Origin of the sequence: Shimazuella soli, from assembly GCF_022511585.1 — a bacterium.
In the GTDB taxonomy this organism is placed as follows: domain Bacteria; phylum Bacillota; class Bacilli; order Thermoactinomycetales; family Thermoactinomycetaceae; genus Shimazuella; species Shimazuella soli.
Window position 1 is genome coordinate 1 of sequence record NZ_JAKWBN010000002.1, and the last position, 115,343, is coordinate 115,343.

The following is a 115,343-nucleotide window of genomic DNA, read 5'->3' on the forward strand; positions in this document are numbered from 1 at the left end:
ATCTACTACTACAACAACAAACGGATAAAACAAAAACTGGCTGGTATGAGCCCTGTTCAATACAGGATTCATTCCAACCAGCTTGCGGCTTAATTTTTAGTTCAACTTTTGGGGTTCAGTACACTAGTGATGGGTTTGAGGTGCAAGTAAATTCAACCTGTATTACGTAGCCCTGCGGCAATTCCATTGATGGTCTGTAATACTTGTTCTAAGAGATAGGGATTCTCTGAACTGTCTTGATCCTGCCTTCGTAATTGTAATAAGTGAACTTGGATTAAACTCAGTGGGTCTACATAAGGATTTCGTAATACGATGGATTCTTGGATGACTGTATTTTGCTCTAAAAGCTCGGTTTGTTCGGTAATCGCTAAAATCTGTTGTTTGGTCAAGTCAAATTCATTTTGTATCAACTGATGGATTTGTCTGGCCTGTTTTTGATCTTGGGCAAGAGAAGTATATTGTTTCGCGATTACCATGTCAGCTTTGGAAAGTGCCATTTGCAGATTATTGATAAGTGTCGAGAAAAACGGCCATTTTTTATACATTTCTTGCAGAGTTGCAAGTCCAGCTTTGTTTTCCGTTAAATAGGTGGCGATTCCAGTCCCAGCCGCATACCAAGCTGGAAACAGGTATCTAGTCTGCGTCCATGAGAAAACCCAAGGGATGGCACGCAGATCGGAAAACTTTTGGCTGTTTTTCCTTTTTGTCGGCCGGGAACCGATTTTTAGCTCGCCGATCTCGGGTAAGGGCGTAGCCTCTTGGAAAAAAGGAATAAAAAATGGGTCATGGAACACCAACTGCTGGTAATGCTGCAAAGAGTGAGAGGAGATTATCTCCATTGTTTTCATCCACTCTGGGTTTATCTCTGTTTGTTCTTTATTTAAAGCAGCTGCGACGGAATGCAAGTAGGTAGAAGTTGCTTGCTCTAAACTTCGCAATGCAATTGGCTTCATCGCGTATCGGGAAGAAAGTACTTCACCTTGTTCGGTAATTTTCACCCCTCCGAGTACCGTATGAGGAGGGTTTGCCATAATGCTTTGATGGAGTGGCCCGCCGCCTCTACCAAGTGCTCCGCCCCTGCCGTGGAAAAACTTTACGTCTAGATTGTATTTTTTTGCTAAGCGCCACAATCGCTGCTGAGCACGGTATAATTCCCAGTTTGCACTGATCATCCCGCCATCTTTATTGCTGTCGGAGTAACCTAAAGTGATCTCTTGATATGCCCTTCCATTTGCAATTCCCGGTTTAAACATTGGATTTTGGAAGTATCTCTCCATGATTTCCTCTGCTCGATGCAGATCATCAATGGTCTCCAGCAGTGGCACAACATGCAGACGGGAGTCATATTGGTGACGATACAAGCCCACTTCTTTGGCCAGTAATACCACTTCTAGTAGATCGCTTGTCCCTTGTGTCATGCTGATGAGGTAGTTGGAAATACAGTTTTCCCCGAATTCTTCTTTTGCTTTGACTACAAGGCGGAACAGCTCTAATAGCTGTTTTGTATCTGCTGTGTAGTCCATGAAATGAGATGTAAGCGGCCTGGGATCTGTCAGTAAGTCTGTCAGCAATTTTATTTTTTTCTTCTCCGATAGGGTGGAGTAGCCACTTGTTATTTGCAGCGTTTCTAAAATTTCATCGATTGCTTTTTCGTGTTCCCCGCTATGTTGCCGCAGGTCAAGGGACAATAGATGAAATCCAAATATCTCCACTTGATGAATCAACTTATCAATCTCACTGATGGCAATTCCCACTGGTTGATGACTTTGTAAACTTGATTGAATCCGTTTTAAATCAGCTAAAAAAGCATCAGGGTTTTCATAAACTCCTGCATCTTTTTTCTGTAGTCTGGTATGTTTTAATCTAGCTAGCACATACGTGCATTTGATCCGATAAGGTTCTTCTTGGTTTCTCCAGACTCCTTTCGGAAGATCATCCGTGTTTACTTCTTCTCGATCTCTTGAAATGGAAGCTAGCAACTCATCCGATATTTTTACTCTCTCTGAAGAGTGACTCATATAAGGGAGCAAATCTTCCATCTTTTGCTCGTATTTACGAATTACCAAATCCCGCTGCATCACTAAAGTTTGCCAAGTGACTGCTGGAGTAACGGATGGATTTCCATCTCGATCTCCACCAATCCAAGAACCGAATCTAAGGAAGGATGGCACGTTCCATTTGTGTTCTGGATAATAGGTGTTTAAACACCGTTCGAGCTCTTGATGTACACGAGGAAGTACATCAAACAACGTTTGATCTATATAGTATAATCCGTTGCTCACTTCATCCAAAACGGTAGGTTTTCTTTTTCGTAGAGGGTCGGTTTGCCAAAGGGTACTGATCTCTGAAAAAAGCGTATGATAAAGTTCTCTGTGTTCTTCACTGTCTTCATCGATTTGATCGAGTTGTATCAGTTGATTTGCGATTCGGTTATGGATATGGAGTACGGATCGTCTCGCAGCTTCCGTGGGATGAGCAGTGATGATCAATTCTAATGATAAAAAGGAGAGAATTTGCTCCACTTCATCTGCTGATACGCCCGATTCATGCCAATTTTGAATCGTGCTTTCGATGGAAAATTGCTGGATTTCTCCTTCTTTGGAGCGGCGATGATATCGGTTGCGTCGCATACGATGGTTTTGTTCTGCAATATTTACCAATTGAAAATAAATAGAAAATGCCCGAATCACATCATAACGCATATCAGGCTCCAGCTGTTCAATTTCATGAATACAAGTCGCAAGTAATTCAGGATGGAATTCTGTTCTTAGTCGTTTGGTTAATTCCCTAATTCGCTCTACATGGTGAAACAACGCATCTCCACCGAGTTGTGTAAGCACATCACCGAGAATATTGCCGAGGAAACGTACATCTCTACGCACTAATGAGTTTTGCTTGTTCAGCATGTGAAAAGCTCCTTTCTTAAAAGGAAATCTATCTATTTTCTAACTGTTAAATTCATTTAGTCTGGAGAAGAAGTTGGTAACAAAGTCATAAAACAATTGTTCCGATGGTGGGAGTTGGCGATTTTTTGGAATCACAATTCCTACATTCCTCGTCAGATTTGGTACGTGAATAGGAACTTTTGCAGTACCTCTTGGAACATTATCGATCAAGGTGACCTCAGGAAGCAGGGTGACACCTAAACCTGTAGCTACTAGTCCCTTAATCGCATCAATGTCTTCTCCTTCAAAGGAAATATTGGGTGAAAAGCCTACTTTGGTACAGGCGTTGATCACGATGTCCCGCAAAATAAAACCAGTTGGAAACAAAACAAATGAATCGTTGCGTAAATCATCTAGATGGATAGATGCTGCATTTGACATGGGATGATCCATCGGTAAGAGAGCTACGATTTTTTCTAAAAAAAGAATTTTTCCTTCAATTTGTTTTTCGTCGGTAGGGATAGGGCCGAGAAATGCTAGATCGATTTCTCCTTTATTTACTGCATCGATTAAATGCAGGTAACTCCCTTGTCTTAATTGAAAGCCGATATGGGGATGTTGATCCCGAAATGCAGAGATGACCGTCGGTAAAGTATGTGCAGCTAAACTACTTGGAAATCCAATTCGTATGGTTCCTTTTTCCGGGTCTAAAAACTCGTCCATCTCTTGTTTCGCATTCGCGAGCGCTCTTACAGCTGACTTAGCGTGATGTAAAAATATTTTACCAATGGGTGTAATTCTTATATTTCTACCTTCGCGGATAAACAGTTGAACACCGAGTTCTGCTTCTAGATTCGCAATTTGCCTGCTGACAGCAGATTGTGCTACATGTAAGGCTAAGGCAGCATCCGTCATATGTTCACGTTCTGCTACCTCGATAAAGTATTGAATCTGCCTTAACTCCATACTAAAACCTCTTTCTTTTCAAATCCATCTCATTTTGCGATCATTTCTATCTTAAATATATATTGTTTGCATCGATTTGAAAATATAAGATATGTATAAAATTTATAGAAAATAATTCTAATTTGAGATAGGTTGACATCTTTGATAAAGGAGAGGGAAGCATGCTGTATCTTCAGAAACAAGGGCTATATGACCCACAAAACGAACATGATGCGTGTGGAGTAGGGTTTATTGCGCATTTAAAAGGTCAAGCAACACATGAAATGGTGGAGCAAGGAATTCATATGTTGACAAAACTACACCATCGAGGCGGAGTAAACGATGGTACAGGTGATGGTGCAGGGATTTTATTGCAAATTCCGCATCTTTTTTTTCAGTATGAATTCCCATCTTTACCAAAAGTGGGCCAATATGGAGTCGGGATGATCTTTTTCCCCCAAGAGGAAATCGAGCGGAACAAATGGGAGAAAAAACTAGAATCTTTGATAGAACAGGAAGGGCAGGAAGTAATCGGTTGGAGAGATGTGCCAACTGATCCCTCTACCTTAAGTACGATAGCCCGAGAGAGTGCCCCTGTCATTCGACAAGTAGTCATTGGTTGTGAAGATGGAATAGATCAGTTAACATTCGAAAGAAAATTATATGTGATTCGGAAACAATATGAGAAGTTGGTAAATAACGATGTTTATGTTGTCAGTTTATCAAGCAGGACGATTGTATACAAAGGATTGCTGACAGCATTTCAGTTAGGTTCTTTCTATTTAGATTTACAAGCTGAAAATTTTACATCGGCCTTTTCTATGGTACACAACCGTTTTAGCACCAATACCTTTCCGAGTTGGAAGCGTTCCCACCCCTATCGTTATCTCCTGCATAACGGGGAAATCAATACATTACGAGGTAATGTAAACTGGATGTTTGCTCGGGAAAAAGCATTTGCCTCCGATTTGTTTGGAGATGACCTAGAGAAAGTGTTGCCAGTGTTAGATATGGATGGAACAGATTCTGCTATATTGGATAATTGTTTTGAGTTCTTAGTATTATCGGGACGTTCTCTCGCTCATGCTGCAATGATGATGATTCCGGAAGCTTGGGAGAAAAATGAGGAAATCGTTGATCCAGTTCGTGCTTTTTACGAATATCATAGCAGTGTTATGGAACCCTGGGATGGACCAACAGCAATTGCTTTTACAGACGGTACACAGATCGGGGCGATTTTAGATCGAAATGGACTTCGTCCAGGAAGGTACTGTGTAACGAAAGACGACTACATTGTGTTTTCTTCGGAAGTTGGTGTGATGAACATCCCTGAAGAAAACATTCGGTATAAAAAACGTTTACGTGCTGGTCAAACACTATTGGTAGATTTAGCAGAAGGCCGAATTATAGGAAACAAAGAGTTAAAAGAACAAGTAGCGAATCAACACCCCTATCGAGACTGGTTAACACAAAATCTTATTTCACTAAAAGATATTCCTGCTCGAAAGGTAACCCCGAAGTTGGACAAAGACACCTTGTTTATCATGCAGAAAACAAATGCTTACACATGGGAAGAACTGCATAAAAGTTTGCTGCCGATGGTGACAGAAGGAAAAGATCCGATTGGTTCAATGGGAAGTGATACCCCCTTAGCTGTTTTATCGGAACGCCCACAACTTTTATATAACTACTTTAAACAATCTTTTGCCCAAGTGACGAACCCTCCGATTGATGCGATTCGAGAAGCTTCGGTTACTTCTACGACGTCCTTATTAGGCGCCGAAGGCAACTTGTTGGAACCGCATTCGCGTGATTGTCAAAAAATTCGGCTAGAAACGCCCATTTTGTCTGATGTTCAGCTGGGGCAGATTGCTAATCAGTCCTATTCTGCTTTTCGAGCAGAAACTATCCCCATGCTTTTTTCCGCCACTGATTTAAAATTGGAAGAAGCGATGGAAGAGATATTTGCGATGGCAGATCAGGCAATCGAAGATGGAAAATCTCTGTTGATACTCTCCGATCGCCAAATGAACGAAAAAATGGCTCCTATTCCCTCATTGCTTGCGGTAAGTGGTTTGCATCATCATTTGGTTCGAAGTGGTACAAGAACAAAAGTAAGCATTATCGCCGAAACCTCAGAAGCCCGAGATGTGCATCAATTATCCATGCTGATCAGTTACGGAGTGGATGCTGTCAATCCGTATCTTGTGTTTGCAACACTTGAGCAAGCGATTGAAGAAGGGTCTATTAAAGGAATGGGATTAAAGGAAGCTGTGGGTCGCTATATTCAGGCAGCTACAGAAGGAATTGTAAAAGTGATGTCTAAAATGGGGATTTCTACGGTCCAAAGTTATCGAGGTGCGCAAATTTTTGAGGCAGTAGGGATCGATGAGCAAGTACTCGATTATTATTTCACTCGTACACCTTCTCAATTAGGAGGGATTAATCTCGGAGTGATCGCCAAAGAAACAGTTCTTCGTCATACAAAGGCTTATGAATCTTTGGCATTACAAATGAGAGATTTAGAAGCAGGCAGTGATTTTCAGTGGAGAAGAACAGGAGAGATTCATGCTTTTGCGCCCCAGACGATCCACACTCTCCAGCAGGCATGCCGGAAAAATGACTATACCTTATTTAAAAAATATACAGAGATGGCAAATAAGGAACAACTCATCTTTTTGCGTCATTTATTGGATTTTAACTCTTCGCTGCCAAGTGTGCCATTAGAAGAAGTCGAACCAGTAGAATCGATTGTCAAACGATTCAAAACAGGTGCGATGTCATTTGGAGCGTTAAGTCAAGAGGCACATGAAACATTGGCCATTGCGATGAACCGTCTCGGTGGAAAAAGTAATAGTGGGGAAGGAGGAGAACATCCTTCCCGGCATACGATCGATGAAAATGGTGATTCCCGATCGAGCAGCATTAAGCAAGTAGCATCAGGAAGATTTGGTGTTTCAAGTGATTACTTGGTTCATGCCAAAGAGATTCAAATCAAAATGGCACAAGGTGCAAAACCGGGAGAAGGCGGACAGTTGCCAGGTTCTAAGGTTTATCCTTGGATTGCGAAAGTGAGAAATTCTACACCTGGAGTAGGACTTATCTCCCCGCCTCCACACCATGATATTTATTCCATCGAAGATTTAGCGGAATTGATCTACGATCTCAAAAATGCAAATCGCGATGCTCGAATAAGTGTCAAACTAGTAGCGAAAGCTGGAGTAGGTACGATTGCAACCGGTGTTGCTAAAGCGATGGCTGATGTCATCGTGATCAGTGGTCATGATGGCGGTACGGGTGCCTCTCCGAAAACGAGCATGAAGCATGCCGGCTTACCATGGGAATTGGGACTAGCGGAAACTCACCAAACCTTATTGTTAAATAATTTACGCGATCGGGTAATTTTGGAGACAGATGGAAAATTGATGACAGGCCGCGATGTCGTGATGGCCGCAGTCCTTGGGGCAGAAGAATTTGGCTTCTCTACTGCACCGCTTGTTGTTATGGGTTGTATCATGATGCGCGCATGTCATTTAGATACTTGTCCAGTTGGGATAGCTACCCAAAACCCAGAATTGCGGGGACGGTTTGCAGGAGACGCTGATCATGTTGTTCATTTCATGCGGTTTATCGCACAAGAAGTACGGGAAATCATGGCTTCACTCGGTTTTCGTACCCTTGATGAAATGGTAGGGAGAACAGATATATTGACTGCTGGACTTCGCCATCAGCAGCATTGGAAAGCAAAATACCTAGATTTATCCACATTGCTTTACCGTCCAGCAACAGATGCAAAAGTGGGCAGCTATTATCAGAAATTAAGGGATCATCAGCTGGAAACCACACTAGATATCAAAACGTTGCTTCCTTTAAGTGCAAGTGCTCTGCAAGAGGGTCGAGCAGTCCATGCAGTGCTGCCAATAACCAATACCAATCGGGTTGTCGGGAGTATTCTCGGCAGTGAAGTGACGAAGAAATATGGAGGTAAAGGGCTCCCTGATCATACGATAAAATTTCATTTTCAAGGCTCAGCAGGGGTGAGTTTTGGGGCGTTTGTACCAAAAGGTATTACTTTATCACTGGAAGGTGATGCCAACGATTACATTGGTAAAGGGCTTTCTGGAGGAAAAGTGATCGTTTATCCATCTCGAAAAGCGACTTTTGCTTCGCAAGATAATGTTATCGTCGGAAATGCGGCCTTTTATGGAGCGACATCAGGAGAAGCATATATCAGTGGGATAGCAGGTGAACGTTTTGCCGTTCGCAATAGCGGTGTTCATGCCGTTGTCGAAGGGGTCGGTGATCACGGCTGTGAATACATGACAGGCGGACGGGTTGTGGTCCTTGGATCGATCGGAAAAAACTTCGCAGCTGGTATGTCTGGTGGAATCGCCTATGTATTTGCGGAAGATATAAAAAGCTTAAGCCGAAATTGCAATCGTGAAATGGTCTTATTAGAGTCGGTTGCGACAGAGCAAGAGCGGATAGAAGTAAAACAATTGATTCAAAAGCATGCACAATACACCAGAAGCCAGCAAGCAAAACAAATTTTAAATAATTGGGAGATGATTTCAGAAAGATTAATTCGCATTATCCCTAAAGAGTATAAGCAAATTTTAGAGAGAGAAACAAACAAAAAAATGGAGATAGTAACCCTTATTCCACAAGCTTCTTCATTTAACTAAAGAGGAGGGAAGACAATTGTTAACCATTAAAAGAGAAGATCCCAAAGCGAAAAATCCATTGGAACGCCAGCAGAATTGGGGAGAATATTATCTTCCCTTCTCCGAAGAGAAACTAAGAGCCCAAGGATCAAGATGTATGGATTGTGGAACCCCCTTTTGTTCCACTGGCGCATTTGTCAGCGGAAGCTATGGCTGTCCCTTGTTTAACCATATTCCCGAGTGGAATGAGTTAGTGGCAAAAGGAAAATGGAAAGAAGCACTAAATCGTCTGATGATGACGAACAATTTTCCTGAGTTTACAGGCCGTGCTTGTCCTGCTCCGTGTGAAGGTTCTTGTACGGTAGCTCTTCATGATTCCGCGGTAGCGATCAAAAGTATCGAACAAGCGATTATCGATAAAGGCTTTGAAGAAGGATGGGTGGTTCCACAGCCGCCATCGAGACGTACGGGGAAACGTGTGGCAATTGTTGGTTCGGGTCCAGCAGGTTTAGCAGCTGCTGACCAACTCAATAAAGCAGGTCATCTCATTACTGTTGTGGAAAAAGCGGATCGGATCGGTGGTTTGCTGATGTATGGTATTCCAAATATGAAATTAGAAAAACATGTGGTCCAGCGTCGTGTCGATTTGTTGGCACAAGAAGGAGTCCAGTTTGTTACCAATACCGAACTAGGAAAAGATGTGACACTCCAGCAGCTTCAAGCAGATTTTGATGCGGTTATTCTCTGCACTGGTGCTCAAGTTCCGAGAAAATTAGAAATAGAAGGAGCAACTGCCAGAGGTGTGCATGTCGCAATGGATTATCTCACACAGTCTACCAAACATATTTTAGATGAGCGTTCGCTTACTATTTCTGCAAAGGACAAAGACGTTATTGTCATCGGAGGAGGAGATACTGGAGCAGACTGTGTTGCCACAGCATTGCGTCAAGGATGCAAAAGTGTCGTACAGTTTGGCAAACATGCCCAACTTCCGCAAGAACGAGCAGAAGATAATCCATGGCCTCAGTTCCCTTATGTTTTCACCTTAGATTATGCGTATGAAGAAGCAAAAGCCAAGTTTGATATTGATCCTCGGAGGTACTCGATCATTACGAAAAAGATTGTCCGGGATTCAGCAGGTCAGGTAAAAGAGGTGCATACCGTTGAAGCGAGAGTAATCAAGAAGAGCAGTGGGCAAGTTTATGTCAGGGAACTTGCTGGTACGGAAAAAGTTTGGCCTGCTGACCTCATTCTTGTAGCGATTGGATATGCAGGAGCAGATGAGAAGTTAATGGATCAACTTGGTGTAGTACATGAAAATCAACTTGCAAAAGCGGAATATGGGGATTATAGAACCAACATCGATGGCGTTTTTGCTGCTGGAGATATGAGAAGAGGACAGAGTTTGATCGTATGGGCAATTCATGAAGGTCGAGAAGCAGCGCGTGAGTGTGATAAATATTTAATGGGAGCTTCTCAGTTGCCTTAGGGATTATAGTAGGAAATGGAAATTGAAATAGAAGATAAAGGGGCACCCCAGACTATGTCGACAGTCTGGGGTGTTTGTGCTCTATCCCCTGAGAAGGGATTTTATCGCTTCCAAGTGCCTGCTCCTCGTGTGAGCAGAGACCATACCTTGACAGGAAGCAGGAGAATGGTGTGGATAGCTCCATACATTACCGTGAAGTGCAATGCGGTAGCCATCGACATTCCTTTGATGTCTCGAACTGCCAAGTAGGTGATCATCGCTCGAATGAGGATCATCAGCGCGAGCGCCAGCCCGCTTCCTGTATTACCACATACCATCCATTCGACGAGGCAGAGGACGGAAGTGATTAGGAACAGGAAGGGGAAGATCATTCGATTCACACCAGCCAGCAGCGGGTACCATCCAGCCTTGTAAGCGGATCGGAGCGTCATAGCGCAGTCCCGGTACTTGTCCCGATTCCAGCGTGCCTGTTGGATCAAATAGCCAGAAAGCGTTACGGGGACATTGGTGGTGACGACAGCTTGATCATTGTAGGCGATAGGATACCCCATCTGGGTACAGCGGTTGGTGAGGTACAAATCATCGCCGTTTTTACACAACTTGCCCTTGTACCGCTGGTTCTGGTAGTCCTCCCACACCTCTTCGAGGAAGGCAGTAGAGTAGAAAGAAGCTGGACCAGGCACCAGCCAGACGTATCCGAAAATGCTCTCGGACGCACGCTCAACGGATGTGCCCAGCATGTAGCGGATTACCAACAGCCGAGTCATCCAGCTGGCAGCAGGGTTGGAAACACCCATGTTGCCACAGACTCCCATCACACCATCAGCCATTTTGGCGAGGAATTGCCGGATGATGTGCTTGTTGGGAAGACAGTCACTGTCGACGAAGTAGATGTAAGAGCAAGCCATTTTGGCAAGCTGGAAGGCACGATCTTGTGCTCTGCGCTTTCCTTCATTGGGATGTCCAGTGATGACTGTCCAGTTAGGAAGATTGGCGTATTCTGAAAGTAGCTTCTCGAATTTTTCCCGTTTCTCTTCCTGCCCTACTCCCCTGAAAGAGCCGTCGTTAACGACGTAAATTTCTAAGAAGGTCTTGCGGATAACGGAGCTTTTTGATCCTCTCCAGTGTCTTCCGAAAATTGTAGAGTTTCTCGTTGAAGACAGGAACAATAACTCCCACTTTAGGCAGCTCTGTGGTTGAACCATGAGGTGTTTCCTTTTCGGTTGCTTTACGGTAATACTCCTGTGTGAATCGATGCTGGTATACAGCATGCACCAAGCTTCCTGTGATGTACAAGAATGCAAGCACTTGGGCAAGCATCGTGTTTCCCATCTATTAGAGGACGAGGGCAATATGATCAGTGAGATTTACACTAATCGGTACCCTCATTATATGGCTTGCATAAAGGCTGGTAAATATTTATTGAAAAATTAAACATGCAAAATCAATTGTGCTATCGAGAAATAAATGATCAATCCAGTACCATCAACCAATGTGGAGATCAATGGACCAGAGACGACCGCTGGATCGATTTTTAAGCGGTGCAATAATAAAGGTAAAAAGGCGGAGACAAGGGATGACCACAAAACGATTGCTAATGCAGATAAAGAGACGACATATCCGATATTTAACTCTACATGCAGCAATAATGCACGGACATATGCGACAATCCCAAGACACACACCGAGCAGTACTCCTGTGAGAAGTTCTTTTTTTATTACACGAAATACATCTTTAAAGGCTACTTCCCCAACTCCGAGTGCTCGCACCAGTGTACTGACAATCTGTGAACCTGTATTTCCACCTGTACCGATTAATAATGGGATAAAGAAAGATAATGCAACTACTTGGTTTACTGCATTCTGATAGTGGGAGAGTACATTGGAAGTATAAGCACCACCAATAAATAACACGAGTAACCAGATGATTCGTTTGTTGAATAACTGGAGACTGCTTGTTTTAAAGTAGGTATCTTCTAACGGCTGGCTACCTCCTAATTTTTGGAAATCTTCTGTTGCTTCTTCTTGAATGACATCAAATACATCATCGACGGTGATAATTCCGACTAGTCTTCGTTCGTGGTTGATGACTGGCAGCGCGATCAGATCATAGCGGGATAAGATGATAGCTGCTTCTTCTTGTTCCATTTCAGCAGGGACACAAACTACATCTTCTGTCACGATGTTTTCTAATTTCGTATCAGGTGAGGCGAAAATCAGTTCTTTTAAAGAGACAACACCTACCAAAATTCCGCGGGTATCGGTGACGTAAATATAGGAAACGAGCTCTGCCTCATGACCCACTTTGCGAATATGCTGTAATGTCTGCTCTATATTCCAATATGTCCTCGCAGAGATAAAATCAACTGTCATCAAACTTCCCGCAGTATTTTCTGGGTAGGTCATCAGTTGATTGATTTTTCTTCGATAGTCCAAAGGAAGCAGGTCGAGTAAACGTTCTGCTTGGAGAGGGTGGATGGCAAGCAGCATATCGACTACGGTGTCACTGGACATTTGTTTAAACAGAGGTGTGGAAAAGGATATCGGTAAGTGTTGCAAAATATGATATTGCAACTCAGGTTCCAAATATTCTATGGTCTCCGCAGCTAGTGGGATGGAGATCAGAGGTAGAAGCTGTAGGCGTTCTTCATGTTCTAATCCTTTGATTACTTCGGCGATGTCATAAGGTTGTAAGGGATTCAGTAATTCATATACATCTGTAGATTCGTCTTTTAGGTTTATGCGGATTTGATCTTGTAACAGTGTATAATTCAAACCTAAATCCCTCCAAGTGAAAAAGTCGGTCTTAGTATGTTCATCTTGGGCAAGTGGTATAAATGTGTGTTTATCACATGTTAGGTGAAGGGAAAAGAAAGATATAACTACAAAAAGGGGTGAGTCACGTTGAGTGAGCAAAAAGATTTGGAATACGCGATTGAAGAAATAACGGAGATTGCGACTCACTTTGGGCTTGATTTTTATCCCATGCGCTATGAGATTTGCCCAGCAGATATCATCTATACATTTGGCGCTTATGGAATGCCGACTCGTTTTTCTCACTGGAGCTTTGGTAAGGCTTTTCACAAGATGAAGCTTTCGTATGATTTTAACTTGAGTAAAATCTATGAGCTGGTGATCAACTCTAACCCCTGCTATGCATTTTTATTAAAAGGAAATAGTCTCATTCAAAATAAACTGATTGTAGCTCACGTATTGGCACACTGTGATTTTTTCAAAAATAATTACCGTTTTTCCAAAACATCTCGGGATATGGTCGAGAGCATGTCAGCTAGCGCAGAGCGGATTCGAGAATACGAACTGACCTACGGAAAGGATGAGGTAGAACAATTTTTGGATCATGTGCTTGCGATTCAAGAACATATTAATCCAAGCTTACTTGACCCAAAACCGAGGAATCATCCTGCTAAGAGAGAGACGCAAAAAGCAACTCCTTATGATGATCTATGGAAGCTGGATGGCGAAGAAGAGCCCAAAAAACCGAGCTTAAATCGAAGTTTCCCGGAAAGACCGGAAAAAGATTTATTGCTATTTATTATGAATCACAGTCGAGTACTGCAAGATTGGCATCAAGATATTTTGACGATCCTGCGAGAAGAAATGCTTTACTTTTGGCCGCAGCTCGAAACAAAAATTATGAACGAAGGCTGGGCGTCCTATTGGCATATTCGCATCATGCGTGAGCTCGATTTGACAGAAGCGGAAACCATCGAATTTGCGAAGTTAAACGCATCTGTCTTACAACCTTCAACTACGTCAATCAATCCTTATTATTTGGGATTGAAAATGCTCGAGGATATCGAAAGACGGTGGGATAATCCGACAGAAGAAGAGATTAGACAGCTGGGAAGAAAGCCTGGTCAAGGCAGAGAGAAGCTGTTTGAAGTACGGGAACTGGATTCGGATATCTCTTTTATTCGCAATTATTTAACGAAAGATTTAGTAGATAAGTTGGATATGTATGTATTCCAAAAACAAGGCAATGATTGGAAAGTTTCCGATAAAGACTGGGAAAATGTGCGTGATCAATTGGTGACAAGTCGAGTAAATGGCGGTCACCCTGTCATCATGGTAAAAGATGGGGATTACTCTCGCAATGGAGAATTGTTTTTGCATCACTTGTATGAGGGAATGGAGCTGGATGTGAAGTACTTGGAGAAAACATTGCCCCATATTTACCATCTTTGGGGAAGGAATGTCCATTTGCAAACGGTGATCGATAAACGAGATGTTGTCTTTAGTTACAATGGCAAGAAATGTGTGCGCAGGTTTTTATAAAATCGGCAACGGCTCCCACTGCTGTGCAGGGGAGCCGTCTTTTTTGAATTCAGGAACTCACAGTTCCCTGCTTCCCCCGATTACACATCCGGGGGAGTCGGAGGGGTGATCGGTCCACCGTCCGGACGAGGATCATCCGGATCCCCAGGATTGAGGGAGAGAATGACCTTCATGGTTACTCCTTCCGAATTCAGTGAGTACCGCTTGCTGATACTCTTCTTCTATAGTATATCTACTTTTACATTTATTTTCTACATATTCTAAAAACAATCATCCTGAGTAGTTTACATATTTTCCCTAAAAATTTAAGGTATATATATGTTACAATAAAACCAACTTCCGGAAGAACATGTAATCTAAAGGAGGATTTGATGCTTAATCATAAAAACATCAAAATAGGTATTGTAACATTATCCGCTATGGCCATTTCCACATTTGCATTTCCATTTGTGCAAAGTAATGCAGCTGCTGCAAGTACAAGTAGCACGATGTCACGTGTTAACCAAATGTACTACAGTATAACTGGCAAACAAGCACCCACTGCCAAATACTATAATTTCTACACCAATAGTGGAAGTAGTTCTAGTCATACGGCTACAGATAATTCCACTTCCAATAAATATTCCAGTTCTAATAACACAGGATCTACTGGAATCAAAGGTTCTACAAGTAATACAGGTTTTGGTAACACTGATTCTGGTAACACTGGTTCTTCAAGTAACACCGGTTCAACCACTGATAATGGATCAACAGATCAATCAAGCAATGCTCTTGCTGACAAGATTATCGCGACTGGGGAAAAATTCCTGGGCACTCCTTACCAATATGGGGCTGCATCTGGTCAGACACAGACTTTTGATTGCTCTTCCTTTACTCAGTATGTATTTAAACAAAATGGGATTAACCTACTTCGTAGTTCCCGTCAACAATACACACAAGGGACAAGCATTCCGCGTGACCAAATCAAAAAAGGAGATCTTCTCTTCTTTACGACTTCTCATTCAGGCGGACAGATTGGCCACGTAGGTATCTATGCAGGAAACAACCAAATTCTTCATACTTGGGGTTCCAAAGGTGTACAGCTTGAAAGTATGGATCATGCTTGGTTAAAACAAGGATATGTTGGCGCTAAGCGTGTCATAAAATAAAGAAAAATCCGTGAAATGTTTCACGGATTTTTTCTTTGTAACCAAGAACCAGCTCTAGATTTGCTGGTTCTTATTTTTTTAACTAAGTACCACAATAGGTTACATAAGCTGTTGATTGGTCAGATGGCAGGCTGTATTCTTCTTGCTCAGTAGAGTGGGCATAAGGATGGGAAAGAACCTGAATAAGCTGGTTCATCACATCATAATTTCCTCTTTCTGCCGCTTCGAGCGCCTCCTCTACTCGATGATTGCGAGGAATCACAGCAGGATTGCTCTTTTTCATCAACTCTTGTGCTTCGTCTATTGATTCATGTTGTTTTTCGAGTCTCTCATGCCATTTTGCATACCAAGCAGTAAATTCTACCGTTTCAAATAGTGCTTGACCTTCTATGTTATCAAAAGTCAATGCTCGAAAAGTGTTTGTGTAGTCAGCTCTGTATTTTTCCATGCCTTTTAGAAGTTCTTCTATTAAAGATTGGTCTTGTGGTTCTTCCTGATATAATCCAAGTTTTCCTCGCATGCCTTTGAGCCAATAGTGACGGTATAACTCAGGGAAGTTGGAAACCACTCTTTGAGCGATTTGGATCGCTTGTTCCTGATCATCATGCAGCAAAGGTAAGAGTGTTTCTGCAAAACGGGCAAGATTCCAATTTGCGATTTTCGGCTGATTTCCATAAGCATAGCGACCGTTTCTATCAATGGATGAAAATACGGTCGATGGATCATATATATCCATGAAGGCACAAGGTCCAAAATCAATTGTTTCTCCGCTGATTGCCATGTTATCGGTATTCATGACACCATGTACAAATCCTGCTAGTTGCCACTTAGCAATCAATGCCGCTTGACGGTTCATAACACTTTGTAAAAACGCAAAGAAACGATTTTCCTCATCTTGAATTTCTGGATAATGCCTTTGTATGGCGTAATCAGCTAAAATTCGAAGCTCCTCCATAGACCCCCAATTTGCCGCATATTGGAAGGTTCCAACACGGATGTGACTAGAAGCAACCCGAGTTAACACTGCACCGGGCAGCTTTGTTTCACGATAGACAGGTTCACCAGTTGTTGTTACTGCTAGACTACGGGTAGTGGGAATGCCAAGCCCGTGCATAGCTTCACTGATGATGTATTCACGAAGCATAGGACCAAGTGCAGCACGTCCATCGCCGCCACGTGAGTATGGAGTAATACCTGCCCCTTTTAACTGAATGTCAAATCGTTCTTCTGACGGTGTGATTTGCTCGCCGATCAGTATAGCCCGTCCATCCCCTAACATCGTAAAATGTCCAAATTGATGTCCTGCATATGCTTGAGCAAGAGGAGAAGCCCCTTCTGGAATTCGATTGCCGACCAATTCTTGTACTCCTGTTTCGCTTTCCAATTGCCCGATATTTAGTCCAAGAGAGGCTGCCAATGGTCGATTTAGCACAATTAAATTTGGTGAACGTACGGGAGCTGGTTGAAGTTCCTTAAAAAAAATATTTGGAAGACGTGAATAACTGTTATCTAAGTTCCATCCTTTGTTTGTCATGGGATATCCTTTCTGTATGTTATTCGTTTCAAATATTAACACTAATTATATCCATCTAAAAGAAGACAACGTAAGGGGTGGATGTATTTTCATAACAAGTATGAATTACAAATAGTATGTCTTAGAATCGGTGAAACATAATAAAAAACTACTGACTTTTGTCAGTAGCAATGGAGCTTGTTTTAATGAAAATTAGTAGAAGCAGTAAATTTTGCTTTCGGAAAATATGCTTTTGCCCGAGCCTTGTTAGGGTCTTTATCCCAAATTTGTGGAGTGTAACAAGAAGTTTGCTTATACTGTACAGCTTTGTTTCCACCTGAGGAATTACAACTTAATTCCCAACCACGAGGATTACCACGCTGTACATATGCATTGACATAGTTATTGGCGGGAGCTGGGGAGTATAGTTTGACAAAAGCCCAAGCAGTGTGACAATAAGCGCTTCCCCTTAATTGAACATAGCCAATTATATTTTTATTATGTTTGATATAAGTAGTTTCGTAGATGATTGGTTTTTTGTTGGCACAGCCTGTCGTGTAAGGATTGGTACCATCTCTTTGCAAAGCGCTTACAGGTTTGGAACCAATGCTGAGTGTAGAAACAAATATAGATAGTGCGATAACAAAGCTAAAACCAAGGTAGTTTAACTTTTTCAAATCATCCACCTCCGTTAATTTTCCTCATTTCATAGGAATATTTAAATTATAATAGAATCATTGTTAGGAGTATTAAAAATATATAACATTATGATGACTTTCCGGTTACTATTTGGTTTAAACAAAGGTACGAAAGAGCGATAACACAACGAAAAAGCACATTCGTTCTGAGAATGTGCTTTTTATCGAATATCATTGGGGTCGTAGTCTCCGCCACCTAACCATAACGTCGGCTTACCCGTTGGTCCTTTAAATAACGAAAACGCTCGTAATCCACAACGAAAACATAATTTCAAACTAGCAGTATTATCACATGCCACTTTTGTATATACTTTCCCTAATTTTTCTTTTGCCTCCATCAGGAGTGCTTCCCCAACTCCTTGCTTCCGATATCGAGGATGAACAGCAGTAATCGCTTCCTCGATCCCATAACGGCTGAAGATCATTACTCCAGCTAATTGTTTCTCTTCTAAAGCGACAAGTGCAATGGAACCAGGTGTACTTTCACTCGTTGTAATACGAGATAACCAACGGAGAGCCCGATGAGTAATTCTGCCTTCACCATTTTTACGCAAAAATAAGATTATCTTCTGTCGATATGGTAAGAGGTTTGGTAATGTAAAGGTCGTTATTTTCATTCTGAAACAACCCTTCGCCGGTAAGATGGAAAACTGGATAAATAGAGAGCATATTCTAATATTCTACGCAATGATCTGGCACGAATTGTCGGTTCATCGAATTTTTGTGGTTTGGCGTTTGCTTCAAAAAACCATAGTTTCCCAAATTTATCAATACCAATATCCATCGACATTTCTCCAAGTGTTTTTCCTGTCTTTTCCTCAATCTCTTTTGCGAATGAAATGCCGAGTTGTTCTAAGCGCTGTTGAAGTGTTTTCTTTTGCTGTGGGAAAGTATTAACTAATACCCGCTCTAAGCTTTCAATCCTTCCTCCCATTGGTACATGAGTAGAAATAGCTCTTTGCCCTGCAATGCGTACCCCAATTCCAGATATTTTCCAATCTGCTGTCCCATCTTTTTGTACTAACATGCGAATATCAAAGGGGCTTCCTTGGTAAGTTGCGAGTTCAATAGCTTGTTGAAGGACATAAGGCCTGCTTTTGGTGCGCTTTTTGATCTGTTCATATACTTGAGGCAGTTTGGAAATGTTTAGACGTTGTTTTTGCATTTTTGTTTGGTAGGTTAGTGTATACGGTCCATTTCCCTCCACTTTCATCATGCCGATACCTGCTTTTCCCTCTATTGGCTTTAGAATCAATGATGTGTGTTGGAGCATCATTTGGAGGAAAGAGGTATAGTCCGTTAATTTGGCAGTAGCAGGTAGGTGAGTCTGGCAAGGCGTTGCGCTCAAATCTTTGTATAGGGACCATTTATTAAAAAAATAAGGGTTGAAAATAGGGACTTTTTTTTGTTTTAAATGCTTGATCGCTTGGATGACCTCGTTAGAGCGTTCTTCATTGCGATAAGGTATACGGTTATAGACAACACTCGGAAATGGCAGCAGTTTTTGTTGAAATTGTGGTCTAGGCTTTGATTTCTGCAAGAGGTAGCCGTTTACAAATGGTTTTCCTGCTCGTATTCCTTTTGGTGTTAACACATATACCGTTATTCCTAACTGTCTTCCCATTTGGATCAAATCTGCAAAATTTTTATGATTTCCTGCAAATGGTGTTCTACTATCACTTGTTAAGATTGCTACAAAAGGTCCCAATTGATATTGGCCTTGTGATGTTTTTTTACTTCTTACAGGTAGATGATTGATCTTTCGAAGCGGTGCTGGGTGTTTTTGGACTTGAATACGGCTTGATAAATCGTCTCCAAGTGATACATCTATTGGTTTTTCGTTCGTTTTTTTGCCCGGCTTTATAGGATAATATCGCAAAGGAGAGGAGGAAGTATTTAATTCTAACAAACCGATTTTAGGTATTTGCATGATTTTCCTCCTTCCTATACGAATTGAGCTAATTTCATGCTGTAGTCTGTGATGCATTTAGCCGATTGGCGACCAGCTTCCCTTAAACTTGGGTGATCGAAAATATGTCTTCCTGGTTTGGCATTGCATTCAAATAACCAAATTCGATAATCCTGATCAATTCCCATATCCATTCCGATCTCACCTAACGGACCATCTGCATTTTCTTCCAATACTTCTGCAATGAGAATTGCTGTATCTTTCAAAGATTGCAGCATTTCTTCAGATCTGTCGCCGAAGTTTTTTTCAAAAAGTTGCCGGGTTGATAGCAGCGTTCCTCCAGTTCGAACATGGGTCGTTACAGAACCAACACCTGCTAATTTGCTGCCAATTCCCACTACTTTCCAATCATCTGAACTGTCTTTGTGGATGTGGACTCGAAAATCGACAGGTCTGTTTTGGATACGGATGAGACGAATGCCTTGTTGGGCGAGATATCCTTTAAATCTTTGTTTGTTTTTACGAAAGTAGTGAGATAAAAGTGATTCTAGTGTGGCAAATCGATGCAGAACATTTCGTTCTCCGCCATGAAAACGACAGTAGTATCCTTTTGCAGGAGAGTAGGTAATACGGAATATTCCAAGTCCGAGACTGCCGCGGATCGGTTTTAAGTAGACCATCTCATGTTCTTCTAACATCTGTTGCAAAGTTTGAATGGAAGGAGACAAAACAGTTTCAGGGATATATTCTTTTGTTTCTTCGTTTTGATACAACCATTCGTGAACAGACCATTTATTAAAGAAGCCTTGGTTAAATATTTGGCAGTTAGTAAGTGTTTTCAAACGACTAATACAGTTTTGTACTTGGGCTAGATTTTCCGATTTTCGATTTGGAATTCTTTCATAAATTACATCAGGCAGAGGAGATACGTGTTTCATCCATTTTCCCAATCGGAAATACCAAGCTGTAACCACTCTATTTTGCCAGTCGATCATCTCAGGTGTAAATACATAGATGATAGGTTTTTCACTGTCTCCAGCTTGGATAAAGCTTCGAAATAAAGATGTTCTTCCTCCAAAAGGCGTTGCAATATTGGATTGGAATCCTGTAGTTAATATTCCAATCACTGGTCCAAATTTAAGCGTGCGATTTTGGACGAGAACTCGCATTTTACCAGTGTAAGGAAGAGATAATTGTCTTGCTATGGAAGGTGTGAAGATAATTTTTGTTGTCGCTGTTGTTTTGGTAGCAATGATCCTAGTGATAACAGATCGACTGCCGATCTCCACTTTGATAGACTGACCATTAGAAAAACCAAATTGGTCACATAATTTTATAGGCATAAAAATTGCTTTTGCAGGAGTAGTGTGTGATAGCTGCGTTTGACAGATGATTGAATTCATCAATATCCTCCTACTTTCTGGGAAAGCAGAGCTTTGGCATATTGGATAGGAAGTTCCATGGAACGTTTCCTGATCTCTTTTTCGCCCGTCCGTAGGAAGACGGAGCGACCTGGTTTGGAATTCACTTCAATAATCCAAACATGTGCATGGCGATCGATTCCTACATCAAGTCCTAATTCCACTAACTTTCCATGCTGCTTTTCGATATGTGAGGGAACAATCATAGCTATTTTTTCAATTTGCGCTTTGATTGCTTCGATTTGTTCCTCGTGGAAGTTATCTGCTAAAAAAGGCTCTAGCTTCTTCGCATCTCCACCTCCATGTAAATTGGATGTGATGCTTTTTTCTTTTCCGATACGAATAGCTTTCCCTGTTGTTTCCCACTGTTGTTTTCCGTTTTTTTGTATCAATATTCGCAGATCAAATGGAGAACCATCTGCTGTTTGAAGGGATAAAAAGGGTTGAATCAAATATCTCGTTTTCTGAATAAATGTCTGTACCCATGCGACAAGTTGCTGCTGTGTTGAGATACGCTTTTCAAATGGAAAGTTTGCTTTGTTTCTGCCTCTGATATGATATCCATCTTGTACTTGTTCGATGGAAACTACTCCAATTCCATGACTTCCTCCATTAGGTTTGATACAAACTTTTGGATACTGATTTAACATAGAAAGGAAACTGCTGGTACCACTGTAAATTTTAGTTTCTGGCAGATAAGGTTCAATTTCCTGGTTGGTTCGAAGCATGTTGTAGGTTTGCATTTTTCCGCCAAGTGCTCGACCGAGAAACTGGACTGTCTTATCTTGATGGATACGAAGTATATGAGCTCGATATTGTTGAAAGTGTGCTGTACTGGTGTAGTAACAGCGATCATAAATGACGAAAGGAAGGGCTTTTATACCAAATTTCCATTTGTTGCCTTCTACATGCCACGCTGGTACTGTTCGATTTTCCCAATTGATGTGCTGAGGGTTAAAAATACATATCTCCAATTGATTTTGTTTTGCGATTTTAGCCAATTGAAAAAAATAGATAGACTCAGGAAAAGGAGGAACCTTTAATACGTTTTTTTGTGTACAGACAATGATTCCGACTGTGCGATAGAGCTTATTGGATATCATCGTCGTCTCCTCCTTGCAGGTTTGGAACTATGAATCCCAGCTAAAAAATGGACATAATCAAATAACTTGGATACGGATGGACGTATTCTTCCTCCTTGATTTAAGACAGTATCATCTGTTTTAGATGGTTTTGAATTAATTTCTAATAACCATATTCGCCCGTTTGTATCGAGTGCAAGGTCAATTCCTAATTCAGCAAAATGTCCTTTTGCGTGTTGTTCAAATGTGTTAGCAATCTTCATCGCTGTTTGCCTGATATCATTACTTGTTGGTTTATGCTTTAAAGCTGGGAGTTCAGCCAATACCTCATGGACTTTACGGAGTGTTCCCCCACGAGCTAAATTGGATACAATCTGCCGGTCATTTGCAATCCGAGCTACAGCAGATGTGACAGACCATTTACCCTCTTTATCTTTTTGGGTAAGGACACGAAAATCAACAGGTCGTTTATCATAAGTGATCAAAGACAACCCCTGTTGAATGATATAGGGCTGCTTTTTAATGCGATGAGATAATATTTTTCCTAGTTCTAAGAAGGAATTTGTCGCCCGTGTGTGTGTTCCATTGGGTGTGGCATATTGATAGAGATACGTTTGATGGGCTTTACTTAGGCGGATAATTCCGCCGCCTAGACTTCCATTGGTCGGTTTAAGATAAAGGCAAGGTAAATGGGTAAGAGATTCTTTTACTTTTTTTAAGCTGTATCGAGTGGTCTTCGGCAGCATAGATGAAATAGATTCATCTTGCTTTAAAATTTCGTGTACTTGCCACTTATCCAGAAAACGTTCATTAAACATAGGAATTTGATGATAACTAGTTAGTTTATCTAGTTTCTTTTGCACATTCACTTGTTCTTCAATTCGACGTGAAGTGATTCGATTGTAAATGATATCTGGGAAAGGTATTTTCGTGTTGATCCATTTTCCTTTTTCTTTTATCCAAGCAGTAATTAATCGATTATCTAGTTCAATTTTATTTGGTTGAAAAACAGCTACCGTAGTGCCACGAGTAATGCCAGCGAGTACACATTCATCCAAAAATTTGGTGAGTGGTCCTAAGACATGTTCTTGACTGGGGTTTGGCGTAGTATTGATTAACACTCCAAACAATGGTCCAAATTTTAAACGCATTGCTTTCTCATCATACTGTGCGTAAATAGAAGGTTGTGATCGCAAGTTCAGTTTTTTTGCTAGTTTTTCATGAATTCGGACCAAGTTACCAGAACGATTACTCAAGGAAAGATAGGCCGTATCAGCTGCATTTCCAAAAGTAACCCAAAAAGGCTGCTCTTTGATGCCAAGGGCTAGGGCCACTGAGCGACTCATGATGATGTTGCTGTCATTTGTAAACTGGTGCTCCGGAACAATTTGTAGCTGTATTTTTTGTAGCCCCATAAAAATCCCCTTCCCAAGCGGTAACTAATGGTATGCTATGTAGGCAAGTATCAAGGGGTGCTTAAAACGGGCGTTTTAAGTTTTAGGAGAGCTGTGAAACTGGTTTGATAAAAAGATGGTGATAAGAATAAAGTTTTACCTGGATTTGATCCTAAATTAGCAAATTATAGATAAAATACGGCTCTTATTTAGAATATTAATATGGTAAATTTTAAAAAATAAATAATTCTATGTGAACAATAGAAAGGATTATGATATGCTTGAAAAAGTTAATCGCCACCAAGGTGCGATTGTTCTACTGCTTTGATGGTAGATTCTTGAAAGGTAACATGATGAACGTTATTGACACGTGCCTGACCGATGCTGCCCGGCTGTACCGGAACTATGTCTCCCGGGAGGATCTCTCCACTGATGCAACTTTGGTCAACTTCCGGATCTTCCCGCTCCTGTTCGAAGGGAAGTTGGAAGAGGCATATGACCTGATGAAGCAGATCGCCAGCGACTCGCTCCGTGAGAAGCTTCAGTGTGAACTGCTGGAGCTCTTGATCAAGTCCATGCCGGAATCCCGCCAGCTCCTCAATGACTTCTACAGGAGTGAAGCGAGCGAATTTGCGCTCTGGTTCATGGGGAAGACTTTGGATCGAAAGGAGTCCCTTGTCCGTGAGCTCATTCTCAAGGAGATTTGGAGGGGTAAGCCGACGTTGTCGTACCATTGGACGGTTATTTTCGGGTTCTCCCGGGAAAAGCTGGATGCGACGGTTCGTGGCGCGATACGCCGTTTGGTTGAGGCATACTGAGCCAAACGGTGAGCTTCGGCTGGGGAAGGGTAGCAATACCTTGACCCAGCCGAACCCATTTATTAGGATAGGTACAAGACTACATCATGAAAGATGTAGTTTTTTTAATAGGAGGAGGGAAAACCATGAAAATTACTTATCATGGACAATCCTGTATCGAGATACATACAAATGAATACAACCTGATTATCGATCCATTTTTAACAGGGAATCCTTTAGCGGATATTACAGCTGATCAGGTAAAGGTAGATTATGTTTTATTGACACATGGACATGGGGACCACCTTGGTGATACGATCCCGATTGCCAAGAAAAATAATGCTAAAGTGATTGCTCCTGTGGAACTAGCTACATGGTTGTCATGGCAAGGACTAGAGACATATGGAATGAACATTGGCGGTAGCTGCGATTTCCCATTTGGCCGAGTAAAGTTAACGTTAGCTCACCACAGTTCTTCTTTTGAGGATCATGAGAAGAAAGAGATTATTTATTTGGGCAATCCTGCTGGTTTTCTGCTTCAAATAGAAGGAAAGATTATTTATCACGCTGGAGATACCTCTTTGTTTTCGGATATGAAATTAATAGGAATGCAAAACGATATTGATATCGCATTTTTGCCGATTGGAGATTATTTTACAATGGGTCCTGAAGATGCTTTGATTGCAGCAGAGTGGATAGATGCAAAGCAGGTAGTACCGATCCACTACAATACTTTTCCTGTAATCGAGCAAGATGCTTCTAAATTTATTACCAATCTCCGGTATAAAGGTTTATCGGGAGTAGTCTTGCAGCCAGGTGAATCCATAAACGGATAAGCTCGTCTATTTTACTACCATCTTTCATATAGTAGATAAAGGTGGTGGAGAGCATGCAGTTTTTTACTTTGACAAAAATTATCGGTGGAATAGGATTAATTGTATTTGCTGTCCCTCGGCTAGAGTGGGATACACAGCTGCAAATCTTATTTTCTAGTCTCTGGGTTATGTTCACGTTATTTTATGTCATTGCCAATTGGAATGCATGGAAGCAGACTGCTAAAAAGTTACAAAGACAAAAGGAGTATCAATGGAGACAAAATTGGTTGCAGCATAAGAAGAAACAACGAGGATTGGGTAAATCATATTAAAAAAGTACAGGAATACTCTCCTGTACTTTTATTTTTGCTGCATTTGTTGATTTGCGAGTTGTTTCATCTTAAAGGAATAGTATACATTAATGACACCAATCAGTAAGATAAGAGTTGTAAATATTTTTCCAAGTATAGGCAGTTTAAAAGTGAAGAGATGGATGGATAAGGCTGCAAATAAAATTCCCATACTTAAATTCATATAGCTTCTAGAAAGGAGAGCATTTGCTCCCTTTCGCCGCGAAACAATGCTAAAATAGATAGTACTACAAAATGTCAGGATCATGATGACGATGAGCACTAATGTTAGTGTTACCATGAATTCCTCCAAATTAAGGCGTGAAGAAACGCCGCCATCTAAAATGGGGCGTTATTTATCTTCACTCTAAGAGTTAGTTTACGAATTGGTATCTTCTAGACGCTCTTCGGGGATAAACCAACATCCAATTGGCGTACGGTCGATGAGTACTTTTTTTCCAAGGTTGGAAAGTTCTTTTTCAATGTAATTTGCTACTTCTTCGGTTTCCGTGTAAACAGAGTATCCATTTTTTAGTTTTTCCAACTTTTCCCTCGCAAGCCGCTTACGACTTATAATCATAATTTGGTTCCCCCTTTCCAAGATTTATATACTAATATCATACCCGAAATGATGGGATTATGAAACCGATCCTGAAGAAGAAATACGTCAATCTTTTAAAATTTAATAGATTTATTCACAATTAATTTTTGTCAGAGAGGAGTTTTCAGCAAAATGGACCGCAATTCGTTTGTACATTTACATGTTCATACTGAATATAGTTTGCTAGATGGTGCCTCTCGATTAGTGGAAGTGATACAGAAGGCGAAAGATTTAGGGATGGAAAGTTTAGCGATTACGGATCACGGTTCTATGTATGGAGTGATCCCATTTTATCAACTGTGTAAAAAAAATGGAATAAAACCGATTATCGGGTGTGAGATGTATCTGACAGCTGGTCATTATCAGGAACGTCCAAAACGAAAAGATGCAAAAAACAATCATCTCTTATTAATAGCAGAAACGAATCAAGGATATCAAAATTTAATGAAGTTAGTAACAGAAGCACAGCTCAGAGGTTTTCACTATCGCCCACGGATTGATAAACAATTATTAAGACAATATTCGAAAGGCTTGATTGCAACCAGTTCCTGCCTGGCAGGAGAGATACCGAGAGCTATTTTACAAGATGATTTGAAACAAGCGAAGCATTTATTAGAAGAATATCTCGATATTTTTGGGACGGATCATTTTTTTCTAGAATTACAAAATCATCAACTGTGGGAACAACAAAAAGTAAACCAAGTTCTCATAGAATGGGCGAAACAATATGGCCTTTCGCTCATTGCTACAAATGATGTTCACTATACCAATAAACAAGACACACATACCCATGACTGCCTCTTGTGTATTGGAACAGGCAGTAAACTAGCAGATGAAAATCGATTTCGATTCGATACAGATCAAGTATATTTAAAATCAACGGAAGAAATGGCTGCTTTGTTTCCTCATGTCCCAGAGGCTATCTACAATACAGTAAAACTTGCCAATCGTTGCAATGTTCATCTGCCGCTTGGAGAAATTTTGTTACCAGCATTTCCTGTTCCAGATTCCTTTTCACCAAAAGAATATCTTGCAGCTTTATGTCAAAAAGGATTGACAAAACGATATCAAGAGCCTGATGAAACCATTATCAAACGACTGGATTATGAATTGAGGGTCATTGATCAAATGGGTTTTAATGATTACTTTTTAATTGTTTGGGATTTGGTTCGATTTGCATGGAAGCAAGGAATTGCCGTAGGTCCGGGAAGGGGATCAGCTGCTGGGAGTTTAGTAGCTTATTTGTTAGGAATTACACAAGTTGATCCCATTCGCTACGAGCTGTTATTTGAGCGGTTTCTGAATCCAGAACGAATCAATCTGCCTGATATTGATATTGATTTTGACTATGAACGAAGAGACGAAGTGATTGAATATGCAAGGAAACGATTTGGAGAAGATAGAGTTGCACAAATCATCACGTTTGGAACAATGGCTCCGCGGGCGGCAGTTCGTGATGTTGGGAGAGTCATGGGAATTCCTTATCAACAAGTGGACAAACTCTCTAAGTACATTCCTGGAACACCTGGCATAACACTTGAGCAAGCGATTAAACAGGAGCCCTTACTACAAGAGGAAATAGAGCATAATCCAACTGTTAGGCAGCTTTTTCAAACTGTCGCTAAGATCGAAGGAATACCAAGACACCCTTCTACCCATGCTGCTGGTATTGTTATCGCTCCATCTCCTCTCACTGACTATGTTCCCCTGCAAGAAGGCAGTGGGATTGGTCCAATCACCCAATATCCAATGGAATCTCTTGAGGCTATTGGATTATTAAAAATGGACCTATTAGGGCTTCGCTATTTGACTGTCATCGAACGGGCGAAAAAGTTTATTGGGCAACAAACAGGAAAAGCGTTTCAGTTTGATGATGAAATGAACGATTCAGCTACATATGCTCTGCTTTCAAGCGGAGAAACGAGTGGCATATTTCAATTGGAATCTGCAGGAATGAGAAACGTGCTAAAAAAATTAAAACCTTCCAATTTCGAAGATATTGTTGCAGTAAATGCGCTATATCGTCCAGGGCCAATAGAGCAGATTCCGCGTTTTATCCGAGCGAAATATGGCCAAGAAAAAACTCATATTCCACATCCTATTTTAACGGAAATTCTCCAAAATACTTATGGAATCATAGTATATCAAGAGCAAATCATGCAAATTGCTTCGACTTTAGCTGGTTTTACATTAGGAGAAGCAGATATCCTTCGCCGAGCTGTAGGGAAGAAGAAAAAAGAACTTTTACATGAGCAGCGAATTGCGTTTGTGGAAGGCTGTGTGAAGCAAGGATATAGTCGGGATTTGGGAAATGAAGTATATGATTTGATTGTTCGCTTTGCCGATTATGGATTTAATCGCAGTCATGCTGTTGCCTATGCTGTACTCGCATACCAGACTGCTTATCTCAAAGCAAATTATCCTGTTGATTTTTTAACTGCTCTCCTCACTACGACTATAGGTAATCAAAACAAAATGGTGGAGTATTTAGAGGAAGTAAAGAAAATGGGTATTCCTGTATTTCCTCCTAATGTGGAAACGAGCGAGGAGAATTTCACGATTTCAGATAAAGGAATATTTTTTGGACTTGGTGCGATAAAAAACGTTGGTACTTTAGCGATTCGTTCTATTTTACAAGCTAGGGAACAAGGGCCTTTTCGAGATTTGTTTGATCTATGTGGGAGAATTAATCTGCGGGTGTGTAATAGTCGTGTACTAGAATCACTCATTAAAGTTGGGGCATTGGACGGTCTTCCTGGCAATCGAAAACAGAAGTTAGCAGTGTTGGAAGATGCAATGGAGGCTAACCGTGATACTGGTAATCAGCTTCCATTGTTTCAAGAATTCCCATATGAAATAGAGTATCCTGATCTAGCACCATATACTTTAATGGAACAGTTGGAAATGGAACGAGAATTAATTGGGTTTTATTTATCTGGTCATCCGCTAGAGGCGTACCCACAAAGTGCTTTTACCGCTCATCAGCTGAGTAATTTATCTGATCATACAAAAGTAGAATTAGCCTTGCTGATTACAAGTGTAAAACTAGTTCAGACAAAAAAAGGTGATACGATGGCATTTGTGGAAGCTGGTGATAAAACAGGTTCAGTAGAACTCGTTGTGTTTCCTAATGTATTTCAACATACGAGAATGCTCCTTCGAGAGAATCAAATGATCGGGGTTTCCGCTACTTTGCAAGTGTCCAATCAACAGCCAAAGCTTATCGTGAATGACTTGTTTTCATTAGAATCTATGAACAAAGCGAAAAAGCTATATATTCGTATCCCTGAACAAGCGGAGAAAAAGGTTAAAACCATAAAAAATATTTTAGAAAATCATCCTGGTTTGATATCTGTTTTTTTGTACTATGAACGAACGAAATCAACTTTGGAACTCCCTGTCACAGAATTAGGAATATTTCCAACTGATGATTGTTTAAAGGAACTTATACAAATTGTAGGAAAAAATAACGTCAAACTAGTGTAAACTGCAAGAATTCGATGTTTTTATAAATTGTAAATATTGTGATATAATAGAGTATATATACATTCACACCGGTTTACCCTTTGAAAGGGTGGTTATTTCTATGATTACATCTTTGATTGTGTCTTTTTTTGTGCTAGGTGTGTTAATGTTCACTTCTATTATTTGTATAAGTAACATGTGCAACGGAAAAAAGAGAAGAAGATCATCACATAAAAATAAACGTCGTCACTCTTCTTGGTACCATTCCTGTAGTGGCGGTAGCTCGTGCAGTAGTAGTTCTTGTGGAAGTAATTCCTGTAGCAGTAGTTCATGCAGTAGTGGTTCGTGCAGTAGTAGTTCCTGTAGCAGCGGTGGTGGAAGTTCATGTGGTTCGTCATCTTCATAAGAAGACGAACCAGTTTTTTCTCTTGTGCTTAAAAACGTTAATGTTTCGATGGGGAATCAACTTATTATTACCAAATATTCATTTATCATGAAATATGCGTAAATCATGTATACCCTTGGAAGGGTTGGTGAGTCTTCATGATTTTTATCATTACGCTTATCATTTTGGTTTTGTTAATTTCCACTTCAAGCGTTTGTGTAGCAGATCTTTGCCAAGAAGGGGGAAATAAGAGGAAAGACTGGAGTAATGATAGTTATGATACTTGGACTGGTTCAGGCGGGGGTGGCTCCTCCTATAATTCCAATCATTCATCCTCTCATCATTTGAACCATTCTTATGATGATAGTTCTAGTAGCAATTCAAGTGATAGTAATTCCTGTACTAGCAGTTCATGCAGTAGTAATTCCTGTAGTAGTAATTCCTGTAGTAGTAATTCCTGTAGTAGTAATTCATGCAGTAGTAATTCAAGCAGTAGTAGTTCATGCAGTAGTAACTCAAGTAGTTGCAGTTCAAGTAGTAGCTCTTGTAGCAGTAGTTCAAGTAGTAACAGTTCGAGTAGTAGTTCCTGTAGCAGTTCCAGTGGAAGCTCATGTAGTTCGTCAACCTTTTAGGGATAATGAGTTATTACAGGAATAGGAAGGGAATTCAATGGATGGTTGAAAAAGTGACTATGGTTCGGGTTAATCCCGAACCAATCTTTTTAATGTGTAAAAAAATAAGGATAAAAAAGCTTATTTTTTTGTGGAAAAGATATGATACAAAGCAAGTTGTCTCTTCTATATTCCTTTTTGTTATAATGTTTGGTATTATGAGTCGGAGTTTGCCACCCAGTGGACAAGTAAAGCTGCTGAAGCAGCAAGCCTAAAGGAGCGAAAATGGTGACAAGTATTCGAGAGAAATCATTACAATTACATCAAGAGAAGCAAGGGAAATTAGAGGTTCTGTCGAAAGTTCCAGTAAAAAATGCACATGATTTGAGCTTGGCTTATTCACCAGGTGTTGCAGAACCATGTAAAGAAATTCATCAGCATCGAGAAAAAGTATATGACTATACGATGAAAGGGAACCTAGTAGGAGTAGTATCGGACGGTACAGCAGTCTTAGGACTAGGTAATATCGGCCCGCATGCTGCAATGCCTGTAATGGAAGGAAAAGCAGTGCTTTTCAAGGCTTTTGCAGGTGTGGATGCTTTTCCCATTTGTATTGATACGACTGATGTAGATAAAATTGTAGAGACGGTCAAAATTCTCGAGCCTACATTTGGCGGCATTAATTTAGAAGACATCGCTGCCCCTGCTTGTTTTGAAATAGAAAAGCGGTTAAAAGCAGAATTGAAAATCCCTGTGTTTCATGATGACCAACATGGGACTGCAATTGTAACGGTAGCAGGTTTAATCAATGCACTCAAAGTAGTTGATAAAGAGATGGGTGAAATTCGGGTTGTAATCAATGGTGCAGGCGCAGCTGGAATTTCTATCGTGAAATTATTAATTCATTTGGGTGTAACAGATGTCATCCTTTGTGATAGTAAAGGTGCTATTTATGAAGGTCGCTCCAATGGTATGAACTCGATCAAAGAGGATATCGCGAAAATAACGAATCGTGGTCTGATTCAAGGTGATTTGCAGACCGCAATCAAAGATGCAGATGTCTTTATCGGTGTGTCAGTTGCAGGTGCAGTGACTTCAGATATGGTAAAATCAATGAATCGGGATCCGATTATCTTCGCAATGGCAAACCCTGACCCAGAGATCATGCCGGGTGAGGCTGTTGCTGCTGGTGCCAAAGTAGTTGGAACGGGCAGATCTGATTTTCCAAACCAAGTTAACAATGTACTCGCTTTTCCAGGCATTTTTCGAGGAGCTCTTGATGTCCGGGCAACACAAATAAATGAGGAAATGAAAGTGGCAGCAGCTTATGCGATTGCGAATCTGATTCCTGACTATGAACTCCGTCCTGATTATGTGATTCCAGCACCTTTTGATGCAAGAGTTGCTCCCCAGGTAGCACGAGATGTAGCGGCAGCAGCTATTCAAACAGGTGTGGCTTTGATCCAAGCAAATCCTGACGATATATTGGAAAAAACGATACAATTAACAAATGCTGCTATCCAAAGCTAACAAATTACACTTTAATCTCTTAGGGAAAAAGAGGTGAGATTCATTGTCATTGAAGGATTTATTCCGTAAACAAAGAAAGTATGCCACGATCCCTTCGGAACAAGCCAAGAAAGAGATTCCGGAAGGAATTATGGAAAAATGCCCAAAATGTGGAACGATATTTATTGCCAAAGAGTTAGAGAAAAATCTAAAAGTATGTCATTCTTGTGGATATCATTTTTCACTCAGTGCTCCAGAACGGATTGCTTCTCTCATTGACGAAGAACATTTCTTTCCATTCGATGAGGATCTGCGATCTGTAGATCCTTTGGAGTTTCCAGGTTACGTAGAAAAGATCGAACAAGATATCAAGAAAACGAATATGAACGAAGCGATCGTAACTGGTGAGGGAACAATCGGAGGATATCCGGTTATCCTTGGAGTGATGGATTCTCGGTTTCGTATGGGGAGCATGGGCTCTGTTGTTGGGGAGAAAATAACGAGAGCGGCGGAACGGGCAGTGAAGAAGAAATATCCATTTATTCTTTTCTCGGCTTCTGGTGGTGCGCGTATGCAAGAAGGAGCTCTTTCCTTGATGCAAATGGCAAAAACGACTGCTGCATTAGAGAGAATGAATCGGGAAAAAGTATTATTTATTTCTGTTCTAACCAACCCCACTACTGGTGGAGTTTCCGCTAGTTTTTCTTCATTAGGAGATATTAATATTGCTGAACCAGGTGCGCTGATCGGTTTTGCAGGAAGACGCGTTATTGAACAAACGGTTCGGCAAAAATTGCCAGATGATTTTCAAACTGCTGAGTTTCTATTAAAGAGAGGACAATTGGATCAAGTTGTACCTCGCTTAGAGCTTCGTGATACTCTGATAAAAATTTTAGCATTTCATGCGTAGGGAGGGGAGAGTTTGAGTAATCCACTGTCCTTTGAAAAACCGATCGTAGAACTCAGAAATAAAATAGAAGAACTGCGTGCCTTTACAAGTGAGAAGTCAATCGATCTCAGTGAAGAGATAGAAACACTGGAAAAAAAGGCAGAAAGACTGGAAAAAGAAATTTACGGCAATCTGACAACCTGGCAAAAAGTACAAATCGCTAGACATGCTAGTCGTCCTACTACTTTGCACTATATTCATACCATTTTCACTGATTTTTTAGAGTTACATGGGGATCGTCTTTATGGCGATGATTCAGCTATTGTCGGCGGAATTGCCAAGTTAAATGGGTTACCTGTCACTGTTATTGGACATGAGAGAGGGACAGATACCAAAGATAAGATCAGTCGTAATTTCGGTCTGCCTCATCCTGAAGGTTACCGCAAGGCACTGCGTCTCATGGAGCAAGCGAATAAGTTTGGACGTCCGATCATCACTTTCATCGATACACAAGGTGCCCATCCTGGTATGGAGGCAGAAGAGAGAGGACAGAGCGAAGCAATCGCTAGAAACCTTAGAGAAATGGCAGGATTCTCCGTGCCGATTATTTGTGTTATCACAGGTGAAGGTGGTAGTGGTGGGGCACTTGGTATCGGAGTTGGTAATAAATTGTTGATGTTAGAACATGCTTATTACTCTGTTATTTCTCCAGAAGGTGCAGCAACCATTCTTTGGCGGGATGCGTCCAAGGCTCAAGAAGCATCAGAGGCTTTGAAAATCACTTCTGACCACTTGCTTAAACTGGGTATTATCGATGAGATCATCGCAGAACCAAAAGGCGGTGCACATAAAGATCCGAATGAGCAGACCATTTTGATCAAACAAGCACTGCTCAAATACTTAGAACCATTGCTGGCAATGAGTGGAGAAGAGTTAATAGAAGATCGATATAAGAAATTCGCCCGGATTGGTGAGTTCTCTTCCGCTGTGTTAGAAGGAAAAGCATAAGGACTGTAGACATATTGTCTACGGTTTTTCTTTTGACTTGAAGAGGATTTTGCAAGGAATGAGTATCATTTGGAAAAAATAAGTATATGACAATTGGTTTTGCTGTTTTTCTGAAAATGATATCTGATTTATCCTCAGAAAAGGAGAAAATTATATGGATTACAAGAAATCTGCTTTAGTACTGATTGATTTACAAAAAGGTATTGTTCCAATAGCATCAAATGGAGATGAAATCGTTCGTAATGCAAAGCGGCTAGTTGATCGCTTTCATGAAAGAGAAGGTTTAGTATTCTTTGTTCGGGTTGCTTTTCATGATGGACAAGATGCATTAAAACCAGAGTTAGATCAAAAAATGCCTGCTGCGAAACGTTCGGAAGATTGGGCAGAATTAGTACCGCAACTAGAGATATCTGCCCATGATTTTATTATTACCAAAAGACAATGGGGAGCATTTTTTGGTACTGAACTAGACTTGCAGCTGCGCCGTCGTGGAATAGACACGATAGTGCTTGGTGGAATCTCTACGAACATTGGAGTAGAGACAACAACAAGAGAGGCTTTTCAATTAGGTTATAACCAAATATTTATTACCGATGCGATGGCAGCAGCGAGTAAGGAAGAACATGAGGCTACTTGCAAATACATTTTTCCTAAGATCGGAAAGTTGAGGGTGACAAAACAGTTTTTGTCCGAGTTTTAAGCTGCTGAAGTAGACAGTTTTTAATAATATTTTAGTATAGAGGATTCGTATGTTACTATATAAACAGGCCGATCAGGGCGGGCAGAGGATAATAATGATCAATAAATATAAATGTTAACAGATTGCTTAAAACGTAAACCTATATTACAATCTTGTTTAGGCAGGTGCTTAACATGTTGTATATTAAATATGGAAAACTTACAAGAAAACTTAGCTCCGTACAAATGTATACGATGAAGCGTTGTGCGGAGCCTAATATGGGAGCAGTATGATAACTCCCTTATTCATCGGCTGAATAGTTCAAAAAAGCATAGAAACCTATGCTTATTTCATGTTGACTATTTTGCTGGTGATGATAGATAAAAGGGCCGAGGGCAATGCGGTTGTCTTTGGTCCTTTGTGTGTAGTTTTATTAAGACGTACACAAAGCAGAGGACTAGTGTCGTGGACACTGCTACCGCTGCTTTTTTATTTTTGAAAAAAGGATGTAACCATCATGAGTTTATTGAAAGTAGAACACTTATCCCATTCATTCGCAGATAAGAAATTGTATGAAAATGCTTCTTTTGATCTATACAAAGGAGAGCATATGGGAGTAGTCGGTCAAAATGGAACCGGAAAGAGTACGTTGATCAGGATTTTGACGGGAGAAATTGTTCCGGATAAAGGGGAAATAAGCTGGCAGTCCAATGTGCAAATTGGGCATTTGGATCAATATGCAGAAGTGGATGGACAATATACGATTTATGATTATCTGAGTACAGCTTTTGCTGATTTATTTGCGATGGAAGCGAGAATGAATCAGCTCTATGAAGAAAGTGCCGTAAAAGCAGATAATCAATTACTGATGCAAGCAGTGGAAATCCAAGAGCAATTAGAGACAAATGATTTTTATTTAATCGATAGCAAAATCCAGAAAATCATCGCTGGATTAGGGATTGATGCGATTGGTACCGACAGAGTGATTCAAACATTGAGCGGTGGTCAACGAGCAAAGGTGATTTTAGCGAAGTTACTTTTGGAGCAACCAAATGTTTTATTATTAGATGAACCGACGAACTTTTTGGATAAAGAGCATGTGGAGTGGCTTGCTGATTATCTGCTTACTTTTACTGGGGCATTTATCGTGGTTTCTCACGATGAAGCGTTTTTGGAGAAAATCTCTTCTTGTATTTGTAATATCGAGCTTGGAACAATAAAAAAATACCACGGCACCTTCTCGGATTTCATCAAGCAGAAAGAGCATTTACGCCAAGATTATATCCGTCAATATCAAGCCCAACAAAAGCACATTGAAAAAACGGAAGAATATATTCGCAAAAATATCGCAGGAGTCAATTCGAAAATGGCTAAAGGCCGAAGAAAGCAACTGGAGAGGATGGACCGTCTGGCGGCACCTGTGTTTACACAAAAACCGACGATTGAATTTCAAGCATTGCCACTCATCAATCATACTGTTCTTGAAGTAAATGATCTGGAAGTAGGTTATGATCGATCTCTTTTGCCGAAGATAAATTTTTCGATTGCTGGTGGTCAAAAGCTTGTGATCACAGGATTTAATGGGATTGGAAAGTCTACCATGTTAAAAACGTTAATGGGGATTATCCCGGCTATCGGTGGACATTTCCATTTCGCTAGGCAAGTGAAGATAGGTTATTATGAGCAAGATCTCAAGTGGGAAAATGGATCTTGGACGCCGATGCAAATTATCTCTGATGCATTTCCTAAACTGAATAAAAAGGAAGTCTTTTCCCATCTCGCCCGGTGTGGGGTGAAAGATGCCCATGTTACACAAGAAATTCGTTCTTTAAGCGGAGGAGAACAATCCAAAGTAAAATTGTGTCGTTTGTTACTTTCGCCCAGCAATTTCTTGATTTTAGACGAACCGACCAACCATTTGGATGCAGAAGCAAAAGATGCTCTGCAACAAGCATTGATCGCTTTTGAAGGCAGTGTTATTTTGGTTTCACACGAAGCGAGTTTTTATCGGGAATGGGCAGATGGAATTTTGAATATAGAGGTAAAAGAAGACAAAGCTTATAGATAAATGTGCATGCCTCTTGGCAATGGATGCTAAGAGGTGATTTTTTTGGAATAAGGAGAAAGACAGCCGATTTTCGTCTTGAAAAAATCGGCTGTTAGCATTTATAAAAAAGTTCATTCCCCATCATCATAATGAATGAGAAGTTTGGTTAAATATTCTTCTGTCTTCCGAATTTTCTCCAACTCAAAAGTAGAAATAAAACGAATCATTGTAGTATGAAGATGTCTCACATCTTGGATCTTTGCTTTTAAAATAAAAGTAGTTAAGCGCTTCCAATCCTCATCTGTCAATTTTGGATCGGGTAAATCTGGATTAGGGTTACTATATTGCAGCAATGTCGCAATCGATTCTACTAGGGTAATTCGGGTTTTTGCCCATCGGAATTGATCGATCATCGTGACATATTGTTCGCCTTCGCAATAATAGACGAAAAACTTAGCGAATTCTTTTCCTAAATGAAGAAGCTGGTCCTGATCCAACTGGGCACCCCCCTTGTAAAAAGAAGTTATAATCTAACTGTACCTCATTTATGAAGTATGTAAATAAATATTTAATGTGATATAAATAATAATATTTTCCAATAGGATATAGTAGACTTATTCATAGGTTTTTTATATTTATTTACTTTTATTTGATGGAAATTTCTATTCCTTAGAGCATTATTTTATAAGCCTTTGTATCTTTGAAGAATGATGCAGAAAAGTCGGTGGGATGGGGAGAAAATGGAACAAACAAACTTTAGTTTGTTAAATGGATGTAAATAAAAACAATATCAGGATTTGATTTTCCATCTGATTCACATAAAATAAAAGTAAAGAATAATAACTTGCTATTAAGCCGTAGATTAGCGAAGGAAGAACAACAGCTAGATCTGTTTAGAAATTTTCTGATATAATATCTAACTTAAGATGCAGGATACTGTTTGTTTTGTCTGGAGCATTTTTTCTCTTTGGTCCTACAGGATAAGAAAACGTCATATGTATTGATTTTTCGAGAGGATATAAAATTTTAGCATCAAAGAAAATGCTACGGATCGTATAGATCCGTTTTATCATTTGTAACATAGGTGTTATTTTGGTTAATCCTCGACGGAAGGATATTTAAAATGTAAAATTACAATAATAATATGAAATAATTATCCTATGAATTGGGAGTGGAAAGAGTGAAACGGATAGCTGTATTAACGAGTGGTGGGGATGCACCAGGGATGAATGCTGCAATACGAGCAGTTGTCCGTGCGGCAATTTTTGCTGGTATGGAAGTATTTGGAGTAAAACGCGGATATACTGGACTTATTCAGGGAGATATTCTTCCGTTGCCTTTAGGATCAGTCGGAGATATTATTCATCGCGGAGGTACATTTCTATACACTGCAAGATCAGATGAATTTCGAACGGAGCAAGGCCAAGCGAAAGCATTAGCGAACTTAAAAAAATATGAAATCGATGGACTGATTGTTATCGGTGGAGATGGTACTTTTTGCGGAGCGAGTAAGTTAGCTGCTAAAGGAATGAAGACGATCGGCATTCCGGGAACTATCGATAATGATATTCCTGGAACAGAATTTACGATCGGGTTTGATACCGCTATCAATACCGTAATTAACTGTATTGATAAGATTCGTGATACTGCAACATCACATGAAAGAACTTATGTAGTAGAAGTGATGGGGAGAAATGCCGGAGATATTGCTCTTTGGGCTGGTGTAGCAGGTGGAGCAGAATCCATTTTGATACCAGAAGAGCCTTACGATATTGAGGAAATTCTTTCGCGCTTAAATCGAGGAGTAGAAAGAGGTAAAAAACATAGTATCATTCTTGTAGCAGAAGGTGTGGGTAATGGTGTGGAGATTGCGAAAGTGATCGAAGCCAAAAGTGGATTGGAAACAAGAGTGACCATTTTAGGTCATGTCCAACGCGGAGGGTCTCCTACTGCATTTGATCGAGTATTAGCTAGTAGAATGGGAGTCAAAGCAGTAGAGTTGATTCTAGCAGGGCAAACCAATCAAATGGTTGCGATTAAGAATGGAAAAACAGAAGGTGTTCCATTTTCCGTAGCTTTTACCGAAAAACATGTGCCTGACCTCTCTCTTTCTCCATTAACGGAACAATTATCTATTTAACAGGTTTTCAAATGAAATGGGAGGTAATTTATGAGAAAGACAAAGATTGTTTGTACAATAGGGCCAGCCAGTGAGGACATAGAGATACTCAGAAAGCTTATCAGAGCAGGGATGAATGTTGCTCGTTTAAATTTTTCTCATGGGAGTCATGAGGAGCATGCAGCTAGGATAGAAAAAATTAGACAAGCTGCAAAAGAAGAAGGAAAAGTGGTAGCGATTTTACTGGATACAAAAGGGCCGGAAATAAGAACTGGCGATTTACGTGTACCAGAAGTGGAGTTATTAGCTGGAAATCATGTTACTTTGACAACTCAATCGATATTAGGCGATGCTGATCGCGTATCAATAAGTTATGCTGATTTTCCAAATGATGTACATCCAGGATCAACAGTTTTAATCGATGATGGATTAATTGGTTTAGAAGTAGATGATATCGAGGGTACGGAAGTGCATTGTACCATTCAAAGCAGTGGTACATTGAAGAGTAAAAAAGGTGTGAATGTCCCAGGGATCCGCGTCAATCTTCCCGGAATAACAGAAAAAGATGCAGCGGATATCCGTTTTGGGATTGAAAATAATGTGGATTTTATAGCGGCATCTTTTATTCGCAAAGCAGAAGATATTCTAGAGATTCGAAAAATTTTAGAAGAGCACCAAGCGTATATCCCGATTATCGCAAAAATCGAGAACCAAGAAGGTGTCGAAAACGTTGATGAGATTTTAAAAGTTGCTGATGGGTTGATGGTTGCTCGAGGGGATTTAGGGGTAGAGATACCAGTAGAAGAAGTTCCTCAGGTACAAAAAGATACGATTCGAAAATGTAACATCATGGGTAAACCTGTTATTACCGCTACGCAAATGCTCGATTCGATGCAACGCAATCCACGTCCCACTCGTGCTGAGACAAGTGATGTGGCCAATGCCATTTTAGATGGTACCGATGCGATTATGTTGTCAGGAGAAACAGCCGCAGGTAAGTATCCGATTGAATCTGTTATAACGATGGCCAAAATTGCTGAGCGGACAGAAGCCTTTTTTAATCATCCTCTCTGGTTGGATAAGATGAGTTCAGAAACCGGACATACGATCACAGAATCGATCAGCCAAGCAGTTGTACAGACGAGTAAAAATCTAAAAGCATCTGCAATTGTCACAGCAACTGAACGTGGTTATACAGCGCGTATGATTGCAAAGTATCGTCCAAATATCCCTGTGATAGCAGTTACGCCGAATGAAGATATTATGCGTAAACTTAATCTTCTATGGGGTGTTTTCCCGGTCTTTGGAGCAGAGTGCGAAACGACAGATGAAATGTTCCAAAGTTCTATCCATGCTGCAATCTCATCATCCTTTGTCACTCAAGGAGATTTGATTCTTATTACAGCAGGAGTACCTGTAGGACAATCAGGTACGACAAACTTGATGAAAGTATATGTAGTAGGCGGAGTACTATTACAAGGTAAAGGAATTGGCAAGCAGGTGGTGACAGCTCCTGTTGTCGCAGGAGCAACTCCAAATGAATTACGAGAAAAAATGGTTGATGGAGCAGCACTTGTTACGTGCGGGACAGATAAGGAGATCATTGATCTTATTGAGCGGGCTTCTGTTGTCATAACGGAAGAAGGGGGATTGACCTCACATGCAGCTGTTGTATGTGTAAGTCTTGGTATTCCTGTAGTAGTTGGAGTAAGAGGCGCAGTAGAAACACTCCGTTTAGAAAAAATGATTACCGTAGATACGAATACAGGTCAAATTTATTCTGGAAAAGCAAATGTAATGTAAACAACAACACCTTCTTACAAGGACAAAAATCTTGTAGAAGGTGTTGTTGTTTTAAGGTCTACATCAATCCAAGTTGTGGGAAAATCCACCAGCGAAGACGATTTCGACGTTTTGTTTTTCGGCGAAGCATAGTTATAAATCTCCTTTCCTGAGATTTGGTGTGTACATTTTGGCTATTCGCTTGGATGTAAGAAATGAAATGCAAATTTATAGGCAAAATGAGGAATAGCCGGATCTCCATAAAAATCAACTTTCTTATTCTAACATATTCAGTCAGTAAAAGTGCATTCCTTGTCCTTATTATGTGATGGCAGTTCGAGAAATATGATACTTATTTTTGATATACTTACATCAGAACCTACCGCTTGGAGGAATAAACTTGAATACAGAAATTAGAGTTCGTTATCAAGAAACAGATCAAATGGGTGTTGTCTACCATGCAAATTATTTAGTTTGGTTTGAAGTTGGCAGGACAAGTTTAATTCGAGAATTAGGGTATTCTTATACTGGATTAGAAGCGAAAGGACTTTTATTACCAGTCGTTGATGTAGGTGCTCAATTTCGCCGTTCAGCCAAATATGATGATGTTGTAATGGTGGAAACCTCGATAAAAGAATTGGGTCCTAGTAAGATTGTGTTTGAATATAGTATCCGACGAAAATCGGATGGGCAATTATTGGCTACTGGTCATACAAAACACCTCTGGGTAACGAAAGAGATGAAACGTGTTCGTCTTCCTGATTACTCTCCTGAACTTTATGATCAACTTGAACAATTACACTTAGTTAATAAAGCTTAGGAAGCTGTGTGCTCAACTAAGAAAGGATTGGCTGCCATCATGATACTAAAAAAAATGTTACAAGCCGTCATCGTTTTCTTTTTATTGGAGCTGGTAGTCATGATATGGGTAGGAACCTTAATTGGTGCATGGAAAACCATTTTGCTCGTTTTGTTATCTGCGGTGATCGGGCTTTTACTCATACAAAAGTTTGGCTATAAAACATTTCAAAAAGCACAAGAGCAGTGGTCATCCGGACAACCCCCAGGGCATACTATCCTAAAGGGTGTATTGCAGTCATTGGGGGCAATCCTGTTTATTTTTCCCGGTTTTATTAGCGACATCATCGGTATTTTGCTTTTGATTCCTTTTACCCGAAAAATGATCCAACAAATGGCTTATTTGTGGCTTAAAGATCGGGCAATGCGTCGTTTTCGTTAAGTTTGCTGCTTTTTCCCATTGATAATGTAATACCAAATATCTTGGAAGATATGGGCTTTGTGGAGGGCGATAATAATGACAGCAACAGTTGGTCCGACAATAAAACCAAGTACTCCGAGTAAATTTAATCCAATAAAAAGAGCGATTAACGTGATCAAAGGATCTAGGCCTATGCTAGTAGCTACTAATTTGGGTTCGATGGATTGTCTTGTGATAAGAATGATCAAATAGACAATACTAATACCTATAGCTAGATGGATATTTCCAACAAAAAATAAGTAGATGATCCAAGGTACGAGAACAGCTCCTACTCCTAAGTACGGTAGTAAATCTACAACTCCGATGATGAGCGCTATGGAAATCGCGTAAGGAACACGTAAGATAAGCAGCCCAATATACATGATTACAGATGATATTGTAATTAATGTTAATTGAGCTCCAATAAACCCAACTAATGCTTTTTTCAGGTCATTCATTACTGCCCCGCTTGTTTTACGGATAAATTCAGGAACGATATGATCGATATTTTCATGTATCCTTGGCCATTTTAAACTGATGAAAAAAGTGGCTAAGGTGATAAAGACAAGTACTGTAATAAGGTAAGGGAGATTTCCTAAAAAGCTTCCAATTCCACTAATAATATCGGTTATAAACATCGTTCCTTGTTTGGTTAATGCAGAAATATTTTCTTGGATGCTCGCCTGAATACTCGCTTGTTGACTAGGATTCTTTTGTAAGTAGCTCTGTATCGTATCGATAATGTGGTTTAAAAGAGTGTTTTGCTGCACAAACTTCTCAAATAATAACTGTCCTAAGTCGTTAAAGAAAGAAGGTAATTTTTGAGCTAGATTCGTGAGTTCCACTACGATTCCGGCAATTAAGAAAACGACCGCTGTGAGTAATATGGATAAGAGCAAAAATAAAACGAGAAAAGAACCGAGTAATCTAGGGATTTTACATCTTCTCTCTAACCAGCGGATGACTGGCTCCATGAGCATAGCGATTATCCATCCAATCAAAAAAGGATAGAGAAGAGGAATGGAAAAATCCAACAAAAAATAAGCTGCTAAAACAATGATGATAATGAGAATAGAACGGGAAATAATCCCTAAAATTTGATGTTTACTCACGTTTTACCCCTGCCTCCTTACTAGAAGATTATAACATTACATGGATCAAAATGGATGAACATACAAAAGGGCTAGGATGGGAAATTTAATAATAATGTGGTACACTAGTTTTGGGCCCAAATTCGATTTATCATGTAGATTTACTATCTTTTCTCGGATATAATATGAATCGTGTTTTTGATAATCGAAAAGATTTCTTAATGACACAGGTATGAAAACGTTTACTTACCTGATTTTTCAAGGTGCCTGTCATTTTTGTTAACGATGGATAAGGAGCGATAACACATGGTAGTTAAAGGCTTGGAAGGTATTACAGCTCTCTCCTCAGAAATTTGCTCCATTATCGATGGAGTATTAACGTATCGAGGTTACAATATCGATGATTTAGCCGAACATTCTACTTTTGAAGAAGTAGCATTTCTACTCTGGCACAATCATTTGCCTAACCAAGAGGAACTAGCTGAACAAAGGAAAGCATTTCAAGAAAACGCTGCAATCTCTGATCAACTAATCAATCAAATCCGCTTATACCCTAAAAATGCACATCCAATGACTACGCTTCGCACCGCAGTTTCAGCTCTATGTATGTTTGATGAAGAAGCAGAAAGAAACACACCAGAAGCAAATCAACGAAAAGCTATTCGCTTAACTGCAAAAATACCAACAATTATTGCTGCTATCGCTCGGATACGTGATGGGTTAGAACCAATCGCACCACGTACTGATTTGGGACTAGTGGCTAACTTTCTATATATGCTTCATGGCAAAGAACAGTCAGAAGTTGCTGTTCAAGCATTAGATAAAGTATTGATTTTACAAGCAGATCATGAATTAAACGCATCTACCTTTGCCGCACGTGTTACAGCCGCTACTTTAGCAGATATGTATTCTTCTGTGACAGCAGCTATTGGTGCACTCAAAGGACCATTACATGGTGGGGCAAACGAACAAGTAATGGTAATGCTGCGTGAGATCGGGTCTGCTGAGAATACAGAACCATACATCTTAGAAAAATTAAACAATAAAGAAAAAATCATGGGATTTGGGCACCGTGTGTATAAAGATGGTGATCCTCGTGCCAAGCATCTGCGTGAGATGTCTAAAAGACTAGGACAACAACATGGAGATACGAAATGGTATGATATCTCAGAGACGGTAGAGCAGTTGGTTACAACAAACAAAGGATTAAAACCAAATGTAGATTTCTACTCTGCAACCGTCTACCATTACTTAGATTTAACGGAAGACTTGTTTACCCCATTATTTGCAATGAGCCGAATTACAGGCTGGACTGCGCATATTATGGAGCAATACCACGATAATCGTCTCATTCGCCCGCGAGCAGATTATGTTGGCAAAACGGATCAAAAATATATACCTATCGAAAAAAGATAATTTCAAGGGGATATTTGCATCCCCTTTTCCCTTTATCTTTTTTAATTGTTAGACATATGGGATGGTTCTAAATAAGAGGAGGTACATAAGATGACTGGTGAAAAAATTACGGTACAAAATGGAAAATTGAATGTTCCTAATCACCCAATTATTCCTTTCATTGAAGGAGACGGGACAGGCCCGGATATTTGGGCAGCTTCAAAAAGAGTATTGGACGCTGCTGTAGATAAAGCTTATAACGGGGAAAAGAAAATCGTTTGGAAAGAAGTTTTTGCTGGAGAGAAAGCTTTCAATCAATCTGGCGAGTGGCTTCCTGAAGAAACATTAGATCTTATTAAAGAGTATTTAGTTGCTATTAAAGGACCATTGACGACACCTGTTGGTGGAGGAATTCGCTCGCTAAACGTTGCCTTGCGCCAAGAGTTAGATTTATATGTCTGTCTGCGTCCTGTTCGCTATGTAGATGGAGTTCCAAGTCCAGTAAAACGTCCAGAAGATGTGGATATGGTGATCTTCCGCGAAAACTCAGAAGACATTTATGCTGGTATCGAATGGGAGGCAGAATCTGCTGAGGCACAAAAAGTGATTCAATTTTTACAGCAAGAGATGGGCGTGAAAAAAATCCGCTTCCCTGAAACGTCTGGTATCGGGGTAAAACCAGTTTCCAAAGAAGGTACGGAGCGTTTAGTCCGTGCTGCCATTGAATACGCTCTCTTACACAAGCGTCCAAGTGTAACCCTTGTTCACAAAGGCAATATCATGAAGTTTACCGAAGGTGCTTTCAAACAGTGGGGTTATGAGTTAGCTGAGCGTGAATTTGGAGATAAAGTATTTACTTGGGCACAGTATGACCGCATTGCAAAAGAGCAAGGAAAACAAGCGGCGGATCAAGAGCAGCAAGCAGCGACAGAAGCAGGGAAAATAATTGTGAAGGACGTGATCGCAGATGCTTTCCTTCAACAGGTTTTGACCCGTCCAAAAGAATATGATGTAATTGCTACGTTGAACCTAAACGGAGACTATATTTCGGACGCACTAGCAGCTCAGGTGGGCGGCATCGGTATTGCTCCAGGAGCAAATATTAACTATGTGACAGGGCATGCCATCTTTGAAGCAACTCATGGAACAGCTCCTAAATATGCGGGACTAGACAAAGTAAACCCTGGCTCGGTTATTCTTTCTGGGGTCCTCATGTTGGAACATCTAGGATGGCAGGAAGCAGCAGATCTGATCCATCAGTCTCTAGGAAAAACCATCTTGGACAAAACGGTTACATACGATTTTGCTCGTTTGATGGATGATGCAACAGAAGTAAAATGTTCAGAGTTTGCCAACCATCTTATTCAAAATTTGTAGGGGGAAATAGCATGGCAGCTATTAAACGTCGTAAAATATCTGTAGTTGGTGCAGGATTTACCGGAGCAACTACTGCCCTGATGCTCGCACAAAAAGAACTTGGAGATATCGTGTTAGTGGATATTCCACAAGCAGAAAATCCAACAAAAGGGAAAGCCTTAGATATGTTGGAAGCTAGTCCTGTACAAGGATTTGATGCGAATATCACAGGGACTAGCAGCTATGAAGAAACAGCTGATTCCGATATTGTCATCATTACTGCTGGGATTGCCCGTAAACCTGGAATGAGTCGTGATGACCTTGTAAATACCAATGCGAAAGTAATGCGTGCGGTAACAGAACAAGTAGTAAAATATTCTCCAGAATGTATCATTCTCGTGCTTACCAACCCAGTCGATGCAATGACTTATGAAGTATATCGTACATCTGGGTTCCCAAAACATCGTGTTATTGGACAATCAGGTGTACTGGACACTGCTCGTTTCCGCACCTTCGTGGCACAGGAATTGAACATTTCCGTTGAAGATATCACCGGTTTTGTACTTGGTGGACATGGAGATGACATGGTTCCACTTGTACGCTATTCTTACGCTGGTGGAATCCCGCTAGAAAAACTGATTTCCAAAGACCGTTTAGATGCGATTGTTGCACGCGCTCGTACAGGCGGCGGTGAAATCGTAAATCTCCTAGGCAATGGTAGTGCTTACTATGCACCAGCTGCTTCTTTGGTGCAGATGGCAGAAGCGATTTTAAAAGATAAAAGACGTATCCTTCCAGCGATTGCTTATTTGGAAGGGGAATACGGCTACCAAAACATATATCTCGGTGTACCAGTGGTCCTCGGTGGTAACGGAATTGAGAAAGTATTGGAACTTGAGCTTACTGAATCAGAGAAAGCGGCACTCGATAAATCCGCTGATTCCGTGCGTAATGTAATGAAAGTATTGAGCTAACGATAACCATACACATAAAGGAGCTTTATCTAAACGTAAATTTAGGTGGGGCTCTTTTTGTATTGGAAAAAGAAAAATTAGGTTGTCAGAATAAATGAAGAATATGTATGATAGAATGAAAATATATCAGACATAAACGGAGGTTTTTGACGATGGATCATGCTCTGCGTCTTGAAAGTGAAATCAAGCAAAGATATCAAACGACCATCCCGAAAGATATACGAGAACAAGCAAAATTAGATATTGGCGATGAGTTGATTTGGAAATATGACGAGTTACGCGATGAAATCATTATTATCCGAAAGCCCACTAAATTTACCGAAGCATTTTGGGGACTAGGCAAAGAACTATGGGAAAAAGAAAGTGCTGATGAGTATGTGAAAAAGGAGAGAGAAGGGTGGGAGTAAGCCAATTTTTTGATGATATTCAGCGAATAGCTATGGATACAAATCTATTTATTTATGCTTTTGAACAGCATTCGAGTTATGGAGAAACGGTAAAAGAAATTTTGGAGATAGTGGAGGAAGGGCGAGTAGAAGCGATTGCTTCTGTTATTACATTTACTGAAATCTTAACTAAACCCATTCGGGAAGGTGATGAGGCACTAGAAAAACGTTATCGTATCCTCTTTTCTCATTTTCCTAACTTGTTTGTTGAACCAGTTAGTGTAGAAATATCGGAAAAAGCAGCATATTTACGTGGTAAGTATCATTTAAAAACACCAGATGCACTAATTTTAGCAACAGCTATTACTTTAAGAGCTGATTTATTTATCACTAATGATCAAAGACTGTCTTCCGTCAAGGAAATTCGAACCATGACAATTGACGAGGTTAAAGAAGCAATTTTTAAGTAGTTTTACATGGAAACATTATGTGGCACCCGGAGACAACAGCTGACAGCCATTGTACCGGGTGTTTGCCACAGGAGGAGCTTAAGGACGTGTTTCCCCTAGCAGTTCCTGCACCTCCAGCATTAGAGCGGAGGGGTCTTCTTCCAGCATTCGGAGCTGAGCGGTCAGAATCTCTACGGCCCGTGCCGCATGATTCATGAACCGTCGCTGGTTTCGGACCTTTCGCTCCAGACGGATGACCTCCGAATTCTCGAAGAGTTGGCGTTCCAAGTGCTTGATCCGCTGACGCAATTTTGCGTTTGTAGTTTCGAGAGCCTTTGTCCAGAGCTCTGCGAGTTCGTCGAACTCGACCCTTCCGTCCTCAGAAGCCTCCAAGCGGGAAATCGTTCCCAGCAGCTTTGTGGTCTCTTCGCCATGAGCGGCCCTCAGTTGCAGGATTTCTCCTTCATGAGCTGCTCGCTGCGTTTGAAGTGCCCTTTCCATGGCTGCTTTCAGCCGAGAAATCTCCTCGGCATCGGTCTCCTGACGCTGGCGAGCTTCCTCTTGCAGCCGGGACATTTCCTCAGCGTGAGCTTTCTGTCGCTTCTGAGCTTTCTCTTCAAGTTGGGTATTCTGCGATTTGGCTTGTGTCAGTTGCCTTCGCAGCCCAGCAACCTGGGTCCTAAGCTCCCGATTTTGCCAATAGATATCTCCATTCTGGAGTTTGTCGGTGAGTTCGGAATTCCTGCGGGTGAGCTGGGAGACCTTTGAAGTCAGCTTCCCGTTTTCTTCCTCCAGTTTCCTCTTTTCTTCCCGAAGCTGACTATTGTTCTTGTTGACAAAGTACAGGGGAATACAGAGGGCAAGTGCGAGAAGACCGAGCACGGTCAGGAAGTACCAAAAAGGGACGTACATTCCAACCTCCTGTGACGATAACACTATCATATACTATTTATTGATTTTGTTATAGTGAATGAATGGGGGAGATAAGTTGGCAAAACAATTTTTAGTAGTCAATAGTTTTACAGGGAAGCACGGTATTGGAAATCCTGCGGCTATATTTTGTGATTCATCTGGTTTAAATGACCAACAAATGCAAGCAATCGCCATGCAGCTCAATCTCGTAGAAACCGTTTTTGTGTTTCCAGCAGAAGATGCAGACTTTACATTTCGTTATTTCACCCCTAACAAAGAAGTGCCTGTGGCAGGACATCCTACAGTCGCTGCTTGTATAGCACTTGTACATACAAATAAGATAAATCCTGCAAATAAGTCTTCGATCTATATTCATACAGCTGATGGTGTTCGAGAGGTTCGAATAGAAGAAAATGTAGATTCTGTGTATATCAAGATGAAACAAGTGGAGCCGAGTTTTCCTTCGATTGCATCTGATCGCAAGGAAGTAGCAGAAATACTTGGGATAGAGGAACAAGATTTATTAATAGATTACCCCGTTCAAGCTGTAGATTTGGGTTTAAAGCATTTGATTGTCCCTGTAAAGTCATTGGAGCGTTTAATGGCAATAAAGCGAAATATCTCTCCGCTGAAACAGTTATGTGTGGATTTAGGAGTAGATGAAGTCCAAGCATTTACCTTTGAAACATATAGTAACCACGCCACTTTACATACCAGAAATATTTGTCCCAGAGAAGGACTGGAAGACCCAGCTTGTGGGATCGGCAATGCTGCTTTAGGAGCATATTTGTGCAGGATGCAAGAATTCATAGGAAAATCTATTATTGCAGAACAAGGGAATGCAGTAGATATGCCTTGTGATATTGAGGTGGAGATAGGAAAGCAAGGAGATATTTGGATTGGGGGTACTGGGAAGCTGATGATTCAAGGGGAGTATTTGGCGATCGAATAGTGCGAATGCTATTAATTTTATGCGAATCACCTTGGTTGATAGGAGGTTTTTGTATATACTCATAAGGAAGAGGTCTATATGACCTGAGGATCACCGACACAGATTGGACAAACAGCAAATGAACGACCAGACGGTCATCACTCTGCCGGACGACCTGCGCGTCTTCTACACCAGGGAGAACAACAGCCTCCGATGGCTGAGCATCGTGCGAGAGCTGCTCGGCACCTGGGGAGAGCACGTCGCGGCGAACGTTCGTGAGGGGCTGGAGGCTCCCGCCTTCAGCGACTGGACCGGACTCCACGACATCACCCTGACGAACAACCAGCGCCAGGTGTTCGAGACCTGGGGCGAGAAGATCGCGGCCGACACGCGTCAGGGGAAGAAGCTTCCCACCGTCGGTTCGATTTGGGGGAGCTCGGTCGAACTCGTCGGCTCGGAGCTGAAGGTCAACATGTTCCCGGCTCTGTTCCCCGAGAAGCTCGTCAAGGGACGCGTCCCTCGTGCGAACAGCCCGCAGTGGACGGAGGTCTACTTCGACCACCCGGAGGACATGGAGCATGTCTTCGACGGAGTCAACATCCGATACGAGGGGGACGTCAAGAATCCCGCCAAGCACAACGTCCTGATCGGAATCCACGGAAGGACCGGCCAGCTCATGGTCTGGACCACCGGTGGGATGGTCACGGACGACATCACCGCGGCGGAGGACCCGTTCTACGCGAACTCCGCGGAGCGGCTGTTCAAGGAAGGCGGGATGAAGATCAGCGAGGCCGAGGAGCACTACTTGGCCTGGCATGGCATCGACGGTGACATGAACTACATGATGCGCCGAGTGTTCTTCCGCCGTTCAGCCGACTGGGTTCGGTACTGCTACGAGCGGCGAGAGGCCAAGAACGAGTTCACCACGCTCCTGGTCGTCCCCGCCAATTTCCTGGCCATCCAGCGAGTCTGCGAGAAGTACGCGGACAAGCTCAAGGTCTTCTGGGTCATCGAGGAGATCGCCAAGCTGGCCTACGGAGTCTGATCATGCGGTGATCCGACTGTGACGCTGTAAGGCGCCACACGCCCTGTTTCATCTGACTGCTGATGCAGATCACGATGGAGCAGGGCGTCCGCATTTTATATGGGGAAATTATTTACCTTTTGATTAAAGGGAATTATTTGTATATTAAATATAATTTTTGTGTTATGATGCTACTGCTCCCATTGCAACCAGACCAATGATTGGAGAAAAATGGCTACGAAGGATGATAACCAGAAGGAAGAGCTGATGGAGCTTCCGGAGTCAGAGCGGTTGATCGAAGAGGGACGAGAGCTTTTGGATTCCGTTTATTTTCGGATGAGACAGCGAAAGGTTCTCACCGAAGAAGAATTCCAAGCTCTGTGTCAGGCGAAGAAGAAGATGGAGAGGGCTTATTCAGCCATATCTATCAGACGGGAAAAGCTGGGCGATTCCATTTTTCACCTGAAAGATGCCATCGAGCCACTCCTCCAGAACTCTACCACCCTTCCGCTGTTTCTGGCGATCTGGAGGCGGAACGGAGCAGGGTTTGCGAATTTCTTTTCCCTCATCCTGCGATTCAGGAAAGGAAAAGGAAAGCTCATCAACGAAGCTTCGAAGTCGTCTTATCAACTCGCTTTCGAAGCGTTTTCTGAGCTGTCCGTCGAAGCTGGCAGTGAGGCCTTTAGAGAGCTTCCTGAGCCTGAGCGGCTTTTAGGAGAGTCGCAAGTACTGCTTGACTCTGTTTTCGAGCAGATAGGACAGGAGGAAGTCCTCTTTGCTGACGAATTCCAAGCCTTGTGCAGGGCGATCCTCACGATGGATAAGGCTTATTTCACTCTTTCTATCAGAAGAAAGAAGCTAGACCTGTCAATCGGCCACCTCAAGGATGTCATCGAGCGACTTGAAGCAGACGACAGGGTGGTCAGTATCGACACTCAGCGTTCCTTCGCGCATGCACACTCTGGATATCCCAACTAGCCGAGAGGGCGCAGACCGCAAGATCTGTGCCCGGGGGTAGATTATTTTCTTTTTAATTTGATCTATATAAATAGTATGTAAATTATGAATTATTTGTACCCGATATAAGAGTGACAATTACTCCTTGTGGAAATTAAAGCTGTTATTGTTTTTATATAAGTTCAAAGAGAAAATATTTCCATTGAAATATGATAAAATGATAAATGCAAATGATTTCTCAACATTTTATGTAAGCGCTTTATTTTTTATATGGAGTAATTATGGATTCGATTTTAAACATTTATTTCGTGTATCTGTACTACCTATTTTCAAAAGGGAGTGACAGGTTATGAGTGAAACAAAACATACTTATATACCGACCTCTGTAAAATGGGAAGAATCGAATTTATATCAATTTATGGCGGAGCAAGGTTTTTCTTCGATTGACCAGCTTCATCGAGCGATAGAGAAAAATCCAGCATGGTTTTGGGGAGAAATGGAAAAGGCTGTCGGTTTGACATGGCACACACCGTATACGAAAGTAATGGATGATTCAAGAGGTATAGCTTGGACACGTTGGTATACCGATGGACAAACAAATGTAGCATATGATGCTGTAGACAAACATGCTGGGGGGCTTCTAGCATCCAAAGACGCTATCATTTGGGAAGCAGACGGTGGAGAGACAAGAAGGCTTACTTATAAACAATTGTCCATCGAAACCGATCAGTTTGCCCATGGCTTGCTACGGTTAGGAGTGGCAAAAGGAGATCGGATTGTGATCTATCTTCCTATGATCCCTGAAACAGTTGTGGCCATGATGGGGGCAGCAAAGATTGGTGCTATCGTTATCCCTGTATTTTCTGGCTATGGAGCAGATGCAGTTGCTGCAAGGGTAGAGGATAGTAGAGCGAAAGTTTTAATTACTGCTGATTGTTTCTACCGGCGTGGGAAAAAGGTATCTATGGGCAAGGAAGCAGAGAAAGTAGTAGACAAATGTCCTTCTCTTTCCCATGTTATTGCAGTACAAAGAGATTCCAATGAATTTATTACCAGCAATCGACAAGTAGAATGGATAACCTATCAATCTTTATTGGCAGGAACCCCGAGCACTAGCCCACTCGTTTGGTTAGAGTCAGAAACACCTTGTATGCTGCTTTATACGTCTGGAACAACCGGTAAACCAAAAGGAACCGTTCATGTGCATGTTGGATTTCCATTAAAAGCTGCACAAGACTTGAAGTATGCTTTTCATTTTCAGCAGGAAGATACACTCTGCTGGGTAACCGATATGGGCTGGATGATGGGGCCGTGGATGGTTTTTGGGGCACTGCTGCTAGGTGGTAGTATTGTTTTATACGAAGGAACAGCTGACTATCCAAATTGCGGTCGACTCTGGAGTTTAGTAGCCAAACATCAGATCACTCATCTTGGTGTTTCCCCAACAGCAATACGAACGCTGATGAGTCAAGGTGATCATTGGGTAGAAGGACATGATCTTACTTCCCTAAAAGTGTTTGGTTCATCTGGTGAACCATGGAACAAAGATCCATGGATTTGGCTATTTGAAAAAGTAGGAAAGAGGAGATGTTCCATCGTAAACTACTCTGGTGGTACAGAAATTTCTGGTGGTATATTGTCCAGTTTTCCTGGCCTTCCCTTACAGCCTTGTTCCTTTCATGGACCGATACCAGGAATGATCGCAGATGTGGTCGATCAGGAAGGTTTATCCGTAAAAAATGAAGTCGGGGAACTGGTGATTCGGCAGGCTTGGCCAGGGATGACGAGAGGTTTTTGGCAAAATGCTGATCGCTATGAAAAATCATACTGGTCTAGGTTTCCTGATACATGGTTGCATGGTGATTGGGCAAGAACCAACGAAGATGGTTACTGGTTTATTGAGGGGCGCAGCGACGATACGCTGAAAGTTGCGGGAAAAAGAGTTGGGCCGATTGAATATGAGTCAGCACTTGTGTCTCATGAAGCAGTAGTAGAAGCTGCAACAATCGGTATACCGGATAAAGTAAAGGGAACGGTTGCTGTTTGTTTTGTTACCTTGCAAAAAAATGTGCAGGCAACAGAAGAATTGGAAGAAGAATTGAAAATGGTAATAATAGAGAAATTAGGTAAACCATTAAAACCAAAGACAATCCATGTTGTCAGTGAGTTACCCCACACAAGAAACGGGAAGATACTACGGCGTGTTTTAAGGTCTGCCTATTTAAAGGAGAAATTAGGGGATCTGTCATCACTAGAAAACATACATGCAATTGAGGAAATTCAATCTCTCTTATAAAAGAGGAATAAGGTGTATGGGTTATATTATTCATACACCTTTTATTCTTAGTATACAATTCTATGTGAATGATGAAATTATCGACGGGCGAATTGATGATTCGCCCTGTGCTCCCCAATGGTCATCATTTCAACCATGGGAACCACTTTCTTCCATTATCTTGATGAGAATCTTTGAGATAGCAAAGGAATGATCTCCACTGAGTCGGTGGATGCGAATCGAGGAGCTGGCTCGCAGCCTCACTCATTTACTTCTGTTTTCGGCGGGATAGGCTTCATAGAGCGTTATAAAAAAATACTCTAACTTACAACTGTTTCAACAACAGTAAGCGTCTTATTATATGTATTTAAGTTAACCATTGCCCCAATCGGTACGGTCGTTTTATATGTCCCATGAGCTGTTCGCAGATTGGTTACTAGTGGCTTCCCAAGCGGCACAAGTAAATTCTCTATCAACTCATCATAAGAATCTCCATAAGAAATAGGACAGTCTGTACATTGCCCCATGACAATACCAAGACAATCTCGAAACTTTCCTGCTAGGATCATGCGGGTTAAGTCCCGATAAATTTTATCTGTCGCTTCATGTATCTCTTCCAGTACAATGATTTTCCCAGTTGTATCGATCTCATACGGTGTTCCTATTGTATCTGCAAAGGATGTTATATTTCCTCCGACTATCGGTCCTGTGACATTCCCTTGTACGAGACTTACTAAGGGGATACCAGGAGGATTTTCGATTACTTTTTGTTCGTTGATGACAGTTACAGTAGAAAAGAACTGTTCATAGTTAAAGGTAGGAGTAGTTGGTCTAAAGTCGATGAGCAGAAGGCTTTGAAAGGAGATCATATTCGAGAATTGGTATAAAATATTGAGAAGTATCGTGATATCGCTGTATCCCGTAACGATTTTAGGGTTTCTTTGAATCACATTATAATCTAAGTATGGGAGGATATCCTTGACTCCTGTACCTCCTCGGCTAGGCAAAATCATTTTTACCTCGCGATTTTCAAACATCCGCATCAAATCGCTTGCTCTATCTTGCGCAGGAGCCGCGACAATTCCTTCGTAATCATACACATGTTGTCCAACTAGTACTTGAAAGCCCATACTTCTAAGTACATTTATTCGTGCATTTATGGTACTTCTGGCAAGGGGACTTCCCAATGTGACTATTCCTATGGTGTCTCCAGTTTGCAAAAAAGGGGGTTTGATTGGCATATTTATACCTCCTGCCAACTTACTCCCTGTATCATATTGATGAAAAAATCGGTTTATGCAAGACAAGGACAGGATGTAGCAATAAAATTATATATCTTTAAATATGAGAAAAAGGTGATTTTTAGTTCTGGTTATTGCGAATATCCTTATTTTTCTATACGATTAACATATTGTTAACTCTGTAAGTAGGAGATGAAGAATTTGTGGAAAAATAAAGGACTATTTCTTGTTATTTCGTTTTTCTTTACCTTTGTTATCTTTGCCTCTTTTGATATTCCATCTGTGTATGCGACCACAAAAGTAGTCAAAAACGGAGATTACAAAATGACGATTGCGTATGATGATGATCAACTAAAAGATGTGGTCAGTCGATATGAAACAACGTTTAAACGTACTTACCCTCCGATGGCAGATGCATATAATCCTAAGAAAGCTCGAAAGGAATTTTTTGTGAAATTCGAAAAAAATAAAGATTACCCCATTGCCTATACCTTGGGTAATACGATTTATATTCATCCGGACTATGCGAAAAATAATCCTGATGATCAGGGAATGCTGGTACATGAGATGTGTCATATATTGCAAGCTTATCCAAATGGAGTGAAAGTTCCTAGTTGGTTTGTAGAAGGTTTTGCAGATTATGCTCGTTATCGATATTCAAATCTCGATAATTGGCGATTTCCAAAAGTGGACAAGAACCAAAAATATACAGATAGTTATCGGGTAACTGCTCGCTTTTTTATGTGGATAAATCACATTAAGTCCCCTGGGAGTATTCTAAAAATTCACCAGCGGGTGCAAAACAATTATTATTCTGATAATTTATTCGAAGAATACACGGGAAAAACATTGGATGAGCTTTGGCAAGAATATCAGCAAAAACCAGGACCTGTAGAGAGTTTGGATTGGAAAATCGCAGACAATAAAGCGAGGTACAATGGGGAGACAGGTGTTGGTACATGGGTGAAGTATATGGAGTTTTTTTATATACCAGGAAAGCAAAATTATATCCACACTCGAAGTAACAATGCTACTGAAGGTAATGTAAGCTATAAAATTGTGGATGCTAGCACTGGAAAAGAGGTTCACGCATATACTACATCGACCTTGAAACAAGATTCCATCAGTTCGATTGAACCACTTGGCAAAGATTCTGGGGAACCAGCAGAGGGGAAATATATTTTATATGTTCAAATCCCAAAAGGAATGAACATTGATTTTGAATTTAACCATGGAAATAAATTTTATTAAAGTAAAAAGAAGCGTACTGTCACTTAAGGGCAGTACGCTTCTTTTTTGAGAGCAAAAGAGATCATGCTTCAATGGTGTTAAATCTTAGGGATGAAACGCCAGCTTGTACATGCTGGTACCATGTATGAGGTAATCCTTTGGCGTAATACTTTTTATAATTTTTATCGAAATAAAGGTATACGGTTATATCTTCTGTTTTCATTGATCTTGTTTTATCATTCCAGCCTATCTTGCTCAGATCTTTTCTATCCCCGCATACCCGTATATGTTCGCCTTTAAAGTTTGCTTTTGAATATAAAGTCACGCAGTTGGAACCGCCGCCAGCAAAAGTAGAACTTGGTGCTGCCAATACATAGACAAGGGAAAATGCCATCAGCATCAAAAAGATTTTTTTCATAAAGAAACACTCCTTTGTTGATTATTACTTTTCTCCTTAAAATACCATAGTTGAAATAGAAGAGGGGTATTAGTTATAAGAATACAAAAAACATTCAATGATTATAAACTAAACGACAAATAGGAAAAAAATACTTCTTTTTTTCATCATTATGTATTCTCAATTTCTGTTAAAATTAATTTAAAAAAATAAATGTTTAAAGGAGGTAGTATTTTTTGGCTAATATATCGCTTATTTGGGGAAATATAAGGCAAAATTTCAAGCCGCATCTCCTCTTTTTTAGTATACATACCTTTTTTGGAATGGTTTATTTATGGAGTGAAATGCTCACTTCTCACCCTTGGTTTGGAAAATTTCTCAACTTGCAGGAGATCGATATTTTAGATATAAATCAGCTTCGTTCTCTGTTTCTTGGTTTTTTACTCTGGTCCGCTAGTTATCAAATAGCAAGCAGAAGAGGTACGGCTACAGCCGATATGTTAGATGACGCTTCTTGGAAACAGATGCGGAGCATAATTTTTGGAGAAAATTTGCTGCTCGGTTTGGCATCTTGGCTGATAAGTATCATCATTGGAACGTTACTTAGCTTATTGGTTTTTCCGTTATTTGGAATTTTGATGGAGACTCCAACTTTTCCATTTATTTTTCCAGTTTTGGCTATCGCAAAATCAGCATTGTTTTTTATTCCTGCTTTCGTTGCCAATGCACTGCTTATTTATTTTTTTCTATATCCAAAGAAAAAAGTATGGAATGCTTATGGAAAATGGCAGTCGTATACATGGGTGATCGTGGCCGCAGTTTTGTTGTTAGGCTTGTATCTATATGTGTCTTTTTTTGCTAGTCCGAGTTTAAGACAAAGTGTTTGGTTCTATCTATTCATTGGTTTCTTTTTTGTTGGTGCCATTATTTTATTAGTTATCTTAGATAGAAAAATCGGTTATATTTCCATTTTTTCCAATCAGCGATTTTTTGGCGGTCTGACAGGGAAGATTCTAGTTGTTTTTTTGGCTGTCCTCTCCTTCCTTTCTTCGATTCAAGAAATGAAAATATTGTTCACGAGCTATCAAACTCAACAAGATTATTATCAGGAAAATGCTTATACTTTTTATTTAGAAGCACTGTATCAAGATAAATCAAAGCTGCCTATTTATGAACAGGAATTGGAACAGGAATTAAAACAAAAGAAGGTGACCTATCACAAGCAGCAAGTAGATTTTTTGGTTCTTGAGGAGGCAGACGGAGTACGATCTCCTCTGACGCTGTCGTATTCCCAGTATGAAAAAGTAGCAAAACAGTTGGGACAACCTAAACCAACAAAATTAAAAGAAAATGAAGCGATTTATTTCTTTACTTCAGTTAACTCCTCTTACCAGAAAAAGAGTGAAATAGATGAAAAATCCATTGCTTTTATTGGCTATCCAACCGCTTTTCATCTGAAATCAAAAATAGGAAGTTTTATCCCAGGATATGATGTTATGGTTGTAGCCGATGAAGTATATGCGGAGATCCGAAACGTCGAAAGTCCAAATGTTAATTACGCTGTTCCAGATCGGTATGTATTGTACATGGTGCCAGCTTGGATGAAAAAAAATCCCACTTATGCATCACCGGAACTACAAGTAGGAACCAAGTTAATTAATCAAATTGAAAAGTCACCAAAGTTTATTTCCAATCAGGATCATATATTAAATGGATATGTTGGTGAAAATAAAAACTATGAATTGACCGTACGATCCCCCTATGGAATGGGGGTAAATGATATCCATTTTCTTTTCTTATCCTTGCTTAGAGGTTTGATCAGTCTGATATGGATGTTATTTCTTTATGATAGACGTAGCAAACAATGGTGGATTTCTTTTTATTATCCTTTGAGTTTGGCTATAGCAGCCAGTTTTGTTTTTAGTATCGATAAAGTAAGTATTACAGCCATTGCTGTCATAGTTCAAGTCGTTTGGATTCATCTATTTTTCAGTTTGGTTTCAAAGAAAAGATTTCATTTTTATCGTTAAAATCGTTCTTTTTCTTGGTTTTCGTAGCAAAAGCGACATAGTTGTGGTACGATCTCCTTTGTGAATAGATAAGCGTATAAGGAAGGAATAACAGAATAATGAATGTAGAGCAAATAAGAAATATCGCCATCATCGCTCACGTTGACCATGGGAAAACGACATTAGTAGATGCGATGTTAAAGCAGAGTCATATTTTCCGCCAAAATCAACAGGTGGAAGATCGTGTGATGGATTCCAATGAACTCGAGAGAGAAAGAGGAATCACGATTCTAGCGAAAAATACGGCGATTGAATATAAAGGAATCAAAATCAATATAGTTGACACCCCCGGGCACGCTGATTTTGGCGGGGAAGTAGAGCGTGTTATGAATATGGTTGATGGGGTGCTTTTATTAGTGGATTCGGTAGAGGGACCAATGCCCCAAACCAAATTTGTCCTCCGTCAAGCTATCGAACGTGGTCACAAAGCAATTGTAGTGGTGAATAAAATTGACCGGGATAATCGTCGTCCAGAAGAAGTAATCAATGAGACATTTGATTTATTTGTAGACCTCGGTGCGACAGATGAACAGTGTGATTTTCCTGTTGTTTATGCTAGTGCACTCAGCGGAATTTCTGGAATGGATTATGAAAATCTGACGGATACACTGGAGCCTTTGTTTGAAGAAATCATTACCCAGCTCCCTTCTCCACAAGTAGACGTAAATGGTCCTACACAAATGCAAGCTACTTTACTAGGTTTTGATGAGTACAAAGGACAGATTGTAATTGGTAGATTAGAGCGTGGATCAATTCGTAAAAACCAGCAACTTGTCCTATTAGCTGCTGATGGAACTAGCCGCAATGTCAAAGTTGGACAAGTTTATATTCACCGGGGGCTCGCACGTGTAGAAGTGGAAGAAGCTACTGCGGGAGATATCATTGCGCTTACTGGTGTAGAAAATGTCGGAATCGGGGATACGTTTGCTGATCCCGAGCATCCAGAGGCATTGCCTCCTATTACAGTAGAAGAACCGACTCTACGGATGACGATCGGAATCAATACAAGTCCATTTGCCGGTCAAGATGGTACATTTGTAACTTCTCGGAAATTGAGAGAGCGTCTCTATCGAGAAGCAGAAGCAGACGTTGCTTTGCGTGTAGAAGATACCGATTCGTCGGATCAATTTATTGTTTCTGGTCGCGGAGAGTTGCATCTTGGGATTTTAATCGAGAATATGCGCCGGGAAGGCTACGAATTTCAAGTGAGTAAACCGGAAGTAATCTTAAAAGAGATTGATGGTCGCAAAATGGAACCAATGGAAGTTGTGGATATTGAAGTGAGCAATGATTACCAAGGTGCTGTTGTAGAACTACTTGGTATTCGCAAAGGGCAATTACAAGATATGGTAGTACTCGATAGCGGGAATATTCAGTTTAAATATTTAGCTCCTTCACGTGGTCTGCTCGGTTTCCGTCAACAATTGCTGACCGCTACACGCGGGGAAGCACAGATGCATACATTACTTGCGGGGTATGAGCCTTATGCAGGTGAAATTCAGACAAATGATTTTGGTTCCCTCATTGCTTGGGAAACGGGCACAGCGACAACATATGCCTTACATGCATCACAAGATCGAGGCCAAATGTTTATCACTCCTGGGACAGAAGTATACGAGGGAATGATCGTAGGTCAACATATCCGTGATACGGATCTGGAAGTAAACGTATGTAAAAAGAAACACCTGACTTCCATACGCAGTGCTACAAAAGAAGAAACGCTCAAGTTAGATGCACCGCGTCAAATGACGATTGACGATGCAATTGAGTATTTGAAAGAAGATGAACTCTTAGAAGTAACTCCTAAAACATTCCGGTTGCGTAAAAAGTACTTGAACAAAAACGAACGTGCAAAACACAATCGACAAAAGAGATAATATATTTGTTTTGAATAAGGGAAGGTTAAGAAAAGTGAGCTCCTAAAAAGTACTATTTCTGGAGTTGTTCATAACCTTTCCTTTTTGTATGTTTTCTCTTAAGATTAGGGGTAGAGCACGAGTGTAGGAGTGAATGAGATGACGAAAAAAATCTTAGTAGTAGAAGATGAACCTTCCATTGTAAAACTGATTGAATTTAATTTAACAAAAGAAGGATTTAGTGTGGATAGTGCTCTTGATGGGGATATTGCATTACAAAAAATAAAAGTGGATATGCCTGATCTGATCGTGCTGGATTTGATGCTCCCGCGAATTGATGGATTAGAGGTCTGCCGTCGTATTCGTGCGGAAAAAGAACATATCCCTATATTGATGTTGACAGCAAAATCAGATGAATTTAATAAAGTACTCGGTTTGGAACTGGGTGCAGATGATTATATGACGAAACCATTTAGTATTCGAGAATTAACTGCAAGAGTGAAAGCAATTTTTCGCCGCATGGAAGCAGTCAGAAGAAGTGATGAAGATACCAAACCTCCGGAGAGAAGTATTCAAATCGGCGATATTTTGATTGATACAGATGGGTATGAAGTGACGAGAAATGGACAACCGATCGAGCTGACGCCAAAAGAGTTTGAATTACTGATTTATCTTGCTAACCATCGTGGAAAAGTATTATCGAGAGATCAACTGCTCAACGCTGTTTGGAACTACGATTTTGTAGGGGATTCCCGTATCGTAGATGTTCATGTCAGCCATCTGAGGGATAAGATAGAGTTAGACTCAAAAAAGCCGCTTTATATCAAGACAGTACGCGGTGTGGGTTATAAGCTTGAGAGCAAAGAAGAAAAATAGGCTAGAGAAAAGAAATGATAAGTGAGGGGGTGGGTGTTTGGAAACATTAGTAAAGAAAATACTAGACTTGCAAGAGAGCACCAATCGGATGAATAGTGTGATTGAGTCCCTGGATACTGGTTTGATGATGGTAGACTACCATGGATATATCAAATTAGTAAACCGTGCTTTTGGAAGTATGTTTGATTTACCGGTTGAGCAAATGGTGGGGGAACATTACGATGTTTACTTATCTGCTTATAATCTTCGTCCCTTGTTGAACGAATGCATGGAATCAAATATTCCCGTTCGATTGGAAATTCCCTTATTCTATCCGCAAGAAAGAATTATAGAAGCGAGCCTCACACCCATTGAAGAAAACTCGCAGCAGTTTGGTATTGTGGCGATTTTCCGTGATTTGACGGCATTTCGGCGCTTGGAGGAATTGCGCCGAGACTTTGTGGCCAATGTATCACATGAGTTAAAAACACCACTTACCTCTATTGTAGGTTTTACAGAAACATTGCTGGATGGTGCACGAAAAGACCCGGATACTTGCAAAGAATTTTTGCAGATTATTTACAAAGAAGGGTTACGGTTGCAGCGTTTAGTGTCTGATCTCTTGGATTTATCTAAAATCGAGTCAAAACAAGTTTCGATCAAGATGGAAGTCGTCTCCGTACAATTGGTTGTTCATGATGTAGTGGAAACGTTGATTGAACAGATGCAAGCAAAAAATTTACGCTTATTGACAGATGTTGCACCGCTGATGGTCAAGATGGATACGGATTGCGTAAGGCAAATATTAGTGAATTTACTAGCGAACGCAATGAATTATACACCTGTTGGCGGCAAAGTGACAGTCAAAGTAAAACAAGACGACAGACACTGGATGCTACAAGTGATGGATACGGGAATCGGGATTCCAGAACGAGATCAACCTCGAATTTTTGAGCGGTTTTACCGAGTGGATAAAGCACGTTCTCGTAACTCTGGTGGTACAGGGCTTGGATTAGCTATTGTGAAACATTTGGTAGAATTGCATCATGGAGAGATTGAAGTGGAGAGTACCGTTGGAAAAGGAAGTATTTTTACCGTTCGTTTTCCTTTGGAATATAGTGACACTTAACAAACCCGAATAAAAGGCTTGGGTTTGTTTTTTATTCTGGTTTAATCCATAATAAAAAAAGCCAGCAAACCTGCTGACTTTTTTGCTGTTCAACCAAATTGTCCTGAAAGATAACGTTCTGTACGTTGATCATTAGGAGATTGGAATAAAATATCTGTCTCCTTTGCTTCTACAATTTCTCCATGCAAAAAGAAGGCCGTTTGGTCAGAAATACGCTTTGCTTGCTGCATATTATGGGTCACAACTATGATGGTGTAGTTTTCTTTTAGGGAAAGAATAAGTTGTTCAATGTGTTCTGTAGAAATGGGATCGAGTGCAGAAGCCGGTTCATCCAAAAGGAGTATTTCTGGTTCTACAGCAAGCACACGAGCGATAACTAACCGTTGTTGCTGACCGCCGGAAAGCCCCAATGCAGAAGCGTGAAGTCGGTCTTTTACTTCATCCCATAAGTGGGCTTGGTGTAATGTTTTTTCTACAATTGCATCCAATTGCTTTTTTTGTTTTATTCCATGTATACGTGGTCCATAGGCGATATTGTCATAGATCGATAAAGGAAAGGGGATGGGTTGTTGAAATACCATTCCCATTCTCTTGCGAAGGGAGACGACATCGGTTTTGGAGTCATAGATTTCTGTTTTTCCTAAACGAATAGAACCATCTGCTCGAAACATAGGAATATAATCATTCATCCGGTTTAAACTTCGCAGCAAGGTAGATTTTCCACAGCCGGATGGTCCAATCAGTGCGGTTACTGTCTTCGATGAGAAAGTTATCGAGATGTTATTTAAAGCATGTTTTTCACCGTAGTACACGTTGAACTGATCTACTACAAGCATTTACGATCCCTCCTTTATCCAAATTTCCCGCTTAAATAATCGTGTGTTCGTGATTGCTGCGGTGCTGTGAATATTTGCTCGGTATGCCCTATTTCTACCATGTTTCCAAGATGGAAATAGGCAGTGTAATCCGAAATGCGGGCAGCTTGGTGCATATTGTGAGTGACAATTACAATCGTAAAATCACGTTTTAGCTCTTGTAACAATTGCTCAATTTTTTCTGTTGAAATCGGATCAAGTGCTGAAGTAGGTTCATCCAATAAGATAATACTTGGATTCATTGCGATCGTTCTTGCGATACAAAGTCGCTGCTGCTGTCCGCCGGATAGTTGTAAGGCTGAATCCTGCAAGCGATCTTTCACTTCATCCCAAAGTCCTACCCGCTTCAAACTTTCTTCAACAACCGCTTCGATATCTTTTTTGGAAACACCATGTATCCGCAGGGCAAATGCAATGTTTTCAAATATCGATTTAAAGAAAGGATTTGGTTTTTGAAAGACCATCCCTACATGTTTACGCAACGCCGTTGCTTGTATGGATTCTGTTTGAATGTTAACTCCATCTATAAAAATATCCCCTGTTATCTTGGCTCCTGGGATCGTATCATTCATTCGATTGATACTGCGCAGTAAAGTTGATTTTCCACAGCCGGATGGTCCGATAAACGCTGTGATCGTTTTATCATAAAGGGTAATATTGATGTCTTTTAATGCATGAGAACTGCCATAGTAAACGTTTAGCTTGTTTGTTTTCACTGTGACATTAGTCGATAGATCTGCGTCTCGTTTTTTTACATAAGGGAAATCCAGCATCTTATCTTCCCTCCAATCATGATGATGTCAATCTACGATAGATATATTTACCGAGCAGGCGGGCGAAGATAGTGAATAAAAGGACAACACAAATTAAGATAAATGCCGAACCGCCAGATACAATAGCTGCTGTTTGTGTAGATAAACTATCAGAATTCACTTTCCAGATATACACCGACAAGGTAGCCGCTGGTCGGAATGGATTGAGTGGAGAGCTGACAGCAGTAGGGTCCCAGTTGGTAAAATCAAGATTTGGGGAGCTCATTCCAGCAGTAAAGAGCAGAGCTGCTGCTTCTCCAAAAATACGTCCTGCTGCTAAGATGGTCCCCGTAACAATACCTGGTAAAGCTACTGGAAGCATGATTTTGGTGATTGTTTGCCAATGGGTAATCCCCAATGCCAATGAAGCTTCTTTTTGATCTTTTGGGACTGCGGTAATCGCTTGTTCCACTACTCGTACCATCAGTGGCAGATTAAAGATGGTAAGTGCGAGTGCACCACCAGCTAAGGTGTAGCCCCAACCAGTATATTGAACCAAAAGCAAGAGGCCGAATAGTCCGATGATGATTGATGGCAAGGAAGACATCACTTCCATACATAACCGCAGAAACTTGGTAAAACGAGTTGGCTTGGCGTATTCTGCCATATAAATTCCGCCGCCGATTCCAATTGGTAACGTAATGATCATCGTGAGAATGAGCAAATAAAAAGAGTTGAACAACATCGGAGCAATTCCGCCAACTTCTCCTAAAATATAGGAACCAGGAGCCTCAGTTAAGAAGTCCCAAGATATATACGAAATACCTTTAAAGAGAATGAAGCCCAATAACCCGATTAAAGTACAGACAATAAGAATAGCTACAAGATAAAAGAAAAGGGTTGCCAAACGGTCCATTTGTTTTGCGTTCATGAGACATCCCTCCGGCGGGTAATCAAGCGAATAACAAGGATAAATACCAGTGTCATCAAAAGAAGAACTAGTGCCATCGACCAAAGGATTTGGTTAAAGGTTTCGCCCGGAACGGTATTTCCCATGTTTTGTGTGATCATACTGGTTAAAGTATGGATCGAGATAAAGAAATGAAAAGGGGCATTTGGTACATTACCAATGACCATTTGTACAGCGAGAGCTTCTCCGAAAGCGCGTGCCATCCCTAAGACAACAGCAGTCATCAATCCGGGCAGTGCTGTTTTTAAGACAATTTTCCAGATGGTCTGCCAACGTGTAGCCCCTAGGGCATAAGAACCTTCCCGGTATTTTTGCGGTACGGCTTCAATGGCATCTACACTGATGCTGATAATAGTTGGGAGGATCATAATGGACAGAACCAAAATTCCAGATAAAAGCCCAAAACCTATTCCTCCAATAAGTTTACCGATAAAAGGAACTAATAGCGTTAATCCAATAAATCCATAGACAACAGAAGGAATCCCTACTAATATCTCCGTTGCAGGCTGTAAAACTTTTTTCCCCCATTTGGGTGCAATTTCCGTCATGAAGATAGCAGCACTTATCCCAAGCGGTGCACTGATAAGGGTGGCACCAATGGTGACCATAAAGGACCCAAGCATGATATAGAGCGAGCCAAATTTATTATCCTGCGGACTCCAATTGGTGGAAAAAAACTGGCTGAGTGTTATCTCTCCATTTAGAAAGGGTTGTAATCCTTTGGAGGTGATAAACCAAAGCAAGGATAACAAGATAAGAATCACAATCCATACACTGACATACGTAATCGAGCGTCCGCGCCATTCTGTCCAGAAGATTCGTCTGGCTGGAGTCTGTAGCTTCTCCGCTAAAGAAGTATTGCCTCTTTCTTTCATTGAAGAACTCCTCTCAAAAGAAAATAAGGAGCCTATTTCCCTGAAATAGGGCTCCCTTTCCTAGTTGTGTCGTCATTATTTCACGTTGCCAGAGGCATCTCTTTCTACTTTCATATTTGTGATAGGAATATAATTTAATTTCGTTACAAGTCCTTTTTGTACTTCATCGGAAAGAATATATTTGATAAATGCTTCTTCGAGTGGTTTGTTTTTGCCGTTGGCATTGGTATAGATGTGTTCGTAAGCCCATACTTTCCATTTATTTGTGGTGACATTTTCATTGGTAGGTTGAACCCCATCCAATGTCAGTGCTTTCACCGTATTATCGACATAGGAGAAGGCGAGATAACCGATAGCACCTTGTGTTTGACCGATAATTTTTCTAACGGTACCAGAGGAATCTTCTACGATGCCGCCTTTACCGCGAAATTCTTTATTATCTTTGAGGGCAAATTTCGCAAATGCAGCTCGTGTTCCAGAGCTTTCTGAGCGGTTAACGAGTACAATTGCTTGGTCTTTTCCGCCGACTTCTTTCCAGTTTTTAATTTTACCTGTGAAAATGTCGATCAATTGCTGCTGGGTAAGATTCGTAACACCTACGTTTGGGTTGACGACAGGGGCAATCCCAACGACAAACGCTTTGTGATCTACTAGTTTGGAGGCATCGATCTTTTGTTTTTCTTCTGCAAATATATCGGAATTGCCTAGGTCGGCAGTATCATTCATGGCTGCGGTTAATCCTTGTCCACTTCCTCCGCCTTGTACATTGATTTGTACACCCGGGTTGTTGGACATGAAAGTTTTGCTTGCTTCTTCAACAAATGGCTGCATAGCTGTAGATCCTACAGATGTTAGATTTCCAGATAATTGTTTGTTATTTTGATTATCTGCTGTACTGCTGCAAGCTACGAGCACGGTACTGAATGCTAGCCCGATAAGTCCACTTGCTAAAATGCGCTTTTTTATCTTCACAAAAGATTCCTCCTAAAATGGATGATCAGATCTTCGATTCCTCTCCACTATACGTGTGAACTGTTGTTGAAGAATGAAGGGAATGTAAACCTAATGTAAAGGAATGTTACGATTCGGTTAATTTTTTGTGTTTTAAAAATATTATTTTTAGTTTATAATTATTAAAGTTAAGTTGTGTTATTTTAAGAGATTAGTGGCCGATGATAGGAAGAACATTTATGATGGAAATATCGGAGGAATGCCAAAAAACTTAAGGGGAATGCGTATGATCAAACGGAAAATCTATGCTTGGCTTCTCCAGTCCCTTGTTATTTTTCTGTTTTTATCGATTTATTGGGGTGGGGGCCTTTTTACCTCTTTCTTAGGACTATTTTCAGGTTTTCTGCTTTCTATTTCCGGAATCATCCTCTTACCTTTTTCCATCCTGATCGATTTTTTTACCAAACGGTTGTCATCAGCCTTACAGGTATTTGTTTCATTTTTTCTTCATATAGGCGTCAGCATCGCATTTTTTCTCGCTGCTCAAGGCTGGATGTTTGCTTTGCTCTTTGGTTTTCTGTATTGGTTGCTTGATGTGGGATTGAAATGGAAACAAAACAAGCAAAAAGACCAAATCGTTTGATTGGTCTTTTGGTCATTTATATGCTCGTTCATTATATACTGGCCGCCCTGCACACGATGTTGCTTGTGTGAGGGCGTGGCCTGGAAGGAGTCACTGGGACTCGACGGAAAGGAACAGCTCTCCAGCCCGCTTCTTAGCTTCGCGGAGTGCTTTCATACCGTTTTTGAAAGAGTTGAATCCTGCCTGAATGTCGTCGAGGCATCCTTTCTGGATGATATCAGGCTTGACCAGTCCGGTCTGGTGCGGAGATAGGGCGAGGTCGAAGAGTCCCTTCATACCAGTGGAGATCTTCTTTTGTGCTTTGTAGAAGAACTTAGCTACCTCCGAGAGGTACTCCCTGAGTTCCTCATCCTCAATTTCCTTCAGTGCTTCCTTGACAGCAACGATTACAGGCTCGGCCTTGGAGATGAACTCCAGAGGATTTTCACGATCCGTAACCAGCTTCTCCGCCTCAGGAAGAAGGTTGACGAGTGCGACGATGTTTTTCCGAAGTTCCGGAGTCATACCAGTACCTTTCCAGTCCGTTGAATGACTTTATCCTATCGCCAAATGAAGAGAATGTAAATGGAGTGGGGAATTTACCTAATTATATATATTTTCTTACCTCTAATTTCGGTGGGCGGTATGCCGGGGGCACACCGCCTGTTCACTAGCTATCCGTCCACTCGATCTTCGTCTTGATTGGGAGAGAGCAGGTCTTCAAGCTTCTTGATTCGCGCTTCGTGTTCTGACACCTTCTGTTGCATCAGTACCAGAACCCGAAGCAGATCGATCACGATCCCCAGTAGCCTTGCAACCCCTCGTGCTTTTACAACCTGAGGGGAATTGAGCTGTTCTGCTTTACGGAGGATTTCAGGAATGGATTGTGTCACAGGTTTATCCTCTCTAGCGGACACGGGAATGCATATTTATACATTCAATCGGATTATAATTCATTATAGATGCTATGACAACATAAAAAAATCTAGAGTCTCAAACTCTAGATTTGTCTGTATTATCATTTTAGCTGTTGACTTTACCGGATATCTCATATTCAACTGTCACTAATTTAAAGCCAAATAACCACATACGGTGGGTTGCTTGTAATCTGCCGTACTCATCCACCCAAATTAAAAAGTGCTCATTTAGAGGAAGACGGAAGGAGTAGTTTTTTATCATTAAATAAATTCCTTCATCTCCTTTGCGTCCTCTTCTTGGCAAGCTTGTGATCTGTAAGGAGAGGTCAGCGCCGTGTTCCAGCCGTAAGATGCCTGTCAGATTTCGTTTCGGGATAGGAAGTGTGATGTGCAAGTATTGTTCGTTATCGTGATAATGATCAGAATAGATGGCGACAAACATCGTTTGATCGGTGCCCTTATAGGTACGAACCCAAGCGCGAAGATTTTTATTCCAATATTGCTTTTCGTTGCAAACAGCCATAATCTGACTGTCTATTTGGATAACTTCTTCCTGATTAGTAGGTAAATTGATTTGTTGGGTTTTCTTTGACCAAGCTTTATGTATTTTCGCTAAAAGCCGAAATCCGCGATGCCAAGTGATCTGGGCAGCGAGATCATAAAGCATCGTATTTTCATAGAAAGAACGGATTTTTGGATGGACTTGTGATGGGAAAAAATCGCTCCGGGCAAATTTTTCTAAGTTGTCGACCAAACCTGCATATTGTTGGGTTGGGTCAGCGAGTTTTTTTCTATCCAAAAAATTTTTTCCTATTTTGTTTTCACCATTAATATTCGTTTGCGGCAATCCATATAATACGGCGTTTTCCGACGGTTTCAGGTATACCCAGCCGAATAACCCTAACAGAACAAAACCAATGGCATTGGCAGCTCCGTGATAAACTTTCATTTGATCCATCGTCAGCCAATGGTGTCCGAGTAGAGTGGAGATACTGAAAGTGACCGATAGTAAAATGGTTAGAACGACAATGACAGCAGAAGCTTGCAGGGCAAGCCGTACAATGAGACGAGTTGCTTTCTTGCTGATATGTATCAAAACATAATAGCTGTAGACGAACAAACAAATGGAGTAGAGGAATACAGCTATTGTTTCCACGATATGATTGGTATAGATACCGACAGCAACGAAAAGGGGACTTGCCATTAAGCAAATAGTTGTCCAGCGGTAAAGGCGTCCGAGTTTTGAACCAGGACAGAGTTCCCTTCCTACTAGTCCGATAAACAAAGGCGAAAAGACAGCTGCAAAGTGAAAATGAGAAGCAGTTAACAGCAATATTTCACCACGGTAACCGAGTAAGCTGCCGCCAAAGCAGTATGCACTCAAGGCTGCTCCGCCGATAAACGAATAGATCAATCCAATGTCGATTGCATTTTCTTCTAATATATATGGGCCGCGTTCTAACATTCTTCTGATTCCATAGCCTGCTAAAGCAAGGAGGTAGATGGCCCATGGAATCGATAAAATTCCAGATGTCAAATGACCTGCTGGAAATAGAAATGCCAGTCCTATTGTACAAGCTACATATGGATGGTATCCCATTAAAAAATCATGATAACGTGAGTCACTTCCATCGCGTTTAATCGTAGGGACAAGAAATAAGAGTAGTGGGATCGCAAGAAATATAGAAATCAGTAATAGTCTTTCCAAACCATCTGCGAGCACGACAAATATGATCCATAGGATGGTAGAAATCAAAAAATTTCTTGCGAAAATATGGTTCATGCAAAATAAATTCCTTTTCTGTTTTTTTATTAGTCTATCATAAAAGTGCCTTCTGAGTATTCGGATTAAAATAAATTATAGTAAGGAGAGTAATGTAACTTACTGGAATTTTGCTGGAAACGCATGTGCGGATAGTGATACAATGAGTTGGAGTTTATTTTGATCGGGTAAGGTTGTGAAAGATATGAAAAAATTAATGTTAATTGACGGAAATAGTATTTTATATCGAGCGTTTTTTGCTCTTCCTCTACTTTCTAATTCTTCAGGTATTCATACCAATGCTGCCTACGGATTTGCGATGATGTTAGTGAAAATGTTAGAAGAAGAAAAACCGACTCATGTTTTAGTTGCCTTTGATGCGGGTAAAATGACATTTCGACATAAAGACTATGAAGCATACAAAGGAAAAAGAGATAAAACACCAGGGGAACTGTCCGAGCAAGTGCCATTGGTACAAGAGATACTAGATGCTTTTGCTATTCAAACCTATCAACAAAATGGGTTTGAAGCCGATGATATTATTGGTACACTGGCTGTTCAAGCGGAGAAAGAAAAAATAAATACGTTGATCGTTAGTGGAGATAAAGACTTATTTCAACTCATTGCTGATCATGTAACTGTACTACATACGAAAAAAGGCGTTACCGAAATCGATCGATATGATGAAGCAGCACTTCATGAGCGTTATGGGCTCCGTCCTGATCAAATTGTAGATTTAAAAGGATTGATGGGGGATCCTTCTGATAACATTCCTGGAATCCCAGGGGTAGGGGAAAAAACTGCCTTAAAATTGTTAGCCAAGTATCCAACTGTTGAAGAGATTATTGCCCATCCAGAGGCATATTCCGGAAAAAAACTTCAAGAAAAACTGCGGGAGTTTGCGGATGATGCCGTATTGAGTAAAAAATTAGCTACGATTCATACGGAAGTGCCGCTGCCGTTTTCTTTTGCTGAATTAAAATTGCAAGATTTTCAGCGGGATAAGGTTAGGGATGTTTTTTCACGTCTTGAATTTCGGACTCTCATGGATCGAGTGGATAAGTCTCCTCTTTTTGTTTCAGATGAAGAAGGAGAAATGGAGATTACAACTGCTGCTCATGATTACGTGCAGATCGAAGAATCAAATAAAGAGGAGTGGGCGCATTTGTTTCAGCAGTCTCCTCTGGCTGTTCATCTGGAAACAGATGTAGACAATCCTCATCGTGCAATCATTACTGGAATAGGTTTATCGAGTCCTGATGAAAATGTGTTTCTGCCACTTAAAGTTGCCAAGGATTGGGATGCTTTTCGTATATGGGTGGAGGATAAAGAAAAGCAAAAAGTCGTGTATGATTTAAAGCGAAGTAAGATTTTATTGGAAAGAGAACAAATTCCTATTCATGGATTTGTTTTTGATGTATTGCTTGCGGCATATGTGCTCAATCCATCGGAAACAAAGTTGGAGCTAAGCGATTTAGCTTTGCAGCAAAGTGTAGGTTATCTGCCTTCTGATGAGGAAGCTTATGGGAAAGGGGCAAAACGAAAACCGCTGACAGGAGATGCGCTGGCAAGCCATGTTACCAAAAAAACGGCAAAACTATTTGCTTTATACGATACATTACAAAAACAATTAGAAGAAAATGACTTGACCAAATTGCTATGTGAATTGGAGATGCCATTAGCAGCAGTTCTTGCTGATATGGAGGAATTTGGGGTCAAGGTAGATAAAACCCAATTAGAAGAGCTTGGTTTTACTTTTAAAGAGAAGATTGATCAATTAGAAAAAGAGATCATCGAATTAGCAGGTACAGCCTTTAATATAAATTCACCCAAACAACTATCAGAGATATTATTTGAAAAACTGGGCCTTCCAGTAATCAAAAAAACGAAGACTGGATACTCGACTGGAGCAGATGTTTTAGAAAAACTTGCTCCGCAGCATGAGATTGTCGAAAAAATTTTACACTATCGTCAGGTTGGAAAGTTATACTCCACTTATATAGAAGGATTAAAAAAGGAAATCGCTTCGGACGGAAAGATTCATACGCGATTTAATCAAACGATCGCAGCGACAGGGAGACTTAGCAGCACAGAACCAAACTTGCAAAATATCCCTATTCGTTTAGAAGAGGGAAGGCAAATTCGGCAAGTATTTGTTCCTTCAGAAGAAAACTGGGTGATTTTAGCTGCGGACTACTCTCAAGTAGAACTGAGAATATTAGCCCATTTATCCGAAGATCCTATCTTGCAGAGAGCTTTTCAAGAAGACAGAGATATTCATACTCAGACTGCAATGGATGTATTCGATGTAGATACGACAGAAGTTTCTTCTTTGATGAGAAGTAAAGCAAAAGCCGTGAATTTCGGGATTGTATATGGCATCAGTGCATTTGGTCTGTCGCAAAACATTAATATCCCACAAAAGGAAGCGAAGGAATTTATCGAACGTTACTTTGCTACTTATCCAAACGTCCGAAAATTTATGGATGAAGTGGTGATAGAAGCACGAAAAACAGGATATGTAACTACTTTGTTAAATCGTCGACGTTATCTTCCAGACATCAATGCTTCTCAGTTTAACGCGAGAAGTTTTGCTGAACGGACTGCGATGAATACACCTATCCAAGGCAGTGCAGCAGATATTATCAAAAATGCGATGGTTCATCTATATCGAGCTATGCAAGAACGTCAGTTAAAAAGTAGAATGTTACTGCAAGTGCATGACGAACTTATCTTTGAAGTTCCACCAGAGGAGCTGGAGGAGATGAAGAAATTAGTTCGTGAAGAGATGGAAAATGCAGTGCCGCTTAGCGTACCGCTCAAAGTAGATGTCAATATAGGCAAGAGTTGGTATGAAGCGAAATAAAGACATAATGAAAATAGAGAAAGAGGATGGAGAAATGCCAGAATTACCGGAGGTAGAGACAGTAAGACGAACTTTGTCTTCTCTTATCGTGGGGAAAACCATTCGTGAAGTTACCGTCTCTTTGCCTCGTATTATTCGCAAACCAGATGATATAAAGGAATTCGCTGATAAATTAGCAGGGACTACGATTACTTCTGTTGATCGAAGAGGCAAATTTCTAAAGCTATTTGCTGATCCATATGTATTAGTTTCACATTTGAGGATGGAGGGCAAATATCGGATGGCAAAGAGCACAGATCCAGTTGAAAAACATGATCACGTTATTTTTCATTTTACTGATGGTACAGAGTTACGCTACAAAGATGTACGTCAATTTGGAACGATGGATTTGTTTTTACGCGGGGAAGAGGACAATGATGCACCTCTTGGCAAATTGGGACCTGAACCACTGAGTGATGAGTTTACAAGGCAGTGGTTTCAATCTCAACTTAGTAAAAAAACGACAAAAATAAAAGCCTTACTGCTCAATCAACATTTTTTAGTTGGACTTGGTAATATATATGTTGATGAAGCTTTGCACCGGGCAAAAATTCATCCAGAGCGTGCAGCTAAAAGCTTAACGAAAAAAGAGGTATCTGAACTATTTCAAGCTATCCGGGAAACTCTGCAAACAGCGATCGATGCAGGTGGTTCATCTGTACGATCCTATGTGAATGGCCAAGGAGAAATGGGATATTTTCAATTGCAGATAAAAGTATACGGAAGAAAAAATGAGCCCTGCTACACATGTGGGAATCCTATCAGCAGATTAATTGTTGCTGGCCGCGGGACACATATTTGTAATACATGCCAGCATTAAATAGCTATGTTTTTCAATGAAGAAAGTATATGGTGATGATATGATATATGGATTGACAGGCGGGATTGCTACAGGCAAAAGTACAGTAGCTGAAATGCTTCGGGAACTTGGGGCATATATCATAGATGCAGATCAGATTTCGCGGCAAGTAGTAGAGCCAGATCAGCTCGGTGCAAAAAGGATAAGAGAACACTTTGGAAAAGAGCTCTTTACAGTAGATGGTCAGTTAAAAAGGGACAAGCTTGCTCAAATTATATTTCATAATTCCTCAGCAAGGAAACAATTAAATCATTTGCTGCATCCTATTATTATGAAGGAGATGCAGAGGCAAACGGATAAAATCCTCAAACAAGAGAAAGATGCTGTGGTGATTTGGGATATTCCTTTGTTGTATGAAGAAAATTTGACCAATTTTGTCCAAAAGGTTATTGTGATATATGTGCCTCAAGAGGTACAATGCAGGCGTTTGCAGTTACGCAACAACTTAAATCAAGAAGAAGCAGAGTCTCGTATTCAATCGCAACTGTCGATAGAAGAGAAAAAAAGTTTGGCGGACTACTTGATTGATAATAGTGGGACAGTTCAACAAACAAAGAGACAGGTAGTGGCATTATGGAATCATCTAACCTAAAGAAATGGATTGAGCCAGCCCTTCAGGCTCTTCCAAGAAAAAGGTTTATCGTAATTGGAATTATTTTCATTATTCTATCCCTTGTTATCGCATTTCCTCTGTTTAATCGTTGGATTTATCCGTTGGATTATGAGGACAATATTTTAAAAAGTGCAAAACAGACAAACACAGATCCATTTCTAATTATGGCTATTATCCGTGTGGAGACCAAGTTTGATCCGGAAAAACAGTCTCATGTTGGTGCACAAGGACTGATGCAATTGATGATCCCAACAGTAGACTATGCGATTAAAAAAGGAAATTTTTCACCTTCCATGCGACAATACATCAAAGTACCAGCAGTGAACATACAAGTCGGGAGTTGGTATTTAAGTGATCTAACCCGACAATTTAAAGGAAATAAAGTTGCAGTAATCGCAGCATATAATGCAGGACCTGCGCGAGTACAGAAATGGTTAAAAGACGGAACATGGGATGGGACAAGGCAGAATGTACAAAAGATTCCCTATGGGGAAACTAGACATTATGTACAACGGGTAACCTTTTTCTATGAAAAATACAAATCATTGTATATGGATCTAGTGAAAGATTAAGCGGACAGCTTTTATGTCCGTTTTTTCTTGTGAAAAGATTTCCTTATGATCTATCGAGACGAAAAATAGGCATGTCTTATTAGATGTTTTTATTGCAAAATGTGTCATACTGATTATAATGAAATAGAGGATTAGTGTGTTATAAACAGCATCGGAAGGGGAAGCAATTATATGAAACTACGCATTGCTATAAATGGTTTTGGACGAATTGGAAGAATGGTTTTTAGAAAAGCGATCACAGACCCCACTTGTGAGGTAGTTGCAATTAATGCGAGCTATCCAGCAGAAACATTGGCACATCTTATTAAATTTGATACCATACATGGATTTTTTGATGAAGAAGTTATTGCAGAAGAAGGAATGCTCTACGTAAATCGTCAAGCTGTCCGCTTGGTTTCCAATCGAAATCCTTTGGAACTTCCTTGGGAAGAGTTGGGCGTTGATGTTGTGATAGAGGCCACTGGTAAGTTTTGTGACCGCGAGGGAGCTTCTCTTCATTTACAAGCGGGAGCCAAAAAAGTAGTGATAACAGCACCAGGTAAAAATGAGGATGCTACGATTGTTATGGGAGTAAATCATGAAATTTATGATTCAGAAAACCATCACATTGTTTCCAATGCATCTTGTACCACAAATGGTCTTGCACCAGTTGTAAAAGTTTTACATGATCGTTTTGGAATTCAACATGGATTGATGACAACTGTTCATTCGTTTACAAATGACCAAAATAATCTTGATAACCCACATAAAGATTTGCGCCGTGCCCGGGCATGTTCTCAATCGATTATTCCTACCAAAACAGGGGCAGCAAAAGCATTAGGATTAGTTATTCCTGAATTACAAGGGAAGTTGAACGGTTTCTCGCTAAGAGTTCCAACTCCAAACGTATCGGTAGTTGATTTGGTCGTAGATTTACAGACAAATGTCACAGCAGAAGCGGTAAATGAAGCTTTTCGTAATGCTTCCGCACAAGCAATGAAAGGAATCTTGCAATACTGTGAACTGCCGCTTGTATCTACAGACTTTATTGGGAATGAAAATTCTTCAATAGTTGATGCACTTTCGACAATGGTTATTGGAGAAAGACAAGTAAAAGTACTCGCTTGGTATGATAATGAATGGGGTTATTCTTGCCGTGTGGTTGATCTGGCTAAATATGTAGGGGAAGCACTTCATCAAAAAAAACTAGTACATGCTACTGCTTGACATTCCGCTAAGTAATCTATGCTTGAAGCTCGATGATACTAAGAGGACATAAAAAAACCGTTCCCCTGTGGAACGGTTTTTATCTTGTGGCAGACATGCCGCCATCTACGTTGTAAACACTTCCTGTTGTATATTTCGCTTCTTCTGAAGCTAAGAATAAGATGGTATTTGCTACTTCTGCAGTGGTTCCATATCTTTTCATCGGTATGTAACGACAGAAATCTTGACGTACTTGCTTCTCCATCCCCGGATTTAATTTGCTTTCGAGGCGGTCCATTGCACTGGTTTCAATAGGTGCAGAAATAACAGCGTTTACACGGATATTGGATTGACTATTTTCTAAAGCTGCTGTTTTGACTAATCCTAACATGGCATGTTGTAACATAACATGAGAGGATAGCATAGGCAGTCCCATAAGTCCAGCTACTGTACCATAAGCTACAATAGAGCCGCATCCATTTCTTTGCATGATGGGAATTACTTGTTTAATGAGAAAAACTATGTCCTTTAAGTGAAAATACAATTTATCTAATTCATTTTCTTCCAGTTCTTCAATAGGGCCAACCATACAATCATTTGGTGATGCATATACGAGAATATCGATGGTGCCAAAATATTGTACAACGTCATCAATACAAACTGCTATTTCAGAATCCTTGCCTCCTTCCATTGAGATCAGCAGCGACCGATCAGAAATAAAATGGTCTTTTGATGATAATTGCATTGCACTAATATTTTGATAGTTATCAATAAGGGCAAGTTTTGCTCCTTCTTGGGCAAATTGTTTTGCCACTTGATAACCTACTCCATCTGTAGCACCAGTAATGAGAACTACTTTATCTTGAAAACGTTTCACTATTCTTTTCCGCTCCCTGATTTTCGATATCTTTTAAGTATACTTCAAAAAAGAAATCAATAGAGTATTGTAATATTTTAGACGAATAATGTTCAAAACTACAGGTTGCTATTTTTTGAATTTGCCTTCTTTTTTCAATAAAATAGATCTCATAAAGGCAGAAGAAAAAAGAGGATTGAGCATCAGATCATTTAACTGTATCTTTAAATGATAGTAGACTGGATACGGGAGGAACGATAATGAAATGTCCGATTTGTAATCATAATGGGAGCCGAGTGCTCGATTCTCGACCTGTTCATGATGGGAAAGCGATTAGAAGGAGGCGCGAATGCGAAGCTTGTAACGAACGATTTACAACTTTTGAAATGATAGAAGAGAAACCATTAATGGTAATAAAAAAAGATGGGAGCCGAGAAGAATTTAGTCGAGAAAAATTATTACGTGGGTTAATTCGAGCTTGTGAGAAAAGACCTGTGCCAACGAGTAGTTTAGAAGGACTTGTTCTCGATATGGAACGAAAACTTCGTGAGGTAGGTATTTTAGAAGTTCCAACTACAGAAATAGGAGAAATGGTATTGGAACGGTTAGTGAAAATTGATGAAGTTGCTTATGTTCGTTTTGCGTCTGTCTATCGACAATTTCAAGACATTCATCTTTTTGTAAGAGAATTGGAAGATTTACGAAAAAGGTCACATGAAGGAGATTTTGAACATTTTTTGGATGAAAACGACATAGATCGAGAATAATTTTTGGTTGGCTTTGTGTGCCCATTTACGATAAAATGAACAAACCCGCTATTCATTCGGAGATAAAAATTAGGGAGGTCACATTCTATGTTTTGGCAAGAAATCCAATTCCGTAGTCGACAAGAAAAAGCATTGGATGATACAGATCTTTTTTCTTTGACACATCTCTATCAACCAATTGTCGGAGTCATGGGGGTTGGATTGTATGTGACGCTTCACTCGCAGGCCTCCAAACAAGAAACTTCCGCTCTGCTCACCCATACATACCTCTTCAAATTACTCTCTATTTCACACAATCAATTGTTGGAAGCGAGATATCAATTAGAGGGAGTTGGTTTACTGCGAACATTTGAAAAAAGTAATCAAAGAGAGGGGAATTACTTGGAGTACCAAGTTATATCACCCTTGGCACCCCTTACTTTTTTTCAAACCATGCCATTGGCAATCCAATTGCAGCATCGTCTGGGTAAAGATGAGTATCAATTGGTGAAAAATCAAGTGTGGTCAGAAGATAAAGAGATTCAGAGTGTTAATTTGACGAAAAGCTTCCAAGAAGTTTACGGACAAAAAGAAGCTACCGTTCCTACCCAAGTAATACCAGCTACGAAAAAGCGAAAATCGAATATCGATTTTGGGTTTATTCGTTCGCGATTGGCATCGATTATTAAGCCTGCTCATTGGACTTCCCAACTTGAATCAGAGTTGAAACAAGCTTGTTACTTATTTAAGTTGGACGAGTCTACACTGATTAAAGCTATTCAGAATCCAGAAGTTTCGTACGGTGGACATGTTAATTTAGAAAAACTTTTCCATTATTTAAACACGTCACCTTATTCAAATAAATCTGTTGTTTCACCTACAAGTAAGGAAAAGTCAGTCATAAAAGAGCCGGCAATGTCTCCTAAAGAAAAACATTTCCAGTTGTTAGAGACTATTTCTCCATTTGAACTTTTAGCTCATTATCAAGGAGGAGCGGCTGTACCAAAGAGTGAGATGAATCTGATTCAATCATTGCTGACGCACTATCAGTTACCTGCACCTGTTGTGAATGTACTATTGGATTTTGTCATGCTCAAGTGTGACCGAAAATTACCAAAAGCATATGTAGAAAAAATAGCTTCTCACTGGAAACGTTTAAATATTCAAACATCTGAGCAGGCAAGAGAACAAGCTCTCAAAGAACATACCAAACAGCCAAACCAAAATTCCAACACAACAAAAGCTAAAAGAAGACCTAGTGTGAAAAAACTGCCTAAAACCATCGCCCGAGAAGTTATCGAGCCTAGTTTTACAGACGAAGAACTACAAGGGACTTATGATGATATTCAAGCTACAATGAAATTTTTGCGTTCAACTGAAAAACAAGTGTTGCACAATAAAGAGTAGCGTGCTATAATAATTTTTGTCAGTTTGAAAGGACTTAAATATGTTTGAAAAATGTTTGATGGCTCGATAGCTCAGTCGGTAGAGCAGAGGACTGAAAATCCTCGTGTCGGCGGTTCGATTCCGTCTCGAGCCACCAGTTGCGGAAGTGGCTCAGTGGTAGAGCATCGCCTTGCCAAGGCGAGGGTCGCGGGTTCGAATCCCGTCTTCCGCTCCAATTTACTGCCTTGCCGGGGTGGCGGAATAGGCAGACGCACAGGACTTAAAATCCTGCGGTAGGTGACTACCGTGCCGGTTCAAGTCCGGCCCTCGGCACCATATATATTAGCGTTCTGGAGATTTTGAAGCAAGGAAGGTTTAAGGTAAAAAACACAGTTTTCCAAACGAATTGCAAATCTGTATCTTACTAAAATTTTTTCCTTTCTTGTGATCTCCAAAGAAGAAGTCGTCCAGTTTTTGGACGGCTTCTTTTTGCATGTTGAAGTGATATGAGAATGAGATCCGTAGTTATGGTAATAGTAAAATGACCGAGTCGTTCAGATATCACTTTTGGATGTTTTCCTTGTTTCATAAGCAGTGTTCGGTAGGAGAAAGATATTTTTGCAATACCTGTGAAAACAAATGAAGTTCTTCTTGAGTGGGTACCTTCACATAGAAACACGCTATCCTTTCTTTTTTCATTTCTAAAGAAAGAAGAGTAGCGTGTTTTTTTCAGTTTGAAGGGACTATTATGTTATATTAGCCTGATGGGAATGTACTGTTACCCCATCAATTAAGAACAAATGTCCAATAAACCAACACATGTTTCTCCGCAATCAGTACAATTTTCACAACGATCACAATTATCTTTTGTATTGATACAACTTAGAAGTGAAGAAGGGAACTGAAAAATGAATCTACAAGCTTGGAAAGAATGGGCGAAAAAGCTGAAAAAAGAAGTTTTCACCTTGTACTTGGCTTATCAAGATCCTCGATCCCCTTTTTGGGCGAAAGTGGTAACGATCATTGTGGTCGCTTACGCATTTAGCCCCATTGATCTTATCCCTGACTTTATTCCCATTCTCGGGTATTTGGATGATTTGATTTTATTACCATTAGGGATTGCTTTGGCCATCAAACTCATTCCTGCTCCAGTAGTAGCGGAAAGCAGAGAAAAAGCAGAATCTATTCTATCCAAAGAAAAGCCGAGGAGTTGGATCGCCGGTTTTGTCGTGATTCTGCTATGGATATTGTTAGTCACTGGAATCTTCTATTTTATCGTAGATAATTTTAGCTTATTACAAAAGGAGAGCTAAACTACTGTCTGCACTTAAAAAGGCAAGACGCATCACCAAGTTTTTTCATCGGAACGAACTTTTATCGTTTATTTTTGTCTTTCTAGAATGAAGACAGATAGGAGTGGAGATTGTGTGGATCAAGAATTCCACCAACTAATAGGGGTAGTGACAGGGTTCCTCCGATAGACCGCAAAGTGAATTTATGAATTATATGAATAATACAACATATTCTGATTATTACCTTTTCTGCGAGAAATCATAGGAATCAAAATAATTCCCAGAAAAAGATGCAAGCTATTTTCTTAATAAAGATGAAATAGTAGATTTGTACTCTGCAGTTAAACTCTGTTTGTTATGTATCCCATATGATTCTTTTTTATAAGCAATCGTCTAATGTTTAAGACAACTTTTGATTCTAAAGGAATAAATTTGATTGATTCTATTAGTAAATACCAAGAAGTTTTAAAGGATGGAATATATTCATCTTGGACGATTGAGAATATCATGAGATGTTTGGTAGCACCTTTGAGTAAAAAGAATAATGATTTGAGTTTTTTAAAAATTGTAAACGGGCTAACTCGAACAATCTCACATGGTTAACAACATACAATTGTTTTCCAGTTGACAGAGAAAGATTCAGATTGATATTCTATCAAAGGGAAATATATTGATAATGATTATCAATTCTATTTAAGCTTAGGGAGGTGACTTATGTTACGAAAAGTACTGTCCTTTTCACTATTACTTTCCGTGGCTTTCTTATGTCTTATGCCAATGTCAACTTGGGCAAATGGTCAAGCATCAGAGGATATGAAGAAAACGGAAACGAATGTCCTACAGGCATTACAAGAAGCTAGGAAAGGGAAACTAGCTGAATCTAAAATAACCTATCAGAAGTTTGATCAGTCATGGCGAGAAATAGAAGATGGGGTAAAAGAAGAGTCAGCAAAGGCTTACCAAGATATCGAATCCCATATGGGGAAAGTGATCTATGCTTTTACGATCCAAAACCAAAAAGAGATAGTAAAAGCGCTAGAAGGTCTAAAATCTACCAATGAAAAATTCATTCTTGGTAAATATCCAAAGGGTGAAGTTCAAAAGTCATCTGTCTCTTTACCTGATTTCATCGAATATCTAAAGCAAACAAAAGAAAAAGCACAAAACCACTCACAGAAAGACTCATTAGCAAGTATTTCAAAGGTCACAGAATCTTGGCTGAGTGTAGAAGGAACGGTTGTTGCGCAATCTGCACAAGTTTATAGTGATTCGGAAAGAGATATGGTTACTGTCCAAGCTATGCTAGCGAAAAATCCACCTGATTTCCAAGGCGCTGTCCATCTTTTAGACCAAATGATAAATTACCTATCCCCTTTAGCTACGAAATCTGGCTATACCATTTGGGATGCTGCCATGATTATTATTCGAGAGGGACTGGAAGCCTTATTAGTGGTTACTGCGTTACTTGCATATGTGAAGAAGTCCAATCAGTCAAAAGGGAAAGGATGGATTTGGACTGGAGTTACAACTGGAGTCATCATTAGTATTATTATCGCTGTAATTGTAAAAATGGTCTTTTCATCAGGCGCTTTTGGAAATAATAACGCATTGATTGCAGGATGGACAGGTGTCATTGCGGCAGCTATGCTGCTTTATGTCAGCTATTGGCTACATAGTCACTCACACATCACAGAATGGCAAAACTTTATTCGTTCCAAAAGCGAAACCGCACTCCATACAGGTAAATTAATTTCGTTAGGTGTTATTTCTTTTCTTGCTGTTTTTCGAGAGGGTACGGAAACGGTACTGTTTTTCATTGGAATGGTGAATCAGATTAGTCTACAAGATCTCCTAATGGGGTTATTGATTGGATTTGGAATTCTGTTTCTACTCGCTTACTTGATGATTTTTATTGGTTTAAAGCTACCAATAAAACCATTTTTTATGATTTCTAGCATCATAGTTTTTTATCTCTGTATCAAGTTTACCGGAATGGGCATTCACAGTTTACAATTAGCAGGAGTGCTTCCGTCTACAACCTTTTCGAGTTTGCCTAGTGTAGAAATGTTTGCTCTCTACCCATCCTTGGAAAGTATTCTTCCTCAAGTTGTTTTAGTACTCATAGCTCTGCTAGTTGTCTTATGGAAACGATCCACAATAAAAAATCAAAAACTCCAAGACGATGGAAAAAAGGGAGAAATGATATAAATATGAAAGTTACATATCTATTATTGACATTTGTACTTGTTGGTTGTATGGGTCTAGTTGGTTGTTCTACTAGTACAAATCCAACTTCTACAACACAAACACCCGTAAAAGAAGAAAGTGCTGTTAAAATCAAAACTGGAACTACGAAAATGCTTGACATTACAGCTGACTTAAAGAAAGCAATGGATGCTGGTGACCAAGCCAAAGTGAAATCATATGGACCAAAATTGGAAGAAGCATGGAGCTCCTTTGAAGATAAGGTAAAAGTAAAATACCCAGAGCTTTATACAAAAATAGAAGATGCTCTTGATCCAACGATAGCAGGTACAGAAGCTAATCCTTTGGATAAAGCAGCTGTTAGTAAATTAAATGATCAATTAACTGACGCTTTAAATGAATTAGTATCAAAAGAAAAATAAATGCAGAAAATATAAGTTCAGATGTATACCGAACAATGAAAAGTGAGCGCAATCATGCGCTTATTTTTTTGGAAAGAAATTAGCATCAAAATTTACCTATATTTTCCCTATCTATTGGGAATAGTCAGATAAGAAATTTTACTCATCACCGGGGGCAGGCTTCCTTGAATAGGGTGTCTGTGGCTATCATCCTCTGTTGTATAAATCACTGGGGGATTTTAAAAAGACTGCACGCGATCTAATTGAAGAATGTCAGATCAAAAGTATCATTCATCCTTTATTGGTAGATCATGTTTTTCGAGAAGCAGAAAGATTCCTTGAAATTATTGATATGTTTGACAGGCATTTAACCAGAAGGCCAATAATAGGTCAAAATTTGTATTTATTTTGTATTACTCATACTAAAAGATAGAAAATAGGGATTCACAATCCTTTTCTCTTGCTCGGCATAGAATGCTTGAAAAAGCAAGAGGAGGTTTTGTATGGCGAATGTAAAGGTTAGCCAAGTAAAAGTAAGTCCACAGTTCCAAAGGCTTTGTACTCAATTTGCCCGGATTTTAAGTGGGAAGCATGAAATTGATCCTGGACCGGTTTGTTTTGTTAGTCGGTCTAGGAAGTTTAGGGAAACAATCCTAGGAAGACGTATCAATTCCCCTTTGGTTAATGCTCAACTTTTTTCGTTTGAATATTTAGATAAATCAGGACGTGCCTTTGTTTAGGAGAAACCAGGCTTTGCCAAGACCAAGCCAACAGATTAATCAGAAATCTCCAAAATCATATTTTTCATCTACACCCATCTTTATCTGATTTCCTTCAGATTCACCTTGTGCTCTAGGATCGAAAGCTAAGACATTATACCCTTGGGGTACTAAGTTCTGAACCAATTTAGGAGTACGACCTTTTACTAGTCGATTACTCGTGTAGCCATGTACGACGATAATCGTTTTTTCGCTCTCTTGTCCATTTTTCTGAGATGGAAAATAGTAACCATATAAGGTTACATTATCTTTTGCACTTTTAAATGCGACTTTTTCATAAGGGAATTTTTGCGGATTTAACTCATAGAATACATTTCTGTCTCTTGTATGATGGGACATCGTGTTGACAATTTGATAAGAGATAAAACAAGTAACAAAGAAAGCTAGTAGAATACACAAGAATAAAGAAACGATTATTATTTTCGTTCTTTTTTGACGACGATGTTGAATGGTTATAGGTGTACTAGTTAACTGATTTGGCTCCATTTTGAACCCTCCCATTCCAAAAAACATTCAGTAGAAAACAAATTACTCCACCTGTTGTCAGCGTTGCACCGACAGAGGTAGAAGTTCTAATTTCATTGCCTGGCCAATCAGATAAGAGGGAACACCGAATACATAAAGCCAAAAATGTAGTTTTCCGAGTATTGATAGACTACATTGTGGTAAAAGCGTATAAATAATTCCTGCTAGCGCAAAGGATACCCAACCTAATAGATTTGCATGGGTATGAACTGCTATTAATTGTAAATTTTCCGTTATTCCCATACATGCCGATTCCAATTGCAATCAGAAAGTAAAGGATCGAAATTTTTATCATTCTTAGCCCCATAGTAAGCTACCTTTTCTCGATGTATGTTATGGTAAGAAAAATAAGTAATTAGGAAATTACACCATCTAAAAACCAATTTGTTTGGTTTTACATATCAGCTTTTGTAGATGAATGGTTCATTCTCCCCAGCCCATACCTGTATATTTGCGATAGATCTCTTCAAAATTTCTGCCATATCTCTTCATCATGTCCTCTTTCATATCCGACATAATCTCGTGAAGAACTACATCATGGAAAAAGTTATTAAGCAAAAGCTGGACCATTGCGGGGTGTTTGGTAACTAATGCTTTGGTATATATCCCTTTGCCACGAACGCCTAGAATGGCAATTTTGCGATCTATCACAAAAGAGAACTTACGCCATCCTTTTTTCTGCCAAGATTCTTCTCGATCATCTACAAGTAGGTTTTTTATTGGTAGAGGAATATCTCCAACAGCTGATACGATAAGACGAACATCCTTTTGCTCTATTTCCATAAGAATATCTCCAAAGATTTCTGCTTCTTCCGACCATATATCTGCAATCACTTCTTGTTGCCCATTTGCCACTTCAAAATGGACTCTTTCTATTACTTGTCTATCGCCTTCTAGGGTGAAAAAATCATCTAACGATTCACTTTTCGTTGGGTAATGCTGTTCCAAATAATCAAAGGAATGCTCTAAATTTGCTTCGATCTTTTTTCTTATTTCCTGAAAAGAAATGGAATCATAGTAAGAGGGGTCCCCCTTTGAAATCATAACCATCCCTTTGTCGATTAAATTCTGCAATGCAGTATAAACATGGGATCTGGAGGTGCCAATTTGTTTGGACACTTCATAGCCTGTCAATTTTCCTTTTTCACCTAATACCAATAAACATTTCGCTTCTAGTTCAGTAAAACCGATTTTTTTGAGTTCCATGATTAACTGTTCCAAATGGTTGTCCGCCTTTTAGTGGTTTTATATGGAGCTACCATTAGTAGCGTCCTTATGGACTACTATATACTGAATCGAGAAATCTAGTCAATGTATTTTTTATGTGTAAGAAGATAGCTAATCTTGTTCATGTTTGAATCGTTTATTTCTGAGAAATACTATGACAATAATAGTATGGTTCAAGTCATATTTTTCAAACTTAAGTTGACTTACGGCTTCACAAACCATTTTGTAAAAAGAGGAAATAGAATGGATCCATTTTTAAGCGAACTCATTACTCGATATGGATATATAGGTATTTTTGCAGCTCTTTCTCTTGGTATTGTGGGATTGCCGATACCAGATGAAACGCTTTTAACGTATACCGGATATAATGTTTTCCAAGGAAAAATGGTGTATTCACTTGCTGTTATCAGTGCCTTTTTAGGTGCTGCTACAGGGATTACGATTAGTTATGGGATTGGATACAAGTTAGGTCTCCCTTTTCTTCGGAAATTCGGTCCGAAGATACATATAACAACGGAAAAAATAGAACGTACGGAGAGATACTTTAAAAAATATGGTAATTTTTTACTATTTATCGGTTATTTCATTCCAGGAGTCCGGCATTTAACGGCCTATCTCGCAGGGATTGCACGTGACGATTTACGCAAGTTTATGATCTATGCTTATTCTGGGGCTTTGTGTTGGAGTATTACCTTTATCTCTATCGGACATGAACTAGGAGAAAAGTGGTTCTTAGTGGAAGAGTATATCCACCGCTACGGAAGGTTTTTACCAATTGCTTTGTTTGTCATTGTGATTGGGGTATTCCTTTTTCTTCACTTCAGAAGATCAAAAGTTTCATCCTAAAAAGGATTCATTGAAGAAGCTGTCCAACAATTGGACAGCTTCTAATACATAGATGTCCCAGTAAAATCGCTAAGGCAAGTAAGTTAGACACATTTATCAACAACTTCCAGCTGTTTTTGTTCATATTCACAGTGATTAGTTTGATAGATTACTTATTACCTGGGGCAGGTTGGTCTACACCTTGAATATGATGCCTGTGGCCATCATCCTCTGTTGTATAAAAATCATAATAATGGACATGCATTCCGTTTCCCACTGGGATTGCAGGTCCCGAATGGGCTTGATAGTAATGGGTATGACCATTTTCAAATAATACATACCCCTCTGTATAGTGAATATGTCCTCCATCTTTTGTTGGAATCGGTGGAGATGTGATATCCAGGCACTGATGGACATGTCCTGCTTCAACAGACGTGTAATCAACAGATCCATGGTTATGATGCGCCACAAATCCGGAAACAAAATCATCCTTCTTCACTTTTTTCATCCTCATCACTCCTCGATTGAACTTTAAACATTTATATGCAAAATCATGAAGTACATTCAATTTCCAATTCTTTGTATTCTTACTGGTTTTTCAATTGCGAAGGGGATATGTATAAGGAAAAATCAATTCATAAAAAGATGGAAAAGTTTTTGAAATTAATATGTATGGTAAAGATGAGGAAAGATAAACAAAATAAACGAAGATTAATAGGTAGTTACAATAGAAAAAATATATAAGAATTCTATAATAAATAATTTTCGATAAAATAACTTACTCCATCCGCATCATTGCTAGGAACGTGTATATCTGTATACAGCTTAACGAGTGGGTGAGCATTTGCTACAGATGCGGATAAACCAGCGACTTTTAACATAGAGATATCATTTAAGTGGTTTCCAATAGCAGCAGTTTGCCAGGTTGGGATTTGGAGGATTTGATTAAGATAAAGTAGAGCATTTCCTTTTGAAATTCCTTTTGGAACAACTTCATAGTAATTTTCATGTGATTGTATAAACTCGCATTCTGCTCTTAATGAGTAGCTCTCAGAGATCATGTGAAGTATCTGCATATTAGCTGGAGATCCAATCAATTGTAATTTAATAATTTCTTCTTCCATTTGATTGATGGAATCAATAGGAAAAGCGGTAATACCTAATTTTGATAATTCAATTTCCTTTTGGGGATTGAGCCGAAAAGAATAAATATTTGTTGTACTAAATAACAACAAATCGACAACAGGGTCTACATTTTCAATAGAGGAAAGAATCATTTCCACAATGTGTTTGGATAAGTATCTAAGTACTTGTAATTCTTCATCATGGGGATAATAGATCATTGCTCCATTACACAGGATAACAGGCAAACCAATTTTAAGTTCATTTATAATGGAATAACTCTCTATGAGGCTTCTTCCTGTAGCAATGGTAAACATACCTCCGTTTTTTTGATATCGATCTAAAGATTGTCGAGTCCGCATGGAAATTTGGTTGTCACTTGTTAATAAGGTACCGTCAAGGTCTGAAACGAAAAGTGAATAATGATTTTCCATTTTATCCAACTCCCATTTATCGGTTTGCTAGTTCATTATAAATTCTATTTGTAAATGGAAAGTGGTCGATTTAATATGTTTACTTTAAGAGTTTATAAACAAACCGTTTTGTTTTGCTTATTGAAAGGATAGAGATACCAAAACAAGCTACAGAGGAACGAATAACAGAGTAAGAAGAATGGAGTTTAAAAAGGGCGTTTCCTGCTTCTCAGGAATTTTTCTTTTGTGCATATGGTTTTATTTTGGCTATTTTATTTATATTCAGTGGGCTTGGAGAATTTGAATTCATTGTTACATGGAGTAGGGGATAATAAATACGGTGCCCCCATATCATTTGATCATCCTTCACAGGATGAATCTTATGACATGGGGGCATACCGCCACTAAGCTCAATCAGCTGGGAGCGAAGTTAACTCACCCAAGAACTAGTTCTGGCTGAAGTCCTCGAAGGTGAACAGCCAGAACTCATCATCCTCCCGGAGGAAGACATACAGCGTGTCTTTCTTCATCCGCTCGTCATCCTCCATTGAGTAGAGCCACACACAGTCTCCCTCCGGGATCTGAGTGGCGTCATACCAACGGTGCTTGACATCACCATCGGACAGAGTGGGCTCGCTGATTTCCTTCGGCAGATCCCCCCCGACGAAAAAATCACCGTCTTTTACGGGGAACCATGACCGGGGCGAAGAGAAAATGTGCTTATCGTCGAGATAGAACCAAGCATAGTCCACGAACATGTTGGTCACATTGTGGACGTACAGAAACTCTGCCTTGCTCTTGACCGGATCCGCCTTGATGGATGCGATGATCTCGGAAACCTTCTCCGGGTCGAAAGGCATAGCGTTCATGACTCCTTGTGTGAGCGGCGGCTGCTTTCTAATGTGAGTATAGCATTTTATTTATCTTGATATAGAGTAATAATATTTTTAGCATAACAAGCATTTTTCATTAGAATGTGTAGAGGAAACGGAAAAAGATATCAACACACCCAATTGTATTTTCTACAAAATAAAGTCTAGCGGAATGTTAACGCTAGACTTTTGTGAGTTCCTGTTTCAAGTATTACTTAATACAATCATCAAGTCTCATTCTGGTTTTGGTGTTGTTGGTTTGTCATTTTTCGCTCAATTCAGTACTGCATGATAAAGTTTGACAATTTTTGTGTTGGAAATCAACTGTTTCAATTTGAATGGTAGTATGCTGGATATGAAATCGTTCTTTTAAACGCTGGATTGCTTCTTTTAAGATGGATTGGCTTTCGGATTCTTCTTTTATCAGAATATGGCAGGAAAAAGAATCGAAACCTGATGTGATTGTCCAAATATGCAAATCATGTACATTTAGAACACCGGAAATTTCCGAAAGCACATCTTTTACCAACTTTTGATCGATCGTTACAGGTGTCCCTTCCATCAAGATGTGAAAGGAATGAGAAACGACTCCCCACGCGCTTTTTAATATTAAGATAGATACCAGAATACTGATGATGGGATCAGCGATATACCAACCAAATGTCTGCATAAGTATTCCCGCGATGATGGCGCCTAGGGAGCCTATTGCATCTCCAATAATATGAAGATAAGCGCTGCGTAAATTTATGTTTTCCTTTGTATCCCCTTGTCTCATCAAAACCCAAGCACTCAATAAATTGGCAATTAAACCAATGATGGAAATCACTATCATGGAACCACTTGCCACTTTTGGAGGTTCTAACATCCGTGAAAATGCTTCCCATCCAATAATTCCTGCTATCACAAACAGAGCAACACCATTAAATAAAGCAGCTAAAATCTCAAAACGATAATATCCGTACGTTTTTCGAGGCGAAGGAGGGCGGGATGCAAACCACATGGCGATAAGACTTAAAGCTAAAGCACTTACATCGCTGAGCATGTGACCTGAATCGGATAAAAGTGCCAAGCTGTTTGTAACCAATCCCCCAAAAAATTCAAGAATCATAATTCCAGCAGTAATCAATAATGCTGTAAGTAGTCCATTTTTATTGTTGTTTCTTGCATGGTGAGGATGATCATGGTGATGAGAATGACTGTGATTATGCATAATTTCACCTCTTTTTATTTGGAATGTGAGATATGTTCGAGTCCGATTTCCATCAAATTTAATATATGTTCGTCGTCAATACTGTAGTAAACCATTCTTCCCACTTTTCTATGCTTTACTAGACGAAGAGTTCGCAAAGTTTTTAGTTGATGAGAAATAGAAGACTGTGTCATTTCCAATATCGCTGCTAAATCACAAACGCATATTTCGCGGTGGATGAGTGTATGTATAATTCGAATTCGAGTAGGATCACTGAGTGCTTGAAATAATAAGGCGAGGTCTTTGCCTTTTTCCTGTGATAATTGTTTGGATCGAACATCAGCCACCACATCGTCATGAATGATCGTAACGTCACAGCAGTCATTTGCTATAGATGAATGGAATTCGCTCATATGAAACATCCTTTCATAAATATATGAACATATATTCATATATTTAATATAGATGTAGTGTGAAAGGAGTGTCAATAGGGAAATGAAACAAAAAGCCGATTTGTTTAAAGAATCGACTTTTTGGAAGCTAAATATCAAATGATAGCGGTTAGGAGAGGGATTCTTGTTGTAAAAAGGGGTTGGATTCGAGCTTTGTTCGTTCAATTTTTGCTCCTAATGATTTTAAATTACCTACTAGATCGATATAACCTCGGTCAATATGTCGAAGCTCTCTAACTTCGGTTGTGCCTTCTGCAATTAGCCCTGCTAATACTAGTGCAGCTCCAGCTCGTAAATCAGTTGCCATTACTTGTGTACCGGAAAGAGGATGATTTCCTTCAATCAGAGCGGTTTGCCCGTTGATCTTGATATTTGCACCCATCCGACGAAATTCTTCCACATGCATAAAGCGATCTTCAAAAACAGTTTCCGTTAACATACTAGTACCATTTGCTGCTAATTGTAATACCATGATGGGGGATTGGAGATCAGTTGGAAATCCTGGGTAAGGCAGTGTTTTGATATCAATTGGTTTAATTTCATCTGGACCACTGACATGAATGCCATTTTCACATTCTAAAACGGTGACACCCATCTCTCGCATTTTTACGATTAAAGAAGTAAGATGCTTGGATTTTGCTTGCTCGATGAATACATCTCCTCGCGTGATCGCTGCTGCAATCATATATGTTCCAACTTCGATACGATCAGGGATTACTGAATAATCAGTACCTCTTAAGAAATCCACTCCTTCAATCGTGATAAATGGAGTCCCTGCACCTTCAATTCTTGCACCCATCTGATTTAAAAAATTAGCCAAGTCTTGGATTTCTGGTTCACAGGCTGCATTTACAATTGTAGTGACACCTTTTGCAAGCGTCGCAGCCATTAAGATATTTTGTGTAGCACCAACACTTGGAATATCTAAATATACATTGTTACCTCTCAATTGAGTAGGAACAAATCCTTCCACATAACCATGACCTATTTTAAACTCTGCACCGAGTGCTTCTAACCCTTTTAAGTGCTGGTCGATAGGACGGCTTCCGATCGCACAGCCTCCTGGTAAAGGTACTCTAGCATATTTTTTTCGTGCCAACAGGGGACCGAGTACGGTAACAGAAGCCCGCATTTTGCAAACCAACTCATATGGCGCTTCCGTGGAATCAAATTTCTCTGCATGGATCGTGACCATATCATCTGACATATCTACATGGATGCCAAGTGATTGTAATAACTGTGTAATGGTAGTTACATCCTCTAAACCTGTGGGAACATTTCGAATGCTCACTTGGTTTCGAGAAGCTAAGATGGATGCTGAAATTAAAGGCAGGATTGCGTTTTTAGAGCCATGAGCTTTTACAGTTCCCTGTAATTTAGAACCACCTGTTACCATGATTTTTTCCAATGAAAACCCTCCATCAAAAAGAAAATATAGGTAGAACAGCATTTGAAGAAAGGAAAGGATAAAGTTCGTATTTAGTTATATGCCATGGCATTTAGTAGTGTGAGTGATATATTATTCAAATGACGAATACAAGTATTTAAAATATGCACTTTCCTATCTTATTTCCAGTAAAAACTGGCACATTTTCTATCATATCATGAAAAAATCTTAGTAGGATGAGTTCGTTTTCTATTTGAATACAAAAAGAAACAGGGGTCTTCCAGCAGAATACTCCTGTTTCTTTTCATTAACCGATTAATATGTCTTCTTTTGGATAATTCATGATTCTATCTTCTACATGGGATAGAGAAATCAAGATTGCTAGTGGTCCGATTTTACCAAAAAACATCATCACACCGATAAGTTATAATGTGAGTTTTTTAGCAGTAAGGTCTTCAAATTATATGTATTATTTGAAATTGTACCCGGGAAACAATGACTTTATTTTGATTATTGGAGTCCAGCTCCTGAGACGGTGATGGTTTCAGGGTCTGGATTTGTTCCAGTGACCGATCTTACTACGTGTTACATACGGTACAACCCTCCAGCCCAGGAGGGCAGTTGAAGTTCATCGGGGTCTGCACCTTCTGCTTGAAGTCATCGAAGGTGCCGTTTTCTTGACTTCCAGAGGAAGAGGTGATGATTCCGATTGAAGCATCTGCCTCCTTGCGGAAGCACAGTGTCTCGCTTCCTTGACGGCTCTGTCCCCATTTGTGTGTGGCAGACAAAGTTATACCTTTTTTCGGATCATAGGTGGAACAGTCAACTGACAATTCTACTATATCAAAAGGCGAATCCATCCAGTATATTTTGATAAAAGACTATTTGACAACTCCGCACGGCTAAAGCCGTGGGATTCTTGGGTAATCCTCATACTTCAAAGAAATTTACCAAGCTTAGACCGTGCCACTGCTATGACATTTGGTATTTTAAAGTCTTTGAAACAACGTTTTGTGTTGTACTATAAGAAAGACAGCCTTTTCACCTGTTAGTACTATCTCCTGTAAATAAACTGGGATATGCCAAGAATCGGAAAAGAATAATAGTTCGTTGACATATTTGATGATTTTTTGAATTGATTACATAAAGAAGCGATTGGACAGTGGAAGTTTGATCACAGGTAGAAAAGAAAACATATATTACATTTTCCTCAGATTTTCTTTACATAAGTTTTAAGTGTACCATGTACTTCGTTTCCGTCAGGTTTAGAAAGATAAGAATGAAGAGGTGTTGGGATGAATTTATGGGATATCTTTGTCGGGTTTATTTTGGGGATGGTAGAAGGTCTTACAGAGTTTGCACCAGTATCTTCTACAGGGCATATGATTATCGTCGATGATCTGCTGCTTAAGTCAAAAGATTTGTTTTCTCCAGAGGTAGCAAACACGTTTAAAGTAGTGATACAGTTAGGATCGATTTTGGCTGTCATCATCGTTTTTAAAGATCGTTTTATCAACTTATTAGGTCTAACAAAGGAAGCTCGTGAATCGATAGATAGTCGCAATCGATTGGAATTAAAACAAGTTATCATTGGATTATTGCCAGCAGGTGTACTTGGATTTATATTTGAAGATTACATAGATGAGCACTTATTTTCTATTCACACAGTCGTAGTTGGTTTGGTAATCGGGGCTGTTTTGATGTTATTGGCTGATTTTTTACGTCCTGCAAGCCCAAAAGCAGAAACTGTTGACCAAATAACATACAAACAAGCACTTTCCATCGGTCTGTTCCAATGTTTATCCTTATGGCCCGGTTTTTCCCGTTCAGGATCGACTATTTCCGGTGGAGTTCTTTTAGGTTTAAGTCACCGTGCTGCCTCTGATTTTACCTTTATTATGGCAGTACCGATCATGCTTGGAGCAAGTTCCATTTCATTGATAAAACACTGGCAATATTTCACTTTGAACGATTTACCATTTTTTATTACGGGCTTTATCACTGCATTTGTGTTCGCTCTGGTTTCCATTCGATTCTTTCTTAAATTGATCAACAAAATAAAACTAGTACCATTTGCAATTTACCGAATTATCTTAGCGGGTCTAATCTACTTTGTATTTTTGTAAAATGAAATCCCCACGGGTTTTTTGCCCGTCGGGATATTTTTTAGTCTTCTTTGGAACGATAGGACTGCGTCATCTGCTGCCAAACCGTGCCGCTTGCTTCTTCTCCTTCGGTAATCCGCTGTAAGGCAATTTGAGCTTGCATCTTTACTTCGAACTCTGGATCATCGATAGCAAGTTGTAATGCTGGTACAGCAGTCTCATCTCCTACTTCATATAGGAAACGAGCTGCACGCCAGCGGACGAGCTTATTTTTGTCTTTCAAGGATTCACACATTACTTCGATTGCATCAGGATCACCGATATCCGATATCGTGTCACCAGCAGTGCGGCGAACGATAGCAGATGAATCTTTCATTGCTCTATAAAGATAAGGAAGTACGATTTTTCCTCCGATATAACCTAAGAAAACGACAGCTTGTCTGCGAATCGCCGCCGAAGGATCGTCCAGTGCGGTATCTAGTATATCGATTTCTTCTGCTGCCGGTTCCCAAAGCATCAAAGCAGCGTAGCGAATTTCCCAATTATCTTGTTGAAAAGTAGCGCGTACTTCTCCCGCTGATTTTTTTTGTTCTTGTAAATTTGGTTCGGTTTTAGGGGATAACGCTTGTTTCACAAGTCTTTTTAAACGTTCATCTGGATACATCGCTTCATATTCCGAAGTAAGCTGTTTCCCGATTTCATCCGGCTCTCCATAACGAACTCCTTGATCCATCCACTTTCTTTCTAAGATTACATTGGAAGTTACTCCTTGTATTTGGAGAACTGCCTGTTGAAAGCGATCAGGTAAGGCAAAGCGATTTTCTGTATTGTGGTGAACCAATTTGATCTGATAAGGAATTCCTCTCAACGTTTGGATCAGCACTTGTACTTCTCCAAAAGAATCTAATTCAGCCGCTAAAGAGGAGTCTTTTCCTGCTTGTTCTTCGCCGAAAATTTCTCGAACTTGAGAAAGCAGCTTTTCCCAATCCGCTTTTGGATGTCGTTCGATAGAGAGGAAATCGAGTACTTGAAAGACGCCAGTGACCCCTTCTATATTCAAGATTTTTTGGAGATAGTCAGGGGCATATTCTTTTGTAGCTTTTGTATATTCGTGCCGAGTCCCAGTGGGAAGTGATTGATCAAGGTTACACTTCATCACATTTGGGCTCGGAGTTGGTTCGATGGAAACAATCTTCATGATAGACACTTCCTTGTTGGATACTTTTCACCTGTATTGTATCTTTTGTGAGGTAAAAAGCCAAACGACATAAGTAGTGATGAAAATGTCATTACTTTATTTTGATAATTACACCAATACTGTATAATATAGATTGAAATCCAATGTCCGCAATCCGAAAGGACTTTCTGATGAACGATCTGCGACCTGTCATCGTACGCGGTGCTGACGTCGAAGAGACCGAGGAAGAAATCCGACAGTCCTATCTTTTCCAACAGTGGTTGGAGAAGATCGCAAACAGCCGAGAGATCAAACTCGTAGGGGTAAAGGTTGTAGCGGTCTACAAGTGGGGCAGGCCCAAAGAGATCAAGATGATCCAGCTGGAGGCGGAAGCCTACGACACAGACGGAAGGAAGCTCGGTGGCATCGCAATCCTGCGAGGCGATACGATGTAAGTCAAAAGTCTGCCCGGCATCGATTGGAACGCATAGAGGGTTGGCTTTTTTGGCTTGAAAATTCGCATAGAACTCTATACAAAAATCAAATAAATAAATTCTATTGATCATTATTTCGTATTTTTGACACAAAAAAAATAATATTCACTGGAATAAATAATTCATATGGTGTAATATTTTTATGGCAAAGATTTTACCAAGCTTAAATATTTGGAGGTGAATACATTGGTTGAAAATCATCGTTCATTTATTTTAGAAATGAATGAGGTTTTCATGCTATTCGGAAAGCAATTTAGCAAAATAACGCTGCAAACGGATCTTTCTCCGGGGAAATATTGGTTTCTGATGTATCTTTATCGTAAAGATAAAGCGACAGTCAATGATTTATCCAATGAAACCTGTACCACATCAGGAGCTACTTCACTTGCTATCAAAAGTTTGGAGAAAAGCGGTCATGTAGAGCGAATACGTGATAAAGAGGATAGACGAGTAGTATGGGTTAGTTTGACAAAAAAGGGTAGAGAGACCGTTGAGCAAATAAGCCAAAAACGGGCGAAAATATGCCAACAGTTATTGGAAAATTTAACAGATACAGAAAAAGAGATATTTCTGTTAATCATGAAAAAAATGTTAACTTCACAAAATACGCTACATGAAGGAGAAAAGAACAGATGAAAAGTTCCATCATTGCAAGCGTGCTTGTTGCACTCATTGTAATAGCTGCTGGAGCAGGAATTTTATTTTATACCAATGAATCGATGAACTACATTTCTACAGAAGATGCAAAAGTTCAAGGAGATATCAGCACCGTTACTTCAACTGCAACAGGTACCATTACACAATGGAATATAAAAGACAATCAAGAGGTAAAAAAAGGCGATGTAATTGCTGTAGTCCAATCAGCTGATCCAGCAGGAGCTGCTGTGCAAATCGTAGCTCCAGCAGATGGTACCGTGTTACAAAGTAAAGGGGCTGTTGGACAAGTAGTTTCCGCAGGTACGCCTGTAGCAATGACAGCACCTCTCAATCAATTGTATATTATCGCAAATATTGAAGAGACAGATATACAAGATGTAAAAGTAGGTTCTGATGTAAAAGTGACAGTAGATGCTTTCCCTGGAACAGAGTATTCCGGAAAAGTGGAAGAAATTAGCGAAGCGACTTCTTCTACCTTCTCTATGCTTCCAAGCAGTAATGCTAGTGGTAACTACACAAAAGTAGTACAAAAGATTCCTGTTAAGATTTCTTTGGACAGTGAAGATAAATTAGTTCCAGGTTTAAATGCAACAGTAAAAATCAGCAAATAAGCAGCAATAAAAGAAGGAAGGAGGAGGGGCGATGCCAGAAGGTCAGAGCAGGCGCTTAGTTCTTGCAGTGTCCATTATTGCGGTATTTATGGCAATATTGGATACGAGTATCGTTAACGTTGCAATTCCTAAGATGATGGCTGTATTTAGTGTAGATACGAAAGAGATTCAATGGGTTATTACTTCTTATACCCTCGTTGTAGGCACAATTATTCCCGTCACAGGATATGTAACAGAACGCTTTGGCTTTAAGAAAATTTTTATTTTCTCTCTTACTGTATTTACACTTGGGTCATTACTTTGCGGATTGGCATGGAGCAATGAGACGATGATCATCTTCCGAATTGTTCAGGCTCTAGGTGGAGGAGCTCTTATGCCAGTATCCCAAGCAATGCTATTCCGCCTTTTCCCTCGCGAAAAAAGAGGACAGGTAATGGGACTGTTTGGAATTTCCATCATGTTTGCACCGGCAATCGGTCCTACATTAAGTGGATATATCATTGAATACCTGGATTGGCGCTTGATCTTTTTTATCAATGTACCAATTGGGGTAGCAGTCACTTTAATTGCTATCATTAGTTTTAAAGAATTGGAACACCATACTCAGCAAAAGTTTGATGTAACTGGTTTTATCACTTCTACCATCGGCTTTTCCACTCTGTTATATGGTATTGGTCTGGTTCCAGAAAAAGGTTGGTCCGATGATGAGGTGCTCTTCTTTGTAGGTATCGGAGTAGTTTCTTTACTTGTTTTTATCATAATCGAATGGATAAAGAAAGATCCGATGTTGAATTTACGACTGTTAAAAAGTCCTGTGTTTACCATTTCGCAGATCATTACAAGTCTCACAAGTGTTATCGTGTTTGTACCTTTGTTTATATTCCCGATCTTTCTACAGAATATTGCTGGTTTAACAGCATTACAGACGGGACTTTTGCTTCTGCCTCAAGCACTAATTACAGGTTTGATGATGCCAGTTGCTGGTATGCTGTTTGATAAGATTGGAGCACGGTGGTTAGCCATAGTAGGAATGGGAATTACTGCGTATGCCTTATATTTGACCACCCAATTGGATGCCAGTACATCCTTTTCCACGATTACCGTTTGGTTGATTTTACGTGGAATTGGTATTTCGTTGGTGATGATGCCTATTTCCACAGCTGGTATGAATGCAGTTCCTAATCATATGGTGGCTCAAGCTACTGCGCTCAGTAATGCAGTACGACAAATTGCCTCTTCATTTGGAATTGCATGGGCAACCTTGTTATTGTCTAATCAACAATTGTTTCATGCCGCAACCTATTCAGATCAATATAATGTTTTCTCCGGAATATCCCAAGGGATCGTTAGTCAGATTCAACATGTATATATGGGCTTAGGGCAGAGTATCTCACAAGCAAAGGCATCTGCACTTGTATATATATCTGGTCAAATCCAAGTCCATTCTATGGTTCAGGCGATGGATGATGTGTTTTATGTTTCGATGTGGCTAGCCTTATTCGCTCTCGTCATCTCTATCTTTATCGGGAAAAAAGAGGAAGTAAAAAAAGAAGGAACAGTAACGAAATAAAAGTGGTAGGGAATCGTCCCTATCACTTTTTCATATCTTTTCATATGGAATACAAGTTGGTAATCCAGTATGAGGTTCGATGATGATATTTGCTCTAACTTGGAAGACATCTTTTAGCATTTCGTGTGTAAGTACATCAGCAGGATTGCCTTCTGCGTATATTTTTCCTTTTTTTACAGCGACGATATGGTCGGCATAGCGTGCTGCATGATTGAGATCATGTACTACCATGATAATGGTTCGGTTTTCTTCTCTATTTAACTGCTGAATCAAGGAGAGTACTTCTAATTGGTGAGCGATATCCAGATAAGTGGTTGGTTCATCTAAAAGCAGATAAGGTGTTTCTTGGGTGATAGCCATCGCGATCCAAGCGCGTTGTCTCTGACCTCCAGATAATTGGTGTATGGGTTTATCTTTAAAATCGATCAAATGTGTTTTGTGCAAGGTATCTTCTATTATTTGCTGATCGTGTTTACTCAGATATCCAAATCCTTTACGATGTGGAAATCTGCCGAAAGAAACCAATTCTTTCACAGTAGTTCCTTCTGGAGCCTCTGGAAGCTGAGGAAGAATGGCTAATTGTTTGGCTATTTGTTTTGTAGGTTCTTTGTGAATTTGTTTTCCGTCTAGAAAAACTGCACCTGCAGTAGGTTCTAAAATACGAGCCAATGTTTTCAATATGGTAGATTTGCCGCATCCATTTGCTCCGACGATGGCAGTGATTTTTTCTATCGGTATGTGTAAATTTAATTGATCGACTACTAAATTATTTTGGTATTGGACAGAGATGTTTTCGGTATAAAGCGGAATGGTGGTCGCCTCCCTACATGATGTTCCAATAAAAACCTATCAATAATGAGAATCATTGTCAATTATTTTGTGGTTCCTTATGCTAAAATGAAAAGGAATCACTTACAAAGAAAGGCTTGGGAGTGTTTATGTTGAGCATTGACGATATACTAAACCGTGTACGAAATGGCGAACGCCTCAGTCTAGAAGATGGAATTGCCTTATGGGAAAGTGATGAAGTAGAAAAAATAGGGGCGGCTGCGAATGAAGTAATGGAGAAGCTGCATCCCGAACCAATAACTACGTTTGTAGTGGGTAGAAATATAAACTATACCAATGTGTGCGACACGTACTGTCGTTTTTGTGCTTTTTATCGTTCTCCTGATTCGGATGAAGGTTATGTGCTTCCGGATGAGACAATATTACAAAAAATAAAAGAAACACAAGACGTTGGTGGGACGGAAATCTTAATGCAAGGTGGAACGAATCCAAATCTGCCTTTTTCCTACTATACGGATTTACTAAAGAAGATTAAAAAGAATTTTCCTAATATCACCATGCACTCTTTCTCACCTGCTGAGATCATGAAGATGCAAGAAGTATCTGGATTGCCATTAGAAGAAGTCATTCGTGAACTTCACGCCGCAGGACTTGATTCTTTGCCAGGCGGTGGAGCAGAAATATTGGATGACCGAACACGCCGCAAAATCAGCAGACTAAAAGGTTCATGGCGCGATTGGATGGATGTAATGCAAACCGCCCATCGAGTGGGAATGAAGACTACTGCAACGATGGTAATCGGTTTTGGAGAAAGTATCGAAGAGCGTGTGCTTCACCTCTTGCGCATTCGAGAAGCACAAGATGAAACCAAAGGATTTCTTGCGTTTATTGTCTGGACATTCCAGCCAGATAACACAAATATGAAGCGAGAAAAACTGTCGCCGAGAGAATACTTAAAAGCAGTCGCAATTGCGCGTTTGATGCTCGATAATGTACCTAATTTCCAATCTTCTTGGGTAACGATGGGTCCAGAGATTGGGAAACTTTCTTTGCAATATGGATGTAACGATTTTGGAAGTACAATGATGGAAGAAAATGTTGTGTCCGCTGCTGGCACTACCTATAAAGTAAATATTAACCTCTGTTTGAAACTAATTCGAGAAGCTGGAAAAATTCCAGCACAGCGCAATACACGCTATGAGACTTTGCATGTATTTGATGGTACAGAGCAAGTGGATAAAGATTTTGTTATGCAAAATTAAACTCGGAAACCTCTTGGAGCACTTATGCCTCAAGAGGTTTTGTTTTTCGTGCCCTGAGGTTTGTATAATTGAAAATATAAACCAACCAGTTATGATTTGAACCTAAAAAATGTTCAAGGCATAGACGGTTGGTTTTATATGTCATATGTTTAGTATTCTACTATACTATTATTTTTCTAAAGCGCAGGCCGTTATTTTATAGTAAGAAATCGAAGGATTCGCCCTAATCTTTAAAGGGACTCAATATCAATTTCCCGTACTCTTTTTCGTTCCCGGCAGAGTTCCACCTGTTCGCGTACAACGTCCATAATTATGTCAGCATTGGAAATAGCCTCTAACTTAAAGTTTGGAAGAGTGTGATCCGATGTGAAGAAGACAATGTTTCCTTTGGAAAAAATCCGATAGATAAACGGATATTCTAAGGTTAGATCTTTCACTCTATAAAGTTCCACTTGATCTGTCCGTTTGGAAAAAATTCCTTCTGTAATTTGGAGTCGTTCAGTTGTTAACTGATAACGAATGGATTTCAGTTTTAACGCTGTCCAAATACCAATAAAGATCGGCACAATTAACCAACAAAATAACAAACACAACAAATATGTTCCTAGCTTAGATACATGAGAACTGGTTCCTACCCACAGCGTTTCTTCTTGCATAAAACCAAGTCTCCTCTCTAAGTTTTTACTTAATTAATTAAATATATCATTTGGTAGAAAAAGGTCAAGGGAAGATTTGAAATGTTTGTTAAATAATATTGGGAGAGGAAAACGGTTCTCAAGCAGTGGATGATGGCTTAAGGTTCCAGATTTCTACTTTACTGGTTACTATAACTTGCCAGTGTCAAATGGATAATTGCGAAGTGTTTCCATAAATGTTTTCAATGCCATGGTTTGATAAGTATTATTTGTAACGATAGAAAAATAGCGTTTAAAAGGCAATCCTTTGATTTTTACTATTTTCATATAGTTATGGCGTAAATCTTTTTTTATTGCCCATTGGGATAAAAGAGAGATACCGATTCCAGCTTGAACGGATTCTTTGATGACTTGAGTGCTGCCAAATTCCATACATTTTTTTGGTTCGATTAGGTGTTTACGGAAAAATTCGTCTGTAGCAGTTCTTGTACCTGATCCCTCTTCTCTTATAATCCACGTTTCTTTCTCTAGATCCGATATGGTTACTACTTTTTTCTTTTTGATTAGGTGATGGTCAGGGGAAGCGGTTACAACCATATTGTCTTCTGCTATGATTTCAGTAGCTAATTTTTTTCCTTTAAATGGACCTTCGATAATTCCAATATCCAATTGATGACTTAGAAGAAGATCTATGATTTCTTTTGTATTGTTAATGGTTATGGATGGACTAATGGCTGGATATGCTTTTTGTAAATTTGCAATAACATAAGGCAAAATGTATTCACCAAAAGTATAACTTGCCCCGATAGCAATAGGTCCACTTGCTTTCTTGTTTCGTTCGTCAACCAAATACTGCATTTTTGTATAGAGCCCCAATATTTCTTTTGCATAATGAAAGACTATTTCACCGATTTGGTTTAAACGTACATATTTATTTGTTCGATCTAATAATTTTGCTCCGATAGAATGCTCCAATGCACGTATATATTGACTCACTGCTGGCTGTGTTAAGTTTAACTCCTCAGCAGCTCTTGAAAAACTTTTCTTTTCTGCCACTGTGACAAATACTTTTAAATGGTAATCCATGTGACTCCTCTTTTTCTGTTTCATGTATTCGAATTTACTTATTATCATCATTACTAGTTATTATTTTTCTTATGCATAGAACAGGAGTAATCTGGTTGTAAAAAGAATAGAGGAAAATTCATGGAAAATCAAAGTCTAACACGGGAAATCGATTCATCAAGAAAAAAGCCGTTTTTGAAATCTATCATGTTGTGGTTAGGTGGTATAGCTTTTACCTGTTTAATAGCTGGATTTGGTTCTTCATTGTCGTTGATTCCAGGATTAAATCGTTTGGGTCCTTTAGCTTGTGCAATTATCATTGCAGCTGTTTATCGTCAATTTTTTGGTTATCCAGAAGTGATTCGTAGTGGAATTCAATTTTCAGCTCACCATTTTTTGCGGTTTGCTATTGTGTTATATGGATTAAAGTTAAATATAACAGTCATTTTAAATCAAGGATTGGTTCTCCTTGTGAAAGATATAGTTGTAATTACTATCGCGATTCTAGTGATGGTATGGATCGGAAAACTACTGAAGGCTGACCCCATGATATCACTGCTTCTCGGTGTCGGTACTGGAGTATGTGGTGCAGCTGCAATCGCAGCAATGTCTCCTATCATGAAAGCAAGACAAGAAGACACTGCCATTAGTGTTGGGATGATAGCCCTTGTTGGAACCCTGTTTTCTATCATTTATACGATTTTATTTCCTTTTCTGCCTATATCATCACTCCAATTTGGAGAATGGAGCGGGATCAGCCTTCATGAAATAGCTCAAGTCGCATTGGCAGGAGCTTCAGCAGGTTCCGATGCTTTGGCGATTGCGTTGTTAGCCAAATTAGGCCGAGTTCTTTTGCTCGTTCCATTGAGTTTTCTTTTCTTGTATGTATGGAATAAAAAGAATACAGACGATGCTAATCAGACGAAAATATCATTTCCATGGTTCTTAATCGGTTTTATCATCATGAGCTTGTTTGGAAGTTTTGTTCTTGGAAAATCCATTCCGATTTCACCTAATATGGTAAGCCATATTTCAATTTTTACTTCATTTATCTTAACGGCTGCAATGGTTGGTCTTGGTTTGAATATTAGTTTTTATGATATTAGAACCAAAGCGTTGCGTCCTTTTATTGCATTGCTTATTACTTCGGTAATTCTTTCCTTTTTGGCGTTTTGGCTTGTTTAAAAAAGGATGGAATTATGTTGGAAACAACACATCTACATAGGATTTGGCAACTAGTAGCAATTTAATTTTTTTTTCCTAATTAAAAAATAGGAAAATCTCGTATTCAAATATTCAATTTGCTACAATATTACTAAGCTCCATGAATGTGAGGTATGATGTCGATTTCCAAGCTTAGGCCTTCTACTATCGGTTCGATTACGGTAGTGAACCACTTCTTGTACGATCTGGATAGTGGCTTGTTCAAGGGTGGATTCATTGTTCCGTCCCGTGGGGCAGGTTCTACTGCTTACACGGTCCGATTGTCCAACTGGTATCGCATCGAACTGAAAGAGGGTTACATCGAGCCTTTGGATGGCTGCAAGTTGACGGTGGACACCCCCAGAAGGAGGGTCGATTACGACCCGGCAGGCTGTGTGAAGGTTTCCGCCAAGGATGGTGAAATCCTGAGGGTAATGGGGAAGTCAGCTCAAATGTGCTTTGATTTCTCGTTGCTTCGCCATCCGAGAACACTTGCCCACTACCTCATGTACTAACTCTCTATCTAAGCGTTTGGCCAAGATAGAGCAGGCGACGGCCGCCAGCCGTCGTCTCCCGTATAAACTTCACAGATGTGGATGGTATAAAAAAGAGGTGATGGGAAAACCATCACCTCTTTTTTATATTTCCAGTAAAGCGGAAAATCCAATCATCCATGCATCTAATGCCAAATCAAATCTTTGTTGATGGTCTAGGGGACTGCCTAATCCATTTTCGATTGCGGAGTGAAAATAAGGATAGGCAGCGGAATCTATTTTCTGGATGAGATTTTCTGTATCTGCTGGTGTATCTTCATGTCCTTCTGTATCTCCAGCTTCAGCAAGCGTATGGCCGATGACAAACGTAGTGATGGAGTTGAGCAATTGAAATGCTTGTATGGGACTAATACCAGATGAGCAGATGCCAGCTATTACTTTTTCTACTATTTCGATGGATTGGTTCGTCATCACAGGTCTGGTTGCAATCAGTGGAATGAGTTTTCTATGATCGAGCAATTCTTGACGAAAAATAGTGGCACAGGAACGAAGCAAGGTGTCCCATTTCGATGATAGAGGGTGTTTTGCGATCAATTTATTAAGCGTGTTGACTACTATTTGTTCGACAAGCCCATCAAAAATCGTCTCTTTGTTGGGAATGTAATAATAAAGAGTCATGGCTTCTACTTGGAGATGAGCGCCTAGTTTTCGCATAGAAAACTTAGCAATCCCAATTTCATCAATCAATTCCACTGCGGCTTGTAAAATTCGTTCACGAGATAACTTGTCACGAGCCATGTTTTCGACCTCACTTTCTAATTAATTTTCTTTTGGCCAATCCCAACCTAATTGAAAGAAAAGCCCCAAACGATCACTGACTGCTCTAATTTCTGTAATTTTTCCTTTTTGAATTGTAAAGATAAATATAATTTCAACTTCGAAATTTCGATGAGTAGGATCTGGCATTCTTGCATGTGTTCCACTATGAGTTCCGCTTTGCGTAATTCTGGCTACGACACGATTTCCTTCTTCGATTAATTCTTCTACTTTAATGTGATAAGGATGAAAAGCTGCTAATTGTTGACGGATGCCATCAAAAGCTGCACCAGGTTTTTCTTCTTCTCCAAAGATCATTTTGTTATGGTCGATTACCTCTGTCGACATGTAATCTGTCAATTTGTCGAGCTCACGATTTTGTACGGTACGAAAGAAACCTTCTACTATTTTTTTGTTTTCGGTAGTCATCATCTTGTTCTCCTTTTTTATAGTGTAAGATTATGATTTGATTATATTCTTACACTGTAAAAAAATCAACAAACAAATAAAATATTTTTTTGTGCCGATGGTTTATTTGCAATGCTTGAGCTTTTATCTTTAAGAAAAGTGTACTATCATATGAATAGTTCATAAATTATACATAAAAAGGAATGGCATCATGCAGGGGAAAACACATCTTAGAGTTGGTCTAGCAACTGGAGTAGCAGTTGGTTTTGTCACCAGTGATAACTTTTTAAATTTAACCGCAACTGTAGCAATCGCTACACTGGCGGCAATGTTACCGGATATCGATGAAGATGGAAGTAAGATCAACAAATGGTTATTTTCTTCGCTTAATCGCAAGTGGAGGTCACTAGCACTAGCGAGTGTGGGTGTGTTGATCTGTATATTTTGGTATTTTGCTCACTTGCCTTTGTGGGTATTATTGTCTGGAATTTATTGTGCGGGGGTTGCATATGTTCCACATCGAAGTGTAACGCACTCTTTTATTGGGATGGCATATGTCTTATGGGTTATTTATCTAGCGTTGCCGGATTATCTTTATGCTGTAGCCGCTGGATACTTTTCACATCTGCTAGCAGATGCTTTTACAGTAGCAGGAGTCCCGTTTTTATGGCCGTATTCGAAAAAAATTGGCATGAAACAGATTGGATTAAAAGTACGTACTGGAAGGGAAACCGATAAAGTATTAGGTCGTGCCACCTTGGTTATTGCATGTGTTGGGTATGTTTATTTACTGGGTAAAATGTATCTTATTGGCTGATCTTTTGTCTTTGAACCATCCCTAACCTAATCACGTTGAAACTTTGCAATTTTAATTCCTTGGAAAGCAAGACACATCGGCAAGTTTTCTTTACTGATGTATACCTGCTAAATGTTTCCCATATACTAAAGCAGGATACACCAGACAGAAAGGGGTGCAAAGATGGATTTTACCATCAGCATACCTCAAGCAAATGCTTATCAAACAACTGGTTTGTTTCATCATCTCATGCAATTGCCTCCAAGAATGGAAAAATTAGATGTGCTTTGTGAAATACAAGAAAATAGTATTTCAGACCGTTATTTTTACACTATTCAATGTAAGTTAAAGCGGAGATCACAAGAGAGAGAAATAAGACGTGCAATCAGTGAAGAAATAGCGAGATACATCTGCACTTATTTTGAAGAAAATTTAATCGAAGATGCAATCCAAAAGCATTATCCACAATATTACGACCGAGAAATAGAGCAAATTAAAGTACATACCAATCGACTGTTTCAAAAAAATACTCATACTTATTTTCGGACTCCCTATAGCAAACGATCGGATCGTCTAGGGAAGCCGATTTTCCATTTTCTTCGCGAATCAAAATTGCTGGCTATCGATGGATATGTTCACTTTCGACTAGAGCATTATCGTAAAGCTTTGGCTAAGTGTGTTCATGATGCAGTAGACCAGTTTTTATTGGATCAAGAATATCAAGATTTTATTTCCCTCTTGAAATACTTTGTCTCGGTTCAGGGTTCCAAGATTGATTTGGTGCATCTCATGCATCGGGGAGTGAAACAATTTGAGTTACTTGATGAGCAACGCAAACCTTTGCAGTTAAACGATGGTGGGACTTTGCAAGAGATTGTGGAACATTCTTTCTCGCATGAGGATTTAATTGTCAGTACATTGCTCACAATTGCACCAGAAAAGATTATTTTGCATACCAAATTTCCTGAGGAGAACATTATTCATACCTTATCCCAAATCTTTGAGTCTCGGATAGTGAAATGTAATGGTTGTAGTTCCTGTGGTACAGTGGAAACGCTTGACTTGTGAGCAAAACATTCGGTATAATGCAGACAACTTTTTGATTTTGCGTTGATAAGGATATGCTTTTTATCAAAGGTGAAAAGAGAGAGGGGCCGCCGGCTGAGAACCCCTTCACCCGCTTGATGAAACAGTACCACCTTGGAGCTGAGATAGGGAAAATAGAGTATCTATCTCCGGTTACACACCGTTACATGTGCTATGAGGACTTATTTTTCAGATAAGTTGAATTAGGGTGGAACCACGAGACCAAACGCTCGTCCCTTTTGGGATGCAGCGTTTTTTTATGTTGAAAAGGAGTGAAATGCAGATGTTGGTTAAGTTGCCTGACGGATCAGAAAGAAAATATGAAGATAAAGTTACCGTAAATGATGTTGCTGCTTCTATTAGTAAAGGTCTACAGAAAAAAGCGATCGCTGGTATGATCGATGGTCAAGTTGTAGATTTAAGCAGAGAAGTACCAGATGGAGCAGATGTGAAAATATTAACTTTGGACGATAAAGAAGGATTGGATGTATATCGCCACAGCACCGTTCACTTGATGGCACAAGCATTAAAACGCTTGTATCCAGATGTAAATCTGGGTATTGGTCCAGTCATTGAAGATGGATTTTACTATGATATCGATCTTTCGCAGAGTTTAACTCCTGAAGACTTGCCCAAAATAGAAGCAGAAATGAAAAAGATTGTAAAAGAAAACATTCCATTTGTGCGGAAAGTGGTATCGAGAGAAGAAGCTATTCGCAGATATGAAGAGATTCATGATCATCTTAAACTAGAGTTGATTCGCGATTTGCCGGAAGATGCAGAGATTACCATCTATGAACAAGGGGAGTTTTTTGACCTCTGTCGTGGACCGCATGTTCCGTCTACGGGACGTCTGAAAGCATTTAAATTGCTCAGCATTGCTGGTGCTTACTGGAGAGGCAGCTCCGATAATCAAATGCTGCAACGAATTTATGGAACTGCATGGGAGAAACAATCCGAACTTGATTCATATCTAGAGCGTTTGGAAGATGCAAAACGACGGGATCACCGTAAATTAAACAGCCAGCTTGGTATTTTTTCACTCGTTCCAGAAGTCGGTCAAGGATTGCCGCTTTGGCTGCCGAATGGAGCAAAAATTCGCCGGGAAATTGAGCGATATATCGTGGATTTAGAAGAGAGTCTTGGTTATGACCATGTGTATACCCCTCACTTGGCAAATGTAGATTTGTACAAAATCTCCGGTCATTGGGATCATTATCAAGAAGATATGTATCCACCCATTAAGATTGACAACGAAGAATTGGTATTGCGTCCAATGAACTGTCCACACCATATGATGGTTTACAAGAGTGAAATGCGGAGCTACCGCAACCTGCCGCTTCGTGTCGCAGAACTGGGTACCATGCACCGCTATGAAATGTCAGGAGCTCTTTCCGGATTACAACGAGTGCGGTCGATGACGTTAAATGATGCACATATTTTCTGCTTGCCAGAACAGATCAAATCTGAGTTCAAACGAGTTGTAGAATTGATTTTAGAAGTATATCGTGTGTTTGGAATCAAAGACTACTTCTTCCGTCTGTCCTACCGTGATCCAAAGAACAAAGAAAAATATATCGATAACGATGAAATGTGGAATGTATCCCAATCGATGCTAAAAGAGACGATGGATGAAATGGGCTTACCATATGTGGAAGCTGAGGGTGAAGCGGCATTTTATGGACCGAAACTCGATGTCCAAGTTCAAACAGCACTGGGCAAAGATGAGACCCTGTCTACTGTACAGCTAGACTTCCATCTTCCAAATAAATTTGAATTGGAATACATCGGAAAAGATGGACAAGCACATCGCCCAGTCGTCATCCATCGTGGTGTAGTTGGTACAATGGAGCGCTTTGTCGCATTTTTAACCGAGTATCACATGGGAGACTTCCCGCTCTGGCTCTCACCAGTCCAAGCGAAAGTACTTCCTGTATCTGCGAACTATCTTGATTATGCTGAGGAAGTGACAAAACAGCTAAAAGATGCTGGAATCCGTGTAAACTTGGATGACCGTGATGAAAAACTTGGATATAAAATCCGCCAAGCGGAGATGGAGAAAGTTCCTTATATGTTTGTAGTAGGAGAGAAAGAACGTGAAGCAGGTTTGGTAAATGTGAGACGTCGTCACTCCAAAGAGCAAAGTGTAGAAGGATTAGAAGAATTAAAGAATCGGTTGAAACAAGAAATTAGAGATAGAGTATAGGAAGAAAGCAACAGGTGATACAAGCCTGTTGCTTTTTTAGACATCGTTTTTCAAAATATCAGAAATGCAAATATTATATTTATTATCAGAATATTATAATTGGTTTTTATAATTAAAAACTTAAATTAGATAATATTATTTATATGACCAAAAATGTCAAAGACAGGAAGATGTGTATCGTTGTAGAATACATTTAGGCAATAAGCCTACTTCGTTCACTAGATGCAGGAGAGGAGGAAATATGTCCACTCCGGTTCCCGGTCCGCGCGACGGAAGCGACCACAAGAAGAAGAAGTCGGCCTGAGCGCCGAACCGACCTAGCATGAGCTAGGAATCCAGTGAACGAAGCTGTGCGTCTCTAAGATTCACAGCTCCCACAAAATTATCATCATTTAAGATGTGAATATAAAAAAAAGAAACTGTTATTGGTATATTCCAGTGCAGTTTCTTTTTTGTACAATGCCCTATTAAAAAAATTAACTAACTTTGTTGTTATGCCGTTTCATATTTACGATTCTGTTATGTATATAGTGGACATGTGTCCCGGTCTGTAATATTTCTACTTTTGTAACGTCTTGATTTGCTAAGTAAACATACCATTCAGATGAGACGTTACCTATTTTTAGATAAACACTAAAGGTATAAACTTGATCAGTGGCGAGTGTGAATTGAAATTTGAAAAAGCCTTCTTCTTGATCATTTTCTGTTATTAGGCGTTTTAAGTAGGACAATGGAACTTTTGTGTTACTAACCTCTCCATAAACCACCCTTTCCGGTGTTCCAGTCTCTATCATTTCATAAGAATAAGGTTCTATCTCAGGTAGGTGATTAATAAAGATAAAGTCAGCTATATAGGCAGGAGTTGGTTTTATATTTGCTAACGTAAAATGAATGATTTTCTTTTCATTCCCATTGTCTTTAATCGCGACTTTAGGGTATAACTCAGGTTCCAATGCCTCTTTTTCTCTTCGCTTTGTTTCTTTCTCTTGCCGTTTTGCTTCTCTAACCAGTTTCAATGCGATTCTTGCAGTCCAAAAGGTAGCAATAGCACCGATCGTTTGTCCGACTGCCGCCCACATACTCCAGTTTCTCCAATCTCTTTTTGACAGCCAATCTAATATAATCGTAAGCCAAACTAACAATGTATGTACCATGCCGATCAACACTCCTATTAGAAACTCAACATTCATAATATCAGATATTATCTTTTTTATGGGTGGTAATAGCATTATAATTCTGTATTATTTTGAAAGTAATAATTTTGCTTCTAGGGGAGTTGAGAAGAGTATAAAAATAAAAACCTCCACTTCTAAGAGAAGGTGAAGAGGCTTGAGATGATTCAGAACAGGCTTAGGATGAGCAGAACAACTTACTGCTTTTCATTGCTTTCTTACCCCAACTTTCGAGTAGTTTGATCTATCACGTTTTGAACAAAAGATTTTAATTCCTCTATAAATAACTTTGCTGCTTGTCCCATAAACTTATCTTTCCGATATATGATGCAGATATCTTGACTAGGTGTAGGTTGGAGCAATTTTACCGCTGAGATGTTATCTCGGTCCAGATAATCGAGCAGCATTCGTGGAAGAATGGAGGCACCTATCCCTTGTTCGATTAAAGACAAAAGTGTCGATAACGTAGAAGATACGATTGGGCTGTCTATGGTAATGCCTTTTTCTTGACAGCAAGAATGGATGATCTTTGTAATCTGGTGTTCAGGACCAAACATCACCATTTTTAGTTGCTGTAACTGTTCAAAGGGAAGAGCCTTTGACTTCGCTATGGGGTGATCCGATTGAATAGCCAAAGCAAACTCCTCGTGGAACAAAGGGATGACAGCGATTCGGTCATCCGGGTTTAGAGGCACAGTGGTAACTCCAAGATCTCTTGTTCCATCGACAACTTGTTCATATACATCCATTGTTTCTGTAACACTTATGGAGAGCTTGGGATATGTGCGGTGGAAGTCGACTAGCAGTGCATCAAACAGTAAATCTCCATCACCTGGGAGAATTCCGATGTCCAATCTGCCGCCCTCCATTCGTTTTAGATCTGTGATGGCTCCTTTCATATAGTCGACACGTTCAAAGATGAGATGACATTGCTCTAATACAATCTTACCTGCATCCGTTAACGCGATCCGCCTGCCAATACGATCGAATAGAGGAACACCCAGTTCGTTCTCCAAAAACTTGATCTGCTGACTCAGGTTCGATTGTGTCGTGCAGAGGTTCTCGGCGGCCCTTGAGAAATGCATCTCCTTGCATACCGCAGCGAAATATTCTAGTTGTCTAAGTTCCATCCCTCAGTGTCCCTTCCTATTAGCTATCTTCTTTTTTTATTATAACCTGAAATGAAACGATTTTTATTTATCATTACTAAAACTGATCAATTGCATCGGAATCTCGTGATGGTTGCTTTGTGAAGAGCAATGTACACTTTAAATAGGTAAACGAAAACAAAAACAACTTATCAGGAGGCGTTTCATAATGGCACAATCGATCATAAATACAGGAAAAGTTTTACGTCAGATTCTTATCGGTCAACTTCAAGGTATTTCGGAAACTGGGCTCGATATTCAACCAGAAGGCTTCCATAATACCATTCGTTGGAATGTCGGTCACATCATTTATTGGATGGATAAATACTCTACTCTATCCTTTGGATCACCTTCCGCTATTCCAGATAAATTTGAGACACTATTTAACTCTGGAACGAAGCCAGCGGATTGGACGATTGCTCCACCATCGAAGGAAGAACTGACCCAATTATTAGGGCAGCAGCTTTCTCGTCTTTCTGAGCTGACACCTGAATTACTAGATAAGAAATTGCCATCTCCATTTGCAATGGGACCATTTCAATTCAATACAGGAGGCGAGCTGTTCAACTTTGCTCTGATGCATGAAGCGATTCACCTTGGAACTATATCAAGCCAGATGAAATTAATTTAGTAGAAAGCTATCAAAACGCGCTATTCCCACTCTAGGACTTAACGAATGGAAGGATAGCGTTTTTCGTTTGCTTGCTTTCGGCTTACTTAAAGGTTTCGGAAAATATGATATAATTTATTCACCCTGTCATCCGAGCATTGGAGAAGCAATGCGAAGCTACGAAGAGTACCTGGCCCGGCACATTCCGCTGGCCGTTCACCGGGACTATGTGTTGGAGGATCGCCTGACATACGAACCGCTGTCCAAGGACAACGCGTTCTGGGAGGACATCGATGCCTCGTATGGATGCCAGAACCGGTTGACCTCTACCCTGCGCTTCTTCGATGTCAGATGCTTCGATTTCTACAAGGAGTACGGCATCAAGGTAAGCGACTCGGCATTCGTGCTGGATGCTGCTGGTCGTGTCCTCACGGACAGTCGACTCTTCCTCTACACGATCGTTCTCGGTGGTCAAGTGACCATAAACGATCAGATCTTGCCCAAGGCTGACGGCTACCACATCGTCATCAGGAGGGGGAAGGGGAAGAGAGCCCCACGGGTCATGCAGGATGACTCCTACCAGTGCCACTATCGCCGGGAGGACTTCCAGACGGTCAACCAGCTGCTGGCCGGGTAGATCAGCTTTGACGGGAAGGACTCTGGACACTACTTCAAGGAGGATTTGTCCAGAGTCCCCACTACCAAAAAATTGTTTGGTCTCGGGACTTTTAATGAAAAGGGTGGCCAAGGGGACGTTTCTCTTGTTGCATAAAAAAGGAAGCAACAGAACAACTATCATTAAGAATCTCTATTTATTTCCGCAAAACCCAGACTGCTGATTAACGTTAACATTGCATAATTCCCTTGATGAACATAGGTAATTATTTTTTATTCTTTGTTTTTTACATATTCTATTGTTTTACTTCGATATAGAAGCGATTATGCGACAAGAGAACCGTCCCTTTGTCGCAAGATTGTCATTCTTTCATCATTCTACTTGATTATAACAGTTTCTACTGATAAACATGACTCAGCGGATGGAGAAAAGGCGAAACAAAGATAATTAGTTATGTTCACAATACTCTTAGTAATCTTATAAATAGGACTATAGTTTTATTTCAAGTCAACTTTTTTCAGTAGTGGATCTTTTTTAACTAATAAATCCAACGAATCTGTGGTCTTACCTTTTAAGTGTTGGTCAAAAAACGCTAATGTCACCGCTTTTGTGATTTCAAGGCATTTTGCTGGATCTGTTTTTCCAGTTATATTTATTAGATCGCGTAAATAGCTGTCACCTATCCAAAGGCCAATATCTGTGAATTTCATGTGGTCGCTACCTATAATGGTGAATAAATTTCCGGATGCCTTAAGAACCTTGTTAAGTCCTATAATTTCTTGTTGCATTTTTTCGTAAGCCTTATCATAGGCTTCCTTGCTCCCATAAGAGGAAAGCATGATTTTTTTGTCTTCATTAGATAGACTTTCGAACTTTGGCATCATGGTAGTTTTATTTTCAATCGTTTGAACTTGTACTTTATCGTTCGCAATCATAAGAAAAGGTGCCATGTGTTTGAAGTTTTTAGGAGTGGTAAAAACGGTTCCGTCCAAATTAATGGCAGCCTTCACTCTGCTATCATTAATTGCCAAGTTATAAGCCGCTGAACCACCAAGTGAATGACCAATGACACCTATTTTATTCAGATTCAACTTTCCTTTAAAATTAGAGTTCATTTTGCCTTCGTTCATTTCACCCAGCTTTTTGATTACAAATTTATCATCGTCGGCCATGATTTGAGAAAATATCGTTGTAATATCTCCCATGTTAAACTGAGTTGTAATCTCTTTGGGAGAAATAAATTTATCAGGGAAAACTGACCCTGCAGATAGATAGGTATGGTCAATCGCCACAACAATATATCCATGACTTGCCAAATCCTCACACTGAGACGTTTCAACTTCCATTGTGGTTCCTGCCCCATGAGAAAAAAGGATTATAGGATAACTTTTTTGTTTATCTGATAGTTGAAGATCTTCTTTTGAATTTGTCTGTACCAATTTCAATTGATCAAACGCTATTTCAGGTAAATGATAATTATCCGTCAGCGCCTTTATAAGTTGAGTTGAATGGTGAAAATAAGGATCAAAAGCTTTTGAGTCATCTTTCTTTGCTGGATAATAAACTTTAGTCATCAGCTCTCGCTTTTGAGTTGATTTATTCAAGAAAGGATCTTTGCGTTTGTCATCAACAAGACGGATATATTTAATGCCCACATTATAGCTGCCTGTCGGTTTTGGAAGCGTAAATACAGGAAGGGCATATGCCAGATAGGAAGTAGCTGCAAGGAAGATCAGGGATAGGCTTATTACGATAATCTTTAGTACTTTCGGGAATCTGGCTTCAAAAAACCTTTTATTTGTTTTTATTAGTGTATAAGCAACCAATAGAATGACAAATAGGTAGGAAAAAGCCATCTGGTAACGGACGCCCTCGAATACAACATGGAAAAAAAATACGGATAGGTTTACACCTGTGACTAATAACCAAACTACCTTCGATTGTTTTTTAAAACTTAGAAACAGCGATATCAAATTCACTAAAATTAAGATCATTTCGAATATTCTCATTTTATTCCTCCGTTTTATTTTCATTATCATTTATTTTATTTAGAGGTTCCGCCACATTTTAATGAAAATATACGCTAAACGAAGATTTATTCAAACAAGACGGAAATTTCTGTACAGTAGATACACCCAGCTTGTTTTGCATAAACTCGTCGATAAAATTCATTCTTGATATCTTCCACACGAGAAGGATTACTTTTTGATTTGTATTATGTTTGCAATCACGAACAGAATCCAAATATGCAAGGGATAAAACGCATAAAAGAAATATTTGAGACTTTTTCCTCTCTTACCGTTGTAAGACAGCATCAATGGGAGAGCTATAATCATTATCCACTGGTAATTTCCATAGAATAAATTTTGAACTGTAAATCCGGATAAGCATGGGTTTACGAACATGAGGAGACAAAATAGGATATACATAACTGTAAACTTTACGTGATCATTACTGAAAGCATATATTAGAATGCCTTGCAATACAAAGAGAGCAGATCCTTGAGCAGTTACTATATTCGGGATGAAGCCACTTACTAAATACGCATATGAATTCGATATTATACGAATTTTTGTAATCAACAGAAAGCTGATGATTTGGAT

General features: G+C 39.9%; 104 protein-coding genes, 3 tRNA genes, 2 pseudogenes and 1 other annotated feature (1 of these 110 running past the window's edge). Of the genes and pseudogenes, 63 read left to right on the forward strand and 46 right to left on the reverse strand.

Annotation, left to right across the window (positions count from 1 at the left end):
- Entirely contained in the window at positions 1 to 93 is a 93-nt protein-coding gene (locus MK805_RS04980) for an IS3 family transposase (protein ID WP_420833056.1), read from the forward strand.
- Positions 94 to 152: 59 nt separating this feature from the next.
- Here the strand turns inward: MK805_RS04980 and ppc are convergent, their stop codons facing one another.
- On the reverse strand, positions 153 to 2,906 hold the full coding sequence (ppc, locus tag MK805_RS04985; protein WP_240874338.1) for a phosphoenolpyruvate carboxylase: 2,754 nt from the start codon (positions 2,904 to 2,906) through the stop codon (positions 153 to 155).
- Positions 2,907 to 2,945: 39 nt separating this feature from the next.
- Positions 2,946 to 3,851 carry a glutamate biosynthesis transcriptional regulator GltC gene (gene gltC, locus MK805_RS04990; protein ID WP_240874340.1) on the reverse strand — a complete coding sequence of 302 codons (906 nt, stop codon included), beginning with the start codon at positions 3,849 to 3,851 and terminating at the stop codon, positions 2,946 to 2,948.
- 161 nt (positions 3,852 to 4,012) lie between these two features.
- On the opposite strand from gltC, the gene gltB reads away from it, so the two are divergent.
- Together gltB and MK805_RS05000 are read left to right on the forward strand one after the other, a co-directional pair.
- Positions 4,013 to 8,515, forward strand: coding sequence for a glutamate synthase large subunit (gene gltB, locus MK805_RS04995; RefSeq protein ID WP_240874341.1), 4,503 nt, complete (start codon positions 4,013 to 4,015; stop codon positions 8,513 to 8,515).
- A gap of 16 nt (positions 8,516 to 8,531) precedes the next feature.
- Positions 8,532 to 9,983, forward strand: coding sequence for a glutamate synthase subunit beta (locus MK805_RS05000; protein WP_240874342.1), 1,452 nt, complete (start codon positions 8,532 to 8,534; stop codon positions 9,981 to 9,983).
- A 101-nt stretch (positions 9,984 to 10,084) separates the two neighbouring features.
- Here the strand turns inward: MK805_RS05000 and MK805_RS05005 are convergent, their stop codons facing one another.
- Positions 10,085 to 11,188, reverse strand: a complete 1,104-nt coding sequence (locus tag MK805_RS05005) for a glycosyltransferase (RefSeq protein ID WP_240874345.1) — start codon at positions 11,186 to 11,188, stop codon at positions 10,085 to 10,087.
- Between the two features lie 225 nt (positions 11,189 to 11,413).
- Positions 11,414 to 12,757 carry a magnesium transporter gene (gene mgtE / locus MK805_RS05010; RefSeq protein WP_240874351.1) on the reverse strand — a complete coding sequence of 448 codons (1,344 nt, stop codon included), beginning with the start codon at positions 12,755 to 12,757 and terminating at the stop codon, positions 11,414 to 11,416.
- A gap of 129 nt (positions 12,758 to 12,886) precedes the next feature.
- Between mgtE and MK805_RS05015 the strand changes: the two genes are divergently transcribed.
- Both MK805_RS05015 and MK805_RS05020 read left to right on the forward strand, forming a co-directional pair.
- Positions 12,887 to 14,278 (forward strand): SpoVR family protein, encoded by a 1,392-nt coding sequence (locus tag MK805_RS05015; RefSeq protein WP_240874354.1) that lies wholly within the window; start codon positions 12,887 to 12,889, stop codon positions 14,276 to 14,278.
- A 371-nt stretch (positions 14,279 to 14,649) separates the two neighbouring features.
- Positions 14,650 to 15,426 (forward strand): C40 family peptidase, encoded by a 777-nt coding sequence (locus MK805_RS05020; RefSeq protein ID WP_240874357.1) that lies wholly within the window; start codon positions 14,650 to 14,652, stop codon positions 15,424 to 15,426.
- Positions 15,427 to 15,508: 82 nt separating this feature from the next.
- On the opposite strand, the gene MK805_RS05025 is transcribed toward MK805_RS05020, so the two are convergent.
- From MK805_RS05025 to MK805_RS05055, 7 genes are all read right to left on the reverse strand, one after another.
- Complete coding sequence (locus MK805_RS05025) at positions 15,509 to 16,960, reverse strand: protein adenylyltransferase SelO (protein WP_240874360.1); 1,452 nt, start codon at positions 16,958 to 16,960, stop codon at positions 15,509 to 15,511.
- Positions 16,961 to 17,142: 182 nt separating this feature from the next.
- On the reverse strand, positions 17,143 to 17,616 hold the full coding sequence (locus tag MK805_RS05030; protein WP_240874362.1) for a DUF2690 domain-containing protein: 474 nt from the start codon (positions 17,614 to 17,616) through the stop codon (positions 17,143 to 17,145).
- A 182-nt stretch (positions 17,617 to 17,798) separates the two neighbouring features.
- Positions 17,799 to 18,254: a GNAT family N-acetyltransferase gene (locus MK805_RS05035; protein ID WP_240874364.1), complete on the reverse strand. Its 456-nt coding sequence runs from the start codon at positions 18,252 to 18,254 to the stop codon at positions 17,799 to 17,801.
- The gene (locus MK805_RS05040; protein ID WP_240874366.1) at positions 18,251 to 19,567 is read right to left on the reverse strand and encodes a YheC/YheD family endospore coat-associated protein; all 1,317 of its coding nucleotides are present in this window, start codon (positions 19,565 to 19,567) and stop codon (positions 18,251 to 18,253) included. The genes MK805_RS05035 and MK805_RS05040 overlap by 4 nt, the downstream gene beginning before the upstream one ends.
- Before the next feature lie 14 nt (positions 19,568 to 19,581).
- Complete coding sequence (locus tag MK805_RS05045; protein WP_240874368.1) at positions 19,582 to 20,949, reverse strand: YheC/YheD family endospore coat-associated protein; 1,368 nt, start codon at positions 20,947 to 20,949, stop codon at positions 19,582 to 19,584.
- A complete protein-coding gene (locus tag MK805_RS05050; RefSeq protein ID WP_240874371.1) occupies positions 20,949 to 22,070 on the reverse strand; it encodes a YheC/YheD family endospore coat-associated protein in 1,122 nt (373 codons plus the stop codon). Before MK805_RS05050 ends, MK805_RS05045 begins: the two co-directional genes overlap by 1 nt.
- A complete protein-coding gene (locus MK805_RS05055) occupies positions 22,067 to 23,464 on the reverse strand; it encodes a YheC/YheD family endospore coat-associated protein (protein WP_240874372.1) in 1,398 nt (465 codons plus the stop codon). Before MK805_RS05055 ends, MK805_RS05050 begins: the two co-directional genes overlap by 4 nt.
- A gap of 260 nt (positions 23,465 to 23,724) precedes the next feature.
- Here MK805_RS05055 and MK805_RS05060 point away from each other — a divergent pair, with 260 nt between their 5' ends.
- The 3 genes from MK805_RS05060 (at position 23,725) to MK805_RS05070 (ending at position 25,387) form a co-directional block, all read left to right on the forward strand.
- Positions 23,725 to 24,261 carry a hypothetical protein gene (locus MK805_RS05060; protein ID WP_240874374.1) on the forward strand — a complete coding sequence of 179 codons (537 nt, stop codon included), beginning with the start codon at positions 23,725 to 23,727 and terminating at the stop codon, positions 24,259 to 24,261.
- 125 nt (positions 24,262 to 24,386) lie between these two features.
- On the forward strand, positions 24,387 to 25,076 hold the full coding sequence (locus MK805_RS05065; RefSeq protein ID WP_240874375.1) for a metal-dependent hydrolase: 690 nt from the start codon (positions 24,387 to 24,389) through the stop codon (positions 25,074 to 25,076).
- A gap of 53 nt (positions 25,077 to 25,129) precedes the next feature.
- Positions 25,130 to 25,387 (forward strand): hypothetical protein, encoded by a 258-nt coding sequence (locus MK805_RS05070; RefSeq protein WP_240874377.1) that lies wholly within the window; start codon positions 25,130 to 25,132, stop codon positions 25,385 to 25,387.
- A gap of 28 nt (positions 25,388 to 25,415) precedes the next feature.
- Here the strand turns inward: MK805_RS05070 and MK805_RS05075 are convergent, their stop codons facing one another.
- The gene (locus MK805_RS05075) at positions 25,416 to 25,706 is read right to left on the reverse strand and encodes a YtpI family protein (protein WP_240874379.1); all 291 of its coding nucleotides are present in this window, start codon (positions 25,704 to 25,706) and stop codon (positions 25,416 to 25,418) included.
- A 78-nt stretch (positions 25,707 to 25,784) separates the two neighbouring features.
- Positions 25,785 to 25,985: a YtzJ family protein gene (locus MK805_RS05080; RefSeq protein WP_240874381.1), complete on the reverse strand. Its 201-nt coding sequence runs from the start codon at positions 25,983 to 25,985 to the stop codon at positions 25,785 to 25,787.
- Between the two features lie 153 nt (positions 25,986 to 26,138).
- Here MK805_RS05080 and MK805_RS05085 point away from each other — a divergent pair, with 153 nt between their 5' ends.
- The 8 genes from MK805_RS05085 (at position 26,139) to MK805_RS05120 (ending at position 36,620) form a co-directional block, all read left to right on the forward strand.
- Positions 26,139 to 29,492, forward strand: a complete 3,354-nt coding sequence (locus MK805_RS05085) for a DNA polymerase III subunit alpha (protein WP_240874382.1) — start codon at positions 26,139 to 26,141, stop codon at positions 29,490 to 29,492.
- 251 nt (positions 29,493 to 29,743) lie between these two features.
- Positions 29,744 to 29,968, forward strand: a complete 225-nt coding sequence (locus tag MK805_RS05090) for a hypothetical protein (RefSeq protein ID WP_240874384.1) — start codon at positions 29,744 to 29,746, stop codon at positions 29,966 to 29,968.
- 245 nt (positions 29,969 to 30,213) lie between these two features.
- Complete coding sequence (locus MK805_RS05095) at positions 30,214 to 30,513, forward strand: hypothetical protein (RefSeq protein WP_240874385.1); 300 nt, start codon at positions 30,214 to 30,216, stop codon at positions 30,511 to 30,513.
- 239 nt (positions 30,514 to 30,752) lie between these two features.
- Positions 30,753 to 31,997: an NADP-dependent malic enzyme gene (gene ystJ, locus MK805_RS05100; RefSeq protein ID WP_240874386.1), complete on the forward strand. Its 1,245-nt coding sequence runs from the start codon at positions 30,753 to 30,755 to the stop codon at positions 31,995 to 31,997.
- Between the two features lie 43 nt (positions 31,998 to 32,040).
- Positions 32,041 to 32,886 (forward strand): acetyl-CoA carboxylase, carboxyltransferase subunit beta, encoded by an 846-nt coding sequence (gene accD / locus MK805_RS05105; protein WP_240874387.1) that lies wholly within the window; start codon positions 32,041 to 32,043, stop codon positions 32,884 to 32,886.
- Between the two features lie 12 nt (positions 32,887 to 32,898).
- A complete protein-coding gene (locus MK805_RS05110; protein WP_240874390.1) occupies positions 32,899 to 33,873 on the forward strand; it encodes an acetyl-CoA carboxylase carboxyltransferase subunit alpha in 975 nt (324 codons plus the stop codon).
- A 154-nt stretch (positions 33,874 to 34,027) separates the two neighbouring features.
- Positions 34,028 to 34,573 (forward strand): isochorismatase family protein, encoded by a 546-nt coding sequence (locus MK805_RS05115; RefSeq protein WP_240874391.1) that lies wholly within the window; start codon positions 34,028 to 34,030, stop codon positions 34,571 to 34,573.
- A gap of 496 nt (positions 34,574 to 35,069) precedes the next feature.
- Positions 35,070 to 36,620, forward strand: a complete 1,551-nt coding sequence (locus MK805_RS05120) for an ABC-F family ATP-binding cassette domain-containing protein (protein WP_240874396.1) — start codon at positions 35,070 to 35,072, stop codon at positions 36,618 to 36,620.
- A gap of 110 nt (positions 36,621 to 36,730) precedes the next feature.
- On the opposite strand, the gene MK805_RS05125 is transcribed toward MK805_RS05120, so the two are convergent.
- A complete protein-coding gene (locus MK805_RS05125; protein ID WP_240874398.1) occupies positions 36,731 to 37,096 on the reverse strand; it encodes a hypothetical protein in 366 nt (121 codons plus the stop codon).
- A 683-nt stretch (positions 37,097 to 37,779) separates the two neighbouring features.
- Between MK805_RS05125 and pfkA the strand changes: the two genes are divergently transcribed.
- From pfkA to MK805_RS05145, 4 genes are all read left to right on the forward strand, one after another.
- A complete protein-coding gene (gene pfkA / locus MK805_RS05130) occupies positions 37,780 to 38,739 on the forward strand; it encodes a 6-phosphofructokinase (RefSeq protein ID WP_240874401.1) in 960 nt (319 codons plus the stop codon).
- A gap of 30 nt (positions 38,740 to 38,769) precedes the next feature.
- Positions 38,770 to 40,521, forward strand: coding sequence for a pyruvate kinase (gene pyk / locus MK805_RS05135; RefSeq protein ID WP_240874404.1), 1,752 nt, complete (start codon positions 38,770 to 38,772; stop codon positions 40,519 to 40,521).
- A 379-nt stretch (positions 40,522 to 40,900) separates the two neighbouring features.
- Positions 40,901 to 41,320, forward strand: a complete 420-nt coding sequence (locus tag MK805_RS05140; protein ID WP_240874406.1) for an acyl-CoA thioesterase — start codon at positions 40,901 to 40,903, stop codon at positions 41,318 to 41,320.
- 39 nt (positions 41,321 to 41,359) lie between these two features.
- Complete coding sequence (locus MK805_RS05145) at positions 41,360 to 41,740, forward strand: FxsA family protein (RefSeq protein ID WP_240874408.1); 381 nt, start codon at positions 41,360 to 41,362, stop codon at positions 41,738 to 41,740.
- Here the strand turns inward: MK805_RS05145 and ytvI are convergent.
- Complete coding sequence (gene ytvI / locus MK805_RS05150; RefSeq protein ID WP_240874411.1) at positions 41,737 to 42,870, reverse strand: sporulation integral membrane protein YtvI; 1,134 nt, start codon at positions 42,868 to 42,870, stop codon at positions 41,737 to 41,739. The genes MK805_RS05145 and ytvI overlap by 4 nt on opposite strands.
- Before the next feature lie 285 nt (positions 42,871 to 43,155).
- On the opposite strand from ytvI, the gene MK805_RS05155 reads away from it, so the two are divergent.
- The 5 genes from MK805_RS05155 (at position 43,156) to MK805_RS05175 (ending at position 47,430) form a co-directional block, all read left to right on the forward strand.
- Positions 43,156 to 44,265, forward strand: coding sequence for a citrate synthase (locus MK805_RS05155; protein WP_240874415.1), 1,110 nt, complete (start codon positions 43,156 to 43,158; stop codon positions 44,263 to 44,265).
- 90 nt (positions 44,266 to 44,355) lie between these two features.
- The gene (gene icd, locus MK805_RS05160; RefSeq protein ID WP_240874419.1) at positions 44,356 to 45,621 is read left to right on the forward strand and encodes an NADP-dependent isocitrate dehydrogenase; all 1,266 of its coding nucleotides are present in this window, start codon (positions 44,356 to 44,358) and stop codon (positions 45,619 to 45,621) included.
- 11 nt (positions 45,622 to 45,632) lie between these two features.
- Entirely contained in the window at positions 45,633 to 46,574 is a 942-nt protein-coding gene (gene mdh, locus MK805_RS05165) for a malate dehydrogenase (RefSeq protein ID WP_240874422.1), read from the forward strand.
- A gap of 152 nt (positions 46,575 to 46,726) precedes the next feature.
- The gene (locus MK805_RS05170; RefSeq protein ID WP_240874424.1) at positions 46,727 to 46,981 is read left to right on the forward strand and encodes an AbrB/MazE/SpoVT family DNA-binding domain-containing protein; all 255 of its coding nucleotides are present in this window, start codon (positions 46,727 to 46,729) and stop codon (positions 46,979 to 46,981) included.
- Positions 46,972 to 47,430 carry a type II toxin-antitoxin system VapC family toxin gene (locus MK805_RS05175; RefSeq protein WP_240874426.1) on the forward strand — a complete coding sequence of 153 codons (459 nt, stop codon included), beginning with the start codon at positions 46,972 to 46,974 and terminating at the stop codon, positions 47,428 to 47,430. Before MK805_RS05170 ends, MK805_RS05175 begins: the two co-directional genes overlap by 10 nt.
- A 78-nt stretch (positions 47,431 to 47,508) precedes the next feature.
- Here MK805_RS05175 and MK805_RS05180 read toward each other — a convergent pair whose 3' ends face one another.
- Entirely contained in the window at positions 47,509 to 48,321 is an 813-nt protein-coding gene (locus tag MK805_RS05180; protein ID WP_240874428.1) for a coiled-coil domain-containing protein, read from the reverse strand.
- A gap of 76 nt (positions 48,322 to 48,397) precedes the next feature.
- Between MK805_RS05180 and MK805_RS05185 the strand changes: the two genes are divergently transcribed.
- From MK805_RS05185 to MK805_RS05200, 4 genes are all read left to right on the forward strand, one after another.
- On the forward strand, positions 48,398 to 49,273 hold the full coding sequence (locus MK805_RS05185; protein WP_240874430.1) for a PhzF family phenazine biosynthesis protein: 876 nt from the start codon (positions 48,398 to 48,400) through the stop codon (positions 49,271 to 49,273).
- Positions 49,274 to 49,376: 103 nt separating this feature from the next.
- On the forward strand, positions 49,377 to 50,297 hold the full coding sequence (locus MK805_RS05190; RefSeq protein WP_240874431.1) for a hypothetical protein: 921 nt from the start codon (positions 49,377 to 49,379) through the stop codon (positions 50,295 to 50,297).
- A 210-nt stretch (positions 50,298 to 50,507) separates the two neighbouring features.
- Positions 50,508 to 51,254: a hypothetical protein gene (locus MK805_RS05195; RefSeq protein ID WP_240874437.1), complete on the forward strand. Its 747-nt coding sequence runs from the start codon at positions 50,508 to 50,510 to the stop codon at positions 51,252 to 51,254.
- Between the two features lie 328 nt (positions 51,255 to 51,582).
- Complete coding sequence (locus MK805_RS05200) at positions 51,583 to 53,529, forward strand: AMP-binding protein (RefSeq protein ID WP_240874439.1); 1,947 nt, start codon at positions 51,583 to 51,585, stop codon at positions 53,527 to 53,529.
- A gap of 299 nt (positions 53,530 to 53,828) precedes the next feature.
- On the opposite strand, the gene MK805_RS05205 is transcribed toward MK805_RS05200, so the two are convergent.
- Positions 53,829 to 54,749, reverse strand: coding sequence for a S66 peptidase family protein (locus MK805_RS05205; protein WP_240874440.1), 921 nt, complete (start codon positions 54,747 to 54,749; stop codon positions 53,829 to 53,831).
- A 201-nt stretch (positions 54,750 to 54,950) separates the two neighbouring features.
- Between MK805_RS05205 and MK805_RS05210 the strand changes: the two genes are divergently transcribed.
- The gene (locus MK805_RS05210) at positions 54,951 to 56,000 is read left to right on the forward strand and encodes a basic secretory family protein (protein ID WP_240874441.1); all 1,050 of its coding nucleotides are present in this window, start codon (positions 54,951 to 54,953) and stop codon (positions 55,998 to 56,000) included.
- Positions 56,001 to 56,061: 61 nt separating this feature from the next.
- On the opposite strand, the gene MK805_RS05215 is transcribed toward MK805_RS05210, so the two are convergent.
- A complete protein-coding gene (locus tag MK805_RS05215) occupies positions 56,062 to 56,397 on the reverse strand; it encodes a beta/gamma crystallin-related protein (RefSeq protein ID WP_240874443.1) in 336 nt (111 codons plus the stop codon).
- A 215-nt stretch (positions 56,398 to 56,612) separates the two neighbouring features.
- On the opposite strand from MK805_RS05215, the gene MK805_RS05220 reads away from it, so the two are divergent.
- From MK805_RS05220 to pnpS, 4 genes are all read left to right on the forward strand, one after another.
- On the forward strand, positions 56,613 to 58,406 hold the full coding sequence (locus tag MK805_RS05220; RefSeq protein ID WP_240874445.1) for an ABC transporter permease family protein: 1,794 nt from the start codon (positions 56,613 to 56,615) through the stop codon (positions 58,404 to 58,406).
- Between the two features lie 98 nt (positions 58,407 to 58,504).
- Positions 58,505 to 60,322 (forward strand): translational GTPase TypA, encoded by a 1,818-nt coding sequence (gene typA, locus MK805_RS05225; protein WP_240874447.1) that lies wholly within the window; start codon positions 58,505 to 58,507, stop codon positions 60,320 to 60,322.
- Between the two features lie 138 nt (positions 60,323 to 60,460).
- Complete coding sequence (locus tag MK805_RS05230; protein ID WP_240874448.1) at positions 60,461 to 61,177, forward strand: response regulator transcription factor; 717 nt, start codon at positions 60,461 to 60,463, stop codon at positions 61,175 to 61,177.
- 37 nt (positions 61,178 to 61,214) lie between these two features.
- Positions 61,215 to 62,285 (forward strand): two-component system histidine kinase PnpS, encoded by a 1,071-nt coding sequence (gene pnpS, locus MK805_RS05235; protein ID WP_240874449.1) that lies wholly within the window; start codon positions 61,215 to 61,217, stop codon positions 62,283 to 62,285.
- 89 nt (positions 62,286 to 62,374) lie between these two features.
- On the opposite strand, the gene pstB (MK805_RS05240) is transcribed toward pnpS, so the two are convergent.
- From pstB (MK805_RS05240) to MK805_RS05260, 5 genes are all read right to left on the reverse strand, one after another.
- Complete coding sequence (gene pstB, locus MK805_RS05240; RefSeq protein WP_240874452.1) at positions 62,375 to 63,121, reverse strand: phosphate ABC transporter ATP-binding protein PstB; 747 nt, start codon at positions 63,119 to 63,121, stop codon at positions 62,375 to 62,377.
- Between the two features lie 14 nt (positions 63,122 to 63,135).
- Entirely contained in the window at positions 63,136 to 63,933 is a 798-nt protein-coding gene (gene pstB, locus MK805_RS05245) for a phosphate ABC transporter ATP-binding protein PstB (protein ID WP_240874453.1), read from the reverse strand.
- Between the two features lie 16 nt (positions 63,934 to 63,949).
- Positions 63,950 to 64,843, reverse strand: coding sequence for a phosphate ABC transporter permease PstA (gene pstA / locus MK805_RS05250; protein ID WP_240874454.1), 894 nt, complete (start codon positions 64,841 to 64,843; stop codon positions 63,950 to 63,952).
- Complete coding sequence (gene pstC / locus MK805_RS05255; RefSeq protein WP_240874456.1) at positions 64,840 to 65,757, reverse strand: phosphate ABC transporter permease subunit PstC; 918 nt, start codon at positions 65,755 to 65,757, stop codon at positions 64,840 to 64,842. The genes pstA and pstC overlap by 4 nt, the downstream gene beginning before the upstream one ends.
- 75 nt (positions 65,758 to 65,832) lie before the next feature.
- The gene (locus tag MK805_RS05260) at positions 65,833 to 66,723 is read right to left on the reverse strand and encodes a phosphate ABC transporter substrate-binding protein PstS family protein (RefSeq protein ID WP_240875137.1); all 891 of its coding nucleotides are present in this window, start codon (positions 66,721 to 66,723) and stop codon (positions 65,833 to 65,835) included.
- A 271-nt stretch (positions 66,724 to 66,994) separates the two neighbouring features.
- Between MK805_RS05260 and MK805_RS05265 the strand changes: the two genes are divergently transcribed.
- Entirely contained in the window at positions 66,995 to 67,351 is a 357-nt protein-coding gene (locus MK805_RS05265; protein WP_240874458.1) for a hypothetical protein, read from the forward strand.
- A gap of 90 nt (positions 67,352 to 67,441) precedes the next feature.
- Here the strand turns inward: MK805_RS05265 and MK805_RS05270 are convergent, their stop codons facing one another.
- The 3 genes from MK805_RS05270 to MK805_RS05280 form a co-directional block, all read right to left on the reverse strand.
- Positions 67,442 to 67,855 carry a hypothetical protein gene (locus MK805_RS05270; RefSeq protein WP_240874460.1) on the reverse strand — a complete coding sequence of 138 codons (414 nt, stop codon included), beginning with the start codon at positions 67,853 to 67,855 and terminating at the stop codon, positions 67,442 to 67,444.
- A gap of 149 nt (positions 67,856 to 68,004) precedes the next feature.
- Entirely contained in the window at positions 68,005 to 68,247 is a 243-nt protein-coding gene (locus tag MK805_RS05275; protein WP_240874462.1) for a hypothetical protein, read from the reverse strand.
- A 106-nt stretch (positions 68,248 to 68,353) separates the two neighbouring features.
- A complete protein-coding gene (locus tag MK805_RS05280; protein ID WP_240874463.1) occupies positions 68,354 to 70,030 on the reverse strand; it encodes a YndJ family protein in 1,677 nt (558 codons plus the stop codon).
- Between the two features lie 184 nt (positions 70,031 to 70,214).
- Here MK805_RS05280 and polA point away from each other — a divergent pair, with 184 nt between their 5' ends.
- The 5 genes from polA to MK805_RS05305 all read left to right on the forward strand — a co-directional run bounded on the left by polA (position 70,215) and on the right by MK805_RS05305 (position 76,164).
- Positions 70,215 to 72,875 (forward strand): DNA polymerase I, encoded by a 2,661-nt coding sequence (gene polA / locus MK805_RS05285; protein ID WP_240874465.1) that lies wholly within the window; start codon positions 70,215 to 70,217, stop codon positions 72,873 to 72,875.
- A 34-nt stretch (positions 72,876 to 72,909) separates the two neighbouring features.
- Complete coding sequence (gene mutM / locus MK805_RS05290; protein ID WP_240874466.1) at positions 72,910 to 73,734, forward strand: DNA-formamidopyrimidine glycosylase; 825 nt, start codon at positions 72,910 to 72,912, stop codon at positions 73,732 to 73,734.
- Positions 73,735 to 73,750: 16 nt separating this feature from the next.
- A complete protein-coding gene (gene coaE / locus MK805_RS05295; protein WP_240874468.1) occupies positions 73,751 to 74,365 on the forward strand; it encodes a dephospho-CoA kinase in 615 nt (204 codons plus the stop codon).
- On the forward strand, positions 74,347 to 74,958 hold the full coding sequence (locus MK805_RS05300) for a lytic transglycosylase domain-containing protein (protein WP_240874474.1): 612 nt from the start codon (positions 74,347 to 74,349) through the stop codon (positions 74,956 to 74,958). The genes coaE and MK805_RS05300 overlap by 19 nt, the downstream gene beginning before the upstream one ends.
- A 171-nt stretch (positions 74,959 to 75,129) precedes the next feature.
- Complete coding sequence (locus tag MK805_RS05305) at positions 75,130 to 76,164, forward strand: glyceraldehyde-3-phosphate dehydrogenase (RefSeq protein WP_240874476.1); 1,035 nt, start codon at positions 75,130 to 75,132, stop codon at positions 76,162 to 76,164.
- Positions 76,165 to 76,243: 79 nt separating this feature from the next.
- Here MK805_RS05305 and MK805_RS05310 read toward each other — a convergent pair whose 3' ends face one another.
- On the reverse strand, positions 76,244 to 77,020 hold the full coding sequence (locus tag MK805_RS05310) for an SDR family NAD(P)-dependent oxidoreductase (protein ID WP_240874478.1): 777 nt from the start codon (positions 77,018 to 77,020) through the stop codon (positions 76,244 to 76,246).
- Between the two features lie 239 nt (positions 77,021 to 77,259).
- On the opposite strand from MK805_RS05310, the gene nrdR reads away from it, so the two are divergent.
- From nrdR to MK805_RS05360, 10 genes and pseudogenes are all read left to right on the forward strand, one after another.
- Positions 77,260 to 77,766, forward strand: coding sequence for a transcriptional regulator NrdR (gene nrdR, locus MK805_RS05315; protein WP_240874480.1), 507 nt, complete (start codon positions 77,260 to 77,262; stop codon positions 77,764 to 77,766).
- An 87-nt stretch (positions 77,767 to 77,853) separates the two neighbouring features.
- Positions 77,854 to 79,152 (forward strand): DnaD domain protein, encoded by a 1,299-nt coding sequence (locus MK805_RS05320; RefSeq protein ID WP_240874481.1) that lies wholly within the window; start codon positions 77,854 to 77,856, stop codon positions 79,150 to 79,152.
- Between the two features lie 60 nt (positions 79,153 to 79,212).
- Positions 79,213 to 79,288, forward strand: a tRNA-Phe gene (locus MK805_RS05325).
- A gap of 3 nt (positions 79,289 to 79,291) precedes the next feature.
- Positions 79,292 to 79,366: transfer RNA gene (locus MK805_RS05330), tRNA-Gly, on the forward strand.
- A 12-nt stretch (positions 79,367 to 79,378) separates the two neighbouring features.
- Positions 79,379 to 79,467 (forward strand) — tRNA-Leu (locus tag MK805_RS05335).
- A 572-nt stretch (positions 79,468 to 80,039) separates the two neighbouring features.
- Positions 80,040 to 80,444, forward strand: a complete 405-nt coding sequence (locus tag MK805_RS05340) for a YkvA family protein (RefSeq protein WP_240874482.1) — start codon at positions 80,040 to 80,042, stop codon at positions 80,442 to 80,444.
- A gap of 693 nt (positions 80,445 to 81,137) precedes the next feature.
- Complete coding sequence (locus tag MK805_RS05345; RefSeq protein ID WP_240874484.1) at positions 81,138 to 82,631, forward strand: FTR1 family iron permease; 1,494 nt, start codon at positions 81,138 to 81,140, stop codon at positions 82,629 to 82,631.
- 2 nt (positions 82,632 to 82,633) lie between these two features.
- A complete protein-coding gene (locus MK805_RS05350) occupies positions 82,634 to 83,050 on the forward strand; it encodes a hypothetical protein (protein ID WP_240874485.1) in 417 nt (138 codons plus the stop codon).
- Positions 83,051 to 83,255: 205 nt separating this feature from the next.
- Positions 83,256 to 83,462: pseudogene (locus MK805_RS05355) on the forward strand (DUF2935 domain-containing protein); the annotation flags it as partial.
- Positions 83,463 to 83,532: 70 nt separating this feature from the next.
- Positions 83,533 to 83,822 (forward strand): annotated as a pseudogene (locus MK805_RS05360) (DUF1259 domain-containing protein); the annotation flags it as partial.
- Here the strand turns inward: MK805_RS05360 and MK805_RS05365 are convergent.
- The 3 genes from MK805_RS05365 to MK805_RS05375 all read right to left on the reverse strand — a co-directional run bounded on the left by MK805_RS05365 (position 83,809) and on the right by MK805_RS05375 (position 85,554).
- A complete protein-coding gene (locus MK805_RS05365; protein ID WP_240874486.1) occupies positions 83,809 to 84,294 on the reverse strand; it encodes an alpha/beta hydrolase in 486 nt (161 codons plus the stop codon). The pseudogene MK805_RS05360 and the gene MK805_RS05365 overlap by 14 nt on opposite strands.
- Positions 84,295 to 84,351: 57 nt before the next feature.
- The gene (locus MK805_RS05370) at positions 84,352 to 84,591 is read right to left on the reverse strand and encodes a hypothetical protein (protein ID WP_240874488.1); all 240 of its coding nucleotides are present in this window, start codon (positions 84,589 to 84,591) and stop codon (positions 84,352 to 84,354) included.
- A gap of 165 nt (positions 84,592 to 84,756) precedes the next feature.
- Positions 84,757 to 85,554, reverse strand: coding sequence for a TrmB family transcriptional regulator (locus tag MK805_RS05375; RefSeq protein ID WP_240874489.1), 798 nt, complete (start codon positions 85,552 to 85,554; stop codon positions 84,757 to 84,759).
- A gap of 249 nt (positions 85,555 to 85,803) precedes the next feature.
- Here MK805_RS05375 and MK805_RS05380 point away from each other — a divergent pair, with 249 nt between their 5' ends.
- Positions 85,804 to 86,406: a DedA family protein gene (locus tag MK805_RS05380; protein ID WP_240874490.1), complete on the forward strand. Its 603-nt coding sequence runs from the start codon at positions 85,804 to 85,806 to the stop codon at positions 86,404 to 86,406.
- A gap of 148 nt (positions 86,407 to 86,554) precedes the next feature.
- Here the strand turns inward: MK805_RS05380 and MK805_RS05385 are convergent, their stop codons facing one another.
- From MK805_RS05385 to murA, 6 genes are all read right to left on the reverse strand, one after another.
- Positions 86,555 to 86,893 carry a YmaF family protein gene (locus tag MK805_RS05385; RefSeq protein ID WP_240874492.1) on the reverse strand — a complete coding sequence of 113 codons (339 nt, stop codon included), beginning with the start codon at positions 86,891 to 86,893 and terminating at the stop codon, positions 86,555 to 86,557.
- A gap of 241 nt (positions 86,894 to 87,134) precedes the next feature.
- Positions 87,135 to 87,941: an HAD family hydrolase gene (locus MK805_RS05390; protein ID WP_240874494.1), complete on the reverse strand. Its 807-nt coding sequence runs from the start codon at positions 87,939 to 87,941 to the stop codon at positions 87,135 to 87,137.
- Positions 87,942 to 88,366: 425 nt separating this feature from the next.
- On the reverse strand, positions 88,367 to 88,780 hold the full coding sequence (locus tag MK805_RS05395) for a hypothetical protein (RefSeq protein ID WP_240874497.1): 414 nt from the start codon (positions 88,778 to 88,780) through the stop codon (positions 88,367 to 88,369).
- A gap of 274 nt (positions 88,781 to 89,054) precedes the next feature.
- Positions 89,055 to 90,002 (reverse strand): cation diffusion facilitator family transporter, encoded by a 948-nt coding sequence (locus tag MK805_RS05400; protein WP_240874499.1) that lies wholly within the window; start codon positions 90,000 to 90,002, stop codon positions 89,055 to 89,057.
- 14 nt (positions 90,003 to 90,016) lie between these two features.
- The gene (locus MK805_RS05405; RefSeq protein ID WP_240874500.1) at positions 90,017 to 90,394 is read right to left on the reverse strand and encodes an ArsR/SmtB family transcription factor; all 378 of its coding nucleotides are present in this window, start codon (positions 90,392 to 90,394) and stop codon (positions 90,017 to 90,019) included.
- Between the two features lie 148 nt (positions 90,395 to 90,542).
- Positions 90,543 to 91,841, reverse strand: coding sequence for a UDP-N-acetylglucosamine 1-carboxyvinyltransferase (gene murA, locus MK805_RS05410; protein ID WP_240874502.1), 1,299 nt, complete (start codon positions 91,839 to 91,841; stop codon positions 90,543 to 90,545).
- 1,274 nt (positions 91,842 to 93,115) lie between these two features.
- Here murA and MK805_RS05415 point away from each other — a divergent pair.
- A complete protein-coding gene (locus MK805_RS05415; protein WP_240874503.1) occupies positions 93,116 to 93,946 on the forward strand; it encodes an undecaprenyl-diphosphate phosphatase in 831 nt (276 codons plus the stop codon).
- Positions 93,947 to 93,986: 40 nt separating this feature from the next.
- Here the strand turns inward: MK805_RS05415 and MK805_RS05420 are convergent, their stop codons facing one another.
- On the reverse strand, positions 93,987 to 95,123 hold the full coding sequence (locus MK805_RS05420) for a conserved virulence factor C family protein (RefSeq protein ID WP_240874505.1): 1,137 nt from the start codon (positions 95,121 to 95,123) through the stop codon (positions 93,987 to 93,989).
- 170 nt (positions 95,124 to 95,293) lie between these two features.
- Between MK805_RS05420 and MK805_RS05425 the strand changes: the two genes are divergently transcribed.
- The 4 genes from MK805_RS05425 to MK805_RS05440 all read left to right on the forward strand — a co-directional run bounded on the left by MK805_RS05425 (position 95,294) and on the right by MK805_RS05440 (position 98,434).
- Positions 95,294 to 95,557: a hypothetical protein gene (locus MK805_RS05425; RefSeq protein WP_240874507.1), complete on the forward strand. Its 264-nt coding sequence runs from the start codon at positions 95,294 to 95,296 to the stop codon at positions 95,555 to 95,557.
- A gap of 225 nt (positions 95,558 to 95,782) precedes the next feature.
- A complete protein-coding gene (locus tag MK805_RS05430) occupies positions 95,783 to 96,232 on the forward strand; it encodes a MarR family winged helix-turn-helix transcriptional regulator (protein ID WP_240874509.1) in 450 nt (149 codons plus the stop codon).
- Positions 96,229 to 96,864, forward strand: coding sequence for an HlyD family secretion protein (locus MK805_RS05435; RefSeq protein WP_240874511.1), 636 nt, complete (start codon positions 96,229 to 96,231; stop codon positions 96,862 to 96,864). Before MK805_RS05430 ends, MK805_RS05435 begins: the two co-directional genes overlap by 4 nt.
- 31 nt (positions 96,865 to 96,895) lie before the next feature.
- On the forward strand, positions 96,896 to 98,434 hold the full coding sequence (locus MK805_RS05440) for a DHA2 family efflux MFS transporter permease subunit (RefSeq protein WP_240874513.1): 1,539 nt from the start codon (positions 96,896 to 96,898) through the stop codon (positions 98,432 to 98,434).
- Positions 98,435 to 98,464: 30 nt separating this feature from the next.
- Here MK805_RS05440 and MK805_RS05445 read toward each other — a convergent pair whose 3' ends face one another.
- The gene (locus MK805_RS05445; RefSeq protein ID WP_240875138.1) at positions 98,465 to 99,244 is read right to left on the reverse strand and encodes an ABC transporter ATP-binding protein; all 780 of its coding nucleotides are present in this window, start codon (positions 99,242 to 99,244) and stop codon (positions 98,465 to 98,467) included.
- 128 nt (positions 99,245 to 99,372) lie between these two features.
- Between MK805_RS05445 and mqnC the strand changes: the two genes are divergently transcribed.
- Positions 99,373 to 100,485, forward strand: coding sequence for a cyclic dehypoxanthinyl futalosine synthase (mqnC, locus tag MK805_RS05450; protein ID WP_240874519.1), 1,113 nt, complete (start codon positions 99,373 to 99,375; stop codon positions 100,483 to 100,485).
- A gap of 230 nt (positions 100,486 to 100,715) precedes the next feature.
- Here mqnC and MK805_RS05455 read toward each other — a convergent pair whose 3' ends face one another.
- Both MK805_RS05455 and MK805_RS05460 read right to left on the reverse strand, forming a co-directional pair.
- Positions 100,716 to 101,141, reverse strand: a complete 426-nt coding sequence (locus MK805_RS05455) for a PH domain-containing protein (RefSeq protein ID WP_240874522.1) — start codon at positions 101,139 to 101,141, stop codon at positions 100,716 to 100,718.
- 168 nt (positions 101,142 to 101,309) lie between these two features.
- Positions 101,310 to 102,206, reverse strand: coding sequence for a LysR family transcriptional regulator (locus tag MK805_RS05460; protein ID WP_240874524.1), 897 nt, complete (start codon positions 102,204 to 102,206; stop codon positions 101,310 to 101,312).
- A gap of 120 nt (positions 102,207 to 102,326) precedes the next feature.
- Here MK805_RS05460 and MK805_RS05465 point away from each other — a divergent pair, with 120 nt between their 5' ends.
- Entirely contained in the window at positions 102,327 to 103,370 is a 1,044-nt protein-coding gene (locus MK805_RS05465) for a YeiH family protein (RefSeq protein WP_420833053.1), read from the forward strand.
- Positions 103,371 to 104,026: 656 nt separating this feature from the next.
- On the opposite strand, the gene MK805_RS05470 is transcribed toward MK805_RS05465, so the two are convergent.
- On the reverse strand, positions 104,027 to 104,680 hold the full coding sequence (locus MK805_RS05470; protein ID WP_240874526.1) for a TetR/AcrR family transcriptional regulator C-terminal domain-containing protein: 654 nt from the start codon (positions 104,678 to 104,680) through the stop codon (positions 104,027 to 104,029).
- A gap of 21 nt (positions 104,681 to 104,701) precedes the next feature.
- Positions 104,702 to 105,130, reverse strand: a complete 429-nt coding sequence (locus MK805_RS05475; protein WP_240874529.1) for an ester cyclase — start codon at positions 105,128 to 105,130, stop codon at positions 104,702 to 104,704.
- A gap of 187 nt (positions 105,131 to 105,317) precedes the next feature.
- On the opposite strand from MK805_RS05475, the gene MK805_RS05480 reads away from it, so the two are divergent.
- From MK805_RS05480 to thrS, 3 genes are all read left to right on the forward strand, one after another.
- Complete coding sequence (locus MK805_RS05480; protein ID WP_240874535.1) at positions 105,318 to 105,923, forward strand: metal-dependent hydrolase; 606 nt, start codon at positions 105,318 to 105,320, stop codon at positions 105,921 to 105,923.
- A 162-nt stretch (positions 105,924 to 106,085) separates the two neighbouring features.
- Entirely contained in the window at positions 106,086 to 106,970 is an 885-nt protein-coding gene (gene ytxC, locus MK805_RS05485; protein WP_240874537.1) for a putative sporulation protein YtxC, read from the forward strand.
- Between the two features lie 33 nt (positions 106,971 to 107,003).
- Positions 107,004 to 107,229: a binding site (T-box leader), on the forward strand.
- A 36-nt stretch (positions 107,230 to 107,265) separates the two neighbouring features.
- A complete protein-coding gene (thrS, locus tag MK805_RS05490) occupies positions 107,266 to 109,194 on the forward strand; it encodes a threonine--tRNA ligase (RefSeq protein WP_240874543.1) in 1,929 nt (642 codons plus the stop codon).
- A gap of 476 nt (positions 109,195 to 109,670) precedes the next feature.
- Here the strand turns inward: thrS and MK805_RS05495 are convergent, their stop codons facing one another.
- Positions 109,671 to 110,423 carry a hypothetical protein gene (locus tag MK805_RS05495; RefSeq protein WP_240874544.1) on the reverse strand — a complete coding sequence of 251 codons (753 nt, stop codon included), beginning with the start codon at positions 110,421 to 110,423 and terminating at the stop codon, positions 109,671 to 109,673.
- 161 nt (positions 110,424 to 110,584) lie between these two features.
- Positions 110,585 to 111,496 carry a LysR family transcriptional regulator gene (locus MK805_RS05500; protein ID WP_240874546.1) on the reverse strand — a complete coding sequence of 304 codons (912 nt, stop codon included), beginning with the start codon at positions 111,494 to 111,496 and terminating at the stop codon, positions 110,585 to 110,587.
- A 187-nt stretch (positions 111,497 to 111,683) separates the two neighbouring features.
- Here MK805_RS05500 and MK805_RS05505 point away from each other — a divergent pair, with 187 nt between their 5' ends.
- Both MK805_RS05505 and MK805_RS05510 read left to right on the forward strand, forming a co-directional pair.
- Positions 111,684 to 112,145 carry a DinB family protein gene (locus MK805_RS05505; protein WP_240874548.1) on the forward strand — a complete coding sequence of 154 codons (462 nt, stop codon included), beginning with the start codon at positions 111,684 to 111,686 and terminating at the stop codon, positions 112,143 to 112,145.
- A 148-nt stretch (positions 112,146 to 112,293) separates the two neighbouring features.
- Positions 112,294 to 112,761, forward strand: coding sequence for a hypothetical protein (locus tag MK805_RS05510; protein ID WP_240874550.1), 468 nt, complete (start codon positions 112,294 to 112,296; stop codon positions 112,759 to 112,761).
- A gap of 476 nt (positions 112,762 to 113,237) precedes the next feature.
- Here the strand turns inward: MK805_RS05510 and MK805_RS05515 are convergent, their stop codons facing one another.
- Both MK805_RS05515 and MK805_RS18120 read right to left on the reverse strand, forming a co-directional pair.
- Positions 113,238 to 114,749 (reverse strand): alpha/beta hydrolase family protein, encoded by a 1,512-nt coding sequence (locus MK805_RS05515; RefSeq protein ID WP_240874551.1) that lies wholly within the window; start codon positions 114,747 to 114,749, stop codon positions 113,238 to 113,240.
- Between the two features lie 189 nt (positions 114,750 to 114,938).
- On the reverse strand, positions 114,939 to 115,343 hold the 3' portion of the coding sequence (locus MK805_RS18120) for a TraX family protein (protein ID WP_420833054.1). The gene runs 372 nt beyond the window's last position; the window shows 405 of its 777 coding nt (coding positions 373-777); its start codon lies beyond the right edge, outside the window; its stop codon occupies positions 114,939 to 114,941.

What these genes read in the sequence shown, in the direction of transcription:
- ppc (WP_240874338.1), bottom strand. Translation starts at nt 2,906, where the DNA reads ATGCTGAACAAGCAAAACTCATTAGTGCGTAGAGATGTACGTTTCCTC.
- gltC (WP_240874340.1), bottom strand. Translation starts at nt 3,851, where the DNA reads ATGGAGTTAAGGCAGATTCAATACTTTATCGAGGTAGCAGAACGTGAA.
- gltB (WP_240874341.1), top strand. Translation starts at nt 4,013, where the DNA reads ATGCTGTATCTTCAGAAACAAGGGCTATATGACCCACAAAACGAACAT.
- MK805_RS05005 (WP_240874345.1), bottom strand. Translation starts at nt 11,188, where the DNA reads ATGGTTCAACCACAGAGCTGCCTAAAGTGGGAGTTATTGTTCCTGTCT.
- MK805_RS05020 (WP_240874357.1), top strand. Translation starts at nt 14,650, where the DNA reads ATGCTTAATCATAAAAACATCAAAATAGGTATTGTAACATTATCCGCT.
- MK805_RS05025 (WP_240874360.1), bottom strand. Translation starts at nt 16,960, where the DNA reads ATGACAAACAAAGGATGGAACTTAGATAACAGTTATTCACGTCTTCCA.
- MK805_RS05035 (WP_240874364.1), bottom strand. Translation starts at nt 18,254, where the DNA reads ATGAAAATAACGACCTTTACATTACCAAACCTCTTACCATATCGACAG.
- MK805_RS05040 (WP_240874366.1), bottom strand. Translation starts at nt 19,567, where the DNA reads ATGCAAATACCTAAAATCGGTTTGTTAGAATTAAATACTTCCTCCTCT.
- MK805_RS05045 (WP_240874368.1), bottom strand. Translation starts at nt 20,949, where the DNA reads ATGAATTCAATCATCTGTCAAACGCAGCTATCACACACTACTCCTGCA.
- MK805_RS05050 (WP_240874371.1), bottom strand. Translation starts at nt 22,070, where the DNA reads ATGATATCCAATAAGCTCTATCGCACAGTCGGAATCATTGTCTGTACA.
- MK805_RS05055 (WP_240874372.1), bottom strand. Translation starts at nt 23,464, where the DNA reads ATGGGGCTACAAAAAATACAGCTACAAATTGTTCCGGAGCACCAGTTT.
- MK805_RS05065 (WP_240874375.1), top strand. Translation starts at nt 24,387, where the DNA reads ATGAAAATTACTTATCATGGACAATCCTGTATCGAGATACATACAAAT.
- MK805_RS05070 (WP_240874377.1), top strand. Translation starts at nt 25,130, where the DNA reads ATGCAGTTTTTTACTTTGACAAAAATTATCGGTGGAATAGGATTAATT.
- MK805_RS05075 (WP_240874379.1), bottom strand. Translation starts at nt 25,706, where the DNA reads ATGGTAACACTAACATTAGTGCTCATCGTCATCATGATCCTGACATTT.
- MK805_RS05080 (WP_240874381.1), bottom strand. Translation starts at nt 25,985, where the DNA reads ATGATTATAAGTCGTAAGCGGCTTGCGAGGGAAAAGTTGGAAAAACTA.
- MK805_RS05085 (WP_240874382.1), top strand. Translation starts at nt 26,139, where the DNA reads ATGGACCGCAATTCGTTTGTACATTTACATGTTCATACTGAATATAGT.
- MK805_RS05095 (WP_240874385.1), top strand. Translation starts at nt 30,214, where the DNA reads ATGATGATAGTTCTAGTAGCAATTCAAGTGATAGTAATTCCTGTACTA.
- ystJ (WP_240874386.1), top strand. Translation starts at nt 30,753, where the DNA reads ATGGTGACAAGTATTCGAGAGAAATCATTACAATTACATCAAGAGAAG.
- MK805_RS05115 (WP_240874391.1), top strand. Translation starts at nt 34,028, where the DNA reads ATGGATTACAAGAAATCTGCTTTAGTACTGATTGATTTACAAAAAGGT.
- MK805_RS05120 (WP_240874396.1), top strand. Translation starts at nt 35,070, where the DNA reads ATGAGTTTATTGAAAGTAGAACACTTATCCCATTCATTCGCAGATAAG.
- pyk (WP_240874404.1), top strand. Translation starts at nt 38,770, where the DNA reads ATGAGAAAGACAAAGATTGTTTGTACAATAGGGCCAGCCAGTGAGGAC.
- MK805_RS05145 (WP_240874408.1), top strand. Translation starts at nt 41,360, where the DNA reads ATGATACTAAAAAAAATGTTACAAGCCGTCATCGTTTTCTTTTTATTG.
- MK805_RS05155 (WP_240874415.1), top strand. Translation starts at nt 43,156, where the DNA reads ATGGTAGTTAAAGGCTTGGAAGGTATTACAGCTCTCTCCTCAGAAATT.
- icd (WP_240874419.1), top strand. Translation starts at nt 44,356, where the DNA reads ATGACTGGTGAAAAAATTACGGTACAAAATGGAAAATTGAATGTTCCT.
- mdh (WP_240874422.1), top strand. Translation starts at nt 45,633, where the DNA reads ATGGCAGCTATTAAACGTCGTAAAATATCTGTAGTTGGTGCAGGATTT.
- MK805_RS05170 (WP_240874424.1), top strand. Translation starts at nt 46,727, where the DNA reads ATGGATCATGCTCTGCGTCTTGAAAGTGAAATCAAGCAAAGATATCAA.
- MK805_RS05180 (WP_240874428.1), bottom strand. Translation starts at nt 48,321, where the DNA reads ATGTACGTCCCTTTTTGGTACTTCCTGACCGTGCTCGGTCTTCTCGCA.
- MK805_RS05195 (WP_240874437.1), top strand. Translation starts at nt 50,508, where the DNA reads ATGGCTACGAAGGATGATAACCAGAAGGAAGAGCTGATGGAGCTTCCG.
- MK805_RS05200 (WP_240874439.1), top strand. Translation starts at nt 51,583, where the DNA reads ATGAGTGAAACAAAACATACTTATATACCGACCTCTGTAAAATGGGAA.
- MK805_RS05205 (WP_240874440.1), bottom strand. Translation starts at nt 54,749, where the DNA reads ATGCCAATCAAACCCCCTTTTTTGCAAACTGGAGACACCATAGGAATA.
- MK805_RS05215 (WP_240874443.1), bottom strand. Translation starts at nt 56,397, where the DNA reads ATGAAAAAAATCTTTTTGATGCTGATGGCATTTTCCCTTGTCTATGTA.
- typA (WP_240874447.1), top strand. Translation starts at nt 58,505, where the DNA reads ATGAATGTAGAGCAAATAAGAAATATCGCCATCATCGCTCACGTTGAC.
- MK805_RS05230 (WP_240874448.1), top strand. Translation starts at nt 60,461, where the DNA reads ATGACGAAAAAAATCTTAGTAGTAGAAGATGAACCTTCCATTGTAAAA.
- pstB (WP_240874452.1), bottom strand. Translation starts at nt 63,121, where the DNA reads ATGCTTGTAGTAGATCAGTTCAACGTGTACTACGGTGAAAAACATGCT.
- pstB (WP_240874453.1), bottom strand. Translation starts at nt 63,933, where the DNA reads ATGCTGGATTTCCCTTATGTAAAAAAACGAGACGCAGATCTATCGACT.
- pstA (WP_240874454.1), bottom strand. Translation starts at nt 64,843, where the DNA reads ATGAACGCAAAACAAATGGACCGTTTGGCAACCCTTTTCTTTTATCTT.
- pstC (WP_240874456.1), bottom strand. Translation starts at nt 65,757, where the DNA reads ATGAAAGAAAGAGGCAATACTTCTTTAGCGGAGAAGCTACAGACTCCA.
- MK805_RS05265 (WP_240874458.1), top strand. Translation starts at nt 66,995, where the DNA reads ATGATCAAACGGAAAATCTATGCTTGGCTTCTCCAGTCCCTTGTTATT.
- MK805_RS05270 (WP_240874460.1), bottom strand. Translation starts at nt 67,855, where the DNA reads ATGACTCCGGAACTTCGGAAAAACATCGTCGCACTCGTCAACCTTCTT.
- MK805_RS05280 (WP_240874463.1), bottom strand. Translation starts at nt 70,030, where the DNA reads ATGAACCATATTTTCGCAAGAAATTTTTTGATTTCTACCATCCTATGG.
- polA (WP_240874465.1), top strand. Translation starts at nt 70,215, where the DNA reads ATGAAAAAATTAATGTTAATTGACGGAAATAGTATTTTATATCGAGCG.
- mutM (WP_240874466.1), top strand. Translation starts at nt 72,910, where the DNA reads ATGCCAGAATTACCGGAGGTAGAGACAGTAAGACGAACTTTGTCTTCT.
- coaE (WP_240874468.1), top strand. Translation starts at nt 73,751, where the DNA reads ATGAAGAAAGTATATGGTGATGATATGATATATGGATTGACAGGCGGG.
- MK805_RS05300 (WP_240874474.1), top strand. Translation starts at nt 74,347, where the DNA reads ATGGAATCATCTAACCTAAAGAAATGGATTGAGCCAGCCCTTCAGGCT.
- MK805_RS05305 (WP_240874476.1), top strand. Translation starts at nt 75,130, where the DNA reads ATGAAACTACGCATTGCTATAAATGGTTTTGGACGAATTGGAAGAATG.
- nrdR (WP_240874480.1), top strand. Translation starts at nt 77,260, where the DNA reads ATGAAATGTCCGATTTGTAATCATAATGGGAGCCGAGTGCTCGATTCT.
- MK805_RS05320 (WP_240874481.1), top strand. Translation starts at nt 77,854, where the DNA reads ATGTTTTGGCAAGAAATCCAATTCCGTAGTCGACAAGAAAAAGCATTG.
- MK805_RS05340 (WP_240874482.1), top strand. Translation starts at nt 80,040, where the DNA reads ATGAATCTACAAGCTTGGAAAGAATGGGCGAAAAAGCTGAAAAAAGAA.
- MK805_RS05345 (WP_240874484.1), top strand. Translation starts at nt 81,138, where the DNA reads ATGTTACGAAAAGTACTGTCCTTTTCACTATTACTTTCCGTGGCTTTC.
- MK805_RS05350 (WP_240874485.1), top strand. Translation starts at nt 82,634, where the DNA reads ATGAAAGTTACATATCTATTATTGACATTTGTACTTGTTGGTTGTATG.
- MK805_RS05365 (WP_240874486.1), bottom strand. Translation starts at nt 84,294, where the DNA reads ATGGAGCCAAATCAGTTAACTAGTACACCTATAACCATTCAACATCGT.
- MK805_RS05380 (WP_240874490.1), top strand. Translation starts at nt 85,804, where the DNA reads ATGGATCCATTTTTAAGCGAACTCATTACTCGATATGGATATATAGGT.
- MK805_RS05385 (WP_240874492.1), bottom strand. Translation starts at nt 86,893, where the DNA reads ATGAAAAAAGTGAAGAAGGATGATTTTGTTTCCGGATTTGTGGCGCAT.
- MK805_RS05390 (WP_240874494.1), bottom strand. Translation starts at nt 87,941, where the DNA reads ATGGAAAATCATTATTCACTTTTCGTTTCAGACCTTGACGGTACCTTA.
- MK805_RS05395 (WP_240874497.1), bottom strand. Translation starts at nt 88,780, where the DNA reads ATGCCTTTCGACCCGGAGAAGGTTTCCGAGATCATCGCATCCATCAAG.
- MK805_RS05400 (WP_240874499.1), bottom strand. Translation starts at nt 90,002, where the DNA reads ATGCATAATCACAGTCATTCTCATCACCATGATCATCCTCACCATGCA.
- MK805_RS05405 (WP_240874500.1), bottom strand. Translation starts at nt 90,394, where the DNA reads ATGAGCGAATTCCATTCATCTATAGCAAATGACTGCTGTGACGTTACG.
- MK805_RS05415 (WP_240874503.1), top strand. Translation starts at nt 93,116, where the DNA reads ATGAATTTATGGGATATCTTTGTCGGGTTTATTTTGGGGATGGTAGAA.
- MK805_RS05420 (WP_240874505.1), bottom strand. Translation starts at nt 95,123, where the DNA reads ATGAAGATTGTTTCCATCGAACCAACTCCGAGCCCAAATGTGATGAAG.
- MK805_RS05425 (WP_240874507.1), top strand. Translation starts at nt 95,294, where the DNA reads ATGAACGATCTGCGACCTGTCATCGTACGCGGTGCTGACGTCGAAGAG.
- MK805_RS05435 (WP_240874511.1), top strand. Translation starts at nt 96,229, where the DNA reads ATGAAAAGTTCCATCATTGCAAGCGTGCTTGTTGCACTCATTGTAATA.
- MK805_RS05440 (WP_240874513.1), top strand. Translation starts at nt 96,896, where the DNA reads ATGCCAGAAGGTCAGAGCAGGCGCTTAGTTCTTGCAGTGTCCATTATT.
- mqnC (WP_240874519.1), top strand. Translation starts at nt 99,373, where the DNA reads ATGTTGAGCATTGACGATATACTAAACCGTGTACGAAATGGCGAACGC.
- MK805_RS05455 (WP_240874522.1), bottom strand. Translation starts at nt 101,141, where the DNA reads ATGCAAGAAGAAACGCTGTGGGTAGGAACCAGTTCTCATGTATCTAAG.
- MK805_RS05460 (WP_240874524.1), bottom strand. Translation starts at nt 102,206, where the DNA reads ATGGATTACCATTTAAAAGTATTTGTCACAGTGGCAGAAAAGAAAAGT.
- MK805_RS05465 (WP_420833053.1), top strand. Translation starts at nt 102,327, where the DNA reads ATGGAAAATCAAAGTCTAACACGGGAAATCGATTCATCAAGAAAAAAG.
- MK805_RS05470 (WP_240874526.1), bottom strand. Translation starts at nt 104,680, where the DNA reads ATGGCTCGTGACAAGTTATCTCGTGAACGAATTTTACAAGCCGCAGTG.
- MK805_RS05475 (WP_240874529.1), bottom strand. Translation starts at nt 105,130, where the DNA reads ATGATGACTACCGAAAACAAAAAAATAGTAGAAGGTTTCTTTCGTACC.
- MK805_RS05480 (WP_240874535.1), top strand. Translation starts at nt 105,318, where the DNA reads ATGCAGGGGAAAACACATCTTAGAGTTGGTCTAGCAACTGGAGTAGCA.
- ytxC (WP_240874537.1), top strand. Translation starts at nt 106,086, where the DNA reads ATGGATTTTACCATCAGCATACCTCAAGCAAATGCTTATCAAACAACT.
- thrS (WP_240874543.1), top strand. Translation starts at nt 107,266, where the DNA reads ATGCAGATGTTGGTTAAGTTGCCTGACGGATCAGAAAGAAAATATGAA.
- MK805_RS05495 (WP_240874544.1), bottom strand. Translation starts at nt 110,423, where the DNA reads ATGCTATTACCACCCATAAAAAAGATAATATCTGATATTATGAATGTT.
- MK805_RS05500 (WP_240874546.1), bottom strand. Translation starts at nt 111,496, where the DNA reads ATGGAACTTAGACAACTAGAATATTTCGCTGCGGTATGCAAGGAGATG.
- MK805_RS05505 (WP_240874548.1), top strand. Translation starts at nt 111,684, where the DNA reads ATGGCACAATCGATCATAAATACAGGAAAAGTTTTACGTCAGATTCTT.
- MK805_RS05510 (WP_240874550.1), top strand. Translation starts at nt 112,294, where the DNA reads ATGCGAAGCTACGAAGAGTACCTGGCCCGGCACATTCCGCTGGCCGTT.
- MK805_RS05515 (WP_240874551.1), bottom strand. Translation starts at nt 114,749, where the DNA reads ATGAGAATATTCGAAATGATCTTAATTTTAGTGAATTTGATATCGCTG.